Source organism: Bacillus testis, assembly GCF_001243895.1.
GTDB lineage: Bacteria > Bacillota > Bacilli > Bacillales > DSM-1321 > Bacillus_AD > Bacillus_AD testis.
The window spans coordinates 1,313,901-1,429,243 of record NZ_LN851186.1 but is presented as its reverse complement, the minus strand read 5'-3'; the positions used below and the strand labels follow the sequence as shown (position 1 = coordinate 1,429,243).

At 41.6% G+C, this 115,343-nt stretch carries 118 protein-coding genes, 1 riboswitch and 3 other annotated features (1 of these 122 only partly in view); of the genes, 26 read left to right on the top strand and 92 right to left on the bottom strand.

Features of this window, described 5'->3' with window-relative positions; all coding sequences use genetic code 11:
* Positions 1-805: the 3' portion of a glycerophosphodiester phosphodiesterase gene (locus tag BN1765_RS07585; RefSeq protein WP_050614547.1), read on the top strand. Its footprint begins 2 nt before the window's first position; the window shows 805 of its 807 coding nt (coding positions 3-807); its start codon straddles the left edge of the window (only 1 of its three bases is visible, at position 1); its stop codon occupies positions 803-805.
* A gap of 240 nt (positions 806-1,045) precedes the next feature.
* Here the strand turns inward: BN1765_RS07585 and BN1765_RS07580 are convergent, their stop codons facing one another.
* Positions 1,046-2,287, bottom strand: coding sequence for a polysaccharide deacetylase family protein (locus BN1765_RS07580; RefSeq protein WP_050614546.1), 1,242 nt, complete (start codon positions 2,285-2,287; stop codon positions 1,046-1,048).
* A 400-nt stretch (positions 2,288-2,687) separates the two neighbouring features.
* Here BN1765_RS07580 and BN1765_RS07575 point away from each other — a divergent pair, with 400 nt between their 5' ends.
* The gene (locus tag BN1765_RS07575; RefSeq protein WP_050614545.1) at positions 2,688-3,119 is read left to right on the top strand and encodes a DUF2383 domain-containing protein; all 432 of its coding nucleotides are present in this window, start codon (positions 2,688-2,690) and stop codon (positions 3,117-3,119) included.
* Between the two features lie 57 nt (positions 3,120-3,176).
* Here BN1765_RS07575 and BN1765_RS07570 read toward each other — a convergent pair whose 3' ends face one another.
* The 7 genes from BN1765_RS07570 to BN1765_RS07545 form a co-directional block, all read right to left on the bottom strand.
* The gene (locus tag BN1765_RS07570; RefSeq protein ID WP_390621170.1) at positions 3,177-3,509 is read right to left on the bottom strand and encodes an NUDIX domain-containing protein; all 333 of its coding nucleotides are present in this window, start codon (positions 3,507-3,509) and stop codon (positions 3,177-3,179) included.
* A gap of 3 nt (positions 3,510-3,512) precedes the next feature.
* Positions 3,513-3,638 (bottom strand): NUDIX hydrolase, encoded by a 126-nt coding sequence (locus BN1765_RS20735; protein ID WP_390621169.1) that lies wholly within the window; start codon positions 3,636-3,638, stop codon positions 3,513-3,515.
* A 20-nt stretch (positions 3,639-3,658) separates the two neighbouring features.
* Entirely contained in the window at positions 3,659-4,762 is a 1,104-nt protein-coding gene (locus tag BN1765_RS07565) for a C45 family autoproteolytic acyltransferase/hydrolase (protein ID WP_050614544.1), read from the bottom strand.
* 183 nt (positions 4,763-4,945) lie between these two features.
* Positions 4,946-5,194: a binding site (T-box leader), on the bottom strand.
* A gap of 66 nt (positions 5,195-5,260) precedes the next feature.
* Positions 5,261-6,595, bottom strand: a complete 1,335-nt coding sequence (locus BN1765_RS07560) for an ABC transporter ATP-binding protein (protein ID WP_050614543.1) — start codon at positions 6,593-6,595, stop codon at positions 5,261-5,263.
* 15 nt (positions 6,596-6,610) lie between these two features.
* Complete coding sequence (locus BN1765_RS07555) at positions 6,611-7,657, bottom strand: FecCD family ABC transporter permease (protein ID WP_050614542.1); 1,047 nt, start codon at positions 7,655-7,657, stop codon at positions 6,611-6,613.
* Positions 7,644-8,624 (bottom strand): ABC transporter substrate-binding protein, encoded by a 981-nt coding sequence (locus BN1765_RS07550; protein WP_050614541.1) that lies wholly within the window; start codon positions 8,622-8,624, stop codon positions 7,644-7,646. The genes BN1765_RS07555 and BN1765_RS07550 overlap by 14 nt, the downstream gene beginning before the upstream one ends.
* Before the next feature lie 176 nt (positions 8,625-8,800).
* A riboswitch (cobalamin riboswitch) is annotated at positions 8,801-8,980 on the bottom strand.
* 62 nt (positions 8,981-9,042) lie between these two features.
* On the bottom strand, positions 9,043-10,275 hold the full coding sequence (locus BN1765_RS07545; protein WP_050614540.1) for an aminopeptidase: 1,233 nt from the start codon (positions 10,273-10,275) through the stop codon (positions 9,043-9,045).
* A 464-nt stretch (positions 10,276-10,739) separates the two neighbouring features.
* Between BN1765_RS07545 and BN1765_RS07540 the strand changes: the two genes are divergently transcribed.
* From BN1765_RS07540 to BN1765_RS07525, 4 genes are all read left to right on the top strand, one after another.
* Positions 10,740-10,994, top strand: a complete 255-nt coding sequence (locus BN1765_RS07540; protein ID WP_050614539.1) for a FeoA family protein — start codon at positions 10,740-10,742, stop codon at positions 10,992-10,994.
* Complete coding sequence (locus tag BN1765_RS07535) at positions 10,981-11,682, top strand: FeoB small GTPase domain-containing protein (protein ID WP_050614538.1); 702 nt, start codon at positions 10,981-10,983, stop codon at positions 11,680-11,682. Before BN1765_RS07540 ends, BN1765_RS07535 begins: the two co-directional genes overlap by 14 nt.
* A complete protein-coding gene (locus BN1765_RS07530) occupies positions 11,679-13,061 on the top strand; it encodes a nucleoside recognition domain-containing protein (protein ID WP_069202999.1) in 1,383 nt (460 codons plus the stop codon). The genes BN1765_RS07535 and BN1765_RS07530 overlap by 4 nt, the downstream gene beginning before the upstream one ends.
* Before the next feature lie 277 nt (positions 13,062-13,338).
* Entirely contained in the window at positions 13,339-13,740 is a 402-nt protein-coding gene (locus BN1765_RS07525) for a DUF3888 domain-containing protein (RefSeq protein ID WP_050614537.1), read from the top strand.
* 207 nt (positions 13,741-13,947) lie between these two features.
* On the opposite strand, the gene BN1765_RS07520 is transcribed toward BN1765_RS07525, so the two are convergent.
* The gene (locus tag BN1765_RS07520; protein ID WP_050614536.1) at positions 13,948-14,298 is read right to left on the bottom strand and encodes a hypothetical protein; all 351 of its coding nucleotides are present in this window, start codon (positions 14,296-14,298) and stop codon (positions 13,948-13,950) included.
* 177 nt (positions 14,299-14,475) lie between these two features.
* Between BN1765_RS07520 and BN1765_RS07515 the strand changes: the two genes are divergently transcribed.
* A complete protein-coding gene (locus tag BN1765_RS07515) occupies positions 14,476-14,985 on the top strand; it encodes a phosphatase PAP2 family protein (RefSeq protein ID WP_050614535.1) in 510 nt (169 codons plus the stop codon).
* Between the two features lie 46 nt (positions 14,986-15,031).
* On the opposite strand, the gene BN1765_RS07510 is transcribed toward BN1765_RS07515, so the two are convergent.
* From BN1765_RS07510 to BN1765_RS07425, 18 genes are all read right to left on the bottom strand, one after another.
* The gene (locus tag BN1765_RS07510) at positions 15,032-15,835 is read right to left on the bottom strand and encodes an alpha/beta fold hydrolase (RefSeq protein ID WP_050614534.1); all 804 of its coding nucleotides are present in this window, start codon (positions 15,833-15,835) and stop codon (positions 15,032-15,034) included.
* 175 nt (positions 15,836-16,010) lie between these two features.
* Complete coding sequence (locus BN1765_RS07505; protein WP_050614533.1) at positions 16,011-17,186, bottom strand: DHH family phosphoesterase; 1,176 nt, start codon at positions 17,184-17,186, stop codon at positions 16,011-16,013.
* Positions 17,187-17,309: 123 nt separating this feature from the next.
* Positions 17,310-17,705, bottom strand: coding sequence for a hypothetical protein (locus BN1765_RS07500; protein ID WP_050614532.1), 396 nt, complete (start codon positions 17,703-17,705; stop codon positions 17,310-17,312).
* Between the two features lie 428 nt (positions 17,706-18,133).
* Positions 18,134-18,874 carry an amino acid ABC transporter ATP-binding protein gene (locus BN1765_RS07495; protein ID WP_050616705.1) on the bottom strand — a complete coding sequence of 247 codons (741 nt, stop codon included), beginning with the start codon at positions 18,872-18,874 and terminating at the stop codon, positions 18,134-18,136.
* Positions 18,875-18,887: 13 nt separating this feature from the next.
* Positions 18,888-19,553, bottom strand: coding sequence for an amino acid ABC transporter permease (locus tag BN1765_RS07490; RefSeq protein ID WP_050614531.1), 666 nt, complete (start codon positions 19,551-19,553; stop codon positions 18,888-18,890).
* Positions 19,554-19,569: 16 nt separating this feature from the next.
* Complete coding sequence (locus tag BN1765_RS07485) at positions 19,570-20,349, bottom strand: transporter substrate-binding domain-containing protein (protein WP_050614530.1); 780 nt, start codon at positions 20,347-20,349, stop codon at positions 19,570-19,572.
* A 392-nt stretch (positions 20,350-20,741) separates the two neighbouring features.
* Positions 20,742-22,355, bottom strand: a complete 1,614-nt coding sequence (locus BN1765_RS07480) for an ABC1 kinase family protein (protein ID WP_050614529.1) — start codon at positions 22,353-22,355, stop codon at positions 20,742-20,744.
* 1 nt (position 22,356) lies between these two features.
* Positions 22,357-22,680, bottom strand: coding sequence for a phasin family protein (locus BN1765_RS07475; RefSeq protein ID WP_050614528.1), 324 nt, complete (start codon positions 22,678-22,680; stop codon positions 22,357-22,359).
* A 127-nt stretch (positions 22,681-22,807) separates the two neighbouring features.
* On the bottom strand, positions 22,808-23,599 hold the full coding sequence (locus BN1765_RS07470) for a serine hydrolase (RefSeq protein ID WP_050614527.1): 792 nt from the start codon (positions 23,597-23,599) through the stop codon (positions 22,808-22,810).
* The gene (locus tag BN1765_RS07465; RefSeq protein ID WP_050614526.1) at positions 23,596-24,645 is read right to left on the bottom strand and encodes an ABC transporter ATP-binding protein; all 1,050 of its coding nucleotides are present in this window, start codon (positions 24,643-24,645) and stop codon (positions 23,596-23,598) included. The genes BN1765_RS07470 and BN1765_RS07465 overlap by 4 nt, the downstream gene beginning before the upstream one ends.
* Positions 24,606-25,526, bottom strand: coding sequence for a C40 family peptidase (locus BN1765_RS07460; protein WP_050614525.1), 921 nt, complete (start codon positions 25,524-25,526; stop codon positions 24,606-24,608). The genes BN1765_RS07465 and BN1765_RS07460 overlap by 40 nt, the downstream gene beginning before the upstream one ends.
* Positions 25,516-26,619 (bottom strand): dipeptide epimerase, encoded by a 1,104-nt coding sequence (locus BN1765_RS07455; protein ID WP_050614524.1) that lies wholly within the window; start codon positions 26,617-26,619, stop codon positions 25,516-25,518. Before BN1765_RS07455 ends, BN1765_RS07460 begins: the two co-directional genes overlap by 11 nt.
* A gap of 30 nt (positions 26,620-26,649) precedes the next feature.
* The gene (locus BN1765_RS07450; RefSeq protein WP_050614523.1) at positions 26,650-27,579 is read right to left on the bottom strand and encodes a S66 peptidase family protein; all 930 of its coding nucleotides are present in this window, start codon (positions 27,577-27,579) and stop codon (positions 26,650-26,652) included.
* 93 nt (positions 27,580-27,672) lie between these two features.
* On the bottom strand, positions 27,673-29,283 hold the full coding sequence (locus BN1765_RS07445) for a peptide ABC transporter substrate-binding protein (protein WP_050614522.1): 1,611 nt from the start codon (positions 29,281-29,283) through the stop codon (positions 27,673-27,675).
* Between the two features lie 38 nt (positions 29,284-29,321).
* Entirely contained in the window at positions 29,322-30,311 is a 990-nt protein-coding gene (locus tag BN1765_RS07440; RefSeq protein WP_050614521.1) for an ABC transporter ATP-binding protein, read from the bottom strand.
* A 5-nt stretch (positions 30,312-30,316) separates the two neighbouring features.
* Complete coding sequence (locus tag BN1765_RS07435) at positions 30,317-31,198, bottom strand: ABC transporter permease (protein WP_390621193.1); 882 nt, start codon at positions 31,196-31,198, stop codon at positions 30,317-30,319.
* A gap of 74 nt (positions 31,199-31,272) precedes the next feature.
* Complete coding sequence (locus BN1765_RS07430; RefSeq protein WP_050614519.1) at positions 31,273-32,205, bottom strand: ABC transporter permease; 933 nt, start codon at positions 32,203-32,205, stop codon at positions 31,273-31,275.
* Between the two features lie 13 nt (positions 32,206-32,218).
* Positions 32,219-33,043 carry a M55 family metallopeptidase gene (locus BN1765_RS07425; RefSeq protein ID WP_050614518.1) on the bottom strand — a complete coding sequence of 275 codons (825 nt, stop codon included), beginning with the start codon at positions 33,041-33,043 and terminating at the stop codon, positions 32,219-32,221.
* Positions 33,044-33,298: 255 nt separating this feature from the next.
* On the opposite strand from BN1765_RS07425, the gene BN1765_RS07420 reads away from it, so the two are divergent.
* A complete protein-coding gene (locus BN1765_RS07420; protein ID WP_187119429.1) occupies positions 33,299-34,366 on the top strand; it encodes a YeeE/YedE family protein in 1,068 nt (355 codons plus the stop codon).
* A gap of 48 nt (positions 34,367-34,414) precedes the next feature.
* Positions 34,415-34,642, top strand: coding sequence for a sulfurtransferase TusA family protein (locus BN1765_RS07415; protein WP_050614517.1), 228 nt, complete (start codon positions 34,415-34,417; stop codon positions 34,640-34,642).
* A gap of 120 nt (positions 34,643-34,762) precedes the next feature.
* Here BN1765_RS07415 and BN1765_RS07410 read toward each other — a convergent pair whose 3' ends face one another.
* From BN1765_RS07410 to BN1765_RS07400, 3 genes are all read right to left on the bottom strand, one after another.
* Positions 34,763-36,331 (bottom strand): IS1182 family transposase, encoded by a 1,569-nt coding sequence (locus BN1765_RS07410; protein WP_050614516.1) that lies wholly within the window; start codon positions 36,329-36,331, stop codon positions 34,763-34,765.
* A gap of 173 nt (positions 36,332-36,504) precedes the next feature.
* The gene (locus BN1765_RS07405) at positions 36,505-37,626 is read right to left on the bottom strand and encodes a glycerate kinase (protein WP_050614515.1); all 1,122 of its coding nucleotides are present in this window, start codon (positions 37,624-37,626) and stop codon (positions 36,505-36,507) included.
* Between the two features lie 36 nt (positions 37,627-37,662).
* Positions 37,663-38,163 (bottom strand): DUF1572 family protein, encoded by a 501-nt coding sequence (locus tag BN1765_RS07400; protein ID WP_050614514.1) that lies wholly within the window; start codon positions 38,161-38,163, stop codon positions 37,663-37,665.
* Positions 38,164-38,417: 254 nt separating this feature from the next.
* On the opposite strand from BN1765_RS07400, the gene BN1765_RS07395 reads away from it, so the two are divergent.
* Positions 38,418-38,801, top strand: coding sequence for a GntR family transcriptional regulator (locus BN1765_RS07395; protein WP_230199568.1), 384 nt, complete (start codon positions 38,418-38,420; stop codon positions 38,799-38,801).
* Between the two features lie 5 nt (positions 38,802-38,806).
* A complete protein-coding gene (locus BN1765_RS07390) occupies positions 38,807-39,898 on the top strand; it encodes a DUF1648 domain-containing protein (RefSeq protein WP_050614512.1) in 1,092 nt (363 codons plus the stop codon).
* Positions 39,899-40,174: 276 nt separating this feature from the next.
* On the opposite strand, the gene BN1765_RS07385 is transcribed toward BN1765_RS07390, so the two are convergent.
* Positions 40,175-40,774, bottom strand: a complete 600-nt coding sequence (locus BN1765_RS07385) for a nitroreductase family protein (RefSeq protein ID WP_050614511.1) — start codon at positions 40,772-40,774, stop codon at positions 40,175-40,177.
* A gap of 47 nt (positions 40,775-40,821) precedes the next feature.
* On the bottom strand, positions 40,822-41,673 hold the full coding sequence (locus BN1765_RS07380; protein WP_050614510.1) for a VOC family protein: 852 nt from the start codon (positions 41,671-41,673) through the stop codon (positions 40,822-40,824).
* A gap of 153 nt (positions 41,674-41,826) precedes the next feature.
* Between BN1765_RS07380 and BN1765_RS07375 the strand changes: the two genes are divergently transcribed.
* Positions 41,827-42,159, top strand: coding sequence for a winged helix-turn-helix transcriptional regulator (locus tag BN1765_RS07375; RefSeq protein ID WP_050614509.1), 333 nt, complete (start codon positions 41,827-41,829; stop codon positions 42,157-42,159).
* A 267-nt stretch (positions 42,160-42,426) separates the two neighbouring features.
* Here BN1765_RS07375 and BN1765_RS07370 read toward each other — a convergent pair whose 3' ends face one another.
* The 28 genes from BN1765_RS07370 to BN1765_RS07245 form a co-directional block, all read right to left on the bottom strand.
* A complete protein-coding gene (locus tag BN1765_RS07370) occupies positions 42,427-43,203 on the bottom strand; it encodes a tyrosine-protein phosphatase (RefSeq protein WP_050614508.1) in 777 nt (258 codons plus the stop codon).
* A gap of 50 nt (positions 43,204-43,253) precedes the next feature.
* A complete protein-coding gene (locus tag BN1765_RS19495) occupies positions 43,254-43,481 on the bottom strand; it encodes a hypothetical protein (protein ID WP_075050787.1) in 228 nt (75 codons plus the stop codon).
* Positions 43,482-43,728: 247 nt separating this feature from the next.
* A complete protein-coding gene (gene galE / locus BN1765_RS07365) occupies positions 43,729-44,721 on the bottom strand; it encodes a UDP-glucose 4-epimerase GalE (protein ID WP_050614507.1) in 993 nt (330 codons plus the stop codon).
* Between the two features lie 220 nt (positions 44,722-44,941).
* A complete protein-coding gene (locus BN1765_RS07360) occupies positions 44,942-46,693 on the bottom strand; it encodes a phospho-sugar mutase (RefSeq protein WP_050614506.1) in 1,752 nt (583 codons plus the stop codon).
* 29 nt (positions 46,694-46,722) lie between these two features.
* Complete coding sequence (locus BN1765_RS20665; protein ID WP_326544671.1) at positions 46,723-46,872, bottom strand: hypothetical protein; 150 nt, start codon at positions 46,870-46,872, stop codon at positions 46,723-46,725.
* Positions 46,873-46,888: 16 nt separating this feature from the next.
* A complete protein-coding gene (locus BN1765_RS20730; protein ID WP_050614505.1) occupies positions 46,889-47,158 on the bottom strand; it encodes a hypothetical protein in 270 nt (89 codons plus the stop codon).
* Positions 47,159-47,242: 84 nt separating this feature from the next.
* Positions 47,243-48,616: a sugar phosphate nucleotidyltransferase gene (locus BN1765_RS07350; RefSeq protein ID WP_050614504.1), complete on the bottom strand. Its 1,374-nt coding sequence runs from the start codon at positions 48,614-48,616 to the stop codon at positions 47,243-47,245.
* A 409-nt stretch (positions 48,617-49,025) separates the two neighbouring features.
* Complete coding sequence (locus BN1765_RS07345; protein WP_050614503.1) at positions 49,026-50,501, bottom strand: oligosaccharide flippase family protein; 1,476 nt, start codon at positions 50,499-50,501, stop codon at positions 49,026-49,028.
* Between the two features lie 294 nt (positions 50,502-50,795).
* Positions 50,796-52,058, bottom strand: a complete 1,263-nt coding sequence (locus BN1765_RS07340) for a nucleotidyltransferase family protein (RefSeq protein WP_050614502.1) — start codon at positions 52,056-52,058, stop codon at positions 50,796-50,798.
* 100 nt (positions 52,059-52,158) lie between these two features.
* Positions 52,159-53,190 (bottom strand): phosphotransferase family protein, encoded by a 1,032-nt coding sequence (locus BN1765_RS07335; RefSeq protein ID WP_050614501.1) that lies wholly within the window; start codon positions 53,188-53,190, stop codon positions 52,159-52,161.
* A 34-nt stretch (positions 53,191-53,224) separates the two neighbouring features.
* A complete protein-coding gene (locus BN1765_RS07330) occupies positions 53,225-54,394 on the bottom strand; it encodes a hypothetical protein (protein WP_050614500.1) in 1,170 nt (389 codons plus the stop codon).
* A 42-nt stretch (positions 54,395-54,436) separates the two neighbouring features.
* Positions 54,437-55,486, bottom strand: a complete 1,050-nt coding sequence (locus BN1765_RS07325) for a glycosyltransferase family 2 protein (RefSeq protein WP_050614499.1) — start codon at positions 55,484-55,486, stop codon at positions 54,437-54,439.
* Positions 55,487-55,647: 161 nt separating this feature from the next.
* Entirely contained in the window at positions 55,648-56,745 is a 1,098-nt protein-coding gene (locus BN1765_RS07320) for a glycosyltransferase family 4 protein (RefSeq protein ID WP_050614498.1), read from the bottom strand.
* Position 56,746: 1 nt separating this feature from the next.
* Positions 56,747-57,559, bottom strand: coding sequence for a WecB/TagA/CpsF family glycosyltransferase (locus BN1765_RS07315; RefSeq protein ID WP_082195433.1), 813 nt, complete (start codon positions 57,557-57,559; stop codon positions 56,747-56,749).
* Positions 57,560-57,698: 139 nt separating this feature from the next.
* Positions 57,699-58,775: a GDP-mannose 4,6-dehydratase gene (gmd, locus tag BN1765_RS07310; protein ID WP_050614497.1), complete on the bottom strand. Its 1,077-nt coding sequence runs from the start codon at positions 58,773-58,775 to the stop codon at positions 57,699-57,701.
* Positions 58,776-58,895: 120 nt separating this feature from the next.
* Entirely contained in the window at positions 58,896-59,843 is a 948-nt protein-coding gene (gene fcl, locus BN1765_RS07305) for a GDP-L-fucose synthase (RefSeq protein ID WP_050614496.1), read from the bottom strand.
* A 23-nt stretch (positions 59,844-59,866) separates the two neighbouring features.
* Positions 59,867-60,532, bottom strand: coding sequence for a sugar transferase (locus BN1765_RS07300; protein WP_050614495.1), 666 nt, complete (start codon positions 60,530-60,532; stop codon positions 59,867-59,869).
* 137 nt (positions 60,533-60,669) lie between these two features.
* Positions 60,670-61,551 carry a UTP--glucose-1-phosphate uridylyltransferase GalU gene (gene galU / locus BN1765_RS07295; protein WP_050614494.1) on the bottom strand — a complete coding sequence of 294 codons (882 nt, stop codon included), beginning with the start codon at positions 61,549-61,551 and terminating at the stop codon, positions 60,670-60,672.
* A gap of 230 nt (positions 61,552-61,781) precedes the next feature.
* On the bottom strand, positions 61,782-62,474 hold the full coding sequence (locus BN1765_RS07290; RefSeq protein WP_050616702.1) for a CpsD/CapB family tyrosine-protein kinase: 693 nt from the start codon (positions 62,472-62,474) through the stop codon (positions 61,782-61,784).
* A gap of 45 nt (positions 62,475-62,519) precedes the next feature.
* On the bottom strand, positions 62,520-63,203 hold the full coding sequence (locus BN1765_RS07285; RefSeq protein ID WP_050614493.1) for a YveK family protein: 684 nt from the start codon (positions 63,201-63,203) through the stop codon (positions 62,520-62,522).
* Between the two features lie 640 nt (positions 63,204-63,843).
* A complete protein-coding gene (locus BN1765_RS20400) occupies positions 63,844-63,951 on the bottom strand; it encodes a hypothetical protein (protein WP_230199567.1) in 108 nt (35 codons plus the stop codon).
* A gap of 402 nt (positions 63,952-64,353) precedes the next feature.
* Positions 64,354-64,590: a transposase gene (locus tag BN1765_RS07280; RefSeq protein WP_050614492.1), complete on the bottom strand. Its 237-nt coding sequence runs from the start codon at positions 64,588-64,590 to the stop codon at positions 64,354-64,356.
* Between the two features lie 451 nt (positions 64,591-65,041).
* Complete coding sequence (locus BN1765_RS07275; protein WP_050614491.1) at positions 65,042-67,420, bottom strand: S-layer homology domain-containing protein; 2,379 nt, start codon at positions 67,418-67,420, stop codon at positions 65,042-65,044.
* Positions 67,421-68,047: 627 nt separating this feature from the next.
* On the bottom strand, positions 68,048-69,217 hold the full coding sequence (locus tag BN1765_RS07265) for a toxic anion resistance protein (RefSeq protein WP_050614489.1): 1,170 nt from the start codon (positions 69,215-69,217) through the stop codon (positions 68,048-68,050).
* Between the two features lie 13 nt (positions 69,218-69,230).
* On the bottom strand, positions 69,231-69,878 hold the full coding sequence (locus BN1765_RS07260; RefSeq protein WP_050614488.1) for a 5-bromo-4-chloroindolyl phosphate hydrolysis family protein: 648 nt from the start codon (positions 69,876-69,878) through the stop codon (positions 69,231-69,233).
* 444 nt (positions 69,879-70,322) lie between these two features.
* Positions 70,323-71,159, bottom strand: a complete 837-nt coding sequence (locus tag BN1765_RS07255) for an aldo/keto reductase (protein WP_050614487.1) — start codon at positions 71,157-71,159, stop codon at positions 70,323-70,325.
* Positions 71,160-71,346: 187 nt separating this feature from the next.
* Positions 71,347-72,174 (bottom strand): aldo/keto reductase, encoded by an 828-nt coding sequence (locus tag BN1765_RS07250; protein ID WP_050614486.1) that lies wholly within the window; start codon positions 72,172-72,174, stop codon positions 71,347-71,349.
* A 134-nt stretch (positions 72,175-72,308) separates the two neighbouring features.
* Positions 72,309-73,139, bottom strand: coding sequence for an aldo/keto reductase (locus BN1765_RS07245; RefSeq protein ID WP_050614485.1), 831 nt, complete (start codon positions 73,137-73,139; stop codon positions 72,309-72,311).
* 491 nt (positions 73,140-73,630) lie between these two features.
* On the opposite strand from BN1765_RS07245, the gene BN1765_RS07240 reads away from it, so the two are divergent.
* A complete protein-coding gene (locus BN1765_RS07240) occupies positions 73,631-74,272 on the top strand; it encodes a C39 family peptidase (RefSeq protein ID WP_230199566.1) in 642 nt (213 codons plus the stop codon).
* Positions 74,273-74,300: 28 nt separating this feature from the next.
* Here the strand turns inward: BN1765_RS07240 and ppk1 are convergent, their stop codons facing one another.
* The 11 genes from ppk1 to BN1765_RS07185 form a co-directional block, all read right to left on the bottom strand.
* Complete coding sequence (gene ppk1 / locus BN1765_RS07235; protein ID WP_082195432.1) at positions 74,301-76,481, bottom strand: polyphosphate kinase 1; 2,181 nt, start codon at positions 76,479-76,481, stop codon at positions 74,301-74,303.
* Positions 76,468-77,385 (bottom strand): Ppx/GppA phosphatase family protein, encoded by a 918-nt coding sequence (locus tag BN1765_RS07230; protein WP_050614483.1) that lies wholly within the window; start codon positions 77,383-77,385, stop codon positions 76,468-76,470. Before BN1765_RS07230 ends, ppk1 begins: the two co-directional genes overlap by 14 nt.
* 244 nt (positions 77,386-77,629) lie before the next feature.
* A complete protein-coding gene (locus BN1765_RS19775) occupies positions 77,630-78,358 on the bottom strand; it encodes a hypothetical protein (protein ID WP_050614482.1) in 729 nt (242 codons plus the stop codon).
* Positions 78,359-78,513: 155 nt separating this feature from the next.
* A complete protein-coding gene (locus tag BN1765_RS07220) occupies positions 78,514-79,278 on the bottom strand; it encodes an SDR family oxidoreductase (RefSeq protein ID WP_050614481.1) in 765 nt (254 codons plus the stop codon).
* Between the two features lie 124 nt (positions 79,279-79,402).
* Positions 79,403-80,836 carry a bifunctional ADP-dependent NAD(P)H-hydrate dehydratase/NAD(P)H-hydrate epimerase gene (locus BN1765_RS07215; RefSeq protein WP_050614480.1) on the bottom strand — a complete coding sequence of 478 codons (1,434 nt, stop codon included), beginning with the start codon at positions 80,834-80,836 and terminating at the stop codon, positions 79,403-79,405.
* Positions 80,837-80,982: 146 nt separating this feature from the next.
* Positions 80,983-81,906, bottom strand: a complete 924-nt coding sequence (gene rbsB, locus BN1765_RS07210) for a ribose ABC transporter substrate-binding protein RbsB (RefSeq protein ID WP_050614479.1) — start codon at positions 81,904-81,906, stop codon at positions 80,983-80,985.
* A 12-nt stretch (positions 81,907-81,918) separates the two neighbouring features.
* A complete protein-coding gene (gene rbsC, locus BN1765_RS07205) occupies positions 81,919-82,890 on the bottom strand; it encodes a ribose ABC transporter permease RbsC (RefSeq protein WP_050614478.1) in 972 nt (323 codons plus the stop codon).
* Position 82,891: 1 nt separating this feature from the next.
* Positions 82,892-84,373, bottom strand: a complete 1,482-nt coding sequence (locus BN1765_RS07200) for a sugar ABC transporter ATP-binding protein (RefSeq protein WP_050614477.1) — start codon at positions 84,371-84,373, stop codon at positions 82,892-82,894.
* A gap of 14 nt (positions 84,374-84,387) precedes the next feature.
* Positions 84,388-84,783: a D-ribose pyranase gene (rbsD, locus tag BN1765_RS07195; RefSeq protein ID WP_050614476.1), complete on the bottom strand. Its 396-nt coding sequence runs from the start codon at positions 84,781-84,783 to the stop codon at positions 84,388-84,390.
* The gene (gene rbsK, locus BN1765_RS07190; protein WP_050614475.1) at positions 84,780-85,661 is read right to left on the bottom strand and encodes a ribokinase; all 882 of its coding nucleotides are present in this window, start codon (positions 85,659-85,661) and stop codon (positions 84,780-84,782) included. Before rbsK ends, rbsD begins: the two co-directional genes overlap by 4 nt.
* Position 85,662: 1 nt before the next feature.
* On the bottom strand, positions 85,663-86,643 hold the full coding sequence (locus BN1765_RS07185; protein ID WP_050614474.1) for a LacI family DNA-binding transcriptional regulator: 981 nt from the start codon (positions 86,641-86,643) through the stop codon (positions 85,663-85,665).
* A 146-nt stretch (positions 86,644-86,789) separates the two neighbouring features.
* Between BN1765_RS07185 and BN1765_RS07180 the strand changes: the two genes are divergently transcribed.
* Positions 86,790-87,584, top strand: coding sequence for a PepSY domain-containing protein (locus BN1765_RS07180; protein WP_050614473.1), 795 nt, complete (start codon positions 86,790-86,792; stop codon positions 87,582-87,584).
* A gap of 146 nt (positions 87,585-87,730) precedes the next feature.
* Here the strand turns inward: BN1765_RS07180 and BN1765_RS07175 are convergent, their stop codons facing one another.
* The 5 genes from BN1765_RS07175 to BN1765_RS07160 form a co-directional block, all read right to left on the bottom strand.
* On the bottom strand, positions 87,731-88,666 hold the full coding sequence (locus tag BN1765_RS07175) for an SH3 domain-containing protein (RefSeq protein ID WP_050614472.1): 936 nt from the start codon (positions 88,664-88,666) through the stop codon (positions 87,731-87,733).
* A 304-nt stretch (positions 88,667-88,970) separates the two neighbouring features.
* Positions 88,971-89,168, bottom strand: a complete 198-nt coding sequence (locus tag BN1765_RS07170; RefSeq protein WP_050614471.1) for a hypothetical protein — start codon at positions 89,166-89,168, stop codon at positions 88,971-88,973.
* 109 nt (positions 89,169-89,277) lie between these two features.
* Complete coding sequence (locus BN1765_RS20570; protein WP_261797554.1) at positions 89,278-89,406, bottom strand: hypothetical protein; 129 nt, start codon at positions 89,404-89,406, stop codon at positions 89,278-89,280.
* 238 nt (positions 89,407-89,644) lie between these two features.
* Positions 89,645-90,310: a phosphatase PAP2 family protein gene (locus tag BN1765_RS07165; RefSeq protein WP_050614470.1), complete on the bottom strand. Its 666-nt coding sequence runs from the start codon at positions 90,308-90,310 to the stop codon at positions 89,645-89,647.
* Positions 90,311-90,520: 210 nt separating this feature from the next.
* Positions 90,521-91,522: a cation diffusion facilitator family transporter gene (locus BN1765_RS07160; protein WP_050614469.1), complete on the bottom strand. Its 1,002-nt coding sequence runs from the start codon at positions 91,520-91,522 to the stop codon at positions 90,521-90,523.
* A gap of 457 nt (positions 91,523-91,979) precedes the next feature.
* Here BN1765_RS07160 and BN1765_RS07150 point away from each other — a divergent pair, with 457 nt between their 5' ends.
* Both BN1765_RS07150 and BN1765_RS07145 read left to right on the top strand, forming a co-directional pair.
* Positions 91,980-92,738 carry an SDR family NAD(P)-dependent oxidoreductase gene (locus tag BN1765_RS07150; protein ID WP_050614467.1) on the top strand — a complete coding sequence of 253 codons (759 nt, stop codon included), beginning with the start codon at positions 91,980-91,982 and terminating at the stop codon, positions 92,736-92,738.
* A gap of 332 nt (positions 92,739-93,070) precedes the next feature.
* Positions 93,071-93,277, top strand: coding sequence for a hypothetical protein (locus BN1765_RS07145; protein ID WP_050614466.1), 207 nt, complete (start codon positions 93,071-93,073; stop codon positions 93,275-93,277).
* A 42-nt stretch (positions 93,278-93,319) separates the two neighbouring features.
* Here BN1765_RS07145 and BN1765_RS07140 read toward each other — a convergent pair whose 3' ends face one another.
* The gene (locus BN1765_RS07140; RefSeq protein WP_050614465.1) at positions 93,320-93,820 is read right to left on the bottom strand and encodes a DNA-deoxyinosine glycosylase; all 501 of its coding nucleotides are present in this window, start codon (positions 93,818-93,820) and stop codon (positions 93,320-93,322) included.
* 232 nt (positions 93,821-94,052) lie between these two features.
* On the opposite strand from BN1765_RS07140, the gene BN1765_RS07135 reads away from it, so the two are divergent.
* A complete protein-coding gene (locus BN1765_RS07135) occupies positions 94,053-95,615 on the top strand; it encodes a glycoside hydrolase family 10-like protein (RefSeq protein ID WP_050614464.1) in 1,563 nt (520 codons plus the stop codon).
* 76 nt (positions 95,616-95,691) lie between these two features.
* On the opposite strand, the gene panF is transcribed toward BN1765_RS07135, so the two are convergent.
* The 3 genes from panF to BN1765_RS07120 all read right to left on the bottom strand — a co-directional run bounded on the left by panF (position 95,692) and on the right by BN1765_RS07120 (position 98,647).
* Positions 95,692-97,146, bottom strand: coding sequence for a sodium/pantothenate symporter (gene panF, locus BN1765_RS07130; protein WP_050614463.1), 1,455 nt, complete (start codon positions 97,144-97,146; stop codon positions 95,692-95,694).
* A complete protein-coding gene (locus BN1765_RS07125; RefSeq protein WP_050614462.1) occupies positions 97,143-97,412 on the bottom strand; it encodes a YhdT family protein in 270 nt (89 codons plus the stop codon). The genes panF and BN1765_RS07125 overlap by 4 nt, the downstream gene beginning before the upstream one ends.
* 335 nt (positions 97,413-97,747) lie before the next feature.
* The gene (locus BN1765_RS07120) at positions 97,748-98,647 is read right to left on the bottom strand and encodes a diacylglycerol/lipid kinase family protein (RefSeq protein WP_050614461.1); all 900 of its coding nucleotides are present in this window, start codon (positions 98,645-98,647) and stop codon (positions 97,748-97,750) included.
* Positions 98,648-98,790: 143 nt separating this feature from the next.
* Here BN1765_RS07120 and BN1765_RS07115 point away from each other — a divergent pair, with 143 nt between their 5' ends.
* The 3 genes from BN1765_RS07115 (at position 98,791) to BN1765_RS19485 (ending at position 99,935) form a co-directional block, all read left to right on the top strand.
* Positions 98,791-98,976: a CsbD family protein gene (locus tag BN1765_RS07115; protein ID WP_050614460.1), complete on the top strand. Its 186-nt coding sequence runs from the start codon at positions 98,791-98,793 to the stop codon at positions 98,974-98,976.
* A gap of 214 nt (positions 98,977-99,190) precedes the next feature.
* Entirely contained in the window at positions 99,191-99,706 is a 516-nt protein-coding gene (locus BN1765_RS07110; protein ID WP_050614459.1) for an Hsp20/alpha crystallin family protein, read from the top strand.
* Between the two features lie 103 nt (positions 99,707-99,809).
* Positions 99,810-99,935: a DUF4023 domain-containing protein gene (locus tag BN1765_RS19485; protein ID WP_075050786.1), complete on the top strand. Its 126-nt coding sequence runs from the start codon at positions 99,810-99,812 to the stop codon at positions 99,933-99,935.
* Positions 99,936-100,087: 152 nt separating this feature from the next.
* On the opposite strand, the gene BN1765_RS07105 is transcribed toward BN1765_RS19485, so the two are convergent.
* Positions 100,088-100,621: a histidine phosphatase family protein gene (locus BN1765_RS07105; RefSeq protein WP_050614458.1), complete on the bottom strand. Its 534-nt coding sequence runs from the start codon at positions 100,619-100,621 to the stop codon at positions 100,088-100,090.
* 196 nt (positions 100,622-100,817) lie between these two features.
* Entirely contained in the window at positions 100,818-101,816 is a 999-nt protein-coding gene (locus BN1765_RS07100) for a YeiH family protein (RefSeq protein ID WP_050614457.1), read from the bottom strand.
* Between the two features lie 273 nt (positions 101,817-102,089).
* Positions 102,090-102,308: a binding site (T-box leader), on the top strand.
* Between the two features lie 57 nt (positions 102,309-102,365).
* Here BN1765_RS07100 and tyrS point away from each other — a divergent pair.
* On the top strand, positions 102,366-103,613 hold the full coding sequence (tyrS, locus tag BN1765_RS07095; RefSeq protein WP_050614456.1) for a tyrosine--tRNA ligase: 1,248 nt from the start codon (positions 102,366-102,368) through the stop codon (positions 103,611-103,613).
* 88 nt (positions 103,614-103,701) lie between these two features.
* Here tyrS and BN1765_RS07090 read toward each other — a convergent pair whose 3' ends face one another.
* Positions 103,702-104,874, bottom strand: a complete 1,173-nt coding sequence (locus tag BN1765_RS07090) for an AI-2E family transporter (protein WP_050614455.1) — start codon at positions 104,872-104,874, stop codon at positions 103,702-103,704.
* Positions 104,875-105,191: 317 nt separating this feature from the next.
* On the opposite strand from BN1765_RS07090, the gene shc reads away from it, so the two are divergent.
* A complete protein-coding gene (shc, locus tag BN1765_RS07085) occupies positions 105,192-107,063 on the top strand; it encodes a squalene--hopene cyclase (RefSeq protein WP_390621192.1) in 1,872 nt (623 codons plus the stop codon).
* Between the two features lie 249 nt (positions 107,064-107,312).
* A complete protein-coding gene (locus BN1765_RS07080) occupies positions 107,313-108,098 on the top strand; it encodes a nucleotidyltransferase domain-containing protein (RefSeq protein ID WP_050614454.1) in 786 nt (261 codons plus the stop codon).
* A gap of 172 nt (positions 108,099-108,270) precedes the next feature.
* On the opposite strand, the gene BN1765_RS19990 is transcribed toward BN1765_RS07080, so the two are convergent.
* The 3 genes from BN1765_RS19990 to BN1765_RS07070 all read right to left on the bottom strand — a co-directional run bounded on the left by BN1765_RS19990 (position 108,271) and on the right by BN1765_RS07070 (position 110,154).
* The gene (locus BN1765_RS19990; protein ID WP_154666080.1) at positions 108,271-108,420 is read right to left on the bottom strand and encodes a hypothetical protein; all 150 of its coding nucleotides are present in this window, start codon (positions 108,418-108,420) and stop codon (positions 108,271-108,273) included.
* The gene (locus BN1765_RS07075) at positions 108,417-108,914 is read right to left on the bottom strand and encodes a GNAT family N-acetyltransferase (RefSeq protein WP_050614453.1); all 498 of its coding nucleotides are present in this window, start codon (positions 108,912-108,914) and stop codon (positions 108,417-108,419) included. Before BN1765_RS07075 ends, BN1765_RS19990 begins: the two co-directional genes overlap by 4 nt.
* Before the next feature lie 247 nt (positions 108,915-109,161).
* A complete protein-coding gene (locus BN1765_RS07070; RefSeq protein ID WP_050614452.1) occupies positions 109,162-110,154 on the bottom strand; it encodes a tryptophan--tRNA ligase in 993 nt (330 codons plus the stop codon).
* Positions 110,155-110,204: 50 nt separating this feature from the next.
* Positions 110,205-110,452, bottom strand: a binding site (T-box leader).
* 179 nt (positions 110,453-110,631) lie between these two features.
* Between BN1765_RS07070 and BN1765_RS07065 the strand changes: the two genes are divergently transcribed.
* Positions 110,632-111,042, top strand: a complete 411-nt coding sequence (locus BN1765_RS07065; protein ID WP_050614451.1) for a GNAT family N-acetyltransferase — start codon at positions 110,632-110,634, stop codon at positions 111,040-111,042.
* 174 nt (positions 111,043-111,216) lie between these two features.
* On the opposite strand, the gene BN1765_RS07060 is transcribed toward BN1765_RS07065, so the two are convergent.
* Both BN1765_RS07060 and BN1765_RS07055 read right to left on the bottom strand, forming a co-directional pair.
* A complete protein-coding gene (locus BN1765_RS07060) occupies positions 111,217-111,921 on the bottom strand; it encodes a Type 1 glutamine amidotransferase-like domain-containing protein (protein ID WP_050614450.1) in 705 nt (234 codons plus the stop codon).
* On the bottom strand, positions 111,918-112,376 hold the full coding sequence (locus tag BN1765_RS07055) for an NUDIX hydrolase (RefSeq protein WP_050614449.1): 459 nt from the start codon (positions 112,374-112,376) through the stop codon (positions 111,918-111,920). The genes BN1765_RS07060 and BN1765_RS07055 overlap by 4 nt, the downstream gene beginning before the upstream one ends.
* Positions 112,377-112,534: 158 nt before the next feature.
* On the opposite strand from BN1765_RS07055, the gene BN1765_RS19985 reads away from it, so the two are divergent.
* Positions 112,535-112,663: a 3-methyladenine DNA glycosylase gene (locus BN1765_RS19985; RefSeq protein ID WP_147554164.1), complete on the top strand. Its 129-nt coding sequence runs from the start codon at positions 112,535-112,537 to the stop codon at positions 112,661-112,663.
* 72 nt (positions 112,664-112,735) lie between these two features.
* Here BN1765_RS19985 and BN1765_RS19980 read toward each other — a convergent pair whose 3' ends face one another.
* The 3 genes from BN1765_RS19980 to crcB (BN1765_RS07045) all read right to left on the bottom strand — a co-directional run bounded on the left by BN1765_RS19980 (position 112,736) and on the right by crcB (BN1765_RS07045) (position 113,810).
* On the bottom strand, positions 112,736-112,903 hold the full coding sequence (locus BN1765_RS19980) for a hypothetical protein (protein ID WP_154666079.1): 168 nt from the start codon (positions 112,901-112,903) through the stop codon (positions 112,736-112,738).
* 176 nt (positions 112,904-113,079) lie between these two features.
* On the bottom strand, positions 113,080-113,439 hold the full coding sequence (crcB, locus tag BN1765_RS07050; protein WP_082195430.1) for a fluoride efflux transporter CrcB: 360 nt from the start codon (positions 113,437-113,439) through the stop codon (positions 113,080-113,082).
* The gene (crcB, locus tag BN1765_RS07045) at positions 113,436-113,810 is read right to left on the bottom strand and encodes a fluoride efflux transporter CrcB (protein WP_050614448.1); all 375 of its coding nucleotides are present in this window, start codon (positions 113,808-113,810) and stop codon (positions 113,436-113,438) included. The genes crcB (BN1765_RS07050) and crcB (BN1765_RS07045) overlap by 4 nt, the downstream gene beginning before the upstream one ends.
* Before the next feature lie 398 nt (positions 113,811-114,208).
* Between crcB (BN1765_RS07045) and BN1765_RS07040 the strand changes: the two genes are divergently transcribed.
* Positions 114,209-114,418 (top strand): hypothetical protein, encoded by a 210-nt coding sequence (locus BN1765_RS07040; RefSeq protein WP_050614447.1) that lies wholly within the window; start codon positions 114,209-114,211, stop codon positions 114,416-114,418.
* A 143-nt stretch (positions 114,419-114,561) separates the two neighbouring features.
* On the opposite strand, the gene BN1765_RS07035 is transcribed toward BN1765_RS07040, so the two are convergent.
* Positions 114,562-115,026 carry a GNAT family N-acetyltransferase gene (locus BN1765_RS07035; RefSeq protein ID WP_050614446.1) on the bottom strand — a complete coding sequence of 155 codons (465 nt, stop codon included), beginning with the start codon at positions 115,024-115,026 and terminating at the stop codon, positions 114,562-114,564.
* Positions 115,027-115,343: the final 317 nt, after the last annotated feature.

The window sequence follows — 115,343 nt, the reverse complement described above, 5'->3', positions numbered from 1 at the left end:
GCCACAATTATTGCTTGGAATCGGAGTTATATGCGTGCTTGGCATCTATGCCCTGTATCACCGCAGACTAAAAACAATAGAATTTGCTTCCAACAAAGAAAAACCGTTGATTATCGCCCACCGCGGTTCTTCAGGTGTATACCCTGAAAATACGAAAGCAGCCTTTGATGCTGCAGTGAATGCTGGCGCAGACTATTTGGAACTTGATATACAGTTATCAAAAGATAATTGTTTTATGGTCATACATGATGCCACAATCGACAGAACTTCCAATGATTCAGGAGAAGTAAACGGCTTTTCTGAACAGGAATTGAAACAACTGGACATGGGCACCTGGAAAAATGCCGCCTACAAAGGGGAAGTCATGATGACGCTGCCTGAAGTGCTCAGCGCCTATCTGCCTAAAATATCATTGCTTATCGAAGTGAAACATATCAAGGACATAAAAAAAACAGCTGCCTTATTGGCTGAAGAATTGCATAAGCATTCCCTACCAGACGGCGATCGCATCATTATCCAAAGCTTTGACCGTTCTTTTATAGAATATTTCCATACACTTATGCCTGATATTGCAGTGGGGGTTCTTGTCCGGAAGGTTAATTCCAGTCTGGTAAACTCACTGCGGCCATTCGCTGCCTATATCAACCCCAAAATCACAGTGGCAACCCCTGCAAACATCGAATTGATTCAGAAAGCCGGCTGCAAATGTGTCGTATGGACCGTCCATACCGAACAAGACCGCGCACGGCTTGCCTATAAAAAAATGGACGGAATTGCAACCGATTATCCGGAATGGTATACGTAAAAAGCATGCTGGGATCAGCATGCTTTTTACACAGTGTTGAAAAACAATCTTTCCAATGAATAGAAAAACGGCTTCAATATCTCCTTTTGAAAAAGGTTAAAAAGAAGAGCCAAGGTGCAAGCGACGATTGATATCCGCTCCAGGATGCTCGCTTCTATCAATCAACCTTATGATCAATCACTCACCTTATTTAAAAACAACCACCTTTTAGAAAATAGACTGATGATATAGGGACCTGTTTTAATGTTCTTTATACGTTCCGTTCAATTTATTAATAAAATCGGTCATATTATGCCTTGGAGCCACTCCCTGCCGTTTCAGCTGCAAGAAGTCGTCCCCCAGTCTAACATTGCCTGTTTCCGTTGTAACAGCCATATGGATGCCTGCAGCTTTAGCAGCGCGAATGGACGTCTCATTCCGCTGGCCAAATGGATAGGCTAGGTATTTGATCCGTTCAGGATGGTTGTCGAACTGTCCGATATACATTTTTCCTTCAATCAGATCTTTTTTAATTTCTTCAAAAGACTTTACAGTCATCAGCGGATTCATAGGTTTTTTAGCCTCACGTAAATGCAATCCTAAGGTATGGTGCTGGTAATCAAAAATATCTGTCGTTTCGGCCATTTCCCGAAAACCGACATATTGGAATTGCGTTTCGTCCCACTCAGGTGCGAATCCGCGCGTTTTCCCCCCTATGATGAACTGGGTCGCTTTCTGGCCGTTCATTTTCATAATCGGGTAAGCGTACTTCAGCGAAGAAGTTAATCCATCGTCAAAGGTCAATACGGCCACTTTTCCAGTCAGGTTTTTCTTGCGAAGCATATATTGTTCAAGCTCCTCCATCGAAATGGTTCTCCATCCTTGAGTCTTTAAATACTTCATTTGTTCCTCAAAGGCAGAAACCTTAATGACCATCGAATTGCCTTTTGCCGCTTCAATATTTTCGGGATCTTCCAACATATGATGGTACATGAGGATTGGGATACCCGCATCCTCAACCGTCTTATTTGAAGCTATGTAGCCGATCCGATTCCCCACATCGACTTTATACCAATCTTTCTCCTTCGAAATAATAGGATAACGGATATTGGTGTTAACAACCGCTACTGTTTTTCCCTTAACTGTAGGCATGTCCACAATGGCGGCAGTTGACTTTGTGATCACTGCTGTATTTGTATTCTGCAAACGTGTATTCATATTTTTATAAGTTGCTTTTGGGACCTTCTTCCCCATTGACTTAGAAAAAAAGCCCATATAATTTCCAAATTTAACGAAATAATGAGTCGAATCTTCTCCCCGCAATGAATAGCTTTGACCAGCAGATAATGTGCCTATCTGCACTTGCTTGCCATCAATCATATCAAAAATGGGCGTATTTTTGGCAATGGACACAAAACTGAGTTCCGCCCCTGATGCTTTCTCTCCAATCCCTAAAAATAAACATGCTGCTAGTGCTGCTAATAGCTTACCCCTTCTTTTCATTTCCTCTGTTTACCCCTTATCTTTTTATTTATTCCGCATCCATCCGACCATCCTCGCCAGCCTTCTCATATTCCTACTTACCTATCATTCTTCCAAACGGATATATCAGCATAGGAATAAACACTTAAATAAATGTATTTTTTTCTCATAAAATCTATATTACACTATTTCGTACTCTTATTGTAGGAAAATTGTAATTCATTCCATTTTTCTTTTTTAGGCCTTGCCGGAATATTTTTTCTACATAAGATGACAATAAAGTGGAACTTTAATCGCAGGGATTTTCGTCCATTCCCCAATTATTAATTGAACCAACCTGAATTCTTACTGGCGCCGCTTCATTCTTTTGCCGGAGTGGCGGGAGTCTTATAGAGCAGGAAAAACATGAGGTGAATACAGAATGGAAAACCAAGATGTAAAAGAATTAAATGATTTATTAAGAGGCTTATACATGGGGGTTTACGCCTATGAACATTACATACATAATTGTGGCGATCCCAGCGTCAAAAAGACGCTGCAAAAAATACAGCAGGAACATAAATTCAACACCATCCGGGTAGCTGAGCGTATTCAAAATCTGGGAGGGGTCCCCATTCACGATGAAGGAATCACACGTGCAATCACAGATTTCTTCAGTAAAATGACAAGCCCTACCCTCACCGAAGACATTCTTGAAGATGCCCTTCGGTCCGAGGAAAAGTATAGGGCCCAAATGGCCGCGAATCAAAGTAACGGCCAACTTAGCGAAAAGAACATACAACTGATTGATGACATTGTGGAGCGGAATGCATGCCATGTCGCTACATTGAGAGAAACACTGGATTCATTGTGAAAGGTGATTCATGTATATGAAAAAAAGGGCAACCATGTAAAGTGGTTGCCCCGCTGTCTAATCTGCTATCATGCCAATCGCCTTTTTATATGCTTCAAGGATAGGCTTGTCGTGCGGGCTGATTCTTTTAGGCAGATTGTTCAAATGAAAAAAACGTGAATCCTTCACTTCCTCCGCTTGCCCGAGCTTGGTACCCTCATAGGTATCGCAGATATAGGCTGCAATCACATTGTATACTTCGTCTCCGTGCGGATATTTATAATAAAAATCCTTTCCGGAAAACACTGATAACAACTTTAAATGAACAGCGGACAAGCCTGTCTCTTCTTTCAACTCCCGTTTTGCCGTATGTTCCAACTCTTCCCCTGGCTCCATGGATCCGCAAGGCAAGCCCTAACATTCATTATCTGTCCGCAGCTGCAAAAGAATAAATGGCCCCCTAACCAGAATAACCGCAGCCCCAACCATGATAAGCGGCATGTTTCCCACTTTTTTACGCAGCTCCGTAATGTACCCCATCGCGTTCACTTCTTTCAGCTTTAGGTTGTATTCTCTCTTTCTTCAATCATGCCGGCCAATCTGGCTTCCGAAAAATCACAACCGCCTTTCCAATCATCCATCGAAAATATGAACGTGTCCTCCGCTTGGGCCAGGGCGGTCATAAAGCATGATGTCTCCCTGTCATAAGCAATCGTATGCAAAGTCCCGAATAGTTCAGTATATTCCTGGAAAAAGAGCGGTTTTTGTAGATCAGCAAAAAGCCGAAAACATTCTTCAGTTGACATTCCACTATTCTTGAAGGTCTCGACAAATTCTTTCCGGCATTGACTGCTGTCATTCCCGGCTTTATTTCGGTGTTTCATTTCGGCTGATTCAAACATATTGAAACAACCAAGTTCCCTGCTTTCTTGTCTAATTACTATTTGTTCCGGGCATGTTTCAGCTACAGCAGCACCCTTCTGATCGCTTAATGAAAAATTGTAGCAGGCAGCATGCGGTAGTTCCTGCAAAAGTAGGATTGCTTCTTCAACTGATTTGCAGCATTCCAAAAGAATCCGTACCGTATTCCAAGCAGAAAGTCCTTTTTTATATCCATTAAAGCTGACAAAATGAAGACCCACAGCCAATCCACACTCATTCACTCCATCCAAGCGCCCAATCCCTTGTTGATTATAACCTGCTGAAGCAAACCCTTTATTATGTTGGATGACACTGAACAGACTGTCATATAAGGCAGGTGAGAAATCATAATTTCTGACATAGCTTTTTGCCGTCATAAAAGCTGTACAGCCCATAATAGGAAGTTTCTTCAATCCGTATCCGCCGAATAATTTCAGCGACTTTTCCACTGAAAAACCCGTCCCTTCCGCCAGCCCTTCCAATTCTTCAAGAAGGTGAGGGGCAAAAGCTTTATAAACATGTTTTATTTCTTCTGCGTCCAGACTGTCTTCGAGAAGTTGACTGTATGCATCCAGGACCGCTTTTCCTTTCAACAGGCTTCCTGTTCGTATGCCGATTTCATAAAGGGAAGCCCTCATTTGCACAATATCCACTGTTAATGGTTCCATTTCCATGATCCTTTCCATAGGGATTTCTTTGTGCTGCCAACGGAGTATATCCAAAGTTGCAAAAAAGCCATTCATTAATCTACCTCCAAATAAAGAGAGCATCTTAGCACCAGTTAGTACGGAATAAACAATTATTTTAAAAAGCTTGCTTTATTCAGTTTTTCCACTTCTTCTTCAATGGCGCTTACATCAATGCGCGTAAATAATGACTCCCTTCTTTTGATTTAAACATAAAAAACCCCGCCATTATCCTATCAAGATAAAGGCGAGGTTTATTCGCGGTTCCACTTTACTTCGCTGCCAGTTCACACGGGCAGCCTCTGCAAGTACACACAATCCATGTGTATACTGTGGTTTTATAACAAGTACCAACTCTTGTCTTGCCCTTCCGGCGTTCAGGCAGCTGCTCTGAGACCATTTTCAATTGTGGATTTTTGCTTCTTTTCAGCAACCGAAGCTCTCTGTAAAAAATACCGGCAATTTACTTTTTCTCTTCATCGCATTCTTCTATTTTTCAATAAATATAACACCAAAGTAAAAAAATGTAAATCACCATTCGGATATTGAGAGCTTTCAGGCATCCTGCTTGTTGCTAAACGCATATTCAAGCATCCGCTTGCAGCCTGAATGGACATTCTGCCAATCCTGTTGATGATCGCTATTCCCCTGGATGCTGATGAACACTTGAAGAACGTCCTTTTCTGAAGTTCCATCCAAACGCACCATATCAACAGACAGTGAGTTTGCCAGATTCATCATGCCGGCTTCATCCATAAAAGCGGAAACGAAGACACCCAACTGATAGCCCTCAGGCCGCTGGGCAAAGAGTAAAAAAGCATCTGTCCCGGAAAGTGGGCATTCATCCATACTTGTTAGTCGGCATTGGCCTGTTGCCGCATCGTAACAGACCGCCACAAACAAATCCGCCGCCAGTTGCATATATTCAGGGAATCGGCTGTCTTCGGTCTCTCTATCTATAAACCGCCAGCGATCTTCCCAAGTAAATCCCTTGCCCCATTTTCCGATGGACAGAGTGCGCAATGGCTGTGCAGAGAAAAGACTGAACGAACCGCTGTCCTTTTCGGCATGCAGTCCGGCCAGCAAGGAACTCTCTTTTCCTTTTAAGTATGCCGGTTCAAAAAAAACCGCTTTTTTGGCTACGGCCGGATGGGCCCGGAATAGCATATCCACTCCATATATATCGCTAAAGGCTGCCTCGCTTTTAGCGGACAGGCCCTCATACACGCCGGCGAGAGTACCCTTATCCATCACTCCGATTCTGTCGCTGTAGAGTGAAGCCAGATTCAAGTCATGGAGGATGGCAACAATCGTCAGCTCCTGGCTGGATTGCAGGCCTTTCAGTAAATCGAGCAACTCCATGCTATGTCGAATATCGAGATGGTTAGTAGGCTCATCAAGAAGCAGGATATCAGGTTCCTGTGCCAAAGCTTTCGCGAGCAGAACGCGCTGTTTTTGCCCTCCGCTCAATGTCCCGTATGAAGAGTGGCGGAATTGCCAGGTATTCGTCTGAAGCATCGCTTTTTTTATGATAGCCTCATCATCAGAATGGTGTTCCCTGAATAATAAACCTTTTTGATAAGGATATCTCCCAAGGCCGACGATTTCCCCCACGGTAAAATCCATGCCGACCTCGTTTTCCTGGGTCATTACCGCCACCTTGGCGGCCAATTCCTTTGGTGTGTATCGGTCAATGCCCCGGCCTTCTACCTGGATGGTTCCTTCATGGATAGATAGGGCACCCATGATTAAACGGATGAGTGTCGTTTTCCCGCTCCCGTTCGGCCCAATCAGAGAAAAGAATTCCCCTTTTGCTATGCTGATGGTCAAGTCCCTGACAACCGGGACAGACCGGCTGTACCCCCCGCTTACATTCGTTAGCGAAATCATGCCTCTTCCCTCCCTTTATATTCTGGTTGATGCCTTCATTCGTTGTCTAACCAATAAAAAAGCAAATACCGGCGCACCGATCAATGCCGTAATGACGCCTATCGGCAATTCCCGCGGGGCAATGATCATCCTGGCCAGCAAATCAGCTGCCACCAGATAAGCACCACCGATCACTAATGAAAAAGGCAGGACATACTTGTGGTTTGCCCCGATAAGCAAACGGACAATATGGGGGATCACCAAGCCGACAAAACCGATGGCGCCAGATACGGCGACCGCACCTCCTGTCAGGATGGATGCTCCAATTAAGATCACTTTCTTCTTCTTTCTTACGTCCATCCCGGAAAACTGCGCCGACTGCTCTCCAAGGGCCAGTACATTCAGTTCGCGCGCATGTAAAAGGATCAGCACCGATCCAACGACGAAGAAAGGCGCCATCATTTGGACATGGCTCCAGCCCCTCATGGCAACGCTCCCCATTGTCCAATTCAAGATATTCACCATATCATCCCTCGGCGATAATGAGATGAGCAAGGAAATGAAGGCACTCATGAAGGAAGACAGAATCACCCCTGCCAGAATAATCGTTTCATTCGCCAATCTCCCTAGGGAAAAATGGGAGATGAATAAAACAAGCAAAAGGGTCCCTAAACCGCAGATAATGGCTGCGGCAGGCTGAAGATAACCGCCCAGAAAAGTGGCGGGCAGCTGCAAAAACAAGACTAGCACTGCCCCAAACGATGCACCTGATGATACGCCGATTGTGTAGGGATCCGCCAGCGGGTTGCGCAGCAGCCCCTGAAAAGCGGCGCCGGCAAGCGATAACGATGCACCGACAAGGAATGCTAGTACAACACGAGAAAAACGGATATTCCATATAATCGCTTCCATGTTTTTCTCACCGTCAAACCAAATATGCCCTGTCATTTTCCCCAAAAGAATTTTAAGGATATCCGGAACGGTTACGTGGACGCTGCCATAGAAGACGCCGGCAATGATACTGGCAACCACGGCCAAGGCAGCAATGCCAGAAACGGCAGCCAGCCGTTTATTGGTAGACATCAGGATATACAGCCTTCGCTAAAGCTTCCAGTCCATCAGCAAGCCGAGGGCCCGGCCTTGACACAAGGTCGCTATTCACATCATAGACTTGCTTGTCCTTGACTGCCTGCACTTCCTGCCAGCCCTGTCTGCTCAAAACCTGTTTCTTGGCATCGGGCACATAGTAGCCATAAGTAGTAATAATGACATCTGGATTCAATTTCACTACTTCCTCTTCATTCATCTTCACCCAGCCATCTTGAGAGGCCGCCAGATTTTCGGCTCCAATGATCGTGAGCATTTCATCGACAAAGGTATGCTTTCCGGCCGTATAGATATCCGGCTGAGGAGAGGTTTCGGTCCAGACCAATTTCTTTTCCTTCACTTCTTTTGCTTTTTCCTTTATTGCCTCAACTTTATTTTTCATCTGATCGATAATGGCAGCCGCTTGTTTTTCAGTCCCAGTTGCCTTGGCGATCATCTCAATGCTTTTGTATGTATCTGAAAATGAGTTCTGAGAGGTTTTATTGACGACGATGGCAATCCCGGCATCCTGCATTTGTTTGACCATATCGGCATGGCTCTTTGCATGGTATTCTGAAATGAAAGCCACGTCAGGAGCAAGCGAGAGGACAGCTTCCAAATTGATATCCTGGGAACCGACTTTTTGTTTCTCGGCAGCCTGTTTTGGATAATTATCAAAATCGGATACACCGGTAATTTCCTTATCCAATCCAAGGGCGAATAAGGTTTCCGTGGTACTTGGCAATACAGAAACAATTTTTTGGGGCTTTTCCTTGATGGTCACTTTTTGGCCGGATTCATCCTTGAACGTAATAGGAAACTGATCCTTTACTGTTTCAACTGTGCCAGAAGCACCGCCTTTTTCCTCTTTCGGTTCTTCCGTACTGCATCCCGCTAAGCCTAAGAGGGCGAGTGCCAGAGCTACAAGAACCATACGAAGAGATTTCATCCATTTTTTCTTCATATTCAATCCCACTCTTTCTGAATGATTGGCATTTTCGATGCCTAGTTTTAAATACACGGATTATCACGATTTGCTTCAGAAAGCGCTGAAAAAGCCTTGACCGGTAAAAGTCAAGGCTCTTATTAAATGTAAGTCACATCAAATAACCTGCTTGACTCACTTTTCCCTCCGAAAAACAAGCAACTATTCTTAGAGCAGGTCTCCTGGCTTCGCATCAACCGGCCCAAGCCTTCCCGGATTTCTCCAGTGGCAATTTGGGCCGTCCAAATAATGCTTACAGTAGCGGGGGCTGCACCGGACTTTCACCGGTTTCCCTATTATCCTCTTCATAAGGCACTCTAAAAAATATGGAATTGTCCATGCACACACCAATATTTTACTTCATTTCTATAAAATTGTCAGCATTATTCAGATAGCCTCAGAATGCCCAGTTTCCACTCCGGAAAATAGGCTCCGCTTTGCCGTCTTCGGTAATGCCATCGATATCCATTTGGTCAGAGCCGATCATGAAATCCACATGGGTAATGCTTTCATTCGCTCCGTTTTCATTCAACTCTTCACGGGACATTGTTTTGCCGCCATCCAGGTTGAATGCGTAGGCACTTCCGATTGCCAGGTGGTTGGAGGCATTTTCATCGAATAGAGTATTGTAATATAGAATGTTAGATTCAGAAATCGGTGAATGATGCGGAACCAATGCCACCTCGCCCAAGTAATGAGAACCTTCATCCGTTTCAATTAGGCCTTTCAAGACTTCTTCTCCTACTTCCGCTTTTACGTCAACAATCCGTCCATCCTTGAATGTAAGGGAGAAACGATCGATGATATTCCCTCCGTAGCTCAATGGCTTAGTGCTTGCCACTGTCCCGTTTACACCCGTTTTCAAAGGGATAGAGAACACTTCTTCAGTCGGCATATTGGCCATGAATTCTACGCCTGCTTCAGATATGCTGCCGGCTCCGCACCAAATATGCTTCTCGGGAAGTTCGATTGTCAAATCTGTGCCCGGCGCTTTATAATGCAATTTTTTATAATGCTTGGCATTCAAGTAGTCCACTTTGGTATGTAGGTTTTCATCATGTTTCTTCCAGGCTTCCACAGGATCGTCCGTATCAATGCGAGTCGCTTTGAAGATTGCTTCCCACAGCATATCTATACGTTGGTCCTCTGGTGCATCCGGGAAGACCATATCTGCCCATGATTGTGAAGGAACAGCTACAATAGACCAGCAAACCTTATCCGCCTGCATGATTTGCCGGAATTTGTTCAATGCCTGCCCTGATGCTTTCTGGCTATTTGCCAAGCGGTCCAGTTCAATTCCTTTTAATAAATCCGGTGAAGATGAAATAACAGATAAGAAGGAAGCGCCTTTCTCTGCCAATTCATTTGTTTCATTTGCCTGATGCTCCGGATACGTTTTAAAGACTTCGTCTCCGGCATGCTCGTAACGAAGGCGGGTAACGGTATCATCGCTCCATTGGACAATAACGTTATGGGCCCCTGCTTCATATGCCTTCTTCGTGATGATGCGGACAAGTTCTGCGCCCTCCAGTGTAGTCCGGATGACCAAGGTTTGTCCTGGTTGAACATTAACGCCCACTTTAACAGCTAGCTCTGCATATTTTTCTAAACTTTTTTGAAAGTCCTTCATAACTCCACTCCTCTGACTGAATATTCATTTTAATTGTAAACATTATACTCCTATACGTCCATGGATTTCTTTTGTCCCCTTCTAACCGACGCTTTGTTTGGTTCAACAAATGAATGCCCACACCGATCAAAGTTTCACTTTCTAGGAAGAGACCTACAACCTTTCTTTCGGCTAAAAAAGATAGTGCTTTCCTTAATTGTTGCATAAAGGCAACAAATGAGTCACATTACTCCCTGTCCCTACATAAAATTTATAACACGAAATAGATTGACGTCCACATATTGCCACAGAAAAAAGGAGCCAACTTCATTTGCCAGCTGCTGTCCAACATGCTGGCACGTAAATTGTCTATAAAAAATCAAAAATTACTGTTTGTTTTTTAACAGTCTTACTATATAATTTGAATAAAAGTTGCGCTAAGGAAACTTTTATTCAGAAGTGAAAAATTAAAGGAGAGGACCAAATTGAACAAAATAGTCCCACTTTCTTCTATAGAACCAGGCGACAAACTGATTATCGCCTCCCTGCAAATGGAACCGGTCATGCGGAGAAGATTGCTTGATTTAGGATTTGTCCCTGGATTTGCCGTGGAAATGATACAAAAGAGCCCTTTGGGGGATCCGGTTGCCTTCCGGGTCAGCGGAACGACCATTGCCCTCAGAAAAGAAGAATGCGACCAAATATTCGGAGAAAGGGTGATTGTGCGTGAACACTCATAATTTCAGAATTGCTTTAGCAGGAAATCCTAACACAGGAAAAAGCACTCTGTTTAATGCGCTGACAGGCATGAACCAGCATACGGGCAACTGGCCCGGTAAAACAGTTGAACAGGCAAGCGGTTACTTTTCGTATGAACGGGATACGTATGAGATCATCGACTTGCCCGGCACGTACTCGCTGTATTCCAATTCGGCGGATGAAGAAGTCGCACGCGATTATATCATTTTTGAAAAGCCGGATGTTACCCTTGTCGTAGTGGATGCGACCAGCCTGGAACGGAATATGAATCTGGCGCTCCAGGTGCTAGAGATGACCTCTTCCGTCATTGTCTGCCTGAATTTGATCGATGAAGCCACCAAAAAAGGCATCAAGGTGGACAGCGGACTGCTTGCAAAAAAATTAGGCGTCCCGGTCATCAAAATGTCGGCGCGCAATAAAGTCGGATTGGACCAATTACTAAAAAAAATCCAGGCAATGGTGCATGGAAATGTATCAGTCCATCCATACCGGGTTACTTACCCCCCTCTTATTGAAAAACAAATAGCAGAATTGGAAGCTGATATCAAAGCAACTGTGGGCAATAGCTATCCTTCCCGCTGGATCGCCCTGCGCCTTTTGGATGGCGATGAAGCACTCTTGCATTCTTTAAAAGAAAGGCTGGCGAAGAAAGAGAGCGTGATGGTATGAATACAGCTGACGCTTTGGAAAGGATTGCACGCAAAGCAGCTGAAATGGCCCCCGGCAGCATTCGCGAAGACGTAGTCGGAAGCATTTATAGCCAAACCCGTCTGCTTACGCAGGCAGTGGTTTCGACAAAAAGCGAAAGAGATTATAGAAGTGAAAAAATCGACAAGATTCTGACCAGCAAACTATGGGGCTTCCCAATCATGTTTCTTATGCTCGGCATCGTCCTTTGGCTGACGATTGCCGGAGCCAATGTCCCTTCTTCGCTTCTTGCTGACATGTTTAATTACCTGGAAGCCAAGCTAACGGCTTTATTCGCCTACATGCATGCTCCTGAATGGCTGCATGGCATGCTGGTTCTCGGGCTCTTCCGTGGCACGGGATGGGTCGTTTCCGTCATGCTTCCTCCGATGGCGATTTTCTTCCCGATGTTTGCTCTCCTGGAGAATTACGGATATTTGCCGCGCGTAGCCTTCAATATGGACCGCTTGTTCAAATCCGCTGGTGCCCATGGCAAGCAGTCGTTGACGATGGCAATGGGTTTTGGCTGTAATGCTGCGGCCATTATGAGCACACGTATCATCGAATCGCCGCGTGAACGGATGCTGGCCATCCTGACGAATAATTTCATCCCGTGCAACGGACGCTGGCCGACATTGATCCTGCTTGCTTCCATGTTCATGGCCGCAAGCTTTACCGGATTATCAGCCACTTTCATGACCGCGGCAATACTGATCGGTTTTGTCTTGATCGGCGTCTTTGTCACACTGACAGTATCCTGGATTTTATCAAAGACGGCGCTGAAAGGGATCCCGACACATTATACACTCGAATTGCCTCCCTACCGCCGGCCAAAATTTCTGGATACGATCATCCGCTCCAGTGTGGATAAAACTTGGCTCGTCCTGAACCGCGCCGTTAAGGTTGCAGCACCGGCAGCCCTGCTGACATGGGTACTCGCCAATATTGACATTGGCGATACAAGTATTTTGATGCATTTTGTCCAATTTCTAGATCCATTCGGCAAGGCGCTTGGCATGGACGGCTATATTCTGGCGGCATTTATTATTGGGTTGCCAGCAAACGAAATTGTTATTCCGGTTTTACTAATGGCCTATCTGTCCACAGGATCATTGACAGAAGTTGAAGAGATGTCCGAATTGAAAAGAATTTTGCTCGACCAAGGCTGGACTTGGCTGACGGCGTTAAATATGATGCTGTTTTCCCTGCTCCATTATCCATGCGGCACAACACTTCTAAATATCTATAAGGAAACCAAAAGTGCCAAATGGACTTTTATGTCATTCATTATACCGACAGCCATCGCCGTCGGAGTGACATTCCTGGTAGCATCGATAGCCCGCTGGTTCGGCTGGGTTTGATATAAAAAATGCGTCTGCTTTCAGACGCATTTTTATTTAATCTATTTGATAACTGTTGCCATCATGGATTGCCCCCAATCACTCCGCTTGCTATTTCGTTCATACGAAGGGGCAGTATTCCTGTACTAAATGAAAAAAGATTCTCTATGTGTCTATAAGGAGCAATAGCGGAAGAACAAGACTGTCAAGTTGACGTTTTTTTCTTATGCTGTTAAAGGGGTAGTTCGTAGAATAGTACAGTTAATTGTTGGAAAGCTAATAATAGGTGAAAAATGATATGAAAAAATTTTTTGTTATTATATTAATGCTCATTTTCTTAAATGATTTTACTGCACCTGCTTATTCAGCAACGATCAATGAGACGGATAGTGAACTATGTGACGCGTTTAAATATGCACTTATTATTAGCTTAAGAAAACCAATTGATCAAGCAATTTCTGAAATTTATAAAAAAGATAAAAATGCACCAGAAGACCTTACTTGGGCCCCGTATGCTACTGAAATTCTTAAGATTAGACAAACTAATGGAATAGGAGGTGCTTATGAAATCACGTTAAAAGTTACACCCTATTATCGTGCGCACATTACCTATGGTAAGGATAGAATTGTCGTAACGGCAGATGGAAAATTAATTGGTTATAAACATCTGAAAACTTATCCTAAAATAGACTTCAATTAGTAGATTTTAAATTATATCAAGTTGTTAATTAATACTCTTAAATGTAGTGTAAGTACTTAGAAGAACTCTCAAAGATCCCTTCATCAACGAAGAATCCCCAGCTTTAAGACAAAAAGTAGGGGATTTATGCTTTTTAATGGACTCTTCGACTATAGATTCCTTTCGCTTAAGTATCATTCTCTATCATTGCCCCCAAAAAACTGCGGCTTAAAAATCATTAGATATTTCAATATAATCTGTGTCCGATAATAAATTAATTTTACTTTCTCCTTTTGTATAAGTTGTATTTCCACCTTCCCGTTCTTCTTCTTTCCATCCATTTTGTTTTATCACTATTTTATAGCTAAAAGGAATTCCATTTTCGAATGATGATTTATCCCATTCATATCCACTAACCTTTTCTTTTTTATATACTAATTGAGCATTCTTAGGAATGGGAAAATCATATAAATCTTCAGCTGTTTGATAAGAAGAGATAGATATCCAAAAATATAGAATGCCTAGAAACAAAAAAATCAATAAAAAGATAGAACTTTTAATAAATCTTTTTTTATTCACAGGCAAATTCCTCCATAGATAGAATTCCTTTAGTTATTCTTCTTTTAATCATTGATTCCTTCTTATACCAAACAATCCCGTTAGCGATATAAAGGCGTTCCAACCCACAATGGTATTTACATAATTACTGCTTAAAGAGGAAAAACTATCACGAATATAAAGAAAGGCAGAAATCCCATGGATGATAAACTGTTTAAGGCCATTAATCAATTAGCTGGAAGCAATCGATTGTTTGATTACCTCATGGTCAGCGTTTCCCAGAAAATGCGCTATGTGTTTCTTCTAATTTTCATTTTTCTATGGTTCCGCAATAAAGTGTACAGAAAAGCCGTGTACATAGCAGGTCTTGGAAGCATCTTGACTGTTTTGGCAGGATTGCTTATAAAGCCGTTTTACTATAGGCCTCGTCCGTTTGTTCGCCGTATGGTCCGTCTCTTGCCGCCGGTCCCTCCAAGAGAAAGTTCTTCATTCCCCAGTAAACACACTGCTCTGGCTTTTATGGCGGCGACTTCCATTATCTTTTATAATCGCCTCCTTGGCAGCGTAATGTATGTGCTATCCTTGTTAACCGGGCTCTCGCGCATTTGGATGGGGCAGCATGATCCTTCAGATATCGCCGGAAGCGCCTTTCTTGGCAGTTTCATGAGTTTATTTGCCCGTTTGGCTGGGATGAAAATGATAAAGTGAACATAAAAACAGTGGGCATTTCTTCATCGCCCACTGTTTTTTTATATTAGATTATAATTCCCGCTTCTCCGTTTTCCCTATTGCTTTGCCATTGAATAAACGTACGGATGGCGTTATTTAATTTGCCTGCTGCCTTTGTAGGGATTTGATGCTTCTCTTTTTCCAGAAAAATCAATTGGTTATCTGGCAAGTTCTTGTGAAGCAGACGTGCATATGAATGGAAGGATCGGTCTTTCTCTCCGTAAACGAGCAGAACAGGCAAATCGATTGCTGCAAGCCGTTCCGTGCAATTGTATCCCATGCTGTATCGGTAATACTGTTGGATATTGAGTGCATGGCCGTATAAGCTTTCTTTATGCATCTTTCTGAATATAGCTGTGGTATCGGCATTCCCCCATGCAATGGCAAGTGACAGGAGCGGAAATGATTTTGTATTGGCAAGTTTTATGGCCATAGCGATTCTTTGTTTCAAATACAAATCATTCACTTCCGGCATAGCGCTGACAATGATTCCTCCATAAGAACGTTCGGGATAGGTCAGTAAAAATTCCAACGCAATCGAGCCGCCAGTTGAATAACCGCAAACATATGCTTTTTCTATTCCTAAATGGTCGAGCAGCTGTCTCATATCTTCAACAATCAATGGATATGTGATTGGCCGTTTTGAAGTGCTGCTTCTTCCGTGGCCCCTAATATCGAATCTTATGACTTTGCATATCCCGGACAATTCTTCTGCTTGATAATAAAAATTTGCGCTTGTCAGCATAGGCGGATGGATAAAGATAAGCGGAATTCCTTCGCCCTTCACTCGATAATAGATGCTGCCATTTTCCTGTTTCAATGTCGGCATGATTCTAATCTCCTCAAGAAAGCAAAACTTTGATTAGTGGGGGATTTTCATTCCCCACCTATTTGGACGCTTAATTCATGTAAACACTTCTTCATTTGAACTTTCGGTTTAGCATGGCTATCTTTTCAGATTAGGATCCAACAGAAGAAGCTTTTTTCCTCAACTATACAGCCACTTACTTCTTGGCCTCTTTCATTAAATAATCCACAAATTGCTCGTCTCGGGCCAACCAGGCTGTAAATGCCCTTTTCAGGTAACGTTCCCCTTCATGAAAGCTTAAGAAAATATCACCAACTTCTTCTTTATTTTTTTCAATTCCCCAAGAGCCTTCACTCAGGGGAGTTAACAAAATAATGTCTTTTTTATGATTGGTGTAAAGCGTACCGAATGAGGACTTTTTTACATTAAAACGGTTCCGTTTTGCATCTTCCCGCAGCGGTTCCAAATGAAAGGTCCCTTCTACGAACAGATGGTAAGCGTCAGCCGACAAAGAACAGCCGGATGCTTTTTCGTGCCCTCCGCCGCCGAACTGCCCGGCAACTGCCGATACATCCATATAATCATGGATGGTCCGGAATGCGATTTTTTTGCCGCCGATATTCACAATGGCAATATAGTCAAGCTGTTCATATTCCTTCCCCAATTCATTTCCGAGCTCGGAATGGTAGGATTCCGCAAAGACAACACCCGCTAAGCGTCCCTCTATTTCTTTTTGCACCAACTCTCTTTTTTTCCGGCGGATGTATCGTTCGATTTTCTCTTCTTCCATGCGCAGCAGCTTCTTTTCAAAATCATCAAAATCAAAATGATCGGATGTCTGAAGGCGACGGATCATCATTTCCTCGAATTCATCGATCGATACCAAAAAGAAAAGTGAGTTCAACTGATGTGCTTGCCGGTTCCCGTTCTTTTCCCACTCCCATGTATCATATTGCCTGACCATCTCAACAAATTCAGCGATAGCATCGGTAGCCGCCAACAAGCCACGGTCAACGAGATAGTGGAAGAATAACGATGTGGCTGAGGCCAATTGTCCTTGATCATCTTCTGTCAAGACATATCCCCACTCATAGTCATTCAAATGCAAAGCGGTCTTATGGTGGTCAATTAACTGTACATTCCCATTTTTACTATAAAACTCATTGAGTTTCGCTTCATTCTCTGTATTGGGAGATAAGTCCGTTATAAACAAAAAGGTGTCCTTGGATCCATTCTCCAAAAAAAATTCAATCTCATGGTTTAGGGAGGCAATGGAGTTGTATCTCACCTTGACTTTCTGATCAAAAGCAAGCTTTGCTAAAATGCCGCAGCCGACACCGTCCAAATCGGTATGGGTCAGTAATGTATACATATTTTTCACCTCAAAAGGTAGTATGTTTCTCCTGCAGGAAAATTATTGACCGCTTCCATAAAAAATACCCCTCAGGACCAGGCATCCAGAAGGGTATTTAATCATATATTCATCTATTTAATCCTATACGGCAGTTGCTTCATCAAGTTGATCAAGTGATTGATAAGGGAAATTCAGATACGAAGACAGTTTTTGGTTTACATGGTTGCTCCAATTCGTCGTATTGATTCCAACCCTGGTCAGAATATCATATGAAAAAGTCCAAGCACGCATTTCCACACTCAATCTATAAGCAGAGTTGTCTCTCCATAGTCCGTAATCCAGCTCACTGTCCAGATGATCTTTTAAATGACCGATTTCATGCGCCAATCCATATAGATCTTCGAGTTCCCATTTAAACGGCACAGTAATCGTTAATGTATCACTATTGAAACTCAGCGGTTTTTCGTCCGTAAAATTCACATTCCCGCCTAGTGTATTTACAACTTCGCAAAGTTGGTATAGGTGTTGTTGACTCATTCTCATCGCCCTTTATTTCTTTTCTATTTTTAAAGAATATATAATATTCTATTATTTCGTAAAACAGTATATACCATATTAATTGAAAATAAACCTATTTTGAATTGGTAATTTTTACCCTAATTCACTAAAGTTAGTATATATTCAAGTGCGGCGGTAAACGAATGATTGGCGATGGATAGAAATGGATTTCCATACTATTGACGAAAAATTAAACAGATACATGCTGTTTTTGAAGATAGATTTCAAGGAGAATGTGTAACTATCTTTTAAAGATATGTGTTCTAGAACAAACAGGGGACCCCTAACAGAAACAACCGCTAAAGGCTTTCCTTGGAATAGCCCCGTCCGTTAAATAGCAGTTACCTTCATTCCACAAAAAAAGCATGCTGCCATTATAGATGGCCGCATGCTCATTGATATAGATCTTATTTAAGTCCTGTAGTGCTCAAAAATTCTTTTGTACGCTCTTCTTTCGGATGTTCAAAAAACTCATCAGGTTCGCTGGTTTCTATGATTCTTCCTTCATGCATGAAGACCATACAGTCGGCAACCTCGCGGGCAAAGCCCATTTCGTGGGTAACGATCACCATCGTCATTCCCTCTTCAGCGAGCTCCTTCATGGTTGTCAGCACTTCCCCGACAAGCTCCGGATCCAATGCAGACGTTGGCTCGTCGAACAGCATGATGTCAGGTTTCATCGCCAAGGCACGGGCAATTGCCACCCTTTGTTTCTGCCCGCCGGATAATTTATTGGGATATACGTCGGCTTTGTCCTCTAATCCAACCTTAGCCAATAACTCTCTTCCTTCCGCAATAGCTATATCTTTTTTAATTTTCTTCACCATGACCGGTCCTTCAATCACATTTTCTAGCACGGTACGGTGCGGAAAAAGATTAAAATGTTGGAACACCATCCCTACACGTTGGCGGACCTTGTTTATGTCCTGGGATTTCGGCGAAATTTCCATATCATCGATGATAATCTTGCCGCTATCTTTCTTCTCAAGGAAGTTGATGCAGCGAAGCAATGTACTTTTCCCGGAGCCACTTGAGCCCACGAGGCAGACCACGTCGCCTTCATTTACTGTCAGGTTTACGTCTTTCAAAACATGCAGATCGCCAAAAGACTTGTTCAATTTTTCTATTCGTATTAATTCATGTGCCATGCCGGCTTCCCCCTTATCGATCATAGACTGACATCCGTTTTTCCATAAAGTTGACTGCAATCGTTAGAATAGCAACCAAAATGAGGTAATAAACCGCTACAATCAGTAGGTATGTCATTTCGTCGAAGTTATTGCTTCCAAGTGTAGTCGATACATTGAATAACTCATCCATAGATATGAAAGCGGCAAGAGAGGAGTCTTTCAAAGCAATGATGAATTGATTGCCTAGTGGAGGCAAAGCGCTTCTGAATGCCTGGGGCAGGATAATCCGCCGCATGGTCAAAGCTTTAGACATCCCAAGTGACCGTCCTGCTTCCGTCTGTCCGGCATCAACGCCTAGAATGGCTCCACGGAAGATTTCGGCAATATAGGCACCGTTATGGAGCGCCAACGCCAAGGATGCCGCCCAAAAATCAGGAATAAGAAAAATTTTACTGATCCCGAAGTAAAGTATGAAAATTTGAACAATTAGAGGTGTTCCTCTTATCAAATACACATATGCATCCGAAATAAGACATAATAATTTGTTTTTAGTAAGCTTCAATAAGGCAAAAAACAAGCCTACGATAATCCCTATTATAAGTGCTACTACTGTCAATTCCAGCGTTAGCCACATCGCATCTAAAAAGACGCCTTTTGTATCATATAATGTTTGAAAAAAATGGCCCAACCTCAACACTTCCTTTCTTACCTAACTAATTTTTCGGTTTTTGGGTGATATCTTCACCAAAATATTTCTTACTGATTTTTGCAAGCGTTCCATCTTCGCGAAGATGTTCGAGCGCTTTGTTTATGTCTTTGATTAATTGCGGGTTGTCTTTTGGCACAACAATTCCTTGTTCACTGCGCTCAATCAATTGCTGGCCCTTGATTTTAAACCCTTCCTTCTTGGCGGTTTTCCCTGTTACAAAGTCAGTGATTACCGCATCATGTCTTCCGATACTCAACGCTTTCAACGCCGTGATATCACTGTCATACATTTTGATATTGTTTGAATACTTCGAGGCCGTATCGGCATATGTAGATCCTTTGGCTACTGCTACTTCTTTCCCTTTCAGATCATCAACCGTTTTTATGTCGCTATCAGGACGCGTAAAAATCTGCGGACCCGAATAGTAGTATGGCGTCGAGAATAGCATATGTTTTTGCCGTTGTTCGTTTACTGTATGGCTAGCGACTGCGGCATCCGCTCTTCCTGATTTGACACCTTCAATAATCCCCTTAAATTTAATTCTTTTGGCCACAGGCTTCAGGCCAAGCTCTTTCGCTACCGCTCTTCCGACTTCCACATCAAACCCCGTTATTTTCATATCGTCAGTCACATAACTGAACGGTTTGAATTCTCCGGAGGCAGCAAATACAAATTCATCCTTATGGATCAATTTGGCGCCGCTCTCTGTCTGGTCTTTATCTGCACATGCAGAAAGCACAAGCAATACAATCATTGCCAGTGCGGCTGACCACGCTTTCTTCATACCGTTACCCCCTTTTTTTCTTAAAAATATCTTTGCTGGATATTATTTAATATCCCTGTTTACATTTTTCAAACCTCTTTATTCATTTTTTCGCCATAATAACACCACACGTTTTTAACTTATAACTACCCAAAAGGGCAGTGTAAACACTATCCCGGTAAAGTGAAAGCTTCATCAGGGAGCGTTCCCTCCAATCAGATTTTTACTGGTGCTGAACCTCCCGCTAATCCTTTTTTGACCATCACTCACTAAACACCAGTGTGAACAGGGAAAAACAAACCGCTTTGAAAAAACTGTTTTATGTATGTTTGTATGATTTCTTCATTAAGTATATGCCTCTGTCCGCAAACAAAAAAGGGCTGGCTCTGAAGCCCAACCCGCAATGCACGTTATTATTTTTTCCATCTTTTCTTGATGACGCCCACTAGCAAAAAACCGCTAAGCACTGTGGAAGCAAGAAAGCCCATGATCCCGAAAAGAGGGATATCCAATACCAACGGCTTCATTTGTGTGGTGGAAATCAGGCTGGAACCGATTAAGAGAGAGGCGGAAATGATGCAAATAATCATCTTATCTACCATGTGGTCCAATTGCCTTGTAGGTTCTTCGGCCCCTGTGACATCCAGATTGAACTTGGCCTGCCCCTTTAAAAGTACCTTCAGAAGATCAGACAGCTGGCCCGGAATCTGGCTCGCTTTTTTGGCAAAGAGATAAATCGACTTGCCGTTATTTTGCATTTCTTTCGTCAAATCAAAATCCTTCAGGGTATTTGCTGTCAGATGGTTGACGGCGATCTCCATAAAATTCACTTCCGGACAACAATCTCTTAGCACGCCTTCAATGGTCAATATGCCTCTTGCCAGCATCGTTACGCCGGATGGAGCCTGTATTTTATGCGAATGGCACAGATCGAGCATATCACTGACCAAATCCCCAAGGTTCAGGTTGCCAAAATCGAGCTCGCGGTACTTGTTCAGCAAATCTTCGATGTCTTCATACAGCAGGCTATGGTTGATGCGGCCTGAAGTGTTCCCTAAGCTGACAACTACATTTTTCAGTTCGAATATATCCTGGTCGACAATTGCTTTGACGGCATTGGTGATCAGCTGCTGATCTCTTTTTCCCAACCGGCCGACCATTCCCAAGTCCAGCCACATGATTTTCCCGTCCCTGATCCAAATGTTCCCTGGATGGGGATCGGCATGGAATACGCCGTCATCCAATACTTGTTTGACATAATTGGCCGCCAGCTTAATGCCTATTTCATGTAGGTCATAACCTAATTCACGAAGCCGGTCTAATTGATTGATTTCAATTCCTTCGACATATTCCATCACCAATATTTTTGAGGTGGATAGATGATATTCCACCTGCGGAAAGCCGATATAACGAATTCCTTCATTCAACTCGGTTAACTCGCGGCAATGGTTGGCCTCCAGGATAAAATCCATCTCCTGCTGGGCGACGATCCACATTTCTTCCAGCACGCCGTTAAAATCGATGGCATCGATCGGGCTGTCTACCAGTTTCAAAAGCTTGGCTGCCTTTCTGATCAATGAAATATCCCGTGCCATCGTCTCTTTGATGCCGGGGCGCTGCACCTTGATCACTGCCTGCCTTCCATCTTTCATGATGACCTTATGGACTTGGGCCATAGAAGCAGAACCAAGAGGTTTTTCCTCGATTTTAGGAAAAACCTCTTCGGCGGGCAGTCCATATTCTTGCTCTATCAGCTCGGTAATCGTATTGAAGTCAAGCGGCTTCACATCTCCTCGAAGCTTTGCGAGTTCATCACAATACCTTTGCGACAGGACATCCGAACGCATGCTCATGATTTGTCCGATTTTCACATAGGTTGGACCCAAATCTTCAAGAATCAAACGTAATTTTACTGGAGTCATGCCATGGATGATTTCATGGCGCTTCAGCACATTTACGATTTCCTTCAGGCGGGCCGTCGTGCTCTCTTCCTGTTTTTTTGTTTTCAGCCGCTTTTCCTTGCTCATATTAATTCTCCATTTCAGCTAATTTGCGTCTAAGGACAGCCCGTTCCTCCTCGCTCATTTGGTTCAATTGGTCAATTAGTGACTGCTGGCGGCTGTTCTCTTCATCCTGCTGGCCGTCCGCTTGTCCATCGTCCCCAGTCTGTTTGTATTTTGATGATTCCTTAGCACTTCTCTTTAGTTCTTCATTCAGGACTTTGCCCTGTTCTACTGTGATTTCACCTTTTTTCACCAATGTATTCACAACTTCTTGCGATTTTTCATAGGTGGCGGCAACTGCCCCGATACCCGCAAGCAATACTTTTTTCATCTCATCGTTTAAGCTCATCAGTATGTCCTCCTTCAATTTTTACCTTTAAAGCCAGTAAAGGTCGATTCTTCTTGATGTTTCTTTACGAAGTAAGAAGTAGTTGGCTGAAAAGTCTCATTTATGAAACTATTACTCTCTAATTGTATTACATCGCGTCTTTCGCCAACAGATATTTGCCGATTTTGTCGCCAATATGTCGAATAATCCTTTGACCTTCTCCTTCTTTTTTTAGGTTGCCGCATAGAACGGCCGCATATAAAACGTGATTTTTGTAGAAGAAGATGGCGCAATCATTCTCAACACCCTCTATCTCTCCAGTCTTATTAGCGACTGCAATCAGGTTTTCATCAATCAAATAAGGCAGCTTGTCCCGAAATTGTTGATTGATGAGCATCTCCCTCATGGCTTTCCTGCTCTCTTCGGAAAACGAGCCCTCGTTCTGTATCCTTTTCAAGGAAACGATCAGATCTTCGGCGGATATCCAGTTTTCCTTGCCCGCTTCCCTGCCCTCGTAATCCATCATTTTCCGCTGAAGCGATGCAGTCTTCAAACCAATATCCCTAAATCCATCCTTACATCTGTCCAGGCCGATAGCATCAATCACCAAATTGGTTGCCGTATTATCGGACACTGTGATCATGAGGGATAATGCATCCTCCAGCCGGATGGATCTCTGCTTCATAGATTGCAGGACGCCTGAACCCGGCACGATATCTAAGTCTGTGAATGGGATTTCCCTGTGTATATCCAGCCGTCCCTGCTCATACAGCCGAAAAGCCATTAACAATAAAGGCAATTTAATCGTGCTGGCGGCTTTCATCCTTTGGCCGGCGTTCATTGCTATGCAGCCATCACCATCATATATGGCGTATGCGATGCTGCCTTGGAACCCAGCCAGTGCCTTTGATAATTCAGCTTTCAGTTGTTCAAGGCTCATCCTTTCACCGCCAATATCTTTTGTCTTTTGCCGGCATCGACCACGTCGCTGTCATATAGATGGCAGGCCGCATAATGGCCCTGGCCTACCTCCTGAAAGCGTGGGGCCATGGTTGCGCAAGCTTCCATCGAGTAGCGGCATCTTGTCCTGAATGTACATCCACTAGGCGGGTCGATGGGGCTCGGAATTTCGCCTTTCAATATGATGCGTTCCCGCTGTTCTTCTTTGTCGGGATCAGGAATCGGCACGGCAGAAAGCAAGGCTTGTGTATAAGGATGAAAAGGGCGTTCATACAACGCGCGGCTGTCGGCCATCTCCACCATATGCCCCAAGTACATCACTCCGATTCGATCGCTGATTTGTTTGACCATGGACAGATCGTGGGCGATGAATAAAAACGTTAGCCCTTTCTCTTTCTGCAGCCTTTTCAGCAGATTGATAACCTGAGCCTGCACCGAAACATCCAGAGCAGAAATAGGCTCATCGGCAATGATGAATTCCGGGTTCAGCGCCAGCGCCCGGGCAATGCCGATCCGCTGCCTTTGCCCGCCGCTGAATTCATGAGGGTAGCGGTTCGCATGCTCTCCGTTCAAGCCTACATCCTCAAGCAGCCGAACAATCGCCCGCATCTTTTCTTGTTTATTTTTGTACATACCATGCACATCCATTGGCTCGGCAATCAACTCTGCGACCGTTGATCTGGGGTTTAGAGAAGCATAAGGATCTTGGAAAACCATCTGCATATTACGGTGAAAGGCAAAACGCTCCTTTTCATTCATATCCTTCAGATTCCGACCTCCATAAATCACTTCCCCTTCTGTCGGTTGGTATAAACCGATCAAGCTCCTACCGAGTGTCGACTTACCGCAGCCGGATTCTCCCACAATCCCAAGTGTTTCTCCTCTATACATATGCAGGCTCACACCATCTACCGCTTTGACTGCTTTGCCTTTTCCAAGGGGAAAATGTTTTTTCAGATGATTTACTTTTAAAAGAATGTCTCTGTTCACTGCAATCCCTCCGCAATATATCTTCTGGCAGCGCATAATTCCCTTTCATATTCCATCCCCGCAAGCGGAATGATTTCGACCGTCTTCCCTGTCTTTGGGGCGTGGATGATCCGGCCGTCGCCATAATAGAAGGCTACATGATGGATAGCGCCTTGGCCTTCTTCATACGCAAAGAACAATAGGTCACCCGGTTCCAGCCGATCAAGAGGAACTGTTTTCCCCTGTCCAGCCTGGTCATGTGCATCCCGCGGGATTATTTTCCCATTGGCCCGGCAGATGCTATAGGTGAAACCGGAACAATCATATCCGAACCCGCTTGTTCCGCCCCATAAATAAGGCAAGCCAAGAAAGGCCTCCGCGGATAAAATCAGATCCTTTCCCGTTTTACCCTCTATTGTTTCATAAGATGGATAAAGGGATACATCCTTTTTCAGAACCTGTGCTAATCCTCTTGCAGTATGGACAATCACTTGATCCCCATTCATTCCTGCCACACCAAAGAAAGTCGCATAGCTGACTTTCCATTCAGTTCCATCATTAAACAATAAAGCCGCCTGTTTACTTTCTACTATGGCAAGCGGCAGTTCTTCGCTTTCTCCTTTTCTATGGCTGAGCAACGAAGTCGGAATCCAGCCTGGATAACCGGCAACATGTTTGGAAGATGGCTGTCCTGGTATCAAGACCGAGCACCACTCCCCTCTTTCTTCTTGAACGATGACTTCTTCCCCAAACAATACTTGAGTCTGCACTCTATTGTCTTCGCACAGATTCAGAAGTTGATCATACGATTGGCTCTTAATCCAACAATCTACTTTAGAGTTTGCCGACAGATAGCTGTGGTCTTCTTTCCTCGGACTGTCAAAAGACGTCCACACAGTGGCAACCGGCACCGAGATTACTCTTCTGTCATCCTTCATAAACGATCCCTCTCAATCCTTTTAAATTCGCAATGCCCAAGCCTGGTTGTTTTGGAAACGATATGTCCCTGCCTTGATAGATGATGCCGCCGTCCACTGGATCGTAGTCCAGCATCAATGCTGCATCCAGATCGCAGCGTGTTATATTTTTTTGGCTTGCTGCCAGATGGGCTGCGGCTGTCAATCCAAGTTTGGATTCGATCATGCTTCCGACCATACATTCGACTCCGCACATTTCAGCCATTTTATTGATGAGGAGGGCTTTATGTATGCCGCCTGATTTCATCAATTTTATATTGATAAGATCTGTGCTTCTTGTCCGCAAAAGTTCAAAGGCATCCTGCGGGCTGAATATACTTTCATCCGCCATTATAGGGATATCTACCGCATCGCTGACTGCCTTCAGCCCCCGTATGTCCGTGCGGTGGACAGGCTGTTCGATCAGTTCTATATCCAATTGGGCATCTTCCAAGCGGCGGATGATCCTGACAGCTTCCTTTACAGACCAGCCTTGATTTGCATCCAGACGGAGTTTGATTTCTCTGCCGGCCCTTTGCCGGATGGCTCTGATCCGCTGGAAATCCAAATCAGGATCATCCTTGCCCACCTTAACTTTCAGGACATTGAATCCCTTCTTGGCATAACGGAGGGCATCTTCCCCCATTTCGTCCGGATCATTGACAGAGACTGTAAAATCAGTTTCAAGTGTATCCCTGTATCCTCCCAAATACTGATAGAGCGGCAGATTGGCAGATTGCGATAAACAATCATAAATGGCCATATCGACTGCAGCTTTCGCTGATGGGTTGGCGATGATGCTGTTGTCCAGCAAAGAAAATAACCGTTCATAGGCCGATAGCGAGCCTCCTAGCAAGACTGGCTTTATCACATGCAGGAGGGCACCGTTTATGCTTCCCATGCTATCGCCCGTTATAACATGGGTTGGCGGAGCTTCCCCCCAACCGATGATCCCGTTGTCGCAGGTTATTTTCACAATGATGCTTTCTGCCTGAGCAACCGTACGTAACGCTGTTTTGAATGGTTTCGTGAGAGGGACGCATTGTTTGAACGTTTCTATGTTTTCGATAATCATTCTGTAACCTCCAGCAAACAGATCTGTTTTTTAATAAGATGACAGCCCGGATTCAATCAGCAATCGCTTGGTTCCCGTATTGAACTCAGCCGTTGTGCCAAGCGGGATGGCAACATTCGGCGAGCAATGGCCGATTTTCAAGCCGCTGATGGCAGGCTTGCCGATTTTCTTCACATACTCATCCAACACTTCTTGAAGAGTGAAGGATTTTGCTCGTTCTCCCGGCGTACAATCACAAAAGTCTCCTAGAATGATGCCTTCCACATTGCTCAGCTTCCCGGCCATCCATAATTGATTCAGCATCCTGTCAATATTGCGGGGCTCTTCATTAATATCCTCTAGGAAAAGAATTTTGCCATCCGTCTCGATTTCAAATGGTGTTCCCAGTGTACTGACGAGCAGACAGAGATTACCGCCAACAAGCTCTCCTCGAGCACTCCCTTCGAAAGCCGTTTCAATCGGGGCGACCTGCTCGTCGTATACAACCGGTTTATGATTGAACAATTGCTGGAAATACCGGGAGGACACAGAATTCCAAGTCGCTTTTCCCATATCAGATGAAACCATGGGGCCGTGGAAGGTGACCAGATTGCTATTTTGCCTGATGCTGGTGTGCAGGAAAGTCAAATCACTGTATCCCCAAAAAATCTTAGGATGCTTTTGTATTAAGTTATAATCCAGCAGAGAGGCGATTCTTCCGGTTCCATATCCTCCGCACGCTGAAATAATGGCCTTCACCTCATTATCCAAAAACATATCATGCAAGTCAGAAACTCTCTCGTCATCGCTTGCGGCCAAATATCCCTTTTGGGCAAATAAATGCCTGCCTTTTTTCACAGACAGCCCCATCTGTTCCAAGTACTTTATGCCAATCTCTAATTGGAGCTGATCCGGCGGACTGGCAGGGGCAATGATTCCGACCGTATCGCCTTTCTGTAGCCTTGATGGTTTAATGTGCATATGACCGTTCTCCTTCCTCTATAAGCAAGAAGGGATGTCCGCAGTTAACAGAACATCCCTTGCCATGCTTCATCCATTTGGATGCCATCTTTTTTATTTCTTTTCTGCCCACTTAAGGTCCATGTAGCCGACAGGATGGTAGACAATCCCTTTCACTTTTTCATTGACCAGGTGCGGCTGGTTGTAGAAGTGAATCGGTATGATCGGCATTTCATCCATCAATATTTTTTCGGCCTCATACATATCTGCAAACCGCTTCGTTTCATCTCCTTCAGCCTTGGCGGATTTAATGAGCGAGTCATACTGGGCATTGCTCCAGCCTGTACGGTTCATGCTGTGGCCCGTTTGGAAGCTTTCAAGAAAATTGATTGGATCGGCGTAATCCGGCAGGAACGAACTTCTGCTGAATTGGAATTCCAGATTCGATTGCTTTTCGCTGAAGACATTCCATTCCATATTGGCCAGCTTTACATCCACACCCAGGTTTTGTTTGAGCATCTGTTGGATCGTCTCCGCTATTTTTTGGTGGTTAGGCGATGTGCTGTATGTGAGTGTAATGGCAGGCAGTTTGCTGTACCCTTCTTCCTTCATCCCCGCCTCCAGCAGCTTCTTCGCTTCTGAGGGATCGGATTTCAAAAGATCGCCATTTGTTTCGCGGAAATCGTTTCCTTCATTATCTTTCAGACCGTATGAAACAAAGCCATATGCCGGCTTTTCTTTATTCTTCGTCACAAAGTCGACAATTTGCTTTTGGTCGATCGCCATGGCAAAAGCCTTGCGTATATTTTTATTCTGGAAAGGCGGCTTATTGACATTCAATCGATAGAAATAGATGCCGCCTTGGTCCACAACGTCGACTTTGTTTTCTTTATACAGCTTTTCGCTTACTTCAGAGGGGACAGAGCTGCTGTCTAGTTCACCCCGTTCGAACATTTGGTACTCGGTTGTCGGATCGCTGATGATTGCCCAATGCACTTCGTCCAGCTTCACGTTTTTGGCATCCCAATACTCTTTATTCTTGGCCATATTGAAAGAGGTTCCTTGCTTCCATTCACTGAGCTTGAAAGGTCCGTTAGAAACAAATGTCTCAGCGGAATTGAACCATTTCGGATCCTTCTCCGCCACTTTTTGATTAATCGGGAAGAACGCAGGATTTGTGATCACATTGATGAAATACGCTTGCGGCGCTTCCAGTGTCACTTCCAACGTTTGGTCGTCCTTTGCCTTTACAGCGACATCTTCAGCCTTTCCTTTACCGCTATTGTAAGCTTCCCCTCCCTTGATGAAATAACCGAGAAAAGAAGCTGGAGATCCCGTTTCCGGATTAAGCAGGCGCTTCCAGGCATATTCAAAATCCTGTGCAGTCACCTGGTCACCGTTCGACCATTTGGCATCGCCGCGGATATGGAACGTATAGTGCGTCCCATCCTCACTCACGTCCCATTTTTCAGCCATGGCCGGTTGGGGTTTATCATTCTTATCCAAGCGGGCCATGCCTTCCATTAGATTATTCAATGGATTCCAAGAAACAGAGTCGAACCCGATGGGCGGGTCAAAGGATTTCGGAGAATCTCCATTATTCAAATACAGAATCTTTTTAGCGTTCCCCTCTTTTTCTTTTGTGCCTGCTTTCTCGTTCGCCGTACAGGCAGCCATCGTAAAGACCAGCAAAGACATGATCAATAGCAACATCGCTTTCTTCATACGTAAACCCCCTCAATATGAAATATATATGTTGTATTTCATCGATGAAGTACTTTTGCCCTCTCATCAAGCAACCAGCAATCCGCATAATGGCCTTTGGCAACTTCCCTGCTTCCCGGATATAACTTGCCGCAGACGACCATCGCATGTGGACATCTGCTTGCAAACGCACATCCAATCGGTGGCGCAAACAAATCCGGAGGCGTGCCGGGGATGGGAAGCAATTCTTTGGCCTCATCATCAAGCCGGGGAACTGAATGAAGCAATCCTTGTGTATAAGGATGATGGGGACGATAAAAAATATCCCGCTTGGTGCCTTCTTCAATTATTTTGCCGGCGTACATCACAGCCACTCGGTCGGCTACTGAAGCTACAACCCCAAGGTCATGTGTGATCAAAATGATGCTGACACCTGTCTTTTTCTGGATGTCTTTGAAGAGCTCTAGTATTTGCGCTTGTATGGTTACATCAAGTGCGGTAGTCGGCTCATCGGCAATCAGAATCTGCGGCTCGCATACCAGTGCCATAGCTATGACAATTCTTTGCCGCATCCCGCCGCTGAATTCATGTGGGTATTGTTTCATGCGCAGCTCTGCATTCGGTATGCTTACGAGCTTCATCATCTCCAAGGCTTTTGCTTTGGCCTGCTGCTTCGAGAGCTTGCGGTGCTCCATGATCCCTTCTGTCATTTGCCGGCCAATCGTCATGGTGGGATTCAAGGCGGTCATAGGATCCTGGAAAATCATCGAAATATCGGCGCCTCGTATTTTCCTCATGGAACGGTCATCCATGCTTGCCAGGTCGCTGCCGCCAAACAGGATTCTTCCATTCGTGATTTCACTTGTATAAGCAGGCAGGAGTCCCATGATGCTTTGCGATGTAACGCTTTTGCCGCAGCCCGATTCACCGACCACCGCCAGTGTTTCCCCTTTATGCAAACAAAATGAGACTCCCCGGACCGCCTTCACCTGGCCTCCATATGTTTTGAATGAAACGTGGAGGTCCTCCACTTGCAATATAACTGTCATCTGCCTTACCTCCTAAGCTTTGGATCTAGCGCATCCTGCAAGCCGTCTCCGAGCACATTAAAGCTGAACATCGTCAATGAAATAAAGAATGCAGGAAAAAATAATCTCCACCAATAACCCGACAAGATCACCGGCAGTGCATCATTGGCCATTGACCCCCAGCTTGCCATCGGCGACTGGATTCCAAGCCCGAGAAAGCTGAGAAAAGCTTCGGCGAAAATAGCCGAAGGGACAGTCAACGTCATCTGCACAATGATCAAGCCCATTGTATTCGGCAGCAGGTTTTTCCGAATGATTCTGCCTGTTCCTGTCCCAAATGTTTTAGAAGCGAGCACAAATTCATAGTTTTTGATTTGCAACACCTGTCCGCGAACCATTCGGGCCATACCGACCCAGCCGGTGACAGACAGAGCTAGAATGATTGTGCCCATTCCCGGCCCCATAACGACCATCAATAAAATGACAACCAATAAATAAGGAAGGCCGTACAGCACCTCCACGATCCTCATCATGACGGAGTCCGTTTTCCCTCCCTTGTAGCCGGCAATGCCTCCATAAATCACTCCAATGAAGAAATCGATCAAAGCGGCCATAAACCCTACGAAAAGAGAGATTCGGGCTCCGTACCATGTTCTGGTGAATACATCCCTTCCCAGATCATCCGTGCCAAACCAATATTCAGAAGAAGGCGGCAGATTCTGTTTGGTCAGCTGCTGGGCGCCAACCCCTCCGCTATGGGGAGAAATGTATGGCCCGATGACCGCCATCACAATCAATACAACTAAAGAAAACAATCCTGCCATCGCCAGCTTATTGGCCTTAAGCCGCCGCCAGACATCCTGCCAAAAAGACTGGCTCGGCCGTACAATGGCTTCAGCTTCTGCCATACCGGGATCTGAAGGCAAAAACCATTCATAAGGAATTTCCTCTGTGCTCTTATCTTCTTTTTGGACCAACATGGTTATCGGCCCTCCTTTTTATGTAGCTTGATGCGTGGATCCACTAATCCGTAGGCCAAGTCGACCAAGAAAAGCATAATGATCAACAGGCCGCCATAAAAGACCGTTGTCGCCATAATCACCGGATAATCCCGTGTATTGATGCTTTCCACAAAATAGCGTCCCATTCCCGGGATAGCGAAGATTTTTTCAATGACGAAAGTTCCCGTAAGGATGCCCGCTGCAAGGGATCCCAGCACGGTAATGACCGGCATTAATGCGTTTTTAAGGGCATGCCTGATGACAATCTTTACAGGCGACAGCCCTTTTGCCCGGGCTGTTCTAATATAATCCTGTGTCAATACTTCAAGCATGCTCGACCGGGTCAGCCTGGCGATGATCGCCATCGGTCCCGTGGCAAGCGCCAAAGTCGGCAGTACCATATGGAGCGGGCTTGTCCATGTGGCTGGCGGAAAAATAGGCCAGTGGACGGCGAGTACCTGAATCAAAAGAGTGGCGAGGACAAAGTTGGGCACCGATATCCCCAACACCGCAAACCCCATTGCCAAATAATCAATGACACCGTTATGCCGAAGAGCCGCCAAGGTGCCAAGCGCAATTCCTGAGACGGTAGCCACCAGCAAAGTCAGAGCCCCCAATTCAAAGGAAACCGGAAATCCAGCGCCCAGCATGTCGTTGACATCCTGCGATGACTTAGAGATCGATGGCCCAAAATCCAATGTCACCAACGACTTTAAATAATAGACATATTGGACAGGCAAGGGCTCATCCAAATGGTAAAACGCCTCCATATTCTTTCTTACTTGTTCACTGGTCGTTTTTTCATTATTGAAAGGAGATCCTGGGATGCTGTGCATTAAAATAAAGGTGAGTGTCATAATAACCCATAATGTTAAAAGCATGGCTGTAAATCGTTTAGCGATATATCCGGACATCTCTTTTCACTTCCTAATTGAAAGTCGAGTTCGTAGCTAATTCTGTCATCACAAGCATGGCTTGATAGGCTTCTAGAATATCTTTCGCCTTGAATGACACTTTTGTCGTCCCTTCGTGCCATTCGGTGCCCGGCATAAGGCTGGCCCATTCTGCTTGGCCTTGGTTATTAAATTCGATTGTCAGCAATGGATGTTCTGGCGGGATGAGTGGTTTGACATTCTTTTTGTTGCGGATTGCTTGGACGGTTTTCTCTTGCAGTAACTGATGCGCTTTCTGCGGTGTGAGTGATAATGCCGAGGATCTGGATGTGGTTTTTTTGACAATGGCCGTTGTAATGCCGGGGATGAGTTCGCCCGCTTCATCCGCGGCTCCGTCATCGCCCGCGACCATGATGACCGGGACGCCATAGTGGCCGGCAACATAGGCATTGAAGCCTAACTCCCCGACCTCCACTTCGTTTATGTACATTTTTTTGACAGCGAATACCATCGTATGGGACATGACTCCTTTAGCGGATGCCCGGGCATGGTATCCTACAAAAATAGCTCCATCATATGAGCCATCAAGCCCCTGGACCATTGAAAATGGCTTCACATCGCCGGAAATCAGTTTGGCTTCTGGATGGATTTGCTCAATCAACAGATTATTCATTTTTGAATGGCTGTCATTGACAATGACTTCCGCTGCTTTTTCCTCAAACGCGGCTGAAATGACCGCATTTGCTTCGGCAGTCATAATAGCCCTGCCTCTTTCATAATTATGCTGGTTGGAAAACACGTGCGTGTAATCTACTAAACCAGTAATTCCTTCCATATCAACACTTAGATAGATTTTCATTGCTCCTTCCACTCCCTTCTTATTTAACTGATAATTCATATAATTATAAATTATTACACAATAATCTTCAAGGTCTATTCTTCTTATTTTCTCGGCATCGTTATTCGCTTATTCCGTTTTTCTGAAATGATATTTCCCACTCTTTAAAACATGGTCAAAATGCCCATTTTTCAAAAAACAAACGCTAAAACCTAGTAATTGGATAAGGATTATTGTATTATTGTTTTATCCTGGAAAACAAAAGGAGCTGTCTATATGGTTCAAATGATTATTACTGGTATTATTTGCGGCTTATTATTAGGATTTGTCCTGCAAAGAGGGCGCTTTTGCGTTGTCGGGGCATATAGGGATTTATTGATCGCGCGGGACGGGAGAATGTTCCTGGCGACTTTCATTGTCATTGCCATCCAAAGCATTGGTGTCTTCCTGCTTAAGGATGCTGGATATATCTCGTTGGAAGCGGGGCCGTTCCCTTGGGCAGGCACGCTGATTGGCGGCTTGATTTTCGGTATCGGCATGGTGCTCGCCGGGGGCTGTGCAACCGGTACTTGGTACCGAGCCGGCGAAGGGTTGATCGGCAGCTGGGTTGCTTTGTTTGGCTACATGCTCGGGGCAGCAATGTCTAAATTTGGTGTTCTATCACCAACCGCCAATAAGGTCCTTTCTTATCAGATGAAGGACACTTATATCTTTCAAACATTCCGTGTGTCGCCTTGGCTTTTAGTTTTATTGATCACTCTCATTGTGGGGGGCTTCGTTTTTCGTGAAATGAAGAAACCAAAAATAAAAGTGGCCCGCTTAAAGCCGAAAAAGACGGGCATTGCCCATCTGCTTTTTGAACGGTCCTGGCATCCCTTCTTCACTGCATTGCTTGTCGGCTTGATTGCCATACTCGCCTGGCCGCTGAGTGAAGCAACCGGACGGATGCACGGTTTGGGCATCACAACACCGAGCGCGAAAGTCCTTCAATATGCAGTGACAGGCGACAAAGCCTTGCTGGATTGGGGCGTGTTCCTGGTGATCGGTATTTTTATTGGTTCCTTTATCGCAGCGAAAGGAAGCGGCGAATTCCGTTTCCGCCTTCCTGATAAAAAAACGCTTAGAAACAATGCCATCGGCGGTCTCGCTATGGGATTCGGCGCTACACTGGCAGGCGGTTGCACCATCGGTAACGGCTTGGTGAACTCCGCCATCTTCACCTGGCAGGGCTGGGCATCCATCGTGTTCTTTTTGATCGGCACATGGGTCGCTGTCTACTTTACTATTATCCGGAAAAGCAAAAAAGCAGCCCAATCGCCAGCAACAACAGCCCAAGCATCTTAAAAGAAGAATAAAGGGGTTATCTCCCCATTTTTAAAGGAGGAAAAAGGGATGGAAAAAGTATTGGAAACAACAGGAATGGTTTGCCCATTCCCATTGGTGGAAGCAAAGAAAGCAATGGAAACCTTATCTGCAGGTGATGAGCTGATTATCCATTTCGACTGCACACAAGCAACGGAAACCATTCCCCGCTGGGCAGCCACTGAAGGACATGATGTGACCGAATTCGAACAAACCAGCGATGCACAATGGAAAATAGTCGTCAGAAAAGGCAAATAACTGGATTTCAAATAACAAACGAGGCTGGGACAGAACTAGCTTCAATAATGAAAAAAGTAATGAAAAAAGTGAAATTGAGTGCGCTCAATTTCACTTTTTTCTATTCTTCTCTAATCATCCTTACCTGTTAGCCGTGAATTTCCTTAAATTCACGGCCATTAATGCAAGGCCCATTTCATTTTCAACTTTCGATTTTCCTCGAACTGAAAATCGATTGAAATGCAAATTAGCCTTCAAGAATCCAAAAACTGGTTCCACATCTATTTTTCTTTTACGATAAATGGAACTCGTTTCTTCTTCTGAAAGCTTCGCTCTTACGTATTCTTTTTGTTGTTCCCATTTTTCATTCACCATTACTTTTCGATGGTTTCCTTCTTTTGCTTTTGTACATGAGGAACGCAATGGGCATCCTGAACAGTTTTCACACTCATAAATCTTAAATTCACGTGTGAAGCCTTCTTTATCTGTTCGTACTGAATAATTTTTAAAGACAAGTTGTTGTTGGTTGGGACACGTGTATACATCCTTTTCTTTGTCATACTGCCAATTCGCTGTATTGAATGGGTTTTGTTTATATTTCTTCTTTTGCTCTTTCACGTACATTCCATAGGTAATTAACGCTTCTCGTTTACGATTTGAAAGGATATCATCATAATTCTGTTCACTTCCATATCCTGCATCTGCGACGATGTGCTTTGGCAACTCAAAATAATGTTGTTCAATTTGGTCTAAGAACGGGATTAATGTACGGGTATCAGTTGGATTCGAAAAGAGGCTGTAGGCAAGCGCGTATTGTCCTTCTGTTGCCACTTGTACATTATAACCGGCTTTCAATTGACCATTTTTCATATAATCATCTTTCATACGCATAAAGGTCGCGTCGGGATCTGTCTTTGAATAACTATTTCGTGTGCCGAATATTTCAAAGTCTTTTTGATATCTCTGTTTTCGTTGGATATGGTCCATTAATTGTTTTCGTGCTTGTTTTGGGAATTTCCGTTCACTTCTCAACGCTTTTCGCTCGGCTCCATTCGTTGATGCCTCTATTTTTTGATCGTACTCAGAAATCACTTCATCTACTTTTTCAACGATTTGAGTGAGCTCTTCCAACGTTAACTCTTCTTCACTTTCCTGTACAATTTGAGGCATGATTTCATTTTTAAGCAGCTCTTTATATAGATGATTTGATTTTTCGATTAATCCCTGATGATACTTCTCGATGGATTTCTTCCAAACAAACGTAAACTTATTCGCATTCGCTTCAATCTTCGTTCCATCAATAAAGATGGCTTCTTGATCAATGATTTTTTCTTGGACGAGCTGGCAACGGAATTGAACGAAACATTGGCGGATTAATTCTTTTACTTCAGGTTGAACACGGAAACGGTTGATGGTGCGGTAGCTTGGTTCATATCCTTGCGCCAGCCACATCATACGAATACTGTCCTTTAAAAGGGCTTCTATTTTCCGACCTGAAAAGACAGATTGTGTATAGGCACATAGGATAATTTTCAACATCATGCGTGGATGATAGGCAGGACAACCCTCATTCCGCAGAAATGGTTCAAACGCTTCATGAGGAATACTTTCAACTAAGTGGTGTACATGGAAGGCGATATCATTCTTTTGTAATCTGACTTCTAAATCTAAAGGCAAAATTAATTGATTCATGTTATAATCTTTAAACATAAGGACACTTCTTTCTGTTTGGTTTTGTGTGGTAACTTAATTTTAACAGAGAATGTCCTTATTTTATTTTGAAAAAAATCAAAGCCGGTGAAATTTTACTCATTGTAAAATTTCACCGGCTTTTTCATTTTAGAGGAGGGTTCTGTCCCAGCCTCGTTTGTTTATGGATTCATTCAATCGAATGTGAGCTTCATCAATTGGCACATCCGGCAGGCCGCTTCATAAAGTAGGGCAGGGGCGTGTTCCATCGCTTCCTCCAGGGACATCGGTCCATTCACGATCGGAAGGATGGCATCGATTCCTTCTCGTTTCGCCACATTGGCATCTATATCCACTTTGCCTGTAAAAGCGACCACTGGCTTGCCATGCCTTTTGGCCAATTTGCCTATCCCTCCAGGCACTTTGCCATGGAGGGATTGTTCATCCATTCTGCCTTCGCCGGTAATGACTAAGCTGGCATTTCGAATCAAACCGTCTAAATTTATCTTCTCCGCCAACAAGTCAAAGCCGCTTGAGAAGCGGGATGGAAAGAAACTATGGAACGCAAACCCAAGCCCTCCTGCCGCTCCGCTGCCAATAAGTCCCGAACAATCCTTGTGAACTGCGCCGGCAACAATCCGGGCGTAATGTTCCATATTCCTTTCAAAAGCCGCTCTGTCTTCTGGCTTCAATCCCTTCTGCTTGCCAAAAAATGAAACGGCTCCTTTTTCTCCTAAGAGTGGATTGGTGACATCGGATGCAACTTCGATGGAAACATCCGGCAGTCCGCTGAGCGAAATCGAAGCAACTTTTCCGAGGGAAGCTCCGTTCGGCTTTAAACGGCTTCCCTCCTTATCGAAAAAAGTAGCTCCCAGTGCTTCAAGCATGCCCATGCCTCCATCTATGACGGCGCTTCCTCCCAATCCTACGATTATTTTCCGGGCTCCTTTGGCAATTGCCGCCTGCATCAGCTGGCCTGTACCATAGGAAGTGGCTTCCCATGGATCCAGCTCTTCTTCTTTCAACAATGTAATCCCGGAAGCAGCCGCACATTCTATGATGGCTATTTTATCTTCTTCCACCCAACCATAATGAGCAATTATCTGCCGCCCAAGCGGGTCTGTGGCTTCTTCCCGAATCCATTCTCCCCGGCCGCCAGCCAGGAAGGCGGCAACCGTCCCTTCCCCGCCATCCGCAATAGGAATCGTAATGGCGTTATCCATTCCATAATCTAGCAAAGCTGCTTTAACCGCTTCTGCGGCTTCCATGCTCGTTAAGGATCCTTTGAAGGAATCGATTGCAATTACTATACTCATCGTCTAAACACTCCTTTTGCCGATCGTATCGCTGCTTTACACTTTTTGCTGTTTGAGGGGAACAGAAAGGCTGGTCCAATCATCGCCCGCCAACTGTTTAGCTATATAAACAATCTGGCCTATGTGATATGAATAATGCACCATTTGCTTTTCTAGCGCTTCAATTACGGAATGGGGTTCTTGCTGGATTGTAACTGTCTTCAATAAGTCCGTATCCCGCAAACTTTCCAAAGCGGCGAAGAATGTATTCCAACCCAAATTCCAGCTTCGCAGCATATCCTGGCGATTCGAAAAATGCTGGATGAACTCCCCATCGCGATTGCGGCTTTCTTTTTCTCCGTCACTTGTCAGAAAATCTGTCCAGCGCGAAACCATATTGCCGCTTAAGTGCTTCACAATCACGGCAATACTATTGCATTGTTTGCTCTCATGCCAGAACAGTCCGCTGTCGCTTACCTGGCTGAAAGCGCCCTCCGCCAGTTTTTTCATGTCATTGATCCGCACACGGACCACGCGTAAATATTCTTTTCCAATCATCCCGTCCTACCCCTTTCTTTACACTGTCACTTAACCTATTCTTTAAGAGAGTAAAGAAATCCTATGGAAAATGAGAAAAAAATAATTACAATTCTGTTACTTTGTTATATATTAAGTATAACAGATAAAACTTTACCCGGGGTCTTTCCCCTCTGTCCATTTGTTGGACAAATAAGATTCTTGCTGCTGCTTGATCACTAGCTTAACGCCAGTAAAAATGAATGAAGACAACTAGGAGGTCCTTGCTCTTGTGGATGGAAATCAATTTTGAATCGGAAACGCCTATTTATACGCAATTGGTTCAAGCGGTCATGAAAGGAATCGCTGCAGGCGAACTCAAAGCCGGTGATGCTTTGCCTTCTGTACGGTCGCTTGCAGGAGATCTTGGGGTCAATATGCTGACTGTCAACAAAGCCTATCAACAACTTAAACAAGAGGGCTTTATAACGATCCATCGAAAAAAAGGGGCCATCATCGAAAGTGCGGAAGCTCGGGCAGCTTCAGAGGGCCAGCTGCAGAGAATGGCAGAGAAAATGTACCCAATTATGCTTGAATCGATTTGCCGAGGCCTCACTCTAGAGGATTTTCAGCGGCTGTCCGCTACTGTCTACCATCAAATTTCAATTGAAAAGGAGTAAAGAAAATGGAAGGTTTACTGCTGTTCATTCTATTGTTGCCGGCAATCCTGCTCGCCGCAACCATTCCTTACCTTACCCGGAAGACTGAGCTATTCGGTGTTTCGCTCCCAGAAAGCGTATCGAGGAGGAGCGATATCAACCGCATGAGAAAACAATATGCATATCGGACCGGAATTGCTTCCATTCTGCTTACCGGATTGATCGTTGCCGGACATTATCTCTATCCAGCCTATTTAACGGAGAACATAATGGCCGTCATTATTTTGATCCCCATCGTGGTTGTACCTGCAGCCTTCTACGTTCCTTCCCATAAGGAACTGAAAAAGCTGAAGTTTAAAGAAGGATGGTTCACCGATCAACATACCGAGAGAAGAATAGTGAATACTTCCTTCCGTTCCCAAAAGCCTGTCTATTCCTTTTACTGGTTTGCTATCCCTGCCCTTGTCATACTAGTGACAGCGCTATTAGCTTATGTAAAATACGATTCATTGCCAAGCCGGATTCCTACACATTTTGATTTCCAGGGAAATGCAGATGGGTATAGTGCCAAAACCCCTATGTCGGTCGCTTCCATTCCGCTTATGCAGGCCTTTCTGCTGGTCGTTATGGTCGGGGTCAATATCGGCATTATGAAAGCCAAACAACAGATTGACTCATCCAACCCCGGTAAATCATTGGAGCAGAATCTGGCCTTCAGAAGAATATGGTCGGGGTATTCAATTATTGCCGCTATTCTCATATCCGCACTCTTCCTTATGATTGAATTAATCTCTTTCGGTATGTTCCCTGAACGTGCAGGAACATACATCTCTTTGGCTTTGGCCTTTCTCCTGGTCGTCGGGGCTATTATCCTATCATTCAAAACCGGTCAAGGCGGAAGCCGGCTTAAGGGTGCAGCCGGGAAAGAAACGGCATATACCAATACAGATGATGATGAGCATTGGAAAGGAGGAATCTTCTATTGGAACAAAAACGATCCTTCCTTCTTCGTGGAAAAGAGATTCGGCATCGGCTGGACATGCAATTTTGCCCATCCTCTGTCTTGGATTATATTGGGCGGAATCATTCTAGTGCCTATTCTGTTGTCCATCCTATAGTAGATTCTCATGAAAATACAAAGCTATATTCGCACAAAGGTATTTTTTCTAGCGCTTATCCTGGGCGCCTACCTGTCCCCATCGTGGATGACTGTCTATATCGGTGGCATTTCCCTCTTTGGGGCGTTTATGCTATATACCGGATTGTGCTTTATTCCTTTGAAGCAAGCTGGCACAGCCGCCCCAGAGTGAACAGACAATTAATCCACCTATTATCATCGAATGTCCGGTAATGCAAAAAAGCCGCTAACAAATAGCGGCTTTTAATAGATGTTCTTATTTATAAACTTTCACGCGGTCTGAAATTGGATTGAATTGTTTTTCCCCTGCTTCTGCCACTGGTTTGCCGAATGGCATTTGCGCAGTCAGCTTCCAGCTTGAAGGAACATTCCATTCAGCAGCAACAGCTTCATCGATCAACGGATTATAATGTTGCAGTGAAGCCCCGAATCCTTCCGCTTCCAATATTGTCCAAACCGCTAATTGCAGCATACCGGTTGAATGTTCGGACCAAATTGGGAAATTATCGCTATAAGCCTCAAATTGTTTTTGCAGGGCGGCAACTGTCTCTTGTTCTTCAAAGAACAGAACAGTACCGTATCCAGCCTTGAACAATTCCATTTTCTGCTCTGTGCTCGCAAATCCTTCCGCCGGAACAATCTTTCTGAGTGTTTCTTTTGTTATATCCCATAAACGGTCATGCTGTTCCCCCAAAAGGACAAGGACTCTCGATGTTTGCGAGTTGAACGCAGAAGGTGAATAGTTCACCGCATGCTCAATGGCTTCTTGGATTTTTTCGTCAGAAATAGGCGCTTCCTTGCTAATTGCATAAATAGAACGTCTGTCTTTCAGTGCACTATAGATATCTTTACTCATTTTTCATTTCCCCTTTGTTAAGTTGATTAAATTTGTAAATCATCATCTCACACAAGCACTAATGAAATACGATTCCCAGATGGATCCTCCGTATAATAGATGCCATTTTGCATTTCCAACGGAGCACCGAACGCTGTTAAAGCAGCTTTTACCTTTTCCATCTCTTCGTGGGAAGCGATGGCTATGGCGAATTCCGCCAATCCGGCGCTATTCTCACTGGCCTTCGGAGCACCCGTGCCATTCCACGTATTAATGCCAATATGATGGTGGTACTTGCCTGTTGATAAAAATGCTGCCTCGTTGCCAAACTGGCTGACTACTTCATAGCCTAATGCATCGCCATAAAATGACTCAGCCTCTGCCAAATCGGCTACATGCAGATGGATATGCCCCATCTTTGTCGCTGCCGGCATCCTTGTCCATGGCTTCCCCTCACCCTCTGCCAATACATTTTCAGCGTCAAGCTCGATGGTCGCCATATCAACCTGGCCATTCTTCCATTTCCAACTCTCTTTCGGACGATCACTGTATACCTCGATGCCATTCCCATCCGGATCATTAAAATACAAGGCTTCGCTCACTAAATGGTCGGCGGCGCCAAGCGGATATCGATTTTTGGCAAGATGGAGCAGGAATCGCCCCAAGTCAGCCCGCGAAGGCAGCAGAATGGCAAAATGATAAAGGCCAGTAGCCCTTTTTTCTTTTGGCCCTACTGCGTTTGGCTGTTGAAGAATAATAAGAGCTTTTTCTTCGTCTGTACCCAACTTCACTTCTTTATCAGACTCCTCCACGATTTTAAATCCAAGGAAATCTGTATAAAAAAGAAGCGACTTTTCCAAATTAGTAACGTTTAATCTTACATGCTGAATAAATTTATTCGGTGATGTATGGAACCCCAATCGCTTCATCCCCTTTTAACTAGGGTAAGTTAGTTACTTTATGTAAGTAAGTATACATTTATAATTTTAATACGTCAAGTAAGCAGTTGAAAAATAGTAATTATTTTGTTTTTTGTAATTATCCTGTATAATTAGCCCTAAGAGGTGAGGACAATGTATGATTCACGTTTATGTCCCAAGTTCGAAAAAGCAATGAGTATAATCAGCCAACGTTGGACCGGCCTTATTGTTTACCAACTATTAAATGGCGGCCCGCAGCGTTTCAGTGAAATAGAAGCAAGCATTACGATCAGCGGAAGAGTGCTTTCCGACCGGCTAAAGGATCTGGAGCAATCAGGAATTGTAAAGAGGGATGTCTACCCGGAAACGCCCGTACGGATTGAGTATTCATTAACGGACAAAGGACGAGCTTTAAAACCGATCTTTGAGTGTGTGGAGACGTGGTCCCAAGACTGGGTGACTTTAGACGAGGAAGACAAAGGATGAGGATCAGCAGCAAAAAGTCCGTGCTCCTCTAACTTAATAAGGATTAAAATGAACCCCTAAGTTGTGTTTTTAATCAAACTTAGGGGTTCACTTTGCTATTACTATTTATCTAATAAGTACACATATAATAAATTTGAAGCTAAAGAGCTCTTGTTTAAAATCTAAACTTTTTTACATCCTCTTATTCTCCAAAAAGAAACTAAGCTCGATCATCCATAAGACATCGAGTTTATATGTATGTGTTACAAGAAGGTTTTTAAGAACTGCTTAAAATGGGAGTAAATTAAAGAAAGAACGCTTTTTTCTGATTGGCTGAGGATTATTGCTCCAAATAGGTTTACCTTCCATTACTAATCTTGCATTCTCTTTCAAATAGGAAACATACTCTGAACCGAACTTTTTCTCGATTACCTTATATGCGTCTTTCATTTTGCAACCCCTGCTTGTGACATTATGGGCATCTGATGCAATGAAATGCACTAGATTCGCTTCAAACATTTGCATAGAAAACGTTTGAATCTTTTTGCCGAATGCTCCTACTATACTGGCCGCTGTTACTTGCATGAAAATGCCCTTTTCGACCATTTCATAAACAAGCTCCGGCTGTTCTAGTAGCTTATGATTTCTTTCCGGGTGAACAATGATCGGCAAAATTCCTTCAAATTGCATATTGCACAACAACTGATTCGCATACATTGGCACATGATTCGAAGAGAATTCGATCAATACATACTTTCCATTATCATTCATCGTCAGGATTTCGCCATTATGAAATCCATCAATTACTTCACCATGAATACGGCACTCTTGCCCGGGAAGAACTCGAATCGGTATACCTGCTCTCTCAATCTCCCTATTTAACTCTTCTACTTTAAGTAAAATAGAGTTTTTATCGTTTTCAAATTTTCCGTTCCGATGATGCGGAGTCGCTATAATCGTTGAAATCCCTTGCTCAACCGCTTGCCTTGCCATCGCTAAGCTGTCTTCCAACGTTTGAGCGCCATCATCAATACCAGGTAATATGTGTGAGTGAATATCAATCATTCTATGTCACCCTTTCAAAAATCACGTTAGTTCCTATTTCTTTTGTCTGTCTATTTTATAAGAGAATCGACTTTTTGTATCACAGCTTCTTGCAATGTACTTAGCATAAGGTCACTTGCTTCATTTGAGTCACCACGAACCGCAAAATAAATTTTGATTTTCGGTTCTGTTCCTGACGGCCTTAAGCAGAACCAAGAGCCGTCCTCGCAATAAAACTTAAGCACATTTGACTTTGGCAGTGTGATAGCACCTGATTTACTCCATAAAGTTACGCACATCTTTTGGACTTTGACTTGTTACGGAGTCTTATCCCTTTATAGAGCCTTTGTATCAGATTTCTGTTCGTCGAGCCAAGATTTTATTCCATGCTTTCTCCAGCCCCTACCTCACGATAATTACCTTGCGCTTCCTTAGTGGTTGGTTGATGTGTACCCCCCACAACGGACTTTCACCCTCTAGATAGTTGCCATGCCTTACACACGTAAAAAAGCCCGTCTCACAATGAGACGGGCCACAATATCAATTTCATTTATCCAAATATCCATTTGGGTGGTTTTTATGCCACACCCAAGCATTTTGGATGATTTGAGAGATATCAGTATGCTTCGGATTCCATTTTAAAATGGTCTTCGCTTTATCACTAGAAGCAATTAATGTACTAGGATCCCCAGCTCTTCTTTCACCTTGTACGACATTGATTGGCAAACCTGTTACCTCTTTTGCCGCATCAATGATTTCCTTCACCGAATAACCAGTTGCACTACCTAAGTTAAAGATATTACTTTCGTTACCTTCTGATAGGTACTCCAACGCTAAAATATGTGCATCAATTAAGTCCACTACATGGATATAATCACGAATACATGTGCCATCCTTTGTATCGTAGTCATCTCCAAAAATAGTGATGTTTTCTCTCTTACCTAGGGCTGTTTGTAATACTAATGGAATCAAGTGAGTTTCGATTCGATGATCCTCACCGATTGTACCATCTAAACAAGCACCAGCTACATTAAAATAACGAAGTGATACGAAACGGATGCCATATGCTCCATTTGCCCACTTCATCATTTTTTCCATCATCAGTTTAGATTCACCATATGGATTCGTTGGATTAGTCTGCTCCTTTTCCGTAATTGGGATACATTTAGGCTCTCCATATGTCGCAGCTGTAGATGAGAAGACAATTTTATCTACGTTTCTTTTCTTCAAAACCTCAAGCAATACCAACATGCCATATGTATTGTTGTGGAAATACTTCAATGGATCCACCATTGATTCACCAACTAGTGAGTGTGCCGCGAAGTGCATAACAGCATCGATGTTTTCTTTTTCAAATACTTCATCTAAAAATGCTTTGTCACGCATATCCCCGATGTAGAAGGAAACGTTTGAAGGAACAGCTTCCTTATGACCGGTTTCTAGGTTATCCACAACAACAACCTCGTAGTCTTTTTCCAACAATCCTTTTACTGCATGTGAGCCAACGTAGCCGGCTCCGCCGATTACTAGGATTTTCATAATGATTCTCCTATTCATTTGTACAATTTCAATTCATCTAATAATTATTTTAAGGATTCTTCTACTTCTAAAATTGGGATTCCTGCCTCACATCCAATAGAATAATATTCTACACCTACATTCTCCGTATAATCGCTATACTTCTTGAAGCATGTCCATAACCATATTCAGAAATATACTAAATTAATGTTTCTATTTTTTACAATTTCCTTATTGTTTTTTATCCAACTAGCTCCAATACATCTTCACGCATCACTCGTTTCAATACATCCTCACGCATTGATGCTAATTTTTCTTGACTGTCCACTAAATTCTCTCCAACAACACTAAAATAGAATTTAATCTTTGGCTCTGTACCAGATGGACGCAATGTAAACCAAGAACCATCAGAGAATGTATATTTCAAGACATTAGATTTTGGTAACCTTAACGGAATCTTTTCTCCAGTTGCCAGTAAGGTACGTTCACTAGAATGATAATCTTCTACTGCTTCTACGGTCTTACCTGCAACTTCTTTTGGTGGATTATTGCGGAATTCTTCCATCATACGATGGATTTGCTCAGCACCTTCTCGTCCTTTTAACGTCATTGATACCAAATCTTCTCGGAACCATCCGTATTTTCCATTGATTTCCAACAATCCTTCATATAACGTTTTCCCCAGAGATTTATAATACGTCGCTACTTCACAGATGAATAAAGCAGCTTGGACTGCATCCTTATCGCGTACAAAGTCTCCAATTAAATAACCGTAACTTTCTTCATATCCAAACAAGAAAGTATGATTTTTATTTTGTTCAAATTCATTGATTTTCTCGCCAATGAATTTGAATCCTGTCAATGTATCAATTGTCGGCAGACCGAATTCTTTACCAATTTCACGACCGATCTCAGACGTAACAATTGTTTTAACAATAATACCATTCTTAGGCAACGTCCCATTTTCACGTTTCTTCATTAGCAAGTAATGTAACATTAGGGCACCTGTTTGATTGCCTGTTAAAATGACATACTCACCTTTAGGATTTTTAACCGCTACACCTAATCGGTCAGAATCCGGATCTGTTCCTATTAAAATATCCGCATCAACTCGTTCTCCATATCGAATAGCTAATTCAAACGCTTCATGCTCTTCTGGATTTGGTGATTTAACTGTGGAAAAAATCGGATCAGGCAACTCTTGTTCCTCTACAATGGTCACATTGGAAAATCCCATAGAAGTTAACCCACGGCGAACCGGTTTATTTGATGTTCCATGAAGTGGAGTAAAGACAATCTTTAAATCTGCTCCATGTTGTTGGACTAATTTCTTATCCAAAATCAATGTTTGTAATTGATCATTATAGGCTGCATCTATTTCTTCTCCGATTGTTACTAACAAACCAGAAGCACGTAAAATCTCTTCCTCTGCTACTTCAATTGTTAATTCATTTTTTATATTCTCTACATAACGAATGATTGTATCTGCAACCTCCAATGCAATTTGACCGCCATCTTCACCATACACTTTAAATCCATTGTATTGTGGCGGGTTATGACTCGCCGTCAAAACAATTCCCGAAAAGGCGTTTAAATAACGGACAGCAAAAGATAATTCCGGTGTTGGACGCAGTTCATCGAATACATATACCTTAATCCCATGCTTCCCTAATACAAAAGCTGCCTCCATCGCAAACTCTGGAGATTTATGACGGCAATCATAGGCAATAACGACGCCACGTCTCTTTGCTTCCTCTCCATTTGATAGAATATACTGAGCCAAACCTTCCGCGGCACGACGCACTGTATAGATATTTAATCGATTGGTACCAGGTCCAAGTTCTCCGCGCATACCGCCTGTACCAAATTCTAAGTATTTATAAAAACAATCTTCAAGTATTTTTTCATCGTTTTTCATGTCTGCTAATAAGTCTTTTAATTCTTGATTTAATTCAGAATATTTTTCCCATTTTTCTAATTGTTGCTTCCACATTTCTATTTATTCCTCCCAAAACATATCATTTATGGATGTGATACAATCCATTCCAAACAACCATTAACTAAAATAGGATTCACTTTATTTGGCAAAATGAAATGACTGCCTTTTTTCAATTGGTACTTTTCCCTATTAACAGTAATAGTGCCTTCACGAGAAAGAACACTTACAGTCATATAACGATAAGTTGTATCAGAATTTTGTTGCGTTTCTAACACCAACACACCGGAACAGGGCATGAATCGTACCACTCTCTACATAAAAAAGGGCACCTTTCTTAACAGGTACTCGCTGAATCAATTCATTCCATTTTCCTGTTTGAATCATTGAAATAAATTCTTCTTTTGCTGACGGCCCAACATCCGCCAATGTTTTCACTAGGTAATTCATAACCAAACTGGTTAGTGCATTTCCTCCCCAAATACGCTCTTGGAAAACTGGTTTCATAAATAACGGCTGCATTTACATTACTCCTCATCACACAAAAAGCCTTTCGTCCCTAATGACGAAAGGCTTTTTTATTAATCTTAATGATTTAAAGAAGGTCTATTTATAATTTATTTGATAACAATCCGCCTCAATGTCAGACCAATCAAAGTATTTTCGTTCTACATCTCCTTCAACAATCGGAAACCCTGTTTGTATCTCAATAAGCTCTAAATCAGTAATGGCGTTTAAAACATGATTTTTACCATCTGGAATGGTCAATATATCTCCCTTTTTAACAACACGAATATTGCCATTTAAAACAAAGTTTCCTTCACCATTTACGATTGTCCATACTTTTTCATGATTTTTGTGAGAATGATAACTGATATGTTTGCTTGCTTTTACGAATATGCGCTTTGTCACATTTTGTGTACCATCATCATACTTCGCATAATCAAGAACACGGGAATAACCCCAGCGATGCTCCTTATACATAGGAGGCTGATTTAATCCTTCAACTACTTCTTTAATCTTTTGACTTGCCATTTTATCAGATACTAAAATACCATCCGAACTAACTGTAACAACAGCATTTTGAATATCCATAACCGTTACTGGAATATGTAATTCATTAATAATATGTGTATCACGACAATCTCCCCACCTATAAACATGGCCAATACTGTCCGAACCCATTTCTTCCGTTAACGTATTCCATGTTCCAAGATCTTTCCAGTATCCTTCATACCCAATTGCTGCAATTTTTTCTGTTTTCTCTACAACCTCATAGTCGAAGCTAATTTTCGGTAATGAACTATATTGTTTCAATAACTCACTATATACTACTGGCAAGTTTCTTTTTTTAATCACATTAATCATAGAACCTAATTTAAATGCAAATACACCACTATTCCATATAGCGCCTTCCTCGATTAAAGATTCAGCTTCTGTCTCGGTTGGTTTCTCTTTAAAGTAACTTACCGTAATTACACTATTACTTACTGAAGAAGGGACAATATAGCCATATTTGGAAGAAGGATAGGTAGGATTAATACCCAATAAAGCTAAATCTGCATCTGTTGTCTTTAATACTTCCTCTAAATCTAAAACTCGTTTAAAAAAGGCATCATCTACATAAGGATCTACTGGTAAAACAGCCACGATTTCCTCTTCATCTACACCTTCTTCAGATAATAAAAAAGAAGCCGCTAACGCAATTGCTGGAAACGTATCACGGCGCTCCGGTTCCACAATTATTTTAACATGCTCCCCAATTTGACTCTTTATCATATCTATTTGCGATTTACTCGTAGCAATAACAGCATTCTCGGCAACACCTAAACGTTCCAACTGCCCCCAAACACGTTGCACCATCGACTCTAATTCATTTTCTTGATTCGATAACACTTTTAAAAATTGCTTTGAACGTGAATCATTAGATAACGGCCACAGACGCTTTCCTGATCCTCCTGATAGTAAAACTAAACGCATCGAAACACTCCTTCTCTTATTTAAAAGCCTGCATTTTTGGACTTACCTCTGTCAATTAGACAGCACTAAAAAACTATGCAGCCATCTGGCATCGATATTCTATCGGAGCTAGGTGGCTGAGAATTGCTGGTAATTGTAATAATAAATGTATTCCTCGATTGTTTGGATTAATTCCTATCCAGCTTCACAATGCCACAGATAGAACCACTTACTTTTTAAGTGTAAAAAGAAAGATTCGATTCATGCATTTTCATGGCAACCATTGCAGATTCCATAAGTATCTGCGATTCCTTGATAGCTATTCTCTCCGCGCAAGTAGGCTTGAACGGCTTGTAATTTTAGTTCATTTGAATTTTTTTATTTATTTTGAACTTAGAAAGAACCCCTCCAAATAGAATGTATCACCATTTTAAATCAATGGTTTTTTATACTTTCTACTTAAAGGGGATAATATCATCCATAATAGTTTTTTTAATTCGTATAACTCTTTATTTCTTGAAATCATAATATATATATAACTAGCTACTATATAAAAAATACCGCCAACTACAATTTGAACCAACAAACTTAATAGATTTATAGACATATAGCTCTGAATCAATCGAATAAAACAGAACATCATCAATCCAATAATATAAAACATATATCCATTTAAATAATAAGAAAATATAGATATTTTTCGACTAACTATAATTATTTGATATACCATCAATGTTAATTCTGCACAAATTGTACCAATTACTGCACCCATAGCACCATATCTTCCTATTAGCATAGCATTAACAACTACATTTACTACTGCGGCCAGTATTGATGAAATAGTGTATTCTTTATCCATTTGATTTGGTATCAGATATTGTGTCCTAAGTATATTTCCCAAAACGCTAAAAATCAAAGCAGGAGTTAAATAAGTAATAATTTCCCCACATTCAGTAAACTCAGAGCCCCAAAATACAGGAGCAAATACTGGTCCAACTGCAGCTAATCCAAATGATAAAGCAGAAGCAATAATAGCTACATATAATATAGTTTTAGATAAATATTGTTTACTCTCATTTGCTTTACCTTCAGCAACTAAGTTAGAAATTCGAGATAACATTACTACTCCTAGTGCGCGTATTAAACTTTTAGGTATACTTATTATTTTATCAGCATTTTCATAGTAACCAAGTTCTTCCATATCGCTTAATAAGCCCAGCATTAGTTTATCCATCATTGTAAAAATACTAATAGCTAGAACTGGGATAAAAAGGACTATATTGGGTTTAATGTGAACTAATACTTCTTTTAATGTTGGTCGAATAAAATAAATTCTCTTTCTCAAAAAAGGGAAAACCGAAATTTGACCGATTAAAGTTCCACCCGCCATAATAAATGTGTAAGCAGCGAAATCATCTTCCGATTTAACAAAAAGAAATATGGCCAATAAAGTTGCTACTTTAATTATAGTATTTCTGGTAACAGTTATCTTAAACTCTTCTATTCCAAAAAAGAACCAAGTGATATCAAAAATATTAGATATGACTAAAAATATCAGAATCAAAGCAATCTTATAATTTGACCCAGAATAACATATTAAATAAAGTATATATATGACTACGACAATAAACGAAATAGCTACTTGTAAAGTATAGATACTAATAAACGTTCTACTTAAAAGTTCTTTATTATTTCTGACTTGTGCTATACTTCTACTTCCATATTTTGAAACTCCGAGAGCTGCAAATATAACAAAATAATTTGCAATAGAAAAAGAATAAGAGTATACCCCTATTAGACTTGGCCCTAACACCCTGGAAATATACGGTGAAATTATTAAAGGGATTAAAACAATTAAAATTTGGTAAGAAATATTATATATTAAATTTTTTTTCAAACTAGGCATTTCTAGGTTCCTCCTGTATCAACTTCCTACCATATAATAAAATTGCAAAAAAAAAAGACTTATTAAATAAGACTAATCTTTGTTTCTACTAGACTGGAACATATAGTTAAAGTCCTGAATATTTTTTTGTACTTATAATAATATTCTCATGCAGTGGTTGAATAAACTAATTTACAACATTCATCTAATCAGCAGACTAAAGTCCCCCAATTAATGTAATTGAGGTTTTACAAACCTAGATTCCACTTTGAACAATAACAAATAATAATGTTTTTACATTTTGATCAAAAAGAATTAAATTAAAAATTCTGGTATCTCTTTAATTAAATCATTATATATCGCCTTAGCTATTTCATCACTCGTCATTTTGTCACTATTATATGTTTTAACATCTGGTTTTTCTAAAAATTGCGAATCAAACTTTCTCTTCATGTTCTCAAATTGATATTTATCTAGTATGTCATTCTTTCGAGCAAGCGATGTTGTAACATCACAATGCAAATAGTATATTTTCCTAGGTCTAGGAAAGAGATATCTATATAGCAATTCTGCAATAATTTTCCTAAGACCTGTAGTATTAATATACGATTCATTTACAAAACGATCAAAAAGAACAATTTGTTGAGGATTAAATCTATTTTTTAAATAGCGTTTCCACATTTCAAAATAAACAATAATAGTACAAATCAAATTTGGAATGACGCCCTTTGGTACATGGGTATTATACTTACTAGCCCATTTGCCTTCATAATTTCGAAATCCTATATATTGAACTGTAACTTTTTCACCCATTAGCTCGTTTAACTTTTCTACTGTTGTAGATTTTCCAGATCCATCTACTCCTATTAAACATATAGATTTCTTTGAAAAAGCATTTCTAACTTTTGCAATTCTTGATATTATTCGCAGTTTATTATTAAATGTCAAAGCAACTATTTTACATTTTCTCAATTTTTTTGTATTCAAGATAGCCTCTTTAACCTCTGTAATCGACTTAGAAATATTAGTGTGATCATTTAGTATTTTTGAAATATACGGCAACAAAACGTTGCACAAATCACAATAAACAGATTCTTCAACCCTAACCGCCTTTTTGGCATCCTCGTACATTCTTTGTAGACGTGTCAAGCTTTCAGAAGAAATATCGCCTTTATCAAAAACTAAGTGCAACATAAAAATTGTTAGCGCATCATAAGGATTAGCTCCATACAAGTGTGGTATAATTTCTCTTTTTTTGTTAAAAACTAATGTAGCTTTTTCTAATTTTATATACTCTTTACCAAAATACAAATCATAAACAATATCTAGTTTAAATGTTTTTGTCGGTGTAAAATAAAAGAACTGTCTATGGGGAAATTTAGTAGTATTAATTTGCGGGGCATACCACCCTAAATCTAAAAGTAATTTATGTACTCGCTTCTCGTCTTTTGGATGTACAAATAAATCAATATCTTTCGATTCTTCAATATCATTAATAGGTAAATATCCTCGTAAAATGACACATTGAATATCTAAACTGCTCATTTTCTTAAAAGTTTTATTCAAAACGTCATTCATTTAATGTCCTCCATTTCATTTGTTCTTTAAATTAACTACTACAAATAATCCAGTTATTCATCTTTTATCAAAAGTATCCGTATTCTTCTATATATCCACTTTAAAGTAATCTATTACATTCCATAAAATCCTTTATAGTTTTCTCGCATTTTTCAAAGCAGTCCGTCCATCTATCTCTGTACATCATCATTATAAATACTTTAAAATAGAATTTCTTATTTTCTTTATCATATTGCAGATTAAATATCTTATAATATTCATCTAATACATCATCATAAGAACCATTTAAAAATTCATCTAATAATTCCTGATTCTTATTCAAAGTCACTTCATTCAAAATAAAAGTGAACATATCATAAAAAACAGGAAAAACAGCACTTCGTTCCCAATCAATTATTTTCAAATCTAGATTTTCATCTAATAATACATTGGATTTCCATAAATCGCCATGCATTCTCACAAAGGGAACCTCACAGTTTACTTCATCTCGAGAGAAACTTTCATACAATTTTTCAATAAATCGATATCTACGATCAGGTTTTAAATTACTTATTTTTATATATTCTACCTGATTATTTTCTTTACAATACTGAAAGTAAGAAAAATAATAGTATAATATTTTTTTGAAATTATTTCTTGTATTTTCTATTTTTTTGAATTTAACTAATTCTTCAATGATATATCTTTTTTTATCATTAAAATTATAAATAGTGGGCATAGGAAAAAAACGTTTATAATAAATCATACTTTCTTTACGATTTTTGAAACTTTCATAATCACTAAACACAGTTAATACATAGTTATTAGTATAATCAAATATTTTATACTCTTGTTTTGATGAAGTTAATAAAACTAATTCACCTTGGATTCTTTTATTATCTGTTTGTAAAGGTATGAAAAATTTTTTTAAAATCCTTTCGGTGATTCCTAAATTTACTTTGTTATATTTTATATCAAACATATTACTAGCCAGTATATTTGATATATCATATCGATCTTCTAAGTAAACTATTGTTCCTGTCTTATTAACTTTATACACTCCATTTCGTAAAAACTCGGCATTTTGATAAACAATTTTATTGTACCGACCAAGAGCCATTCTTAATAATAACTTTAAACTATCCCGTATCATTGGAATCTCCCTATTTCAGCTATGAGTTAATCCGTTAATCCATTTTTTCTTCCGATGTTTTATTAGACAAGTAAAGTGCATTTTCTTCTCGCTTATATAGAATGCATCCTAAAATAAGCATTATTAAAATCCAATAAAATGAATTCGTTAAAGAATGTGAAGTTAGCATATTCAAAAAAGAAAATGTCATAAATATAGAACCATATAAATGTTTTCTTGCTAAATCATAATAATTCCAAACGAAAAATACTAATCCAACAATGGAAAGTTCAAGCAAAATTTTTATTAAGTCCATTTCAAGACTCCGCCCCATAAAAACTGTTGAAGAACCAAAGCCAAAGCTACTATAGCTACTATTTAAAAGATTACTTAAAAAATAACTTCGACCCATCGTTAATGAAGTTGCATCAACACTAAAAATATTATAAAAAACATTACTAAAGCTAGGGGTTAGCAAGAAATAATAAACGATCGTCCCTACAATGAAAACTAATTTCAAAAAATTAATGTATCTTTTGGATACAAATTTATCTGTCTCAAAAAATAATGAATATATAAACAAGAAAATGGCAAAAATAATAGCCAACCTCTTAAATGTAATAATCGCAAAGAGAAGGCTTACTAACATTAATATTTTACTTTTTCGATAATACATAAAGAATGCACATAATGCTATTGATGTACCAGCAGCATAATGGGATTCAAATGGGGAATATGATGTTGAAAATGATATACTAGTAAAATTAGCTATCGAAAATGTATCAATACCAATTTCTAAAATATATCCTATTATCGAAACTACCAAAGTTGTAACCATACAATAATATATATCTTTGTATTCAAAGGTATTCATTATACAAAACACATAAAACAGGGGGATTAACATTTTAACAAGTTCTGATATTGTTTGTGAAGTAAACATTCCTTGAAATAAGGAAAGCAACAATGAGATAAATAAAAATACTATTATTACAGTCCCTATTTTTTTTATCTCATATAAATACAAAAGACCATTTTTCTTTTTTCGAATCTGTAATATACAAAAAGCTATACCCATAATAATTACTACGTATTTTAAACTTCCCAAGAATCCAGCATCTATTTTTTTTGATTCATAAACAGCATCTGTATATGCGTGTAATGTAAATGCTACAATAAAAATAAAAATATTTATTGCTCGAACAATACTTCTATCTATATTCATACATAAAACCTTCCTATTTGTTTACAACTGATCCTTTAAAAATTAGCCATATTTTTTGAAATTTTTGTATTTTAATGAGTGAAACAGAATAACCAAAACTTCTAAATGGAAAACTATTAACAACATCTGTATCCATCTCTTTTTCATAATTAAATTTCTATTACGTAGAGAAACGCTTAAAGCAACTCGGTAATCAGCTTGTTTTCTTTTCTTTTTTACATAGCTAACTCTTTCTAACATATTGTATGGAGAAAATTTCTTACATACATTTGCAGCATTTATAACCACTGTATTTGCCATACAGATACTAGAATATACTTTGAAATCTCTGGATGTCGATAATTTCCTCACAAAGTCTCTAATCCACATATTAATAGTATCCATATCTTGATCTTGCGTCTTCATAAATTTACTAGTTGTTGATAATCCTGTCACATCAAAACAATACAAATATTCGTTACATATTCCACTTTTTAATGTTGCTCCTAAGCATTCAAGAATAAATTTTAAGTCCTCTGCCATAGTGATACCAGGAGTAAAGCGAATTGAATTTTGTTTTAGTAAATTAACATCTATTAATGTTCTCCAGCAAACTCCAAAAATATTTGTATCTGAAATCTGTAACATATGTTCGATAATATCTATATTATTTGCATAATCATTCCTTTTACTTACCTGAGATAACTGATCTATTGGCCTACTATCTCCATTTTTCTTGATCTCCTCATAATTACAAAAAACCAACGATACCTTTCGACGTTCTGCAATTTCTATTAGTTTTTCATACATATCTGATTTAATATAATCATCAGAATCAACAAAGGCAATATATTCGCCACTAGCTATTTCAATGCCTTTATTTCGAGCAATGCTAACTCCTTCATTTGGTCCACTCACAACAATTATTCTAGAATCTTTATTTTGAAGTTCTCTGCAAATCTCTATGCTATTATCCTTGGATCCATCATCTACAAGAATAATTTCAATATTGCTGTATGTCTGATTCAAAATACTCTGGACACATCGTTTAAGAGTATTTGATGAGTTATAGACTGGTACAACTATGCTGATTTTTTTACCAAATTCCGACATAACTTGGTCCTTTCTTTATTTATGAATACCACGAACAACTTACCTTTTTTAGAAAATAAATACTATTTGAATCTATTTTCCCCTTCACTACACTTCCTGCATCCGATTGACACTCTTCTGGTATACCTTATTTACCTATTTTTAAGATATTGACTAGGTACCTATATGGATTTTTCACAAATATTTCTCCCCAAAATTGTATATAATTCTTCTAACATTTTTAAATGTGTTTCTAAAGAATACTGTTCCTTAACTATTTCATAACTAGCAGTACTAAAATCCTTTAGTTTATGTTTATCTTTCAACATTTCTATTATGCAATTTGCAAATTCATTAACATCTCCAGGTTTACAAACATACCCATTTTTTCCATTGCGAACGATTTTAGAAATACCTCCTACATTTGTACTTACTATCGGTAAACCATATCCCATTGCATCAAGAATAGACATTGGCATACCCTCGTTATATGAAGGTAAAAAGAAAATATCGCTAGTTCTTAAAAATTCATCCTTTTCAGTTCCACGCACCCAGCCAGGGAACGTAACATATTGTTCAACCCCTTTATCTTTTAATAATGCTTTAATCTCTTCTATATCTCCAGTTCCGGCAAGAACAAACTTTACATTTGGTACTACTGCTGCTACTTTCTGAACTACAGCCGGAATATCATAGCAGCCTTTACGTTTACCAATTTCACCTAAAAACAACACTTGGTTATTAGGTTCTGTTTTATTTTTTTCTTTAACAGCATCATTACAGATCATACTATAATTCTCTATTACATGAATCCGCTCTTCAGAAACTATCAGCTTTAGTCTTGCCTTCCATTCTTCTGATAGAGCTATTAAGATAGAACACTTGTTATATACTTTTTTAATCAACCTTTTCTTCTTTTCCGTGGTATTACGATAGAAGGTCTCAAATTCGGCACCATGAATGTGATTAATAATAGGCTTCTTAAACCAACTTGCCAAATAAATAAAGGGGAGTTTACGATAAAAACTTGCTCCAAAAGAAGAATGAATATGAATCAAATCAGGATTGTTAACTAACAACACCTTAATAAAATGAAAATAACCACGTATACTCTTAAATAACTTCTTTAACTTACCCCCATCTTTGTAGGACTCCACATATATGACTTCAAAATCTTTCTCTAATATTGAACCACGATATCCATTAACTACAGCAGCAATACCACCTTTCGTAAGTGGATCTTGTACAACCATGCAAATTTTTTTCTTTTTATTTGACATTTTATTTTCCTCTTATCATCGCATGCCATATGAATTTTGTATTGGTATCCAAATATCTTCTGAATAATCTTTTCGGTTCCTGAATAAATCTATAAAACCATTCCATGTTAGCCTCCTGCATCCATACCGGAGCTCTATTAATATTTCCAGCAAAGTAATCAAATCCGGCACCTACTCCTACCATCAATCCCTTTATGTTCCCTTGCTGTTCAGCCATCCACTTTTCCTGCTTTGGTGCTCCTAAACCTACCCAAACAAAATCCGGTTCAGTTTGATTAATTTTTTTTATAACAGCTTCATTTTCTTCAACTGTTAATGGCCTAAAAGGCGGACTATACATTCCGGCAATTTGAATACCAGGATATTTCTTTTTTAGCTCAGAATGAAGTTTTTTTAAAGTTTCATCAGTAGAACCATAAAAGTAATGACGATATCCACACTTTATAGACCGTTTAAATAATTCACCCATGAAGTCCGGCCCAGTAGTTCTAGACATGTGTTGATATCCTCGTTTTCTACCAACTGTAGATAGTGGTCCACCATCAGGAATAGCCATAAGTCCACCGTTTTGAATATCACGATATAATTTATCCTCATATGAAGTTACTACTGTATGGACATTTGAAACACAAATATAATCTCCGGACAAACGGTTGCCACTTTCACTTTTTACATTTTTTTCAATATATTTAATCAACCACTCCATATTTATAGCTGCAATATCGACCCCAAGTATATTGCAAGTAGGAATAGTAGACTTATTAACTTTACGTTTAAATTCCTGACTTTTAGAATTTGTAATATATGATTTCATTTTTCTCCTTACTACTCCTTTGCTCTGCCGCCTCCATCTTCAACTAACTTTTTCATATATTCGGCACATTATGTCATTCATAAAATCACATAAAATTGTAAGTATATGAATTAAACAGACATTTTATTAATAAGTTTTATCAATCAAACATTTTCTTAATACGATCTTCTTTTGAAACCTTCTCCATATCATGTGTCACCATGATTTTAACTAAGTCTTCAAAAGAAGTTTTTGTAGGATTCCAACCTAATAACGTTCTAGCTTTTGTTGGGTCACCTAGTAATTGGTCAACTTCAGCAGGACGGAAAAATTTCGGGTCAACTTCTAAAATGACTTCACCTGTTGCTTTATTGATCCCTTTTTCTTCGATACCTTTTCCAGTCCACTCTATTTCGATACCAGTATGTTTGAATGCTAATTCAACAAATTCGCGTACTGTGTGCATTTCGCCAGTTGCGATAACAAAGTCTTCTGGTTTATCGTGTTGAAGGATCATCCACATGCATTCTACATAGTCTTTTGCGTAACCCCAATCACGTAATGAATCTAAATTTCCTAAGTATAATTTTGATTGTTTACCCTGTGCGATACGTGCAGCAGCTAATGAAATTTTTCGTGTTACGAACGTTTCACCGCGGCGTTCTGATTCGTGATTGAAGAGAATGCCATTTACCGCAAACATGTTATAAGATTCACGATAGTTTTTCGTAATCCAAAAACCGTAGATTTTAGCTACACCGTATGGAGAACGTGGATAAAAAGGAGTTGTTTCTTTTTGTGGAACTTCTTGTACTTTACCGTATAACTCAGAAGTCGATGCTTGATAGATTCGAGTTTTGTCTGCTAAACCTAAAATACGTACTGCTTCTAAAATACGTAGTGTTCCGACCGCGTCTACTTCTGCTGTATATTCCGGCATATCGAATGACACACGAACATGGGATTGTGCTGCTAAGTTATAAATTTCATCTGGACGAATTTCTCCAATTAAGCGAATTGTATTGGATGTATCTGTTATATCCCCATAGTGTAACTGGAAATTCTCGTTTCTCATAAATGCTAGATTTTCATCATTCATCAAGTCTTCTAAACGTTCTTGGTTATATGAAGAACTACGACGAATCACCCCGTGCACTTCATATCCTTTTTCTAATAAAAACTCCGCTAAGTAGGATCCATCTTGTCCTGTTACGCCCGTTATTAATGCTTTTTTCAATTTCGTTTACCTCCGAATTAATCATTCAAAGTTTAGAAGAAAAATAAAGAATACACTGCAGCTACTTTTTTATAAAAAGACTCACGTAGTGTATTCCTATTCCTTATTCTTTAGTAATCATTATTTACGAATCGCTTCTTTTTCATAATTTTCTAAGAACCAGCTATATGCTTCTTTCACACCATCTGTTAATGACATGGATGCTTTCCATCCTAGGTTTGATAGACGAGTGACATCTACTAATTTACGTGGTGTGCCATCTGGCTTCGTTGTATCAAAAACAAGTTCCCCTTCGAATCCAACCGTTGCTTTTACTGTTTCTGCCAGTTCCTTAATGGTTACATCATCACCAACACCAATGTTTACAATCTCGTTACCACTATAATTATTCATTAAAAATACACAAGCATCTGCCAGATCATCTACATATAAGAATTCACGACGTGGTGTACCAGTGCCCCATACTGTTACAGTTGGTTCATTATTCATTTTTGCATCATGGAACTTACGGATTAAAGCTGGTAATACATGTGATTTTTCTAAATCAAAATTATCATTTGGTCCATAAAGATTTGTCGGCATCACCGAAATATAATCTATACCATATTGACGGTTGTATGATTGACACATTTTTATGCCCGCAATTTTCGCTACGGCATACGGTTCATTTGTCGGCTCCAATTCACCCGTTAATAGGTATTCTTCTTTTAGTGGCTGTGGTGCCATTTTTGGATAAATACAAGTGCTTCCTAAAAACAATAATTTTTTTACGCCATTTCGGTAAGCTGAGTCGATCACATTTGTTTGAATCATTAAATTATCGCGAATAAAATCAGCTGGATACTCATTATTAGCGACGATTCCTCCGACTTTAGCTGCGGCTAAGAAAACAAATTCAATGCCTTCCTTATGGAAAAATTCCTCTACTGCAAGAGGATTACGCAAATCAAGTTCACTGCTTGTGCGTGTAACTAAATCTGTGTATCCTAAACTTTCTAATCGACGCAAAATAGCTGATCCGGCTAAACCACGATGACCAGCTACATATATGCGGGAATTTTTTTTCATCCATTAGCATCCTTTCATGCAAATTAATACGCGTCATTTCTTTTAAAGATCATACATACCGTCTTTAATATAAGATGAATATCGTATATTAAACTACGATTCTTTATGTACTCTAAATCTAATTCGACCATTTCTTCAAAACCAACACTATTTCTTACGGTCGCTTGCCATAACCCTGTACACCCAGGTGTCACAAGTAGACGTTGTTTTTGATACCTTGTATATATTTCTACCTCATTCACTAAAGGAGGACGTGGTCCTACTAAACTCATTTCTCCTTTTAAGACATTGATTAATTGTGGCAGTTCATCAATGCTTGTCTTGCGAATGAATTTTCCTATTTTCGTAATACGTGGATCATCCTTCATTTTAAACATAGCACCAGACACTTCATTTTTATGACGCAATTCGGCTAATCGTTCTTCCGCATCTGTGACCATAGACCGAAATTTATACATCTTAAATGCTTTTTCCTTTTTTCCAACACGCGTTTGTTTGAAGAAGATAGCGCCTTTTGGATCTTCTATCTTAATGGCAATAGCAACAATTAGAAAAATAGGTGATAATAATATGATTCCACACAATGCGCCTACAATATCCATTGCCCGTTTTAAATATAGATATGTACTACTTCTATTGATTTCATCTTGATGCAAATAAACAAGTTTTTCAGAAGTTTCACTATTCATGCCTGATGTACTAACTTCCAATTCTGCTGCCCTCAATTCTTATTATTTTTTATCAACAACAACTATTTACATAGAATGATTTAAAACTCTTCCTTTACTATTCGTTTTTATTCAGTGCCACTTAACTGGCAAACAAATTATTGATTAACTGTCTTTTGCTCAACAAGATCTTTCATTAAGCTCATTAAATCATCACGTAATTCAACTTGTTCGAGCGCCATTTTAATCGTCGTTTCAATAAATCCAAATTTTTCTCCAACATCATAACGTTGACCTGCAAAATCATAAGCAAATACTCGTTGAATTTGATTCAGCTTTTGAATAGCATCCGTTAGTTGAATTTCTCCACCTGCCCCGATTTCTTGTTCTTCCAAGAACTTAAAAATTTCAGGAGTGAATATATAACGGCCCATAATGGCCAAGTTTGAAGGAGCTATTCCAAGTGCTGGCTTCTCTACAAAGTTCTTTACTTGATAAAGACGTCCTTCGTTTTTTCCTGGATCCACAATTCCATATCTATATGTTTCTGTTTCTGGTACTGTTTGCACACCAATGACTGAAGACAATGTACGGTCATATTCATTGATTAATTGTTTCAAACAAGGTGTTTCTGCTTGAACGATATCGTCTCCCAATAACACCGCAAATGGTTCATTTCCAATAAATTTACGGGCACACCATACGGCATGTCCTAATCCTTTTGGTTCCTTTTGACGAATATAATAAATATCTACTTTTGAGGAAGCTTGTACTTTCTCCAGCAAATCTAATTTTTGTTTTTCTAATAAATTGCTTTCCAACTCAAAAGATTTATCAAAATGATCCTCAATCGCACGTTTTCCCTTGCCAGTGACAATGATGATATCCTCGATACCTGATTCAATCGCTTCTTCGACAATGTATTGAATAGTCGGTTTATCTAAAATTGGAAGCATTTCCTTTGGCATAGCCTTGGTGGCAGGCAAAAATCGTGTACCTAATCCAGCAGCCGGTATGATCGCTTTTCTAACTTTTTTCAACCAATACTCCTCCTTACCAAAAATAGTTAATGAAACAATACGATACCCACATATTGTTTCATTAACTATTTAAAGTCCTTATTTTAAATAATTTCGGGCATCTAACCCACCCTCACATCGTACCCTTGACAACGAATGTGTCTAAGGATTTCCTATTCGGAAATCCCACAGCACAACCGAGTGCCTCCATTGATAACGGACAGGAAGCCTCTCCGAATCTCTTTTGTTATTTAAATCGCTTTATCATCGTTGCCGTAATAGTAGTAGTAATCGTTCTTTTCTTGCTTTTTATTGTTTAGTACAACACCCAGTATTGTGGCATTCGACGATACTAATAACTGTTTCGCTTTCTTGCCTTGTTCCGTTTCTGTTTGGCCGCTTGCTACAACCAAAATAACGCCATCAGCATGTTTAGACAGGATTTGAGCATCTGCTACAGCTAATACAGGAGGTGTATCAAGAATGACTACGTCGAATTCCTTATATAGTTTTCCTAAAAGATTCTCCATCGCTTTTGATATCAGCAATTCAGCTGGATTTGGAGGAATAGGACCACTTGTTAAAATGGATAAATTTTTGATGGATGTGTCCATGATTGCATCTTCAATTGCTTGTTTCTTCGTTAACACATTTGATAATCCAATCTGATTATGTACACAGAACTTCTTGTGAATCGTTGGTTTCCTCAAGTCTGTATCTATTAACAAAATCTTTTTTCCTTGTTGAGCAAATATAATCGCCAAATTTGCAGAAGTAGTAGATTTTCCTTCACCTGGGCTAGCCGATGTAACCAAAATGGACTTTATGTCTTTATCAATTGCTGTATACTCAATATTTGTTCGAATGGTTCTATATTGCTCTGCAATAACTGATGTTGAATGGCTACTTGTCACTAAGTAATGATTTAAAGCCCTTTTTTTCATGAAAAATTTCTTGAACACTGCATTCAACCTCTCTGGTAAAGTTTTTTATTTTAATCTCTCAAACGTAGGAATAACCCCCAAAATGGGAAGTTCCAAATGCATTTCAATATCTTTTTCTGTTTTAAATGTGTTATCCAAGTATTCCAGTAAGAACGCCAATCCGACACCAGCCATACATCCAACAACAAGTGCAATCGCTATGTTTAACAACTTATTTGGCGATACAGGTGCTTCATTCCCTTTCACTTCAGCCTTCGATAAAATTGTGACGTTATTCACATTCATAATATCGCCAATTTTTTCTTTAAATACTTGTGCTGTTTTATTTGCAATATTAGCTGCTTTACGGATACTTTCATCCATTACAACAATATTCATAACTTGAGAATCATCTGCGTTTGACACTGTAATCTTTTCATTCAATTGCTCGACCGTTAAATCCAAATTCAGCTCTCTTATTACGGCTTGCAAAACAGTAGGGCTTTTTATAATAACGTTGTATGTATTGATCAACTGTACGTTCGTCGCCACTTCATTGGAACTATATACACTATTTTCACTTTCTGATTTGTTTACAAGGATTTGTGATGATGCTTGATACATTGGCGTTATGAAATAAAAACTAATAATTCCCACTGTTAAAGTTGCAATAAGAGATAGAGCTATGATCATTGCAGCTCGTTTCTTTAAAACTTGAAATATTTCCTGTAAACTAATTGTTTCTTCCATCGTTGTCCTCCCACTTAAGCAATTAAATATGAGAAAAATAATTGTATTAGTCACTTTACTAAAAATTGCAGAAACTGTATGTATAAAAACAATCTTCGAATAATTTTTTCTTTACTACTATACTTTTTGATAATAATTTCTACTTGTGAAAAATAAAAAAAAGGTATATGACTTTTCTAAGAAAATCACTTAAAAAGCCAATAACTCACAGTTTCTCCACAATCCAGTAACTAATAATGGGTTCATTTAGGAAAAATAAGAATAGATAACATAAACCCCACTAAAAATTATCTAACAAAAATATTAGATAACTCTTTGTATAAGTTTCGAGGATCACCATTCGAAAGGAGGAAGAAAGGCTTTAGACATTTGATAAAGCCGGTTTTGAAGAGTCACTAGATCATTTAGCATAAGCCCATATCTCAGTACATTTCATTACACTACTAATAATCCTTCCCCTACTAGTTAGCAGCACAAAAAAATAGAAGAGCATATTTACTTGCCCTTCTATTTTTTCATTTTCCATATATAATACATTACACTATTTGAATTTTCATTCATCTCCCATCGTTCATGCGTTGAACCAATCCGATTCATACTGGTCCATAGATAAGAGATGCGTTTTAATAAAACTGCTTATTCAATTCTGCGATTTAATATTCAACAGCTTTTGTTTCAAGTCTTCTTCCATGCTCGTCAATTTCAGTTGTTCCTGCTGCTGGCGTTTTACGCGCCCTTCTTCCTGGATGCGGATTGTTTCTTCAAGTGCTGTAATCAGATTATCCTGCGTTTTCTCCCAGAATTTCTATATCGACTAGTCCCCTTTCATTGGCGCGGGCGGTATCGATCGGTTCACTTTGTATAGATTAGAACCACCCACCTTCTTCTATGTCTTATATTAATCAGACAGGTTACCCTCACATTTAGCTTCATTTTCTGAAAAATCATTTTTGGATTTTATAATTTATTCTAAAATTCACCATTAGCAAAAGCCAAAAAAGAGCTAATCACAGGATCACAGCTCTTGATATAGAGGTATAGCGGCCGATTTATAAAACTACTAGGCTCTAGTTTAAAATCTAAACTTTTTGTTTTTTGTCAAGTGTTGGCGTAGAGAACATTGTTCTGCCCCTTTATCCTAATGAATTGCCTATTGATTTAGAGGAGTGAAGGGTGAGGATCCGCGCCCTAAAACGAAGCGAAGTGCACGAACCCCAAAGGCATCCCCTTTCATGACCTTTGTCAAGTTTTTCAACCCTTCCACAAGCTCATTGGAGTGCCCAAATTCCAAACGGTTGAGCATCTCCGTTTCCCAATCCCGGTAGGTCAGAATGGTCATGAACTTAGGAATCCTGCTTTCTTCTACTTGTTCATAAAACGTATGCAACGCTTCTTTTGTTGTCTTCTAGATATGACCTGGGCCACGCCGTTTGGCTTCGTTAAACTACTCACGAAAGGCCTCTTTCAACCCATATGCTATTTTTAATTCTTCAAAGAAACGTTTCCCGCATGAGTAGGCATATCTCCTTTTCTGTCTTGTTTCTCGTCAATTCAATTGTAAGAAAAGGAAGTATGTGTGCTCTTTTTTGCCTTTTTTAAGTGGACACCCTAACATTCAGTATAGAACCAATACCCAGCGTCATGTGCAAAAATAGCCATCAATCCGAAAAAAATTCAAAATTGATGGCCATTAATGAAAGAATTTAAATTACTACACTGTTTATGATTATTTCACTTTTGTGCTAGATACATATGAAACACCGTCAGCAGTAAATGTTACTTGAACTTCTGTAACATCTTTTAAAATTCCATTTTGAGAAGTGACAGGCACCCAAAACTTATTTTATTACGGTGTTGTTCTCTTCACTAAATTTAAATGTATCTACTGGTGTATCCGATTCGTAGATGTATTTAAACTGATCTCCAGGCAGGGTTTTGAAGGTGCTGTTCTTGATTGTGACATTAGTAGTTTCATCAAGCATACCAATAACCACACCTGGCTTTAAACTTAGTCCAAATACACTATTATCAACCGTCACTGAAGTAACATCTGATCCATAAGCCTCGTGAATCTTGATTCCACGAGATCCTTCGAACGTACATTTATCGAAAGAAGCGATACCGTTACTAATCCACGCTGCATACTCATTCTGCTTATTGGAATTGAAATTACAACCAGTGAAAGAGACCTTATCACCATTAAATATCATGGCACTTTCAAAGTTAGAATTGATGAATTCTACCTCACCATCAAACTCTAAATATCCATGTTCCCAGCTATTCTCTGCATAGGACTGGGATTCATCTATGATAGTCATATTCTTGAACACTAACTTTCCGCCTTCATTGGCTGCGCGAATAGCACCTATGCCAGCACCGGTAGCCTTAAAGGTACCGCCACCGTTCAAGGTAACAGTCTTAACTGTAGCACCTTCTGGAATCAAAGGAGTTGACCCATGTTGCGCGCCTGTCTCCCAAGTAACAGTAGCATCCGTAGGAATATTGATATTGATATTACTAATATCGCTAGTGATGTTAGTCAGAATGTCTCCCAAGATATCTTCCAATGCTACAGTTGTTCCAGGTTCTACCTGATATTTAAATGCATCGATATCTTCAGCTAAAGTAACATCTACTTGTAAATCATTTAAATCGAACACAAATGTTTCGTTTGTATCATCTGCTTGTACTGTTACTGTATCTACATAAATAGAAGTTTGAGCGCTAGGTTTCGGATTAATAACAACAGTACCTTCTTTATTAGCATCGTTATCAGCAATAAGGTCTTCGTTATCAGATGTAAAATCAACATCTGTAACGGTTACGTCTGTTGAACCAAAGTCTAATACAGTACCATCAAATAATGTATTTAATACATTTTCATCTGTAGTTGTCAGCTCTACTTCGTTTGTTTTTACTTCATATGAAGGAGCTTGACGATATACTTCAGAAGTAGTATATGAAGCATCGTTAGCCGTAAATGTTACCTGAACTTCTACAGCTTCTTTTAAACTTCCATAATACTTTGTGTTCCAAGATGCTGAAAACTTAGGTTGTTCCCAAAATGTTGTAGTAAGACCGCTGTTATTTTGTACAGCAGAGTTAACGTGTTTACTTAAACCGTATGAAGTAGCTTGACTTGTTGCAACAATTTTACCTTCTGGATTTAATAAAGAAACTTCTAATCCAGTTACTTTTTGATCAAAGCTATTTTGGAAGTTCATATTAATAGAAATGTAATCTAATACTAAAGTTCTATCAATACCTAGTTTCACATATGTTGAATCTTGCGCTTTTAAGTTAACGTCTACTTTTAAGCCGTTTAAATCTAATACAACTGTTTCGTTTGTATCATTCAGCGTTACTGTTACGTTATCTACATAAATAGAAGTTTGACCATTATACTTCGAACTGATAGCAACAGTACCTTCTTTATTAGCATCGTTATCAGCAATAAGCTCTTCGTTATCAGATGTAAAATCAACGTCTGTAACGGTTACATCTGCTGAACCGAAGTCTAATACTGTTCCATTAAACAATGTGTTTAATACATTCTCATCTGTTGTTGTTAAATCAATTTCAGTTGATTTTACTTCGTATGCAGGAGCTTGACTGTTATTCGAAGCTTCAGATGCTCTCATTAAAAGAATCGCATAATCTCCACGCTTCGCATGTTGATACGTACCGAACTGTGTTTCAGAAACGCCATTTGTAATACCATTATCCACAAGTGCTGCAACTGCTTCTGCATATTGCCCTGCAACATCGGTAAATGGTACTTCATTTTCTCCGACTAATTCAAAACCTCTTTGAATCCATACGGCTAATTCTCCACGCGTAATGAAGCTTTGAGAATCAAACTTCGTAGCTGATTTTCCCTCCGTAATACCCGCTTCTTTCAGAGCATTTACATATTGTACAGCTCGCTCAGGAACATCCGTAAATCCTGATGGCGCTGCATTTTCATAATCTAAGCCTAGCACTTTTACTAGTAAAACGGCCGCATCCACACGTTTAATGTTTTCTTCAACACCAAACTTTGTTTCAGACATACCATTCGCACCCTTAGATACAACAAAGTCTACTGCATCTTTATACTTTCCTGAAACATCTGTAAACTCTGCTGCCATCGCTGTTGGTGCAACGGCTGCCGCAACCAGTGTAGCCGTTGCTGCTGTCGCCATAAATTTCTTGTATGATTTCGGTTGATAAGCCATAAATAAAGTCTTCCTCTCTATGATGAACTAAATGATATATGTAAAATCGTTTGCCTTTTATTATTTCAAAATAATAAAATAGCTATTGATATCATACCTATGAAATAGTGTTTATCATTTCTTCCTCTAGACCTAGCTGCATCATTCAAACAGCTGGTACCCTGGTTTCCTACTTCAATAGCGCAGATGATTGCACCCATCCAAATGACCATAAAGGAGTTGAACAAGCGATAAAGCATGATTTTGCGAGCGTGCAAAACATCTATACCTTTTTCGGCAAGATTAATATACGAAAAGGAATTGAAGATCTCGAAACCCATGTTTAGGATTCTTTTGAGCTCGACCCTTATAACGATTCCCTCTTCTTGTTTTCAAGCTGGGGTAAAATTCGGTTTTGAAGAATCCTTCAATCTTTAAAACTCTTCATCTGCAATAAACTGATAAGTATATTAACATATTAATTTTTCTTAGAAAAGGGGATAATTTTAGAATATATAAAATTTCAGTCGACAAATTAACCATTAAAACTCAAAAGAAGGCTGCCCAAAAACGAATCAGTTGCTTTTGGGCAGCCAACAAACAAGTAAAAAAACGCACCCAAAAGGATACGTTTTTGCTACTGCTTATTCAATTCTGCGATTTAATATTCAACAGCTTTTGTTTCAAGTCTTCTTCCATGCTCGATAATTCCTGTTGTGCCTGCTGGCGTTTTACACGCCCTTCTTCCTGGATGCGGATTGTTTCTTCAAGTGCTGTAATCAGATTATCCTGCGTTTTCTTCAGGGTTTCTATATCGACTAGTCCCCTTTCATTGGCGCGGGCGGTATCGATCGTGTTCACTTTGAGCATCTCTGAATTCTTCAACAGCAGCTCGTTCGTTGTTTTGGATACTTGGTTTTGGGCATTGACGGCACTTTTTTGCCGCAACAATGCAAGCGCAATGGCAACTTGGTTTTTCCATAAAGGAATCGCCGTCATGATGGATGACTGTATCTTTTCCGCCAAGGTTTGGTTCGTATTTTGGATCAGACGGATTTGCGGTGCGCTTTGGATTGTAATCTGGCGGCTAAGCTGCAGGTCGTACATTCTTTTTTCAAGACGATCAACGAATTGCAGCATGTCGTTCACTTCCTGGACAGCCATTTGATCGCCTGTCTCCTCTGCTTTTTTGCGGAGTTCAGGGATGGTCTTTTCGTTCAATTCAGCCAGCTTCAATTCAGCGGCGGCAATATAAATATTGAGTGCATGGAAATATTCCTTATTCTTTTCATATAATTGTTCCAGCATGCCGATGTCACCAAGCAATGTATTTTTTGCATGGGTCAATTGGACAGCAATACGATCAATCTGGACACTCGTTTTTTGATACTTGGATAACGTCTCCTGTACGGAAGATTGGATTTTCCCGAAGAAGCGTGAGACAATATTCCCCTTTGATTCCAGTTCATCAGGCTTTACGCTGTTCAAGCGCTTCATTAAATCGCCAAGAATTTCACCGATTTCGCCAATATCCTTTTTTTGCACCTGGTCAAGCATGGCATGGGAAAAACTCGTTAGCTTTGACTGCGCTTGTGTGCCATACATCATCATGGCTTGGAAATCAGTGGGATCAATTTGTTCTGCCAACTGTATGGCACGGACACGGTTTTCTTCAGGCAAAACATCCAATAAACGCTTAGGCTGCTCATCTGCCATCTTTTGAACCTGATTGTTTTGTTTCTCTACCTCGGTTCCGAATGGATTGGATAATAAATCGTCCAATGAATCGCTCTTGTTTAGCGAAGTATTATCATTCATGTTTTTTCCTCCTCTATGATTTCAGTTCATTGTCTTTGTTTTTATCGATTGCTTGTTTCGCTACGTCAAGCTCTAATGCCAATGAATCTACATCGCTTGAAAGCAGGGAGAACAAGTCTTTTTCCACCGTTTCACTCAGGGAGGAAATTGTTATACGCGTGTCCCGCAGTGATTCCTGGATTTGTGCTGTCTTGGCGGGTTGTTTTGTCAAGAACACATATTTTTCAGTCAATTCCACGAGAGAATCCAGATGGGAATAATAAAAAGATTCGACTTCATAAAATCTTTTCGGGTCGTTTTCCACAATGGATTGTATTTTTTTTGCCACGCGGATGACATCATAATTTTGTTTGATTGTAAATATGTTGCCTACAGAGAACATTACTTTCTGCAAACGGCCTATTTTTCCTTTCGCTTCTGCCAGATGCTCTTCTATATATTTATATTCCCGCCGCGAAAGACCGCTGTTCTTGATGGTTTTTCTGGCAAAAATCCACTTGAGCCCGAAAAAAGTGATCAGCCCGGCTCCCAAACCTGATAAGAAAGAATATAAAAACGCTATGTCGAACGCGATCAGGCAGATGAAGAAAGCCAATCCAAAAGAAAGCACACCCACGCCCAACCGGAAAATAAATAAAAAAATCGATATGATCGGTTTCATAATTCATCGGCTCCCTATTCCTAATTCCTTATTAGTATGTACGGTTCACGTACAACAAAGTTTCAATAGATGCAGCCATTCCTTTCAACGGCTGTCTTTTCGCCTATATGTCTATTATACCAAGTCTTTTCTCTTATCAAAATAAGACGGCAGGCTTACATCCAGCTAAGTCTATTTCTATAAGAAATTCTATACTGCTAGCATAGATACCTTTATTTTTCCCTAAAAGGGGATTCGCCAAAACGGTTTTGTATATTCTTTTTGTGAAATAAAGGTGCTTTACTGACCATGTTATTTTTCTGTAATGCTTTAACAATAGGGTAAAGGATGAATGCCTAAGTGGCTTACATTTTTGGTTGATCTCTTACAACTGCCCGTGGCTGGCAAATAGGACACCATGAAGAAAAAACATGCAGCGGCTTTATAAACCGCTGCATGTTTCACTTAAAAGTCGAAATGGAAGTTATCAGGGTTTTGCCCTGTACGTTCATTTGTATTCATTTCATCAATCAACTTCATCTCTTCAGGGCTCAACTCAAAATCGAACAAGTCTGCATTTTCTTCGATTCGGCGGGGAGTCACTGATTTAGGAATCGTAATGATTCCATGCTGAAGGTCCCAGCGCAGGATCATTTGAGCAGGCGTTTTGCCGTGCTTTCCTGCAAGTTCAACCAATAACGGATGATCCAGCAGACGGCCGCGGGCTAGCGGCGACCAAGCTTCTATTGCCATTTCATTGGATGTGCAGAAATCCCTTAACTCCTGTTGGTTTAACAAGGGATGCAGTTCGATCTGGTTTACCATCGGCTTGATGACAGCGCTCTTCATTAAATCCTCCAGATGATGCTGGTGGAAATTACAGACGCCGATCGCCTTTACCTTTCCTTCTTCATATAGCTTCTCCATCGCTTTCCATGTCTCTTTATACGACTCAACAACCGGCCAATGGATCAAATAAAGATCAAGATAGTCAAGACCCAGCTTCTTCATGCTTGTTTCGAAAGCATCAAGTGTTGGCTGATAGCCTTGGTCGGAATTCCAGACCTTTGTCGTAATGAACAACTCTTCTCTTGGAACGCCGCTTTCCTTAATGCCTTTTCCTACAGCTGTTTCATTTTTATAGATGGCAGCTGTGTCTATGGATCGGTAACCTACTTTCACCGCATGCTTGATGCTATCGACAGCCTGTTCATTGTCTTCCATTTTATATACCCCTAAACCAAGCAGCGGCATCTTAATGCCATTATGTAAAGTGCATGTGTCTGTAATCTGTTTCGCCATATTAAAATCCTCCCATTATGATGCGTATTGTATAGTACCATCGTACATGATTCTCACGATGAAATACACGCTGAAGAACCACAACAGAAGAAATCCTGCATCCGGCGATTAGATGCAAGATTTCTTCTTACCGTATTGTGTTAGCCATCATCATACCCATTTTACTGTAGCCACTTCAACTAGCCGATTAAAAGTTCACGTTATCGGGGTCTGGGCCAGTACGCTCATTTTTATTCATGCGGTCAATGGCCTGCATTTCTTCGGCACTAAGTTCAAAATCAAAAACCTCTGAGTTGGTAATAATCCGTTCCTTATTGGAAGACTTCGGTATGACCACCACATTATTCTGCAACTCCCAACGGAGGACAATCTGTGCGGTGGATTTACCGTGCTTCTCGGCAATTTCCTTAAGTGTTGGATGGTCAAGCACCAATCCGCGGGCTAGCGGCGACCAGGCAATCACTTTAATATGATGCTTTTCACAATAATCCCTTACTTTCTTTTGAGAAAGCAGCGGATGCAATTCCACCTGATTGACCATTGGCATCACCTTGGCATCCTGCATCAAATCCTCCAGATGGTGGGGCTGGAAGTTGCACACGCCGATTGCTTTCACTTTACCATCCTGATAGAGTTTCTCCATCGCTTTCCATGTTTCTTTATACTTCCCTTTCACCGGCCAATGGATCAGATATAAATCCAGATAATCGAGGCCGAGTGCGTTCAAACTCTTATTGAAAGCCGCTAAAGTCTCTTCATATCCTTGGTCGCTGTTCCACACTTTTGTCGTGACAAAAAGGTCTTCACGGGGAACTTTACATTCTTTAATTGCTTCGCCTACTTCTTTTTCATTCTTATACATGGATGCTGTATCGATTGCACGATAGCCTTCATCCAAGGCATGGCGGACCGATTCTTTCGCTTCCGCCCCTTCCATCTTATATACGCCAAGGCCGAATACTGGCATCTTGACACCATTCTGTAGGGTAGTTGTATCTTGGAGACTAGTATACATGCGGATTCCTCCTCTAGTAATTTCTCTTCTTTTATACCCTTCCTATAATTGGTTCACACCTTTCTTTCCCTGTGCGCCAACCTTGGAGGCACAACAAAGAGAAAAACCTCCCTGAATGGGAGGCCCTTCACTTATTAAAAATTAAAGTTATCGGGATCTGCTCCCACTCTTTCGTTTTTATTGCATTGATCGATTCTTTTCATCTCTTCATCGCTCAGCTCAAAGTCGAACACATCGCTGTTTTCGATAATCCGGGATTCTTTCGTCGATTTTGGAATCACAATAATTCCGTTCTGCAAATCCCAGCGAAGGATGACCTGCGCCACACTCTTGCCATGAATCTCGGCAATGCGGGCGATGTCTGGATGATCCAGTACTTTGCCACTGCCAAGCGGGGAATATGCTTCAACCTTAATATCTTTTTGGCGGCAATAATCAATCAGTTCCTTTTGGGTAAGCAACGGGTGCAATTCAATCTGGTTCACCATCGGCACAATTTCGGCATCCGCCAATAAGTCTTCCAAGTGATGCTGGTGGAAATTGCAGACACCGATTGCTTTTGCCTTACCGTCTTTATACAGTTTTTCGATGGCTCTCCATGTATCTTTATACTTCCCTTTTGTCGGCCAATGGATCAGATAGAGATCAATATAATCCAGGCCGAGTTTCTCCATACTGGCATCGAAGGCTGCAAGCGTCGATTCATAGCCTTGGTCGCTATTCCATACTTTTGTCGTGATGAATAGCTCTTCCCGTGGTATGCCGCTTTCTTTTATGGCTTGGCCAACCCCTGTTTCATTTTTATAGGCAGCCGCCGTATCGATTGCCCGGTATCCCGCTTTAATGGCACTTTTAACGGAATGGATCACAGTGGAGCCGTCTTCCACCTGCCAGACGCCCAAGCCAAACATTGGCATTTTGACGCCATTATGTAATGTAGTTGTATCTTGTAAACTCTTAATCATGTTTTTCCCTCCTTATACTTCGTTTGCTTTATAAGCTTACACATTTTTTTGGTTATTTTCAAAAAATTGGCTTAATTACTGACCGACAATGAAAGTTTCACCTAATGCCTGCCTATCAAGATTTCACTTTAGGGAGCATCAGGGTTTTCCATTGTCCAAAATCGCTTACAAAAGAACAAATATGTGCTATAGGTAGAGCGATTCCACAAATCTGTTTATTGTTCGGCATCGATCTACACCTTCTTGCTATTCTCGGTGTACATTCCGCATGCCCGCTGCCAAAAGGACAATAGGGTTTCTTTATTTACGAAGGCTGCAATGGATGTCATAATATGCATATGCACCATAGAAATGCGCACAACTTAAGTATATATACAAGCAACTGGGAGAGATGAGTATTGAAAACGATTAAGAAGCTGATTCTGCTAGTGATTTTGATCTGCATCCTTGTATTTGTCATTCAGGTCAAAGCTTCTTCTTCAAGCAGCTTCCTGCAGACAGCTGAAGATTTATTTAATAAGGTTACCGATATCTTTACGGATTCCGAGCCTCCAAAAGATGTTCCATTGGTCATGCAAAATCCGGAGCTGCCAAGAGGATGTGAAGTAACTAGTCTGGCTATGGTTCTTCAATACCGCGGAAAATCAGTCGATAAAATGGAACTTGCCGAGCAAATCAATAAAGTGCCTTTTGAGCAAAACGGACTGCGAGGCAATATGCATAAAGGTTTTGTAGGAGATATGTATTCATTGAATAAGCCTGGGCTCGGCGTGTATGTTGAGCCGATCATTGAACTGGCTAAACACTATGTGCCCAAACGTAAGATCGTCGACCTCACCGGAAAAGATCCAGAAGATTTATATCATGCCGTCAGCAAAGGCAATCCTGTCTGGGTCATCACAAATGCCAGATTCCAAGAATTGACGAAGGACCATTTTCTCACGTGGAATACCGATGAAGGCAAGATGGATGTAACTTATCGCCAACATAGCGTGGTTATCACAAATTACGATGATGACTATGTCTACGTCAATGATCCCCTTCATACCAAACCTAACCGTGCCATCAGTAGACAAAATTTTGAAGCTGCCTGGATTCAGATGGGCAGACAAGCTATGTATATCAAAAAATAATCATCTTTAGTAAAACGGGAAGTGCGCTTTATGCGCCTTCCCGTTTGTCCTGTTTTGCACCTTTGCCAAACAAGCGGGAAAACCATTGCTCAAGCCGATTCTTAAGCGGCGGGTCCATTTCCTGCTCAACCTGGGCAGCTAAGTTGTGGTTGATCGCTTCCCTCATGAATATGCTTTGGCTATCAACGGCTTGTGTGTCAGCTCCCGGCCGTTTCGTATAAGTTCCGTCACTCTGAAGCGTTCTTCCCTTCACATTATCATTCAGCATTATTTCAAGAATAGATTGAATGGTCTGTTTCACTTTTCCATCTAGGATTGGGCAAGCGATTTCCACTCTCTTTTCTGTATTGCGTGTCATGATGTCAGCCGAGCTGATATACATGTCCATATCCTCTCCTTCGCCGAAACAATAGATTCGGGAATGCTCAAGGAATCTTCCGACAATACTTTCAACCATAATGTTCTCTGTTTTATTTTTTATGCCCGGCAATAAGCAGCATATGCCTCTGACAATCAGGCGGATGTCCACCCCTGCACAAGATGCTTCTGATAATTTATTGATCAGTTGGCGGTCGGTCAGAGAATTCATCTTCATAATAATCTTCGCTGGTTTGCCTTCTTTCGCCTTTGCCATTTCTTGATCAATTAATGCAGTAAGTCCCTTTTTCAAGGAAGTCGGGGCTACCAACAACCGGCGATATTGGCCATCCAAATTGCTGATAGCCATGTTTTTAAAGAAAGAAGACGCATCCAGCCCTATTTCCTTATTGGAAGTGATGAGGGATAGGTCCGTATAAATCTTGGCTGTCTTTTCATTATAGTTGCCTGTCCCTATTTGCGTAATATACTGGTAGGTATTATTCTCCATGCGGGTAATCAGGCAAATTTTCGAGTGGACCTTAAAGCCTTCGAACCCATACAGGACGTTGCAGCCCGCTTCTTCAAATTCTTCCGCCCAATCAATATTATTCTGTTCATCAAATCGGGCCCTGAGCTCCATCAATACTGTGACATCTTTATTATTTTCAGCCGCTTCCGTCAAGTATTCCACCAATTTGGACTTGTTTGCCAATCGGTAAATCGTTATTTTGATTGAGATAACGGCTGGATCATGGGCCGCTTCCTTGATCAAATGGAGAAAATGATCCATTTGTTCATACGGATAATGAAGCAGCAAATCTTGCTTCAATGCATGCTTCAGTACGCTTTCCCCTTTTTTGAGGCTTGGTGAAGGCTGCGGCTCGAATGCCGGATAGCTCAATTGCCGCAGGCTGGTAAGCGAAAACTTTTCCTGCAGCGAAAAAACATAGCCCATGCAAAGCGGAGACTCAGAAATAAACACCTGCTCTTTTTTGATTTTCAGCATGCCGCATAAGTAATCAAGAAGTTCTTCTTTGCATGCTCCCTGTATTTCCAGGCGAACCGCCGCTAACCGTCTCCGTTTTTTGAGGACTTTCTTCATATGATGGCGATAATCCGCATCATCATCAAAGACTTCATCCTCAGGACTGATATCGGCATTTCGCGTAACCGTGATCACCTTTTTATCGACAATATCGCATTTTTCGAATACTTTGCCGGTATATTCAAGGATGAGTTGCTCCAGCAGAATATAGCGGACACCTTCCCCTGGCAAATACACCACTTTCGGCAGGCAGGCAGGAACCGGGATGATGCCGAATGCTGTTTCTTCACCTTGCTGCAGCATAACTGCAATATTCAACGTTTTGTTCGCCAAATGCGGGAAAGGATGATGATAATCTATGATTTGCGGCGAAAGAATCGGAAGAACATTATCCTCAAAGTATTGTTCAATATATGTCCGGTCCTTTCCTTTCAAATCAGCCGTATCCAAACGGCTGATTTCATGCTTCTTCATTTCTTTTTCGATTTCAATAAAAGTTTTATCTTTTAACTTACATAAAGGAACCGTTTCCTTATAAATCTTCTTTAATTGTTCAGAGGGAGTCAGGCCGCTTTTATTGTCTTTATGCTTGCCTTTCATTAAAGAAAGGTCAAGCAAGCTGCCGACTCTGATCATGAAGAATTCGTCAAGATTGCTTTCGAAGATAGAAACAAATTTCATTCTTTCATAGAGAGGCACGCTGCGGTCGCATGCTTCTTCCAGCACGCGCTCATTAAAGCGGAGCCATGATAATTCCCTATTTTGTGTATAACTGATATCTGGTTTGTTTTTATGTTTCCCCATGTTGACTACCTTCCTTTAGCACTCTGTTATAAACATAGCCCTCTCTGACTCCGAATTGACTGACATATATACGCTCGCATCCAAACCGCCGAGCTATTGCCTGGAGAATAATCAGGCCTGGAACAATTGTATGGACACGGTCAGGAACAACTTGCAGGATGCGGCGCAAAGTATCTTTCTTCCCTTTTTTCAGGAGCTCCAACAAATGATCGACCGATTCTGCACGAATAAAGGCAGAGTGGTTCCCATCCTGTGCATCATCCAGTTTTTTGGCTGCCCGGATGGTACCCCCCACACCGCAAATGGCAGGATATTTTGTAAAATCCCCCTCGGCGGATATCTTATCCAGCTCCTGTTTGACCCTATGTTTCATCGCTTGCCGTTCGCTTTTTTTCGGAAATAATTTTTCTGCATACAAAGAGAAGAGACTGAGCGAACCGATTGGAAGTGATATAGCTTGTACAATTTTGCTATCTTCGATAAACGCCAGTTCAGTAGAGCCGCCGCCGATATCCACCATAAGGCCATGTTCTATCTCCCTGTCATGTGTGGCCCCGATAAAATCAAGAACGGCTTCTTCTTCTCCGCTGATGACCTCTACACGGTATCCTGTCCGTTCTTTAATGACCCTTACCACTTCATCGGTATTGACGATATTTCGTAAGGAAGCCGTGGCAAAGACATTCATCTGGCGAATATTAAAGTGCTTTACAATATTTTTATATTCCAATAAAATCCTGCAGGCTGTATCGATTCCTTTAGGGTTCATACACCCCTTGTCAACATAAGCAGCAAGCCCCGCCATTGTCTTTTTATGAAGAAGAGATATGAGCTTGCCTTCTTCATACTGGTAAATATTCAATCGTATCGTATTGGACCCTACATCGATGACGCCGCAAATCATATGCTCCTCCTTGTTTGTGTTCGCGTATTTTAACCATGATATCTTAATGCTACTGCTTGGATGTGAATTTTCTGTATATAATTTGTTAAGATGCTTGTACAATATGAATTTCATTTATCTGCACAACAAAAAAAGGAAAAGAAAGCTTCTTTTCCTTTTTCAACTATTCCATTCTAACTGACTCTAAAGCGGGAATGGTGGCAAAGAAATTCAATCGATCAAAGTATCCCTTTATCTTCCTCTGTCATTGTGCGAGAAATTCATTTTCGCTTTCCGGGCTCCAGTTTGGCCCACGATAATCAGTCTGTCCCTTTAATCCAATATTGGAGGGCAATACCGTATATTGGACCCCGGGTGTCATATTACGTTTGAAAATGATCGAAAATTTTGTATCCGAATCATCCAGTGCTTCAATCCGTGCCATATTAGGAGTTAGGCTGTTTTTGGGCAGCAGCACTTTGTCGTTGCGTGAAAGAGTAGCCACGCCGTCCGTTTGGTTTTGGTTACTGCGTATCCAATAATTATGCACATTCAATGCCGCTTCATGGTCGACTGGAACATCAAAATCAAGCTCAATTTCATTTCTAGATACTTGCCTTACATCAAGGAGTGTTGGATGAGTGACGGTTGATTGTGGCAAGCGATGATATCCTGCTGGCCCAACTGAATTCCCATCCATACGCTTTTGTTTTTTGTGAATAAACAGATCTTCGTCCTTCCTAGTGGGCGCTTGGCCATAAGGTTCGCTGCAACTGTTTGGAAGGTCGGCAGTTGGCTGCTGCCATGGCATTTGCCATCCTTGATTCAGATTATTTGGCATGGCCGGAGCAACCATAGCTGATGGCACTGGCCCGGCAGTTGGCATAATCCTGTAATCAGCCATTGCTGCTTGGGCCCAATCGTTCGGCTGATATGGCACCGCCATAGATTGCCTATTGTAAAACAGATTATTCCCAGGATAAAAAGGTTTCAAGGGTCTTTAACCTCCAGTCAACATATTTATCGTTATACGACTATAAATAGTGTATGTCAGGGAACGAATATGGTGTTTTTTCTCCCTCTCCTTCAGCTACAATCGCCTTGTTTGGTTTCAAAAAAAAGAGCCCTATATGGCTCTTTCTTCTTTCGCTATTCTTCCGGCGTATAATTCCAGCCTTGTTCACCATGATAAATCATTAATTTTGACATGCCGCCATCTACCGTAATGTTTTCTCCATTAATGAAGGAACCCTCTTTGCTGCAGAGAAACTTCACCATTCCAGCAATGTCAAGGGGATTGCCGATTCGCTTGACGGGATGCTGCAAGAAATCGCTTTTGGAAATGCCTTCGTCCATTCCCGTTGTATCGATCCAGCCGGGGCTGATTGAATTGACTCTAACTTTGCCGGCTAAACTGATACTGAGGGCATGCGTCAGTGCAGTGATGCCCCCTTTGGCTGCCGAATAGCTCTCGGTATCTGCCTGCGACATTGCTGCTCTTGTAGAAGAAATGTTCACGATTGCCGCGTTTTCCGTAAATATATCCATAAATAAGCGGCTTAATTGATAAGGAGCTGACACTCCCACCCGCAGCACATAATTGAAATCTTCGTAGCTGCACCGGGAAAGAATCCCTTTTCTGCTGATGCAAGCGTTGTTGATTAAAAAATCCACCTGTCCATACCGTTTGATGACTTTATCTGCAAACAGATTCAAGCTCCTTTCGACAGCAATATCAGCAGCCAGAAATAATACTCTTTCTTGGCCGTAATCCTCAACCAGTCGGCCGCCGGCATCCTCATCCATGTCGATCACAGCCACGCTTGCGCCTTCTATCAGAAATTCTTCGGCTATGCAGCGCCCTATTCCATTGGCTCCGCCGGTCACTACACCAACTTTGTTGGAAAATCTCACTCCGTTCCTCTCCCATCTTTTTCAGGCTAGTTTCTAAATTTTTTTGTTTGCCCGCTGTTTCTTGCATCTGCCCCGTTAAAATGATCAAGTACTCTCTTATGCCCCTAGAGATAAGCAGATCTATTTACTCGAATTCTTTCATCACCGCAGCGAGATTTTCACTGACATCGCCGGCAAGCATGGCAGCCATCGCCTTGGATTCCTTCCAGGCATCCGCACTTGCCCCATGCAGATAAACCGCATTGGCCACGGCCGCTTTATAATCGCTGTAGGAGCTGACGAAAGCAAGCAGAATGCCGGTCAGAGTGTCCCCAGTACCTCCCTTTGCCAATCCTGCATTACCGGTTTCGTTGACCAAAACCTTGCCATCAGGGAAAGCGATGACTGTATAGGATCCTTTCAGTACCACTGTGACATGCTGCCTTTGTGCGTATGAACGCGCTGTTTCGATTCTGTTCTGTTGAATATCCTTTATCGGTATCCCGGTCATTTTGCTGAATTCACCCGGATGCGGAGTTAGGATGATCGGAGCATTCCGTTTTGGATAGTTTCTTTCCTTTAATGCCCCTGCATCCACAATCACCGGCAGCTCACTGTCCAATAGATGCCGGAGTGCCTCTTCTATTACCTCTGGCTCATTTAATCCCGGGCCGATAGCCGCTGCTTTCATCCCTTCCGGTATATGTCCGCGGGCAATCTTGCTTAGTCCATCATGCAAATATGTACATTCGGGGACACGGCCGGCAATAATGGCAGAGACATACGCAGTTGTCGCAACCGTCAGCTTGCCTATGCCGGCTCTCATGGCACCAACACTTGCGAGTAAGGAGCTACCTGGCATCTCATCACTTCCGGCAACCAATAAGCCAGTGCCATACGTGCCTTTATGAGAACCCTCTTTTCTCTTAAGATACGTTCTTTTCACATCTTCTTTTGTCCAAATTCGACAATTGCTTTCTTGTTTAAGCCCAATATCTAAAGCCTCTTTCTTACCGTAGTGTTCTGCACTTCCTGCCTGGAAAGCAGAAGGCTTCAGGCCATGCAGGCTCAATGTCCAATCGGCTTTTACAGCCGTATCCAGATTGCCGGTATCAGCAAGGACACCCGTCGGGACATCAACGGCGATTACCATTGCCTGCTGATGATTGATCCAATCGATGATAGAGACTATATCGTTTGGCAATGGCAGACGCGTACCGACGCCAAGCAGGCTATCAACAATCACATCATACTCCCCTGATTTCTCTGTCGGACTATAGCCGCAGTTTTCAAAATAAAGGAGATGCTTCTTCGCCACTGGCGTAGCTGCTTTCCCTAAAGGAAACGTAAGATCGACATGATAGCCGTCATTTTTCAAGTAACGGGCCAGTACAATCCCATCTCCGCCGTTATTGCCTTTCCCCGCTAAGATTAAAATCCGGTGATCCCTGCTGACTTCTTCTCTTATTCTCATAAAAAGAGACCGTCCGGCATTCTCCATCAAGGTGAACGTATCCATCCCCCTCTTTTCTGCAGCGGCATCCGCTGCCTTAATTTCTTTGCCGCGATAAATATGCATGTTCTTCCACCTCTTTTTCAATTAATCCGATCCTTCTTTTCTTTACCCAGTTTCTATTATTATATAGCTTCGTTAGTCTTTGCAGCTAAAAGCATTCCTGCACAAAAAAAGTGCCCAAACATTCAATGTTTGGACACTCTTTCTTCTTATTTATCTGACTTGGTTACAAGCTTTAATGGAGCTGCAATTTTCTTTTCAACTTTCTTTCCTTTAAGCACGTCTTTTCCTGCCTGTACGGCCAATTGTCCGATTAGGATTGGCTGTTGGGCAACTGTAGCGGAAAGTTTGCCTGCTTTAACAGATGCAAGAGCATCATCATTGCCATCAAATCCGACAACGGCAATATCTTTTCCCGAAGAATTGATCGCTTCCAAAGCCCCTAACGCCATTTCATCATTATGGGCAAAGACACCCTTAATATCAGGGTTTCCCTGGATGATGTTTTCCATGACATTCAACCCTTTTGTCCGGTCAAAATCTGCGCTTTGCTTAGCGGCTACATCCAGTTGCTTGTCGGCGACCAGATGGAATCCTTTACCGCGTTCACGGGTGGCAGATGCCCCTGGCACGCCTTCCAACTCAGCCATTTTTGCTCCTTCTCCTAGTTGTTTCACGAAATACTCGGCAGCCATTTTACCTCCTTTGACGTTGTCGGAAGCCACCAATGCTTCCACTTTCCCCTTATCGGAAGAACGGTCCAGCGTGATGACCGGAATGCCGATGCTGTTTGCCGATTCAACAGCTGCTGAAATAGACGAAGAATCGGTAGGATTGATCAAAAGCACATCCACGCCTTGCTGGATCAAGTCTTCTACGTCATTGACCTGCTTCGCCGCATCGTTCTGTGCATCAACCACAATCGTCTTAAAGTGGTTCTTTTTCGCTTCATTAACGACCCCTTCTTTTAATGAAACGAAAAATGGATTATTCAAAGTAGAAACAGATAAGCCTATTTTTATATCTTTCAATGAATCTTTCTTTTCTGGCTTTGCCCAGCTCGGCGGCTCCAACGAACAGCCGGCCAATACAACGAGCGAAAGCGACATGATGACTGCTATGATTTTTTTCATGGTTAGTTCCCCCTACGCAGATTTCTTCCGGTCGATCAATACAGCCAACAGAATGACAAGCCCTTTGACGACTTGTTGGAAAAACGATGACACACCCAATAAGTTCAAGCCATTATTCAATGTTCCGATAATCAATGCACCGATGAGTGTACCGATGATACGTCCCCGGCCTCCGGTTAAGCTTGTGCCTCCAAGAACAACGGCTGCGATGGCGTCCAATTCATATGATGTTCCGGCAGTCGGCTGAGCGGAATTCAGGCGTGAAGTCAAAATCGCACCTGCCAAGGCAGCCAATAATCCAGCCAGTGAATAAATCATAATTTTCACACGCGAAACCTTGATCCCTGAAATCAGCGCGGCCTTCTCATTGCCGCCGATTGCATATGTCTTCCGGCCAAACGGCGTCTTATGAAGAATGACCCAAAGAATGGCGAATGTCAGAACCATCGTAATAGCCGGCACAGGAATCCCCAACAAATAGCCGCGGCCAAACAATTGGAATGCATAATTATCGCCAAGCCCTGTAATCGGATTCCCATCCGTATAGACGAGCGTCAATCCGCGGAAAATCGTCATTGTCCCAAGTGTAGCGATAAAAGGTGCCATTTTGCCTTTTGTGACAAGAAGGCCGTTGAAGGCTCCCATGATTGCCCCAAGCAGGCAGCCAACAATGATGGCAAGGATCGGATCCAGGCCTGAAGTGATCATTCCAGCCATCAAAGCGCTTGATAAAGCAAGAATTGCGCCGACGGATAAATCGATTCCTCCAGTTAAAATGACAAACGTCATACCATAAGCTATAAGTGCATTAATTGCGACCTGGCGCAGCAAGTTGAGAATATTCAGTGGTGCCAGGAAACTTGGATTCAATATGGAAACCACTGCGATAAGTAAGATGAGCCCGAGCAGCGGCCCTAATTTTTGTGTAAAGTTGCCAAGGTGGTTCACCTTGCCTGCTGGTTTGATTTCGTGAGCTGCATTCATTTTATTGACCTCCCGTTGCAAGCGTCATTATTTTTTCCTGAGTGGCATCAGCTTTCATCAGTTCCCCTGAAATTCTTCCTTCATGGACGACCAGGATCCGGTCGCTCATCCCCAGTATTTCCGGAAGTTCAGAAGAAACCATTACAATGGCTACTCCTCGTTCAGTCAGCTCGTTGATCAGCTGATAAATTTCTCTTTTTGCCCCTACATCGACCCCTCTTGTCGGTTCGTCCAAAATCAAAACTTTCGGGCCGATCCCGATCCATTTAGCAATGACAACCTTTTGCTGGTTGCCACCGGATAGATTGCCGGCGCTTGTCTCCCCTGATTCAGTCTTAATGGAAAGACGTTTGATCAGCATGTCCACAAAATCGCCTTCCGCTTTCCTGTCGATGACGCCTTTTGGAGAAAAGCTTTTCAAATTCGGCAACGCCATATTTTCCCTGATGGAAAAATCAAGCACCAACCCCTCATCTTTCCGGTCTTCCGTAATGAAGCCTATTCCTTGTGCGACCGCCTGCGCAGGATTTTTTATGGTTGTTTTCTTTCCGTTAAGCCATATTTCTCCTGCTTCGAGAGGATCAATGCCAAAAATCGAGCGCATGATCTCGGTACGGCCCGCTCCCATCAAGCCGGAGACTCCTACCACTTCGCCTTCGCGGACAGAAAAGGAGATGTCCTGAAAGCTCCTTGTATTTGTAAGCCCTTTCACTTCTAAGATGACTTCACCCAATTTCACGTTGCGTTCCGGGAAGCGGTCTTTTAACTCACGTCCGACCATTTTTGTAACGACCTCATCGAATGATGTTTCTGGTATTGGTTTGGTATCGACTGTTTTGCCATCGCGCATAACGGTAATCCGGTCGCAAATCGCAAAGATTTCTTCCATTCTGTGTGAAATATACACAATACTGACTCCCTTGCTTTTCAGGGATTCAATCACTTCAAACAACTTTTCGATCTCCCGCTCCGTCAGTGCTGCAGTCGGTTCATCCATAATGATCACTTCCGCTTGTGTCATCAATGCCTTCGCGATTTCAATCATCTGCTGCTCCCCAACCGAACAACTGCCTGCGATGGCGTCAAGCGGTATTGTCACAGCAAGCTCCTCAAACTGCCGTTTTGCCATTGCTCTCATTTCTTTTGATTTTAGCAATCCAAAAGAAGTGCGGAGCTCCTTGCCGATGAACAGGTTCTCAAGCACTGTCATCTCCGGCCAGACATTCAGTTCCTGATGGATGAAAGCTATGCCGTTGTTTTCTGCTTCTTTGGCATTTTCATACTTGGTTTCTTTGCCATCGATGACAATGATGCCTTGATCCAAACTATGCAACCCTGTTAAAACATTCATCAAGGTCGATTTTCCTGCACCGTTTTCTCCCATCAATGCATGTACTTCCCCCGGCTCCAGGTCGAAATCTACACCCGTGAGCACCTGGTTTGTGCCAAACGCTTTATGAATATCCCGCATTTCAATTTTCATGGTGTTCGCTCCTTTTAGAAAAATACACCTGCCCGTAAAATACAGTTCGCATACGGAGTGGTTTCTCCTGTTCTGATGACCGCCTTTGCGTGTTTAGATGCTTGTTTCAGCTCTTCATGTGAAATATATTGTATGTCTGTCCCTTCAAAGAGCTCTTTCATGAAGGCATGGGCTGGTTCATTGGCTGTCACCATTTCCTCTGCGACAATGACGCCCTCAATCATCATATCCTCCTTCACGGCACTTACCACTCGCTGAAAATCTGGAAATCCAGGCGTTAACGCTAAATCGATTTTCTGTACGGCAGCAGGTACGGGCAGGCCAGCATCTCCAATGACAATCGTATCTGTATGCCCCATATCTGCCAACACCTTCGAAATGGAACTATTCAATATACCGTGCTTTTTCATGATAAATTCGCCTCCACTTCTTCCCTGGTCGGCATTCCGCCTTGGGCACCGAATTTCATGACCGATAAGGATGCTGCACGATTTGCAAAAACAAGGCTTTCCTCGAATGACTTGCCTTCCGCGATTCCAACTGCAAATGCGGCATTGAATGTATCACCGGCTCCTGTAGTATCCACGGCCTCCACTTTGAATGTCTCGACTCTTACTTCTTTTTGCCCGTTGTGGTAGCGGACTCCCTTGCTTCCTTCCGTAACGAAGAGTTTATTTGGATACTTTTCCAACGCTTGTCCCAATTCCATCGATGGGAACAGTTCTGCTGCTTCATGCTCGTTTGGCGTGATGTAAGTGGCCTGATCGATCACTTTAGCGCTTATCGGTCTTGATGGAGCGGGATTCAACAATAGTGGAACACCCAATTCAAAGCAAAGGCTGCTGACGTATTCAACGGTTTCCTCAGGAATCTCCTGTTGAATAAGAACCATATCAGCCGCCGCGACCGCATCCCGGCATGCTTGCACATACTCAGGTGTGATATAGTCATTGGCTCCCTTTACCACAACGATACTATTATCGCCTTCTGCCAAAATGATATGGGCCGTTCCCGTCTCTGTACCTGTAACCGGTTTCACATTGTCGGTATTGACTCCATTTCCGGCAAAGTTGACCATGATTTTTTCCCCATAATAATCGTTTCCTATACAGCCAATCATCGAAACATCTGCACCTAGCCTTGCTGCCGCAATTGCTTGGTTGGCCCCTTTTCCTCCTGGCACCGTTTTGAAGGATTCGCCGAGCACCGTTTCACCGGCTGCCGGGCGCTGCTTGGATGTGACAACCAAGTCCATAGAGGAACTTCCTACCACTGCTATTTTGACCATTTTATTTCACCTTCCTTGTTGTATTGCGTTCCATAAATGTAACCGGCATTTTCACATGCTGCTCTACCACACTCTGTTTCCTGATTTTCTGCAGCAGCATCTTGGCCGCTGCCACGCCCATATCATAGGTTGGCTGCCTGATTGTCGATAAAGCCGGGAACAATAGGGAGCTTTGCGGAATATCGTCATAGCCGATAATCTGCACCTCTTCCGGTATTTTTTTCCCGAGGCGAAGGGCCTCATGCAAAACAGCTGCTGCTGTAATATCATTGCTTGCAATAATGCCGTCGCTGTCCGGGTATGTACTGAATAATTCATATGCCCGTTCCTTAGCATACTCGAATGAAAAGGAAGGAGTGTTCACAACATGAAAATCAACTGAGCTTGAAGCCAGGATGTCCAGCGCTCCCTGAAAACGTTCTTGAGCCGGTTTAACATTCGCCGGGCCTTTAAGGAGTGTTATATTTCTGCTGCCCCGTTTAAGGATTTCCTCCGCTGCCATTCTTCCGCCTTCGAAGCCGTCGCTGTATACACAGTAAAGACCCTCCTCGCATCGATCCAGAAAAACTTTTGGTATCTCAATACCATTATAGTAATCTCTGGCTACGTGATTGGAAGCGGAAATCAGGCCGACTACATTATGTTGCATAAAGGTTTGAATATAAGCTATTTCCTTCTCGGTTTTTTCATCAGAATTCCCGGACAGAAGATGATATCCGTTTCTCTGTATTTCATCTTCCACTCCCCTGGCCAATTGGGGAAAGAAAGGATTGGTGATGTCAGGCAGCAATAAGCCTATGAGGCGGGATTCCTTTTTATATAATGAACGCGCCACTTCATTAGGGCTATATTCCAATTGCTGTATGGACCGCTCTACTTTTTTTCTCGTATCTTCATGAACATATCCCTTCCCGTTCAAAACGCGGGAAACGGTCGCAACCGAGACACCAGAATGCTTGGCCACATCTTTGATGGTAGCCATTTTCCTTCCTCCTCTATGTTTTGTGTAACCGATTACACAAAACATACCATACTATTCCATCGACCGCAAATATTTTGAATTTTTTATGACATTTTTTCGTTTTCATTATAAAACTTCCACTTCAACATGAGAGCAAAGAGGCAGAAATGCTAGTGGGAAAAATGAAGGATCCCATTCGTTTAACGAATAATCCGGGTAACCCAAACATGAAAGTTCCCTTTAGAAACCAGTTATTGAATGCTGAACCTGAGGCTTTCCTTACATATGCTCAATTGTTCACACTTTTTCTGTTTAATGGCGGCAGGCCCGTGGTATTTGATTATTACGAGGTGATAAAAATGAGAGGTTTAGAATACACGGTTACTTCATTAGCCCTTGTTTTTCTAATGGCAGGTTGCTCCACAGATGACAGTGGCGACCATCATAAAGAGAATGGCCACCATAGTGAACGGACAGTGGAAACTGCCAAAAGCAATGTACATACAGTGGACCTGAAATCTGCACAGGAAGATATGTCTGTCGAAGACGCCATAACGCTCGCGAAAATGAAAAGTGAAGGCGACCTAACTAAAATCCAACTAGAGAAAGATCGAAACCGATATGTCTATGAAATTGAAATGATGACCAACACGAATAAGAAAGACCTTAAAATCGATACTAATACAAAGCAAGTGCTCAAACAGGATAGTGAAAACCTTGATGCAGATGAAATAGGAACAGAGCGGCAAAATAAAAAATTAAGCCTTGATCGTTTGATTGATAGCAGTGAAGCTGTCTCCCAAGCCGAAAAAAAAGGCAATGGAAAGGCAACCTCCTGGGAACTGCAACGTGAAGGCGATATGACTTATTACGAGATTGATGTCGTGGACAAATCCGGTGCTAAACAGCAGATAAAAGTGGATGCCAACAATAAAGGCATCCTGGAAGTCGAAAATGATTGAGAATGGGCATCAGACTTGATTGTTGAAAATTTGAATTAGAAGAGATAGACTGCCGAAAAACATTTCGGCAATCTATTTTTTTGAGGATGGGTATAGTCTATACTAAAATGATAAAAACCGGAGGATATTTTCCCCTCCGGTTTTTATTACTTAGCAGAAATTTTGATTAATTGATTCGTTACCTTGCCATTCGTCAGTTCCTGCACGAAGCCGACATTAGGCGCATAGTAAGAAATCTTCCCCTCTGAGTTTTTTACTTCAACTACATTCAAGAACGTACCTGCCGGGGTCTTGACGCTCTTTGTCAGACTGAGGATTTGGGCTGTCGTTCCGTTTTCATAGGACTCAACCCAAGTGGTACCTACTTTTAAGGGATACTTCAGTGTAGTTTCATATGAAGAGTTGGGCCAGCCATTAAGAAGGCCGTCTTTTGTTTCCTGCTCAACGACTGTTTGGCGGTATTTAGGTCCTTGTCCGTTCCAGATGATCCATGTTTTATTGTACTTTTTCCCATCGCTTTTATATGTATGGACGCCATCCATGCTTTTGTATTGATAGATTTTTGCCGGATTTTTTTTAAAGGTGGCAGGCGATGAAGCCGCAGCAAAGGATAGATAGGCGCTAGCGACAAATGCCTTCTTTTTGTTGTAGATTATTTCTGTCCATCCATTGGTCAAATTCACTGTTACTTGGACAGAAGTCCCATGTGCAAGCGACCCGACTTTTTTAGAGGTTTCACTGGCTTTCTCCCGTACATTCAGGACGTTTACCGTGACTGTAGCTATACGGGTTGAGGTTGCTTTGACCGGACGCAAGTAAGCAGTTGATACATACGCTTTCTTGTTATTAAAGTTGATTTGCGACCATCCTCCTGTCAGGTTGGCATATACTTCCACGACCTGTCCGCGTTTCAAGCTGCCGACTTTTTTAGAGGCAGTGCTGTTCTTTTCCCGTACATTTAATAAGTCGGCGTCGACGGTCGCCTTTCCGATTGCCGCCGCAACTGCAGCTGGTTGTATTGGCACCAGTGCGCCTAAGATCATTAAACACGCAATAAATCCTATTAAAACCTTATTTCTCATAAAAAATTAAGCCTCCCTTGACTAGTGCTACATTCAATTCATAACTACTGATTCCATATTTTACAGGATTCGACATATTCTACAACGAACTATATCCCTATAAAAAGCCCAAAAAACATGCGAATAAACGACTAAAATTTGTTTTGGTTCAACACTCCCAACGCCAATTGTCCTTTAAACAGGTATAATCACCTAAGCCATTGCGGAGTTGGTTTCGTTGTAAAAGGACATCGATTCTATGTTGCTCAGTGTCTTCGCTGCTTGCCGCCGTTTCCTTTTTCATATCACACGATGCCTCCCCCGCTTATCCGCCGGCTATGGTATTTTGAAAAAGAGACAGACATAATTCCATATCAGAACCAATTACCTCAATCCACGCTCCAAAGCATAAAAGGATGGAAAGCGGCGTTTCCTGCTCATTCAATAAGATAACATCAAAAAACAACAGCCGAACAGCTGTTGTTTTGTACCTTAATGTTTTATTCAGTTTTTGGCTTTTCATACATTCATCGTTTTAAAATAGCTGTTTTGAAATAAAGGCGGAAGGTATTGGCTGATAGGCGATATTCTGAGGAAGAAGGAAGGAAGGGGAAGGCAGGTGTGAAAGCAAATTATTTTGCTGTCACCTGCTCGCTTTCTTTTCGTTTTCCTAAGCATTGCAATAACTGGCGAAATTCTTCATCATTTCGGCAAACGATTACTGTATTTGGATCTTTTAAAATTGCATTTTGTTTTTTCATACTAATTCATTCCTTTCTTTCTATAATGTCTAATTAACCATTCTTGTTTGCCTTTAAACCTTTTTTCTTAGATGTTCGGCAAACAAATGAAGAAATCGGCCAATAAAAGTATTGGCCGAATCGTTACGGAGCAACTGATAAACTATTAGTTTATCCTTAAATTATAACATGACTAATTAAAATATTCAAACATTATGTTCGCAAACCCATTTATCGAACAGAAATCTATTTAGATTGCTCATCCTTGGCGCTTCCTGAATCTTTTCCAATGAATGCTGCTAAGAACTAGCAAGCAAATACTAAACCATGCGAAAGAAGCGGAGATAGCAGCAACAACATCAGATGGGAAATGCTCCCCCAATACTACGCGGCTGAAACCGACAACAATCAAGATAAAGGAAAGTAAGGTGATCCATAGCGCTTTACTCCATTTGTGGCGGAGATAAATGATACAAAGATAAATCAAGAAAGCCACAATTAAAGAGATTCTCATCGTGTGCCCGCTCGGAAAACTGTAAGATATCATCTTAAACGAATGGCCAAATGCTTCAATATAGTTGATTTCATCATCGGGCCGTTCTCTATGAAACAGGATCTTCAGCACATAATTCAAGACAACGCCGCTTCCTGTAATAAAGATAATGAAAAGGCTGTTCAGCCAGTCTTTCTTCATAAAGAATAAAAGAGCCGCGATGAGAAGTGTAAGAAACAAGATGACTTCGCTCTTTCCTACAATCGTTATCATATCCATTGCATTCTCCAAGCCCGGTGAACTGATTCTGTCAATCCATGACATAATAGCTTTATCGAATGCGAGATCACCATTTTTGCTGGTGAGAATTGAAAATATCACAAAAACCACAAGCGACACAATTGTTGACACCCAAAGAAATTTTTTCTTCATAAAAATTACCCCAACGTTCTAAATATTTGATCATAAATGTTTAACTTTTAGATTATACCATTCCCTCAGTGGAAATAACAAAATGAAATACTGGCTATAATGAAGGAACATAAAGAAAAAGAACCATGATGATGTACTGTGCCCAAAAAGTTAGAGCTGAAAAATCTAGCTTTTTGTGGCCAATTCATAAATGGCTCTTTTTCGGATGGTTTATGATTTCAAATCAGTGTTTTTATCTTGTTTTTCCCGATCAATATTCTCATTATTCCAATTTTGGACACCGTCGTTCTGGTCAAATTCGATAATAACATCGGATACGCCCGGCTGGCTTAGGATCTTAGCTTCTAGTCGATCTTTGATGACATCAGCCTGTGCGATCGTCATATGAGGATCAATTTCAATCTCGACTTCCACATGGACGCTCTCCCCTTCTTTCATGACAGCCAAATCTTCAATATCCGCTACATCGGGATCATTGATGATAATATTCCCGATATGGGCCTCCATTTCTTCATCACTTTCACCTAGGGCACCAGCTGCATTATCCAAAAATACTTTCCCTACGACAAAGAACATCATAAGGCCGATAAGGATTGAAGCAATGCCTTCCGCTTGATGAAAAGGTGTGTAGTGAGAAATAATAATGGCAATCAGAGCTAATGCCCCCCCGCTTGTCGCAACAAAATCTTCAAGGAAGACTAGCTTTGTAGCAGGTTTTGCTTTTGAAAAGTGGCGGAAACTATCTGCCACAATTCCAAGTCCTTTCGATTGCAGGCCAGCTCCATGGACAATTTCTTTCATTGCTTTCAGCAAAACAAAACCTTCCAACAGAATACCCGCTGATAATACGGTAACTGAAATAAGGAAACCGGTACTTTCTGTAGGATGGAAAATATGGGAGAAGCCTTCTTTAATGGTCTCGTATGACATGATTCCAACAATCAGAACGGCACCCAAAAGGACCAAGTTAACCAATCGGCCGAACCCATTCGGAAAGCGATCAGTCGGTGCTTTTTTACTCAACGCCGATCCGACAAATACGAAAAATTGGTTAGCTGCATCCCCCAGGCTGTGCAGAGTCTCAGCGAACATCGCGACATTGCCGGTCAGTACGTAAGCAACGGCCTTAATGATGGCTATGACGGCATTCACTATAGCGGCGATAAATGCCGATTTATTCCCTTTTCTCAACAACATCAACAATTCTTTCATAAAATACCCCTTTTTTATCTTGTCATTCTAATTATAACCAACTCACGAAAAAAACTGGTACGTGATGCTTGAAGGATACATTTTCAAACGGATTGGAAATCCTTTGTCATTATCCTTACTAACAGAACTGGATTTTATACAAATCTGTTTGCTTACTTTTTTCCCTGAGTATCGCTTATTGAAACTATTCCTTTTTAAGCATTCCTTTTGCAAAAAGCGTTCCGGCCCAACAGCCATTCTTTTTTGCCGCCGATTACACTGCATTTTTCTATTGGTTGTTCCTTTTTTAACCTCTGAATGCCTAGTTGTTCTTTGTAAGGCCTTTTCATCCTTCCCAAAAGTTGTCACATACGGAAAAAATACCAATAAAAGTGTTTTATTTTCTTTTTAGCCACCCGATTAATTACAATGAAAGAGAAATGTACTCAAGACAAAACCAAATAGGAGGATTGTTAAAATGGAGAAATTAGCGGGAAAAGTAGCGATCGTGACAGGCTCCGGCCAAGGCTTGGGGAAAGCTTACGCAACCGTGTTCGCTAAAGAAGGCGCTTGTGTGGCAATCGTAGACCTTAACGGGGACAACGCCGCGCAGACAGCCGCAGAAATAAAAGAAAATGGTGGAAGGGCAATTGCGGTGGCTGCCGACGTAAGCAACCAAGAGCAAGTGAATGAAGCCGTAAAACAGACCGTGGAGGCATTTGGAACTGTGGATATTCTTGTTAATAATGCCCAAGGCCTTGCGAGATCCAAGCCTTTAATAGAAGTTACCACCAGTGATATGGAAATCACCTGGAGAACCGGGCCGCTCGGGACTCTGTATTTCATGCAGGCTTGCTATCCCTATATGAAGGAAAATGGTGGCCGTGTCATTAATGTCTGCTCTGATACCGGCATTGAGGGCTTTACAGGTTTTACGGCTTATGGCTCTGCCAAAGAGGCAATCCGCGCCATTACTCGTGTCGCTGCCCGCGAGTGGGGGAAAGACAATATAACAGTAAACGTTGTATCACCTGGAGCAATGACGCCTGCGGCCAAAGCATTCATGGAAGCAGAGCCAGAGAAATATGCTGCTATCATGGCTCCCGTACCAATGGGCAGATTGGGCGACCCTGTGGAAGATATCGCACCGGGTCTTGTGTTCCTTGCAAGTGAAGATGGAAAATTTATCACAGGCCAAACAATCGAATTAAACGGAGGGCATACATTCGTCCGTTAAAGATTAAAAATACTCTCAGAGGAACACAAAATTTTTTGAAGATCTTTTCCTTATTTCACCAAACAAACGATGCATTACCCCATAGTTGCAATATATCTCCAAACCCAACAAGACCCGTAAAAAAAGCATACAAAAATGATTTACCCTAAATACGAAAACCATTTAAATATTGTGAAAAAACGATTCAGCCCCTTTAAAAAATACACGAATTACTGACGATGCAGATTTACTTGGAAATAAATCGTATAAAAATATAATTCTATTAATCAAAATAAAGTTTAAAAGCCGCCTTGAAAGGTATAATACAATAAATGCCAAAAGGAGGCGCTTTTATGGAAAAAGAAAACAAGAACACTCAAAAACTGCGTAAAAGTAATATGGATCATCCAGAACAATATCCTACCGAAAAAGAAAGCCTTTTCGATAAGTTCGAAAGTGAACGGAATGTCGATCCCATCCCTGTAGAAGAATTGAATCAAAAAGTGAAGGATGAAAAAGACAAGCACCATACCAAAGATACCTCATCAAGCGAAGAATAAGCAGCTGGCTATTGCGCAGCTGCTTCTTTTTCTTTGCCCTATTTACAAATACTCCTTGATTTCCTTCCAACACTTCAACTTTTCCTCAAACGTTTTATTATACCGTCCCGGCGTCGGTGATGTGGAGGGAAGGCTTAACAGGCTGACACCGGGCAATGGATGCTTGCCGAAATATTTTTGATAGGTAGCGTATGCCTTAGTTCCATTAAATGCGATCAGTTTCAATTGTGGATGGACCTTTATGAAAGCCGCTAAGTCGTTCGGCTGTTCTCTGCGGATGCTTGAATCCAGGCTCCCCTCTCTGTAACATTGCCCGATGACATCCCAAAGGGCGATACAACTTTTACGGGCATCATCCAGCCTCTTTGGATAGTCATCCTCAAAAGGCAGATCCAAAATGGTATAAAAGATTCTCCAGAACTGGTTGCGCGGATTGCCGTAATACTGCTGCTTCCGCAATGATTCAACCCCCGGGATGGAACCAAGGATCAGCACCCTGGCATCCGGGCCAGCTATAGGCGCTAAAGATTGAATTTCCGCCATCAAGAACTCACCCCTTTTTCTTTCATTTTAATAAGATATAAGCCCCTGTCGCAAGCGCCCCCTCCTATGCGTCTATCAAACTCTGCTCTTTTACTAGACACCAATCCACTTCGCGCATATAATATATTTGGTATTTAATGACAATATAAAAATATTTTACCAAAACTACGAATACTGCTGACTGGATTAAATCAGCAATAGTTTCGGAATTTTAATGGGAAAGGAAAGCAGTATGGGAAAAAAAAGCTATTTTACAAGAGTCGGTTTTCTCTTAACTCTATCACTTGTTTTGTTGTTCTCTATTCTGCCGGCAGAAACGCAGGCAGCCAAGCCGATGCCTAAGGCAGAAATGCGGGCTGCGTGGATTGCGACTGTACAAAATATTGACATGAAAGCCGGCATGTCAAAACCCCAATTCACGGCATGGTCCCGCCAGACGCTTGACCAACTGAAGAAAAATAGATTCAATACAGTCATATTCCAGGTCAAGCCAACCAATGACAGCCTTTATCCATCTAAATTATCTCCCTGGTCTTCTTTTGCCACCGGAAAAAAACAAGGAACAAATCCCGGCTATGATCCCCTGCTGATCATGACGGAGGAAGCCCATAAGCGAGGCATGGAATTGCATGCCTGGGTTAATCCTTACAGGGTGACTATGCCCGGACAGCCGCTATCCAGCCTTGCAAGGAATAATATCGCTGTCTTACACCCTGAATGGGTCGTTAAATACGGCCAGCAATATTATCTTAATCCGGGCATACCTGAAGTGCAGGATTATTTGATTGCCGCCATGCAGGAATTAGTGTCCAATTACGATATTGATGCCGTCCATATGGATGATTATTTTTACCCTTATAAGATCAAAAACCAGTCCTTCCCTGACCAAGCTGCTTTCAAAGAGTACGGACAATCGTATACAAAGATAGAAGACTGGCGGCGTGATAATGTCACCCAACTGGTCGGCAACCTGTATTCGGCCATTAAAGGCGTAAAACCATGGGTGCAATTCGGCATATCGCCGTTTGGCGTTTGGCGCAATAAATCACTCGACAAAACGGGAAGCGATACAAAAGCAGGCGTAAACAATTATGACGATCTATATGCTGATACCCGCCAGTGGATCAAAAACGGCAGCATCGATTACGTCACTCCGCAGATTTATTGGTCCAGAAGCCTGTCAGCCGCCAACTATTCAACGCTTGTCAGCTGGTGGGCAAATGAAATCAAGCAATATGCCAAAGCCCGCCCTGTGAATCTATATATCGGGCTGGCCGATTATAAAGTAAACAACGACAGCGATAAAGCATGGCGCAACAAAATGGAGCTGGCTAACCAGATATCAATGAACCGGGGCAATGCTTATGTAAAAGGACAAATGCATTTTTCGCTGAAAAATATCCAAAAAAATGCATTAGGATATATGAGCATCGTGAAACAACAAATGTATATGCATCAAGCGTTGACACCTGCCTTCGGCAATGCCGCCGACAGCCGTCCGCCTAAGCCGGCAACTGTAAAAGCAACGGCCAATAAATCGGGAATCAATCTATCGATCAGCGGCCAAAGCCAAAACCAGCCGCGAAAATATGCCATTTATCGATTTTTGGGTAATAAAGCCGGCAGTATCCAATCACCTGCCGCTCTTCTCGATGTCGTTTATAATCAAAGTGGAGTTGCAACCTATATCGATTCCACCGCACAGGCCGGCAAAACCTATACATACGGAGTCACATCCCTTTCTCCATATGGCCTTGAAAGCTTAGATGCCATATATGTACAAGCCAAGCGATAACGATTTTCTCTATTTCCGGCTAATAAAACAACCTAATAAAAAAGCTCGGGACAATCATCTGTCCAGAGCTTTTTTATTACACGTTCAGCATATCACACCGTCCGCATTTTTTGGCGGTCAATAAACTGGCCGCAACATACATGCATAGTGAAATAGCGATTGACGTAACCACCGTATGCATACCAAAAGGATTGGGATAGAACCGGTCAAATAGAATAAAAGCGCCCATCCCGGCCACCATTGAACTGACAGCTCCATATTTATTGCCCCCACTCCAATACAAGCCGAAAACAACGGGCCATATAAACACAGATTCAAGTCCCCCAAAGCTGAACAAATTAAGCCAAATCAATAAATCAGGCGGGCTTAATGCAAAAAGGACAACTGCCGCCCCAATGATTGAAGTCACCCAAAAGCTGACTTTCCTTACCTGTTTTTCCGAAGCTTCCGGCTTTATGTAATTCAGATAAATATCCTTCACTACCGCTGAACCTACCAGGATCAATAAAGAATCGACCGTTGACATGATGGCTGCCATCGGTGCAGCCAGTACCACTCCAGCCAAAAAAGGAGGCAGCACTTTTAACGCCAACGTAGGCATAACCAAGTCCCCAACTTCTATGCCCGGTATCACAGGACGGGCCAAGACACCAATCAAATGCATGCCAAGCATGATCGTCCCTACTACGATAGTGCCGATGATGATCGCTCTGTGCATCGATTTAGCATCCTTATAGCTCATGGCTCTCACTGACATTTGCGGCAATCCGACCAAACCTACCCCCACCAGAATCCAGAAAGAAGATACATAGAGTGGCGTTAGGTCTCTTTCTGCTCCGAAAGGCGTTAACAAAGCCGGGTTTTCAGCCATTAAATCATGCATAATGGCCGAAATGCCGCCACCTGCTATAATAGTTGCAATCAACAGAACAATCGTGCCGATAAACATGACGGAACCTTGCACAGCATCCGTCAGGGCTACTGCCCGAAAACCGCCGATAATGACGTAGCATAATACAGAGACGGCAAAAATAAAAAGTGCAGCAGTATATGACAAACCAGTCAGCGATTCAATCAATCGAGCGCCGCCAACCCACTGGGCGGCCATCGCCGAAAACAGGAACACAATTATGCTGATTGCCGCCAAAATGACTACAGTATTGCTCTGATAGCGGTGCTTCAAAAAATCAATCAGCGTCACCGCTTTATACTTGCGGGCTATAATGGCAAATTTCTTGCCAAGCACCATCAATACAAAATAACCGGCTGCCAATTGGGCCATCGATAATAGTACCCAGCCTAAACCCTTCGTATAAGCTACTCCTGGCCCTCCGATAAAAGAACTTGCGCTTCCGTATGTTGCCATCATCGTCATGGCAAGGACAAATCCGCCCAGCTGCCTTCCTCCTAGGAAATAATCCTGGATGAAGGAATGAGACTCGCGGATTTTCTTATTCGACCAAAAACCAATCAAAAAAATGAGTACCAAAAAGAATAATAGTGGAAGAATAACATTCCAATTAGCAATCATTCGCCATCCTCCTCTTCAAACGGCACTTCCTTGAACACATATTTGACAATGACTGTTACCAAAACAATCATAACTGCCAATCCGGCAATGCAGCTATAAAAAAACCAAGCCGGGAATCCAAACACATATGTATAGTCTGCAGGGTCATCTGAACCAAGCCCGTAAGCAAAGCCGAACCACCATACAAAATTAAATACAACAAGCACAATTCCGATCTTAGCCTCTTTATGGGCAAGATCGAAATAGCGCCTCAAATGATCTTTCATAAAAGCATAACCTCCTACCAAAATCTTTTCCTAATCATAAAAGAATGGTCCACCTTAAGTCTATATTCAATCTTATCCAACTGATCCAAAGCTATGCTCTTAAAACGGCATAAAGGAAGCCCCGGCGATTAATACCGGGGCTTTCCCTTCGCCCGCTGCATAAAAGAGCAGACAATAGTAGAATGTGATTGCATCGAATTTGGATGCATTAGTTATTTTATAAGAAATAATTACCCTTAACATACAGACTTAAACATAATTGCTATATTTTTATACTCCGTAAATTTCATTCTTTCTTTTTTATGTAATAGAAAGGCAAAAAAGCAATCTTTCTATTATTCATCCGTTTGGCAAAGAAAGGGAATATGATTAGGAAGTAAGTTGACGGATAATGGCGTCTTCATATAAATTTCCCCGTCTGTATCAATATCTTTTTCTTCAGATGTTTCTATTTTTATCGACCGGGCCTGTAAATAAATGATATCCCGATCTGTCCGTTCATGTGGTTCCTCGTATTCATTCCCAAACAAGATATCTTTGAAGACAGCTAAATTAGAGTTTTTGACAATCACTATATCTAACTTGCCATCACTGCTGTCGATTTTTTTGAACGGCATCCGATAAGTGCCAATATATCGGCCATTTCCAACCAAAATAAGGACCGCTTCATCCACAATCATTTCTCCATCGTATTCCATCTTGAATGTAAAAGTATCTGCCTGTTTGACCGTTTTGATTGCGCTTAGAAAATAGCTGACCTTCCCCAGCATGTTTTTCTGGCCGGAATCTATATTCGTTGAGGTATCCGCAATTAATCCCAACCCCAAAAAATTCAAGAAATAACGGCCATCCACTTGCCCGATATCGATTTCCCGAATTTCTCCGGCAAGCATTTCCTTTGCTGCCTCCTCTATATTTTGGGAAATGTTCAATTCGCGGCTAAAATCATTGCAAGTCCCTCCAGGCAAGATGCCGACCACCGGCCTTTTTTTCAGGCCTGCAAGCCCATTGATGCATTCATGGACTGTTCCATCGCCTCCAAGGATAAAAAGGACATCCACAGCCCCGCCCTTTTCCCGGCAGATTCTTTCGGCGTCTCCCTGTTCCTTAGTCGGCATAACTGTCAATTCCTCGATTTCAGGCGAAAGAATGGGCATACATACTCCCAAGAGATCTTTACCTGCTTTTTGGCCGGCACTTCCATTATAAAGTATTAACCCGTTTTTCCATTTCATCTTACTTCCCTCCAAAATTGTAAAATCCGTTACCTCTCTTTACCCCAACAGTTGATTCTCTACTCAGCGTCGCTTCTCTGTTTAAGAACGTTGATACAGGGTAAATACCCTTTAAGAAAACAAAATTGAAGGAGGAATTGTGAATGAGTAACTCTATGTCCGATAAAACGAAAGGCATGATGAATAAAGCCAAAGGCGAATTAAAAGATCAGTACGGCAATTTGACTGATGATACGAAAATGCAAGCGGAAGGCAAGAAAGATAAATTAAAGGGTGAAGCGCAACATAAGATAGGAGACGCAAAAGAACATCTTCATCGCGAAAAATAATATGACCATTTAATTAGCATTTTTTGTAAATCCCCAACAAACATTCAAAGGAGCCAAGGACAATTATGTTCTTGGCTTTTTAGTGTGCATTCTTAAAACAGCCCTAATAATTCAAAAATCGTTCACCGTTTATTTTCTTAAAATAGTTTTTCAAAGAAATCTTCGGGTAAATACTTTTTGAAACAAAATACTAATTCTATAGGAGGAATACATCATGAAAGATATCCGCCGTTGGGATCCTGAAAATCACCATCCCGTTGAAAATTTCAAAAATGAATTGAGCGATGTTTTTCAACGCTTTTTTGAAGATCGCTCCTTTATGCCATCACCATCTTCTTTCTTTAACAAAATGGACAGCTACACTCCGGCCATGAATATCGAAGAACAGGAAGACTGCTATAAAGTAGAAATGGAAGTGCCTGGTGTAGATCCGGAAAACGTGGATATCGAACTGGACGGAAATGTGATGATTATTAAAGGCGAGAAAAAACAAGAGGATACTCGCGAAGAAAAACAAATGCATGTTGTCGAGCATTCTTATGGTTCTTTTTACCGTTCATTCACTCTTCCGGAGAATATTGATGACGAAAAAATCACCGCCGATACAAAAAACGGCATGCTCTATATTGAGTTGCCAAAAAATAAAAAAAACAAGACTCACCGTATTGAGGTTAAAAATCACGCGAAAGAAAAAAAAGCGGACGGTAACCAATCCAAAGCCAACAAATAATACAGGCAAAGCCACGGAAATCTTTTTCTGTGGCTTTTCTTTTTGCATGTGAGCGCCAGATAGCGGACATATTAAAAATAATGAAAGAAGGAGGTCGTCCAAAATGGAAAATACCCATGATTTCGTAGAAAAATTACATAGCCAAAAAGAAAAACAAGAGAAGAATTTACGTACACAAGGGAAAGGCCATCCCGAAAAAAAGCTGCCCAATAAACGGCTAAACCAATAAAACATCGATTGCAAGGGACCGCTGACCAGCTGTCCCTTTCTTTAGTGCCTTATCAGACGATTTCTGACTATTTAAATGCGTCTGCTTCCTTTTCAATCCGGCAATTTTGGTTTCAAGGATGTTCCTTCCCTTATATTCATTTGCATTCCAAGCTATAGCCCCCAGACTCTCTCCAATTCAGCCCCGTCTTCTGTTAACACTAACCGGTATAGATCGGGATTGCTCATATCCTTCCATTGGCGAAACCCAAAGTTGCCTGTGAACCGTTTAAATAACAAAGACAGCAAATTCCCATGGGAAACTAGGACAGTAGTCCCAGGCGGGATCTCCTCCACCACTTCAGATATGCGATTCATTGCTTCCTTGCCGGATTCCCCGCCGTCATACTTGATGGATTCATCCTGAAACGACGCCTCAAGTTTAGCCAGCCAATCATCTAGCGGCGCAGAACTCAGCCTTCTTTCTTCGAGCCGAACATCTATATCCATAGGGATACGTCTTTCGAGCTGAAGCTCTTTTACCGAATCTATAGCCCGCACATACGGCGAACTGACGATTCGTTCAATCGGAATAGCTTTAAAGAAATCTTTTAGTTGTATAGCCTGTTTTTTTCCCCGTTCCGTCAGTTTGGCTGACGGGTGTTGTCCTTCAGCTTCGCAATGACGTACACAATAAATAATCTTCATTCTCCCTTTTCTCCTTCATACATTTTATTACCATATTAAGGTACATATAGTCGATTGTATAGAAGAAAAAGATTGGCCACATCCATAAAAAAACATGCTCCGGAGAACCGGAGCATCAAGAATATCATTAATCTTCAAGGGGCCATGCAGGATTGCCGCTATTTCTGGCGGAAACTCTTCGTTGACCTGCCTTACGCTAAATCAGCACGTAAATGAGCAATAACGCCAATGCAATTTGGAATAAACCAACGCCGCCCGCATAAGCTGAGATTTTCCACCCGTGCTTCGTTAGTTCCTTAAACTTCACACTCATCCCAATACCGGCAAGTGCAATAATCTCTAAATAATTGCCAACCTCTTTAATTGGATGAGTTACAAACTCTGGGAATCGAAAAATACTGTTGATTGTACATAACAGCAAGAAGCCTGCAACATACCACGGTACAATTGATTTGAAGTTGAATTTTTCTTTCACTGGCCGTTCTTCTTGATTTGCATTTTTTGCCCTTTGCAATATAAACACAACAACTGCTAAAAAAATGATCCTACTAATCTTAAAAACGGCAGCCTGGTCTTTAACAGCTTCCCCAACGATGCTTCCGCTGGCAACTACTTGCCCGACTGATTGCAGCGTACCTCCAATCAGTGCCGAAGACTGCAATACATCGTTGTGAAAAAGCGCACTTGTAATACCAGGCAATAGAATCATCAGCACTGTTCCTAATAGGTTAACTACCGTAATAGAAACCGCCATATCCGAAACATTCGCCTTCAAAGCTGGTGCGGTAGCCGCAATGGCAGAAGAACCGCAGACAGCATTCCCGCTTGCCATTAACAGACGAAAATCCTGCTCGAACTGCAGCCTCTTTCCTAACCAAATAACAAAGGCGATCGTACCTGCCATTTGAATCAGGATGTAAGAAAGCCCGGACATTCCTATTTCAAAAATAGAATGAAACGTCAATGTTGCTCCTAATAAGATAATCGAATAATACAATAAATTGCTTTCAGAAAACTTAATGCCCGCCTTTAATTTGGCATTAGAACCGATCGATATATTACCAATTGCCATACCAATTAAGATAGCAAACAGGCCACTGCCCAAACTAGGGAAAAATTGGCCAAGTATTTTTCCCGCCACAGCCACAAATATACAAAGTAATAATCCCGGCAGTATACTCGTCATTTTTTTCATTTGCTTTACCTCATAACTGTTTTTACTCACTTAAAAATACTAGACGATTCGTTATAAGGAAAATAATGATTTAAAATAAAGAGTATAAGTAATTACTTATGCCTCAATAATCATCCTTCGCCCTTCGATTTCCAAAAACCTTCTGGCATTGACGAACTTTCTCTCCATTTTCACGCGAGAAGCCGTTGATAAGAAAAAATATTTATATTTCCCCTGAATAAACTTGAATAATTTGCTAATTAATTGTACGATTATTTCCACATAATCAATACGATAAAAGCGCTTAAAAGGAATTCAGTAGCATGTTATCTCCCTGTGAAAGAGAGTCGATGGCCGGTGAGAATCGACACATACATAACGGCGAATTACACTCCTTTAGCTTTCCTTGTTGCTTTTTGGGCCAAGGAACGGTATCTGCCGTTATGAAATGAAGCGGAAGAAAAGCATTTCTTCAATTAGGGTGGTAACGCGTGCATTAACCACGTCCCTTTGAATCAAAAGGGGCGTGGTTTTTTTGCCGTTTCTATATAAAATAGGAGGAAAATAAAAATGGGAACTGTATTCGATTCACTATCAACACAGCAAAAAGAAGAAACGGAGCGCCAGCTTGCGCTTTATAGCCTGGGAGCCGCTGAAATTATACCAATTGATGATTTCAAGGAGAAGCTGGCTGCATCCATTAAACGTTCAAAACCTTTAAAAATAAAACTTGGTTTAGACCCTTCAGCGCCTGACGTCCACCTTGGGCATACGGTTGTATTGAACAAGTTACGGCAATTCCAGGAGAACGGCCATGTTGTCCAGCTTATTATCGGGGATTTTACAGGCAGAATCGGGGACCCGACCGGCAAATCAAGCGCCCGCAAGCAATTGACCGAGGAAGAAGTGGCATCTAACGCACAGACTTATTTCGAACAATTCGGGAAGGTTTTGGATATGGAGAAAACCGAGCTGCATTATAATTCAACCTGGCTTGCCCCGATGTCGTTCGAAGATGTCATCCATCTTGCGGGAAAAATGACGGTGGCTAGGCTGCTTGAACGCGATGATTTTGAAAAAAGAATTACATCCGGCAAACCGGTTTCACTCCACGAATTCTTTTATCCGCTTATGCAAGGATACGATTCCGTTGCATTGGAATGCGATGTAGAAATTGGTGGCACAGATCAGCATTTCAACATTCTGATGGGCAGGCATTACCAGGAGAAATACGGAAAGGAAAAACAGGTTGCCCTGCTGCTTCCTTTGCTCACCGGCTTGGATGGAAAAGAGAAAATGTCCAAGTCAAAAAATAATTATATCGGCATCAATGAAGACCCCCATACCATGTATGGAAAATCGATGAGCATCCCTGATGAAAGTATGGTTTCATACTTCACGTTAGCGACTAATACTAACGCAACAGAGCTGGCATCCATCCAGCAGGGATTATCATCAGGGAAACTACATCCACGAGACTGTAAAATGATGCTGGCTAAAAAGATTGTCTCTATGTACCACGGCGCTCAGGCAGCCGAAGAGGCGCAGCAGCAGTTCATAGACGTTTTTCAGAAAAACAGGCAGCCAGATCAGATACCAACAGCTACGTGGAGCGGCCCTGAACAAGTGAATATTATTGATTTATTGCTCGAATTGAACATGTTTACCTCCAAAAGCGAGGCAAGAAGAATGATTAAAAACGGGGGCGTTAAAGTAGATGGAAATAAAATAACAGCGCATGACCAAGTCATAAGCGTCATTCATGGCACCATCATCGGGATCGGTAAACGGAAATGGTTGGAGATCCATACTCACTGATAAAGAAAATCTTCAAGCCTTGGCGGATATGATCAGCTTTAAAGAAAAAAGAAAAGAAGCCTCTCCCTTCGGAAAGGCTTCTCCTAGATTATTTTGGTACAGAATCATTCTCTTCAACAACAATGCCCTTTTTATATAATCTCTTCTCGACCCATTGCTGAATCAAGCTATAGAGCAATGAGCATATCGGCACACTGACAAGCATCCCGATCACCCCATAAGTGCTTCCTCCCACAAGGACGGCCAGCAGCACCCAGATACCTGGCAATCCGACAAAGTTTCCGACCACTTTCGGGTAGATGAAATGCCCTTCGACTTGCTGCAGGCAAATGATGAATACAACAAACCAAACAGCTTTCATTGGATCGACCATCAGGATAAGCAATGCACCAATCGTGGTGCCCATGAATGCCCCAAACACAGGAATCAAAGAAGTAAAACCAACCAATAGCGAGATAATCAGGCTATAAGGCATGGAGAAAATCGACATTCCCACAAAGCATAATGTACCAATGATACAGCCTTCAAGGAACTGGCCAGTGACAAACTTCGAAAAGATACTATTAGTCAGATTCCCTAATTCAATCATTGCATTAGCGCGGTCGCGCGGTAAGTAAGCGAACATGACGCGTTTCGCCTGGTTTGACAATCTTTCCTTCTGCAGCAACATATAGAGGGCAAACACAATGCCCATGATGAAATTAAAGATCCCGCTGAAGATGGAAGTCGTGATATCCATTGTTTTTCCTACAAAATTGGTGTGCCCACTCTGTACAAAGTCGGTGACAGTCGTTTTTGCTTTATCCCAATTCAATTGGATATCTTTCAGTGAATCCGCAGGCAAATTAAAGCGGTGTATCAGTTTTTCAGTCCACGTCTGCATTTGTTCCATATATATAGGCAGATTCTGCACAATCATTTCAAATGTATTCTTCAGCTCGGGCACAAACAAGAAGACCAGCAAAAAGAGGGCCCCGGCAATGATCGCCATCGTCAAAAACAGGGATAAAGGCCTCCGCACCCGGTCCCATAGCCGATAATTTTTTTTATTCAGCCAGCCAAAGAGCCTGTCTTCAATCAGTCTGAGTGGCACATTCAAAATAAATGCAATGGCCAGGCCGATCAGCAGCGGTGAAATTAAATGAAGGAACAACCAGATATACTCAAATACATAGTGTATGTTCTGGATAGACAAGAACATAAGGATGGCAACGAAAATGATGAATAAGATTTTTTTGATATTTTTTCTGTTTAGCTCCATAATAACTCCTTATCACTCAGCAATTACTTGTGTTTATGTATTCAAAAACGATTGAACCCTTTCATCACCTTATTTCCAATTACAACTAGGGTTTTGGCATTCCATTGATTGAATGGAATGAAAATTCCGCTACTTTTATTCTACACTATTAATGAGCCAAACATCTAAAAATTCACTTATTAAACACTCTTATTGCATCCTCCCTTAAACTTTTTTTGGATGGTATGGAAGGGATGCACGATTCTTCTTCATAGATGCACCCTCTTATTTCATATACTGTCAATAATTCATTAATCAACGGAAATGGGGGTTGCGCTATCGCCAATATATATGAGGTTAAAGACAGCATTCAAAGAAGAATGGCTAAACTTGAAGTAAATCAAAATGCCAACGGTTCATGGTCTTATATTTTTGAGGGACCCATTATGACAGACAGCTTTACTGTCATGGTGATGAAATCTATAAAAAGGCCTGCCGACCAACTCATTCAACGACTTGTAAAGCGGTTATTGCGGTTGCAAAATGCCAATGGAAGCTGGAGCTTATACAGCGATGAAGAAGGCGGAAATCTGTCCGCGACCATTCAAGCTTACAGCGCATTGCTTATATCCGGACTCTTTACGCGCAATGATGAAGAAATGAAGCGGGCAGAACAGTTTATTCTACACAACGGGGGCCTCGCCCAGGCACATTTTATGACCAAAATGATGCTTGCCGTGAATGGCCTGTATTCCTATCCAGGTTATTTCTACTTTCCCATGACCTATTATCTTCTGCCTCCTTCCTTTCCGCTTAGCCTTTACCATTGCAGCAATTATGCCAGAGTCCATTTAACTCCCATGATTATCTGCATGAATAAGAAATTTAGCATCCAACATGACATCGATCGTTCTTTCTTCACCGAAAACCCCCATGATCAATGGTTTCGCTCAGACCGGGAAAATTGGTCTTCCTATTTTATCGATACGATGAAAGACATAGCTCTTACTCCGCTGCACCTCCATAAAGCCGGATACAAAAGCGCCAAAAAACTAATCCTAGATCGTATTGAAGCTAACGGCACGCTGTATAGCTATGCTTCCAGCACCTTTTATATGGTGTACGCATTGCTTGCCCTCGGCTACCGGACACACTCTGCCGCCATCATAAAAGCAGCCAAAGGAATTGAAGATTATGCAATGGAAAGCTCCCATGGACTCCATATCCAGAACTCTCCTTCCACTGTCTGGGATACCGCCCTGCTTTCATACAGCCTGCAGGAAGCCGGAATGAATGCAGCCCATCCCGTCATTATAAAAAGTACGAAATACCTTCTGGGCAAGCAGCAATTCAAACGCGGTGACTGGGCAGTAAATGCCCCAAATGCCAAAGGAGGAGGTTGGGGTTTTTCCGAAACAAATTCCTTCATACCCGATCATGATGACACGAGCGCAGCACTGCGGGCACTGTCCAGGCGAAGCAAACAAGATGATGGTGTCAAGAAAGCCTGGATACAAGGGAAACAATATCTGCTGGATATGCAGAATAAAGACGGAGGGTGGGGGGCATTCGAAAAAAATGCCTATCAAAGCATTTTAGCCCATCTCCCAATTGAAAATGCAAAAGATGCCTTAATTGACAATTCGACAAGCGACCTTACCGGCAGGGTCCTTGAATTCCTAGGAAACTATGGAAATGAACAAATAAATAGCCCGCCTATCAAAAAAAGCTGCAACTGGCTACTTGAGCAACAGCTGCCTAACGGAAGCTGGTATGGTAAATGGGGAGTCTGTTATATATACGGAACGTGGGCTGCAATGACCGGCTTGCGTGCCGTCGGGATACCGAGAAACCATAAGCAGATCATGAAGGGTGTCCTTTGGCTGGAAAGTATCCAACAGCCTGACGGCGGTTGGGGCGAGTCTTGTAAAAGTGCGGAAAAAGAAGAATATATACCGCTTCCTTTCAGTACACCTTCACAGACAGCCTGGGCGGTCGATGCGTTGCTGTCCGTCAGGAACCCGGATGCTCCCTCTATTCAAAAAGGCATCCAATACTTGCTCCAAAACGAAAATAATAAAAGCGAATACCCGACAGGCTTGGGATTGCCTGGAGGATTTTATATCCATTACGGAAGCTATAACGATTTATTCCCTCTGCTCGCCTTGGGTCATTACCGAAAAAAAGTGGAAGAAGCAGAAAAACAGTAAAATTTCTATTGTAGGGAGGGTTTCTGTACGAAGATCGTTCAATTGCGTATACTTAAAGCATCTAACCATCGTTCATACGGTCGCTGAAGAAAGTGCCAGACTCCCGTTTAGATTAGCGTGACAGGCGAGTTCCGCCAAGAAGGCCCACCGCACTTGCCCCGCGAAAAGAGAGCATCCCGGAACGGCACTCATCACTTTCTATTCCTTATAGTAAGAGGAAAATAACACAACAAAAAAGAGGATGGATCTATGAGAGGTACGATACAGGAAGAACTTGCAATACTAGAGAAAAAACATGACATAAAGATCCTCTATGCCTGCGAATCCGGCAGCAGGTCATGGGGCTACCATTCCCAGGACAGCGATTACGATGTGCGCTTTCTATATATACACAGACAGGACGATTATTTGAGCATCGATCCTGTCGGAATCGGACGCAAACGGGACGCTATTGAAGTAAAAAGTGAACACAAGCTGGATGTAGCAGGCTGGGAAATCACTAAAGCATTGAGGCTATTCCGCAAAGGGAACGCTTCGCTGCTGGAATGGCTTCACACAGAGAATATATACCGAAGCCCCTCACCGTCCATTATTCGACTAAAAGAGCTCAGCAACAAAAACTTTCATCCACTAGCCTGTTTTCATCATTACTTGAATATGGCCAGCCGCAACTACCGCGAGTGGCAGGACATAGAGAATGTTAAGCTTAAAGCCGTCCTGAATACAATAAGACCTGCTTTGGCGGCCCGTTGGATCGAAAGTCGCCATACCTTTCCGCCATTATTATTGCAGACTCTCCTGGAGCAAGCCGAGATCGAACAATCCTTGCAAGATGAAATGGGCGGCTTATTGGCAAGAAAAACGGCTGGAGAAAGACTTGCCCTACAGCAACAGCTCGTCCATATCCGGCGTTATCTCAACACCGAATTGCCTTCTCTCCACGAAGTTGCCGGAAGAATGCCTGCAGATCCCATTATCCCAACGGAGGTTTTGGATTGTTTGTTCCGGCAGGCTTTGAAAGAAGCGTGGGAGTAAATACAAGGCTAAATAGAATTGTTTTGGCAACAAAATCCGGATTAGCGATAATATCTCTTGGTTCATGTTTGGTGGCTTAGCGTTTTTAACGCAAACAAGCGGGGATAATTGACTTTATCCTCGCATATGGAGAGAAGGATTTTTCACTTCTCTTTTTCTAACAATCTTCAAATCATATATATGTTTTTCCATTGAACCTATTAGCAGCAGACACATATTCATCAATCAGCCTTTGCAAAAACCAAGAACCCTCCGCTTTGCTTCCTTTCAATAACCCGCTTCTCTCTACGATTTCAATGCAACCAAGCCGCTGTATATTCACAGTGCCCCATCCTTCAAGTACATTTGCCAAATATACATCTCGCCGGAACGCCCGGCATCCTTTTTGCCTGTATCTCTAAATCCCGCTCCCTTGTATAACTTCTGTGCGGCTGAATTGCCTTCATCAACTGCCAGGATGATTTCATTAGCATCCGGAAAATGAGCCTGTATGATCCCCGGCAATAATACCAGTGATTGTTTGGCGATACCCTTTCCCTGGAATTCGCTCGAAATGGAATAGGATCTAAATAAAAGGGAACGGTCATTGTCGCTATATATACATGCCCCTGGCCAAGCGTGAAGGATGAAAAAACCTGCTACACGGCTGCCATGCTTAATGACAAACGGGATTTTTTCCTTTTCTGACTGGCAGAGAGCAAGCGCTTCAAACGGATGCATCGTATAAGCAAGCTGTCCCTCTGCCAACCGGTAATGCACCAGTTCTTTTCCATGCTGTTCCTGATTGAATAACTCAATCTGTACCTGCTTTTGCATGATTCGACACCGCCTGTCTTAGATTATGATCATTTTATTATACGTCTAATATGACATTTTTTTCTAAGGAAATGAAACTTTCATTGGTTGGTTTGATTATTCAATCAGCCCTTCCCTGCCACTTGATCTCTCAATTACACTATTTTGTTTTTACTGCCCGTTTTAAAGCGGGCATCATAGCGCTAGTTGGAACGGATCAACAAAAAAAACGGGCAAACTACGGAATCCCGTGTTGCCCGGCTTTTCATTATAAACCTATTTTTGTGCGGATGTCTTTCATCATTGGCGTCGCGATACTTCTTGCCTTTTCGGCGCCCTCCTTCAGAATTTGATCAAGTTTGTCTCTATTGCCCATCAATTCTTGGTAGCGTTCCCTTGGTTCCCGCAATGCTTCATTCATCACTTCGAATAATTGCTGCTTCGCCTCTCCCCAAGAAATGCCCTGTTCGTAGGCAGTCCGCATCTCAGCAATTTGCTCTGCATCGGCAAACTGTTTATATAACGAGAACAAATTCGATTGATCCGGATCTTTCGGTTCTCCCGGAAGCGATGAATCTGTTTTGATCTTTTTGATCAGCTTCAACAATTTCTTTTCATCGGAGAATAACGGAATGGTATTATTGTAACTTTTGCTCATTTTACGGCCATCTAGCCCTGGCAGCACCGCTGTATCGGCATCTACCTTATATTCCGGCAAGTTGAATGTAGCACCGTATTTTTTGTTGAAGGTTTGAGCCAGATCCCTGGCAATCTCTACGTGCTGAATTTGATCTTTGCCGACAGGGACAGTATTAGAATTATAGAGCAGAATATCGGCCGCCATGAGGATCGGATACGTGAAAAGCCCCATATTCACGCCATCATCCAGGTCGTTTCCGTTTTTCTTATTCTCATCGACAATGGCTTTATAGGCATGCGCACGGTTCATCAACCCTTTGGAAGCATAGCAAGCCAAAATCCAGTTCAGCTCGAATACCTCGGGGATGTCTGATTGCCGGTAAAAGACTGACTTTTCGTAATCCAGCCCCAAAGCGATCCATGTTGCCGCTATACCATAAGATAATTCCTTGAATTCCTCCGGATCTGGAGTACGTGTCAACCCGTGATAATCAGCGATAAAGTAAAACGCATCATACTGCTCATCCTTTGCCAGCTCCAATGCAGGTTTGATGGCACCCATATAATTGCCAAGATGGATTTGCCCCGTTGGCTTTATCCCTGTTAGAATTCTTTTTTTCATGATGATTTCCTCCTGTTTTCCAGCACGCAAAAAAGGGCTACCCATCCTGTGAAAAGGACGAGTAACCCGTGGTGCCACCTTTATTCGTTCATCTTGCCATGAACGCGCTTATCCATACAGAAACAAAATAATTTCGATATGTCGTCTCTTTTAACGGCGAGACCTCCGCTAAAGCCTACTCACTCGTTCAGCCCAGAAGCTCCGAAGCCCATTCACCGGCCCCTCTACACTGATTCACACCAACCATCAGCTCTCTTAGGTATACAGGCCGCTTACTATTCTTCATCATCGCTTATTCGTTCTATATGTGTGAAATCATTATAGCCTTTCGCCACGTAAACGTCAAATCTCTTCCTTCTCCCACAACTATATAAAATGATGCATTTTTCTTTATTTTTAAAAAATATTCTTTCACTAAAGTGAAGCATGTCTTATAATGTGGGGAGACATCATTTCACAAACAGAGGGGGAACCGGAATGAAAGAACATACACAGATCACTTATTCCTTAAACGAACACCTGCAAGGAAATGAACTGGCTGACCTGTTTAAAGCATCAGGGATAAACCGCCCAATTGACGATTTGAAAAGACTTCAAAAAATGATTGATCACGCCAATCTACTTGTAACCGCCTATGATGGCGAGAAATTAATCGGCATTGCCAGAGCCTTGACCGATTTCAGTTATTGCTGCTATTTGTCCGATTTGGCCGTCCACCAAGATTATCAACGGAACGGCATAGGCAAAAAACTCATTAGTCTTGTTCATCAAGAAATAGGCGATGAGTGTACGTTTCTTCTGCTTTCAGCTCCTTCAGCAATGGATTATTATCCGCAAACCGGCTTCGCCAAAGCCGACAATGCCTTCACAATCATCAGAAAACAATAAAGTAATGTTGATCGGTGGGAGTCTTCATTCCCCACCGATCAACATTGAACCAAGCTGTGTTTATACTGCCGCTTGATTCGCCTCCTGCACTTATTCATCCTCTCGTTGAAGTAAGTCTTTAGCGCCAGTTTAAAAAGGAAAATTTCATATGTGCTCCCCCAATGCCGTTTTTCTTTAAGCTTTACCTCCTAAATAATGCATATTTAACGCTACTTCTTTTACATTCTCCTTAGCTGCCTTTACATAATAGGCTTTTGCCGCCGGCCTTGAAGAAATCGCCTTATGGAGGCTGCCATTCATAAAGTGAAGGCCAGCCCCGTCATCCACTGCCATCCCTTCCATGATTTCTCCGGATTCGACAAAGGTCCGGTAGGCTTTTTTAGCGCCTGCTGCTCCATCATAGTGGGGACAGTGGCTGCCTTTCAGAAAGCCTAAACACGATATGACTTGGTAAACATCGCCATAGGAATCGGTTACCCCTTCTTCAAACCAGCAAAGTGATCCGGCGCTTAAACCAGCCAGCACCACGCCTTTCTCATAAGCTTTTCTCAACAGAACATCCAAACCCCATTCACGCCAAAGCACCAGCAGATTTTTGGTGTTCCCGCCGCCTACATAAACGATGTCCTTATCGAGCAAAAAGGCTTCCAAATCTTCATATGGCGGCTTGAATAACGAGAGTACAGATGGTTCACAATCAAGCTTGGCAAAAGAAGCAAAAAATCTGTCAATATACCCTTCCGCATCTCCGCTTGCAGTCGGAAGAAAACAGATTTTTGGTCGTGGTTTAGGGCACTGTTCTAGTATATATTGATCAAGTAACAGATTATCGGGCTCCATGGAAAAGCCCCCGCCTCCAAGCGTAATGATTTGCTTCATCTCTGCCCCTCCTGATTCACCAAGTGAAGATTCTCGCGGGCCTCTCTTCTTTCAACAGAGTAAGGCAATGACACCTCCGATAAGCGCTGGATGCCTTTTGTGTAATAAGGAACCAATATGCTTGCTTCAGCCGTATCCATCCAGCAAACTTCGGAGATTTCTTCTTCGTCCTGAATGCCGGGCTTTCCATCAAGGATTGTGGCTTCAAAGGTAAAAAAGATGGCATGATGGCCTCTCTCTGCTATAAACACTTCATTGAGCGCAACAAGATTTCCGATTTTGACTGTCAGGCCTGTCTCTTCCCTCACCTCACGGGCCGCAGCTTCCGCCAGGGACTCCCCCTTTTCGGCCGCTCCGCCCGGAAGCGTCCATGGACCGCCGACATTTTTCACCATCAATACCTCATTCTGTTCTGTGTTATGGATCAACGCATAGACAACGTCTACTCTTTTCATGTTCTCATTCCCCATTTTTATCCTTTATTTATATACTGAATTTGGTCTTCGCTTTTTCCTTGCCCCCTGCTTTGCCGCATACTGCTTTGCCGCCCTTATGTTTTGCTTCCCGGCAGACGGGTATGTAATGATTACATACACCAAAGGAGGTTCTTTATATGTCAAACGACGAAAAACAACTGAGAGATACCGATGATTCCAAAGAACAGCAAACCAAAAAGAAACAGGGCGAAGATATCAGTCCTCAACGGGATCCTAAAAAGAATGATCCTCCCCAAAGCAAATAAAGTGAAATGATGATTGGTGGGGTTTATATTTATCCCCGCCAATTATTTGTTTTGAATGCAATATTGGTCTTCTCACTTCGAACCATATACTTCGTTTGCTTCAACTTGTTTATTCGAATAAGAGGCTTTATAACCGCTCTCTTTACCACGTTCCACTACAAACCATGCACTTCCTCCGGCAACGATCAAAATGCCCAGCAACCCCACCGGAAGATATATGGCTAATTTACTCTTCTTCACAATTCCAACTCCTCGTGTATAAATTCTCGGCTTCCAGTGAAAATGTATTTATTTCTCCTTATGAAACTGCCAATCCTTCAATTTGCAGTATTTGTCGAATTTTATTTTCTATTGTATAGCCCATAACAAAAAACACCCGCTTTTTTAGCGAGTGTTCATTCCACCCTATTCATTCTCTAATGCCCTATCCAATAACCAAGCCAAGCCAGAGTGATGCCACCTCCATAAGTAACCAATACATACAGGATAAAGGCTTTTATGTACCCCTCTTTCACCATCTTCACAAGTTCAAGCGACAGCGTGGAGAAGGTAGTGAATGCTCCCATGAATCCCGTACCGGCAAGCAGCATGAAAGAAGGGACTGCATCCGCTCCCGCCAACAATCCAAGTAAAAAAGCACCTATAAGATTAACTAGCAATGTTGCTGCCGGCCATTTAAAAGCAGCGGACCGGGCGAAACCGGCACTTGTGGCATAGCGGGCCATGCTACCAAAAAAACCGCCGGCCGCAACAAGCAGTACATTCATCAATGTCATATTTTCTCCCTCGCTTCCGCCTTCTTAAAACCCAGATATGTACATATTAAGCCACCAAGCAAAGACGCCATCACATAGAAGAGGCCAGCCAGAATTTTACCGGCATTCAATAAGTGGACCGTCTCCACGCTTAATGCAGAAAAAGTCGTAAAGGACCCAACAAATCCAGTGCCTATCGCTGTCTTTAATGCCTGCGAGAGATGAAGGCGCAGGAACAGGTTAGTGGTCAGCCAGGATAGCAGAAAACTTCCCGACAGATTAATCAAAAGGGTGGCAAACGGAAAGCCATCCCCTTGTGGAATCCACAGTCCGATGGAATACCGTGAGACGGCACCAAGGGCTCCTGCAATCCCAATCAAGATATAAGCCATTTAGTTGCATACCTCCTTTAACAGCATCTTAACTTGTAAATTATACAGCTTCTGATAAGGAATATCGAATTGATAAAAAGTAGATGGATCGGCAGGCATTATTCCCCGCCAATCCATGGTTGAACCAAGCGGATTCCTACTGGGCTCTTAATCTTCCCATTTACATTTTTTCGTATAAACCTCTTGTGTTGAAGTGGGAGGCTTAGCGCCATTTAGAATGGGACAAATCCACGAATCCTCTGGAAATACCTCTTTCTTTTCACCATTCGAACACAATTCGCCATGGTTTTTGATGTAAATGGTAAATCGAATTGTAGAAATATGTACATTATTCCGAATCTATTGATGTGTTTTTTTGTATCCCCTATACTATGAAAAAAACGAAGGAGAAAACGCAAATGACTTACAACACAATCAAGAATGAGATTTTTAATTTTTACAATGAGAAAGGTAAGTATCCACAAAAAATCAAATTGAATAAAGATACATTTATCCGTCTAAAAGAAACAGGCCACATCAATCTGTCCGTGGTGAATCCCTCTAAGGTAACCCTTCTCGGTATAGAAGTCATGGAAGACCGTGGAGTCCAACAGTATGAATTGTATTAATCACACAGCTTTCCTTGGAGACATCCAAGAGCGATGTTTCCAAGGCCTTTTCCACCATTTATCCCATCTCTTCAAATTTCTAAATGAATTTTAAATAACCCTTTCATAATACGGTAATAATCTTGGTCCTTCGAAACTTACTATCATTTTTTAGAACAGCCTTTCCGTTCTAAAAAGGCGAGATGGATCCCCGGTGCGATTTCTTTTGAATGGGTATGGCGAAAATCAAATGAACGGTACAACGCCATGGCCGGCCCATTCCTTTCACCAGTAGTCACTGCCATTTTTTGCTTTCCTGCCACATTTTCAATCATCCAGGAGAGCAAACTTCTGCCGACACCTTTACGGAAATGGTCGGGATGTACCACGAGTGAGCAAATGATTATGGTCTCCCCGTCTTTTGCATACGAAAGAAACCCAATCAAATCTTTCCCTTCAAAGTAGCCGATATAGTGATCTTTAGAAGCCATAATATCTGCGACTGTCTCAGACAACGGCGGAAGCTGTGGAAATCCAATCAACTCTGCTTCTATTGTGTACGCCGGGATTTGGACTGCCCATATGCATTCAGCTGCTTCCTTGCTCCTGGGATTCAGATTCTTAATCACTCAGCCACCCCCTTCCCGCTAGTTTCTTTCAACTATACGCTAAAAACCCTTCACGAAGAAGGGCTGCAGGCTATAATATGAGCATGTATGTAAAACGTTGTTCAATCAGAATCAACATTTTATTCATTCCCGCCGATTATTCGTTCAATCAGATTCTTACCAGTATTTGATTTCCTGCTTATCCTTCCCTCTCGTTCTTGAGCGGAAGTCTTAGAACCATCTAGGACTGCCCACACTCAAACAACTGAATTCATCTATCTTTTTGCTTCCGTCTTTTTATGTGGGCCGTAATATCTCTGACAATCAATTGGAGAATA

Bases quoted from the DNA above. Each gene is read 5' to 3' on its own strand.
- BN1765_RS07580 (WP_050614546.1), bottom strand. From the start codon at position 2,287: ATGAAAAGAAGGGGTAAGCTATTAGCAGCACTAGCAGCATGTTTATTT.
- BN1765_RS07575 (WP_050614545.1), top strand. From the start codon at position 2,688: ATGGAAAACCAAGATGTAAAAGAATTAAATGATTTATTAAGAGGCTTA.
- BN1765_RS20735 (WP_390621169.1), bottom strand. From the start codon at position 3,638: ATGGGGTACATTACGGAGCTGCGTAAAAAAGTGGGAAACATGCCGCTT.
- BN1765_RS07565 (WP_050614544.1), bottom strand. From the start codon at position 4,762: ATGAATGGCTTTTTTGCAACTTTGGATATACTCCGTTGGCAGCACAAA.
- BN1765_RS07560 (WP_050614543.1), bottom strand. From the start codon at position 6,595: ATGATTTCGCTAACGAATGTAAGCGGGGGGTACAGCCGGTCTGTCCCG.
- BN1765_RS07555 (WP_050614542.1), bottom strand. From the start codon at position 7,657: ATGTCTACCAATAAACGGCTGGCTGCCGTTTCTGGCATTGCTGCCTTG.
- BN1765_RS07550 (WP_050614541.1), bottom strand. From the start codon at position 8,624: ATGAAGAAAAAATGGATGAAATCTCTTCGTATGGTTCTTGTAGCTCTG.
- BN1765_RS07545 (WP_050614540.1), bottom strand. From the start codon at position 10,275: ATGAAGGACTTTCAAAAAAGTTTAGAAAAATATGCAGAGCTAGCTGTT.
- BN1765_RS07530 (WP_069202999.1), top strand. From the start codon at position 11,679: ATGAATACAGCTGACGCTTTGGAAAGGATTGCACGCAAAGCAGCTGAA.
- BN1765_RS07525 (WP_050614537.1), top strand. From the start codon at position 13,339: ATGAAAAAATTTTTTGTTATTATATTAATGCTCATTTTCTTAAATGAT.
- BN1765_RS07515 (WP_050614535.1), top strand. From the start codon at position 14,476: ATGGATGATAAACTGTTTAAGGCCATTAATCAATTAGCTGGAAGCAAT.
- BN1765_RS07510 (WP_050614534.1), bottom strand. From the start codon at position 15,835: ATGCCGACATTGAAACAGGAAAATGGCAGCATCTATTATCGAGTGAAG.
- BN1765_RS07505 (WP_050614533.1), bottom strand. From the start codon at position 17,186: ATGTATACATTACTGACCCATACCGATTTGGACGGTGTCGGCTGCGGC.
- BN1765_RS07500 (WP_050614532.1), bottom strand. From the start codon at position 17,705: ATGAGTCAACAACACCTATACCAACTTTGCGAAGTTGTAAATACACTA.
- BN1765_RS07495 (WP_050616705.1), bottom strand. From the start codon at position 18,874: ATGGCACATGAATTAATACGAATAGAAAAATTGAACAAGTCTTTTGGC.
- BN1765_RS07485 (WP_050614530.1), bottom strand. From the start codon at position 20,349: ATGAAGAAAGCGTGGTCAGCCGCACTGGCAATGATTGTATTGCTTGTG.
- BN1765_RS07480 (WP_050614529.1), bottom strand. From the start codon at position 22,355: ATGAGCAAGGAAAAGCGGCTGAAAACAAAAAAACAGGAAGAGAGCACG.
- BN1765_RS07475 (WP_050614528.1), bottom strand. From the start codon at position 22,680: ATGAGCTTAAACGATGAGATGAAAAAAGTATTGCTTGCGGGTATCGGG.
- BN1765_RS07470 (WP_050614527.1), bottom strand. From the start codon at position 23,599: ATGAGCCTTGAACAACTGAAAGCTGAATTATCAAAGGCACTGGCTGGG.
- BN1765_RS07465 (WP_050614526.1), bottom strand. From the start codon at position 24,645: ATGCGCTGCCAGAAGATATATTGCGGAGGGATTGCAGTGAACAGAGAC.
- BN1765_RS07460 (WP_050614525.1), bottom strand. From the start codon at position 25,526: ATGAAGGATGACAGAAGAGTAATCTCGGTGCCGGTTGCCACTGTGTGG.
- BN1765_RS07455 (WP_050614524.1), bottom strand. From the start codon at position 26,619: ATGATTATCGAAAACATAGAAACGTTCAAACAATGCGTCCCTCTCACG.
- BN1765_RS07450 (WP_050614523.1), bottom strand. From the start codon at position 27,579: ATGCACATTAAACCATCAAGGCTACAGAAAGGCGATACGGTCGGAATC.
- BN1765_RS07445 (WP_050614522.1), bottom strand. From the start codon at position 29,283: ATGAAGAAAGCGATGTTGCTATTGATCATGTCTTTGCTGGTCTTTACG.
- BN1765_RS07440 (WP_050614521.1), bottom strand. From the start codon at position 30,311: ATGACAGTTATATTGCAAGTGGAGGACCTCCACGTTTCATTCAAAACA.
- BN1765_RS07435 (WP_390621193.1), bottom strand. From the start codon at position 31,198: ATGGCAGAAGCTGAAGCCATTGTACGGCCGAGCCAGTCTTTTTGGCAG.
- BN1765_RS07430 (WP_050614519.1), bottom strand. From the start codon at position 32,205: ATGTCCGGATATATCGCTAAACGATTTACAGCCATGCTTTTAACATTA.
- BN1765_RS07425 (WP_050614518.1), bottom strand. From the start codon at position 33,043: ATGAAAATCTATCTAAGTGTTGATATGGAAGGAATTACTGGTTTAGTA.
- BN1765_RS07420 (WP_187119429.1), top strand. From the start codon at position 33,299: ATGGTTCAAATGATTATTACTGGTATTATTTGCGGCTTATTATTAGGA.
- BN1765_RS07415 (WP_050614517.1), top strand. From the start codon at position 34,415: ATGGAAAAAGTATTGGAAACAACAGGAATGGTTTGCCCATTCCCATTG.
- BN1765_RS07410 (WP_050614516.1), bottom strand. From the start codon at position 36,331: ATGTTTAAAGATTATAACATGAATCAATTAATTTTGCCTTTAGATTTA.
- BN1765_RS07405 (WP_050614515.1), bottom strand. From the start codon at position 37,626: ATGAGTATAGTAATTGCAATCGATTCCTTCAAAGGATCCTTAACGAGC.
- BN1765_RS07400 (WP_050614514.1), bottom strand. From the start codon at position 38,163: ATGATTGGAAAAGAATATTTACGCGTGGTCCGTGTGCGGATCAATGAC.
- BN1765_RS07395 (WP_230199568.1), top strand. From the start codon at position 38,418: ATGGAAATCAATTTTGAATCGGAAACGCCTATTTATACGCAATTGGTT.
- BN1765_RS07390 (WP_050614512.1), top strand. From the start codon at position 38,807: ATGGAAGGTTTACTGCTGTTCATTCTATTGTTGCCGGCAATCCTGCTC.
- BN1765_RS07385 (WP_050614511.1), bottom strand. From the start codon at position 40,774: ATGAGTAAAGATATCTATAGTGCACTGAAAGACAGACGTTCTATTTAT.
- BN1765_RS07375 (WP_050614509.1), top strand. From the start codon at position 41,827: ATGTATGATTCACGTTTATGTCCCAAGTTCGAAAAAGCAATGAGTATA.
- BN1765_RS07370 (WP_050614508.1), bottom strand. From the start codon at position 43,203: ATGATTGATATTCACTCACACATATTACCTGGTATTGATGATGGCGCT.
- BN1765_RS19495 (WP_075050787.1), bottom strand. From the start codon at position 43,481: ATGTGCGTAACTTTATGGAGTAAATCAGGTGCTATCACACTGCCAAAG.
- galE (WP_050614507.1), bottom strand. From the start codon at position 44,721: ATGAAAATCCTAGTAATCGGCGGAGCCGGCTACGTTGGCTCACATGCA.
- BN1765_RS07360 (WP_050614506.1), bottom strand. From the start codon at position 46,693: ATGTGGAAGCAACAATTAGAAAAATGGGAAAAATATTCTGAATTAAAT.
- BN1765_RS20665 (WP_326544671.1), bottom strand. From the start codon at position 46,872: ATGACTGTAAGTGTTCTTTCTCGTGAAGGCACTATTACTGTTAATAGG.
- BN1765_RS20730 (WP_050614505.1), bottom strand. From the start codon at position 47,158: ATGCAGCCGTTATTTATGAAACCAGTTTTCCAAGAGCGTATTTGGGGA.
- BN1765_RS07350 (WP_050614504.1), bottom strand. From the start codon at position 48,616: ATGCGTTTAGTTTTACTATCAGGAGGATCAGGAAAGCGTCTGTGGCCG.
- BN1765_RS07345 (WP_050614503.1), bottom strand. From the start codon at position 50,501: ATGCCTAGTTTGAAAAAAAATTTAATATATAATATTTCTTACCAAATT.
- BN1765_RS07340 (WP_050614502.1), bottom strand. From the start codon at position 52,058: ATGAATGACGTTTTGAATAAAACTTTTAAGAAAATGAGCAGTTTAGAT.
- BN1765_RS07335 (WP_050614501.1), bottom strand. From the start codon at position 53,190: ATGATACGGGATAGTTTAAAGTTATTATTAAGAATGGCTCTTGGTCGG.
- BN1765_RS07330 (WP_050614500.1), bottom strand. From the start codon at position 54,394: ATGAATATAGATAGAAGTATTGTTCGAGCAATAAATATTTTTATTTTT.
- BN1765_RS07325 (WP_050614499.1), bottom strand. From the start codon at position 55,486: ATGTCGGAATTTGGTAAAAAAATCAGCATAGTTGTACCAGTCTATAAC.
- BN1765_RS07320 (WP_050614498.1), bottom strand. From the start codon at position 56,745: ATGTCAAATAAAAAGAAAAAAATTTGCATGGTTGTACAAGATCCACTT.
- BN1765_RS07315 (WP_082195433.1), bottom strand. From the start codon at position 57,559: ATGAAATCATATATTACAAATTCTAAAAGTCAGGAATTTAAACGTAAA.
- fcl (WP_050614496.1), bottom strand. From the start codon at position 59,843: ATGAAAAAAAATTCCCGCATATATGTAGCTGGTCATCGTGGTTTAGCC.
- BN1765_RS07300 (WP_050614495.1), bottom strand. From the start codon at position 60,532: ATGAATAGTGAAACTTCTGAAAAACTTGTTTATTTGCATCAAGATGAA.
- BN1765_RS07290 (WP_050616702.1), bottom strand. From the start codon at position 62,474: ATGAAAAAAAGGGCTTTAAATCATTACTTAGTGACAAGTAGCCATTCA.
- BN1765_RS07285 (WP_050614493.1), bottom strand. From the start codon at position 63,203: ATGGAAGAAACAATTAGTTTACAGGAAATATTTCAAGTTTTAAAGAAA.
- BN1765_RS07275 (WP_050614491.1), bottom strand. From the start codon at position 67,420: ATGGCTTATCAACCGAAATCATACAAGAAATTTATGGCGACAGCAGCA.
- BN1765_RS07265 (WP_050614489.1), bottom strand. From the start codon at position 69,217: ATGAATGATAATACTTCGCTAAACAAGAGCGATTCATTGGACGATTTA.
- BN1765_RS07260 (WP_050614488.1), bottom strand. From the start codon at position 69,878: ATGAAACCGATCATATCGATTTTTTTATTTATTTTCCGGTTGGGCGTG.
- BN1765_RS07255 (WP_050614487.1), bottom strand. From the start codon at position 71,159: ATGGCGAAACAGATTACAGACACATGCACTTTACATAATGGCATTAAG.
- BN1765_RS07250 (WP_050614486.1), bottom strand. From the start codon at position 72,174: ATGTATACTAGTCTCCAAGATACAACTACCCTACAGAATGGTGTCAAG.
- BN1765_RS07245 (WP_050614485.1), bottom strand. From the start codon at position 73,139: ATGATTAAGAGTTTACAAGATACAACTACATTACATAATGGCGTCAAA.
- ppk1 (WP_082195432.1), bottom strand. From the start codon at position 76,481: ATGGGGAAACATAAAAACAAACCAGATATCAGTTATACACAAAATAGG.
- BN1765_RS07230 (WP_050614483.1), bottom strand. From the start codon at position 77,385: ATGATTTGCGGCGTCATCGATGTAGGGTCCAATACGATACGATTGAAT.
- BN1765_RS07215 (WP_050614480.1), bottom strand. From the start codon at position 80,836: ATGCATATTTATCGCGGCAAAGAAATTAAGGCAGCGGATGCCGCTGCA.
- rbsB (WP_050614479.1), bottom strand. From the start codon at position 81,906: ATGAAAAAAATCATAGCAGTCATCATGTCGCTTTCGCTCGTTGTATTG.
- rbsC (WP_050614478.1), bottom strand. From the start codon at position 82,890: ATGAATGCAGCTCACGAAATCAAACCAGCAGGCAAGGTGAACCACCTT.
- BN1765_RS07200 (WP_050614477.1), bottom strand. From the start codon at position 84,373: ATGAAAATTGAAATGCGGGATATTCATAAAGCGTTTGGCACAAACCAG.
- rbsD (WP_050614476.1), bottom strand. From the start codon at position 84,783: ATGAAAAAGCACGGTATATTGAATAGTTCCATTTCGAAGGTGTTGGCA.
- rbsK (WP_050614475.1), bottom strand. From the start codon at position 85,661: ATGGTCAAAATAGCAGTGGTAGGAAGTTCCTCTATGGACTTGGTTGTC.
- BN1765_RS07185 (WP_050614474.1), bottom strand. From the start codon at position 86,643: ATGGCTACCATCAAAGATGTGGCCAAGCATTCTGGTGTCTCGGTTGCG.
- BN1765_RS07180 (WP_050614473.1), top strand. From the start codon at position 86,790: ATGCTAGTGGGAAAAATGAAGGATCCCATTCGTTTAACGAATAATCCG.
- BN1765_RS07175 (WP_050614472.1), bottom strand. From the start codon at position 88,666: ATGAGAAATAAGGTTTTAATAGGATTTATTGCGTGTTTAATGATCTTA.
- BN1765_RS07170 (WP_050614471.1), bottom strand. From the start codon at position 89,168: ATGAAAAGCCAAAAACTGAATAAAACATTAAGGTACAAAACAACAGCT.
- BN1765_RS20570 (WP_261797554.1), bottom strand. From the start codon at position 89,406: ATGAAAAAACAAAATGCAATTTTAAAAGATCCAAATACAGTAATCGTT.
- BN1765_RS07165 (WP_050614470.1), bottom strand. From the start codon at position 90,310: ATGAAGAAAAAATTTCTTTGGGTGTCAACAATTGTGTCGCTTGTGGTT.
- BN1765_RS07160 (WP_050614469.1), bottom strand. From the start codon at position 91,522: ATGAAAGAATTGTTGATGTTGTTGAGAAAAGGGAATAAATCGGCATTT.
- BN1765_RS07150 (WP_050614467.1), top strand. From the start codon at position 91,980: ATGGAGAAATTAGCGGGAAAAGTAGCGATCGTGACAGGCTCCGGCCAA.
- BN1765_RS07145 (WP_050614466.1), top strand. From the start codon at position 93,071: ATGGAAAAAGAAAACAAGAACACTCAAAAACTGCGTAAAAGTAATATG.
- BN1765_RS07140 (WP_050614465.1), bottom strand. From the start codon at position 93,820: ATGGCGGAAATTCAATCTTTAGCGCCTATAGCTGGCCCGGATGCCAGG.
- BN1765_RS07135 (WP_050614464.1), top strand. From the start codon at position 94,053: ATGGGAAAAAAAAGCTATTTTACAAGAGTCGGTTTTCTCTTAACTCTA.
- panF (WP_050614463.1), bottom strand. From the start codon at position 97,146: ATGATTGCTAATTGGAATGTTATTCTTCCACTATTATTCTTTTTGGTA.
- BN1765_RS07125 (WP_050614462.1), bottom strand. From the start codon at position 97,412: ATGAAAGATCATTTGAGGCGCTATTTCGATCTTGCCCATAAAGAGGCT.
- BN1765_RS07120 (WP_050614461.1), bottom strand. From the start codon at position 98,647: ATGAAATGGAAAAACGGGTTAATACTTTATAATGGAAGTGCCGGCCAA.
- BN1765_RS07115 (WP_050614460.1), top strand. From the start codon at position 98,791: ATGAGTAACTCTATGTCCGATAAAACGAAAGGCATGATGAATAAAGCC.
- BN1765_RS07110 (WP_050614459.1), top strand. From the start codon at position 99,191: ATGAAAGATATCCGCCGTTGGGATCCTGAAAATCACCATCCCGTTGAA.
- BN1765_RS19485 (WP_075050786.1), top strand. From the start codon at position 99,810: ATGGAAAATACCCATGATTTCGTAGAAAAATTACATAGCCAAAAAGAA.
- BN1765_RS07105 (WP_050614458.1), bottom strand. From the start codon at position 100,621: ATGAAGATTATTTATTGTGTACGTCATTGCGAAGCTGAAGGACAACAC.
- BN1765_RS07100 (WP_050614457.1), bottom strand. From the start codon at position 101,816: ATGAAAAAAATGACGAGTATACTGCCGGGATTATTACTTTGTATATTT.
- tyrS (WP_050614456.1), top strand. From the start codon at position 102,366: ATGGGAACTGTATTCGATTCACTATCAACACAGCAAAAAGAAGAAACG.
- BN1765_RS07090 (WP_050614455.1), bottom strand. From the start codon at position 104,874: ATGGAGCTAAACAGAAAAAATATCAAAAAAATCTTATTCATCATTTTC.
- BN1765_RS07080 (WP_050614454.1), top strand. From the start codon at position 107,313: ATGAGAGGTACGATACAGGAAGAACTTGCAATACTAGAGAAAAAACAT.
- BN1765_RS07075 (WP_050614453.1), bottom strand. From the start codon at position 108,914: ATGCAAAAGCAGGTACAGATTGAGTTATTCAATCAGGAACAGCATGGA.
- BN1765_RS07070 (WP_050614452.1), bottom strand. From the start codon at position 110,154: ATGAAAAAAAGAATTCTAACAGGGATAAAGCCAACGGGGCAAATCCAT.
- BN1765_RS07065 (WP_050614451.1), top strand. From the start codon at position 110,632: ATGAAAGAACATACACAGATCACTTATTCCTTAAACGAACACCTGCAA.
- BN1765_RS07060 (WP_050614450.1), bottom strand. From the start codon at position 111,921: ATGAAGCAAATCATTACGCTTGGAGGCGGGGGCTTTTCCATGGAGCCC.
- BN1765_RS07055 (WP_050614449.1), bottom strand. From the start codon at position 112,376: ATGAAAAGAGTAGACGTTGTCTATGCGTTGATCCATAACACAGAACAG.
- BN1765_RS19985 (WP_147554164.1), top strand. From the start codon at position 112,535: ATGTCAAACGACGAAAAACAACTGAGAGATACCGATGATTCCAAAGAA.
- crcB (WP_082195430.1), bottom strand. From the start codon at position 113,439: ATGACATTGATGAATGTACTGCTTGTTGCGGCCGGCGGTTTTTTTGGT.
- crcB (WP_050614448.1), bottom strand. From the start codon at position 113,810: ATGGCTTATATCTTGATTGGGATTGCAGGAGCCCTTGGTGCCGTCTCA.
- BN1765_RS07040 (WP_050614447.1), top strand. From the start codon at position 114,209: ATGACTTACAACACAATCAAGAATGAGATTTTTAATTTTTACAATGAG.